We start from the raw sequence: 84,391 nt of genomic DNA, 5'->3' as shown, positions 1-84,391 counted from the left end.
GAAAATGTTGCTGCCTGAAGTGGCTTGGATTAACGAACCGATCAAGCAGGAAGATGGAGAAAAGATGTTGGCCTAAGACTTAGTGGTCTCACTTGACTTGAAAATTTCCGGATCGCCGATGTAGAGAATGCCGAATACATAGGTGCAGAAATGTCCACCGAATCTAAGCGGCAAGTCATTTGCTACCTTGCGCAGTCCATTGACAGTACGGACATTTCCACCTGGGCAACGAGTCCGGAAGAGCCGTTGGACAAGGGGCAATTGAATAACTGGCAGAAGATTGCTCGGAAACTTCGAGAAGTTTCCACGCTGTAGTGATGCGAGATCAAATTCGACTGACGGATTTCGCGAGGCCCACCCAAGCTCGTCGGCGAAGGCAAGGGATCTTTCAACCGCTCAGCCGGTATCCGGTTTCGGATCAGGCGGTCTTCACGCCGGAACTGGCGTCTTGAGCAGCGCTTCGATCACCGCGCGGCAGCCGCCGCAACCGGTGCCTGCCCGGCAGGACTCGCCCACTTCGGCCACCGTGGCGCACCCTGCCTCCACCGCATGGGCCACCTGGCCGTGGGTGGCTCCGGAGCAACGGCAGAGCTGGTCATCCGGTCCCGGTGCCCCCGCAGGTTCCAGCATTCCGGGATCATCAAGCCGCAGCAGCGTCGAACGGTCCGCGGGCAGCGTGCTGCCGCGTTCGTAGCTGAGCACCAATTCCGCGCTGGTTCGCGGCAGCCCCATGGCGAGGAATCCGGTGAGAACCCCTGCCTGCGACACCATTTTCAGGTACTTGCCCTCTGCCGGATCGGCGAAGACGGTGACCTGGCTGCCGGACTCGTCCCAAAGCCCGGCGGAGATGTCTCCGCCCGCGGCCACTTCAAGTCCTTGGCCCTTGAGCATCAGGACATCCGAGGATTCCAGGGACGGAGGTGCGAGGCTGATCGGATCGTGCAGGCTTGGATCGGCCGGTCCCGGAGCCGGGGTGCTGAGCATATATTGGGCCAACCAGCCTGCTTGGGCCCAGCCAGGGGCGAGCAGGCCCACCGGCGCTTGGCCGGCGACCTCGGCGCAGTCGCCGATGGCGAAGATGCGATGTTCGATGTCCGCGGCGAGATATTCGTTGGTCTTGATTCCGCGGTTGACCGCTAGCCCGCAGCTGGAGGCCAGCTCGGTGCGCGCACGCACTCCGGTGGACAGCACCAGGGCTGCTCCTTCGATGACGCCGTGGGTTTGCGTGACCAGTCCGGTGAATCCGGTTTCATCCTTCTGGATTCCGGTGGCGCGAGCCTCGGAGATCACCTCGACACCGGCGGCGCGCAGGCTGCGGATCAGCAATGTGCCGCCGTCGGCATCCACCACCCTTCCCAAGGGGGCCGGCCCGTGGTGGATCAGCACCGGCCGATGCCCGGCTTCGGCCATGGCCAGCGCCGCTTCGATGCCCAGGACTCCGCCGCCGAGCACCAGCACCCGGCCGTTGCCCTGCAGAACCTTGTTGAGGTTCATCGCGTCTTCCAGGGTGCGCAGTGCGAACACACCCTGGGGGAGTCTGGCCTCGGAACGCGGGTCGAAGTTCAACCCGTTCAGTGCGGGGATCGTTGGCCGGGCGCCGGTGGCGAAGACCAACCGGTCGTAGCTCAGCGGACCGGCGTCTTCGAGCAGGACCTGGCGGCGGGAACGGTCTACGCGCTTCACGGTGCGGCCCAATTGCAGGACAACCCCGGCATTGCGCAAGCGGGTTTCATCGACCATGCCCAGGTGCTCGGCGCGGGTGGCGCCGACGGCGAGCTCCGCGAGCAGCACGCGGTTGTAGGCCAGGTGCTTTTCGGATGACACCACGATCAGCTCTATGGTTCCGGCGGTCACTGCGGGCAGCAGTCCCTCAACGAGGGAGGCAGCCACCGGGCCGAAACCGATGATGACAATGCGTTCCTTGGTCTGCAAACTCAAGACTCTTCTCCTAAGGGGCATAGCGAGACGGGGACATGCTTGAACTCGGGCATGGCGCTGAGCGGATCGACGACCGCGGGAGTCAGGATGTTCGCGTTATTCTTGCCGGGAAAATGGAAGGGAAGGAAGACGGTGTCCAGGCGAATCTTGGTGGTCAGCGTGGCGCGTGCGACCATGTCGCCTTGGCCGCTGCCCACCTTCACCCGCTGGCCGTCGGTGATGCCGTGGCGCAGCGCGGTGGCCGGATGGATTTCCAGTCTGGCGTCCGGGGCCGCCGCCTGCAGCTCGGCCACACGGCGGGTTTGCGCACCGGACTGGTAGTGTTCCAGCAACCGGCCGGTGACTAGTGATATTGCGCCGGGCCGGGAGTCCTGTGGCGCAGTGGCCGCTGGATAGACCGCGACGAGCTTCGCCTTGCCATCGGGATGGGCAAAACGTTCCAGGAAGAGCCTCGGCGTACCCGAACGGACCCCCGGCTCCCGGGAAATTGTTGCTGCGGCAGGGCAGGGCCAATAGATGGCAGCCCCCGCATCGAGGTCATCCCAGTCCACGCCCGAGTAGTCCGCCAGCCCTCCGGCGGAGGCGCGGCGAAGCTCCTCGAAGACCTCGCGGGCGTCGGTGGAGAAGTGGCCGGGGGAGTCCAGGCGCCTGGCGAGTTCGGCCAGAATCCACAGTTCGCTGCGTGCCTGGCCTGGTGCGGCCAGGGCGGCCCGGCGGCGCAGCACCCGCCCCTCCAAGTTGGTCATGGTTCCTTCCTCCTCGGCCCACTGCAGCACCGGGAGCACCAGATGCGCCTCGGATGCCGTTTCGGAAAGGAAGAAATCGCAGACCACCAGGAAGTCCAGCCGGCGCAACCCCTCGATAACCCGCGAGGCATCCGGGGAGGAAACGGCCGGGTTGGAACCGTGGACCAAAAGCATGCGCGAGCCCTGCTCGGTACCCAAGGTGTGCAGCAATTCGGTGGCGGGAATTCCGGGACCGGGAATGATCTCCGGGTCAACTCCCCAGACCTTGGCCACGTGCTTGCGGTGTTCCGGGTCGGTGATCTTGCGGTAGCCGGGCAGCTGATCGGCCTTCTGCCCGTGCTCGCGTCCGCCCTGTCCGTTGCCCTGTCCGGTGATGGTGCCGAACCCTCCGGCGTTGCTACCGGGCAGGCCCAGCAGCAACGCCAGATTGATGGCTGCGGTGGTCGTGTCGGTGCCGTTGGCATGCTGCTCGACGCCGCGGCCGGTGAGGATGTAGACCGGGCGGCCACCTGCGCGGGCGCTGTCTGCGGCTTTGGCCAGCGCGCGTGCGGTGCGGCGGATTTCGGCGGCGGGAACACCGGTGGCTTGTTCCACCCGTTCGGGCCACCACGCGGCCAGCGAGCTGCGCAGCTGCGCCAGTCCGTTGGTCCGGTTTTCGAGGTACCGTGCATCGGCCAGCGATTCGGTGAGCAGCACATGGGACAGGCCCAGCAGCAGCTGCAGATCGGTGGCGGGGGTGGGCTGCAGATGCCATCCGGCCCCGTCGGCGGAGAGCTCGGCGGTGGCCGAGCGTCGCGGATCCACCACGATCAGCCCACCGCTGCTCCGGGCGCCCTCCAGATGGCGGACGAACGGCGGCATGGTGTCCGCAACATTGGAACCGAGCAGCAGGATCATCCCGGCCCCGTCGAGGTCGGCCAGCGGGAATGGCAACCCCCGGTCCAAGCCGAAGCTGCGGTTGCCGGCCATGGCGGCCGAGGACATGCAGAACCTGCCGTTGTAGTCGATGCGCGAGGTGCCCAGCGCCAACCGGGCGAACTTGCCCAGCTGGTAGCCCTTCTCGTTGGTCAATCCGCCGGCGCCGAATACCGCCACCGCATCCGCGCCGTGCGCGGCCCGGATGGCGGCGGCGCGTTCGGCAATCAAATCCAGTGCCTCTTCCCAACGAATGGGCGCAAAGGAGCCATCTGACTGGCGCAGCAGCGGCTCGGTCACCCGGTCGGGGTGGCCCAGCAACCGGGCGGCGCTATGGCCCTTGCGGCACAGCGCCCCGCCGTTGGTTTCGAAGTTCCGCCCCTTCAGCTTCACCGGTTCGGCTGCCTGCGCGGTGGCGGCAGATTCCAGGGTGATGCCGCATTGCAAGGCGCAGTAGGGGCAGTGCGAATCGGTGCGGGAGGCCATCTAGATTCCTTGCTGTGCAAAGATGGTGCCGCGGCGTACGTAGCAGAACCAGGTCACTGCCATCAGCAGCAGGTACAGCCCGACGAAGACGCAGAATGCCGGGAGGTAGGATCCGGCTCTGGAGACCGAAAGCCCCAGGGCCTGCGGGACCAGGAATCCACCGTAGGCGCCGATGGCCGAGATCAGGCCCAAGGCGGCCGCGGACTTACGCGCCGCTCCGACGCTGTCTCGGCCGTTGTCCGCCCGCAGGGCGAAGACGGCGGGGATCATGCGGTAGGTCGAGCCGTTGCCTACGCCGCTGGCGGTGAACAGGACCAGGAAGAGTCCCAGGAACACCCAGAAATTCGTGGCGGACAGGGTGAGGACCAGCCCCACGGTGATCAGCGCCATCAGCGACAAGGAGGCCAGGGTGATGCGCGCTCCGCCGAAGCGGTCTGCGAGCTTGCCGCCGTAGGGGCGGGCCAGCGAACCGACCAGCGGGCCGAGGAAAGCCAGGGTGATCGTGGCGGTTCCCAGCGCGAACCCCGAATATTCGGTGAAGGTATCTGCGATCAGCTTCGGGAAAACCGCGGAGAAGCCAATGAACGAACCAAAGGTGCCGATATACAGGGACGAGATGATCCATAGATGCGGCTCGCGCAGGCAGGCCAGCGCTCCGCGCAGATCCGAGCGCGCGTTGGACAGGTTATGCATATTGCGCAGGGCGCCGAAGGCGGCGAGCAGGATGAACGGGATCCAGACGATGCCGGCCATCGGCAGCTGCAGGGAGTCTGCGGCGAATATGGTGATGGCGATCGGCACCAGCAGCTGGGCCACGGCCGCGCCGAGGTTGCCGCCGGCGGCGTTCAGGCCCAAGGCCCAACCCTTCTGCGCCGCAGGGTAGAAGTAGGTGATATTGGCCATCGAGGAAGCGAAGTTGCCGCCGCCGAACCCCGCAAGGCCTGCCAGCGAAAGCATGACCCAGAACGGGGTGCTGGTATTCGCCACGGCAAGGGCCAGGCCACCGGCCGGGATCAGCAGCAGCAAGGCCGAGACGACGGTCCAGTTGCGTCCGCCGAATCGGGCCACCATGAAGGTATAGGGAATGCGCAGGGTGGCACCGACAAGGCTTGGCATGGAGATCAGCCAGAAGAGCTGGGAGGTGCTGTATTCAAAACCGGCCGCCGGCAGGTATACCGCAACGATGGCGAATAGCTGCCACACCACGAAGCCGAGGAATTCGGCGAAGATCGACCAGCGAAGGTTGATCGCCGCGGTTTTCTGGCCCACGCTATTCCAGAATGCCGGGTCTTCGGCGTCCCAGTTGTTGATCCAGCGTCCCTTGGACAATTGAAGCGACGCGTCGGCTGTAGCGGCACCGCGATCCATCTGGGGTTCTGACTCTATCTTGATACTCACGCGAATCGTTCCCTCTCGCTGCTGGCTGGTGCTTTCAGCTTTCCAGAGGGGTATTTCGCCTAGGTGCGCTCGGTGTTGCACCCAAGGGAATTTAAATTCACGGCGCTTGCCTCAGCGGCGATAGGTCCACGTAACTTGTTCGAAATCAGCGGTGTTGTGCCTAGTGGCAGCTCATATTTCCGAGAGTCTCAGGCGGTGCGCCGACGGAGTTACCCGCCGATATACGACATCTCGATGCGCTTGCGGTCCCCTGGCTCCAAGGCGGCGCGCAGCTCCGAATAGTTGTCATCGCGTTTGCTCCACAGCCCGCCGAGCGCCAAGGCGATATCCCGGTCGGTGGCCTCGGAGCGCAGCAAGGCGCGCAGGTCCGTGCCTTCGGAGGCGAAGAGGCAGGTGTACAGCCGGCCTTCGGCCGAGACCCTGGCCCGGGTGCAGTCGCCGCAAAAGGCGCCGGTGACCGAGGAAATCACGCCGATTTCCCCCGACCCGTCGGCGTACTTCCAGCGTTTGGCGGTCTCTCCCATTTGCGTCGGAGCGGCGGGTTCGAGCCGGTGCCGGGCGGAGATCCGCTCGATCACCTCGGCGGAGGGCACAACCTCTTCCAGCTGCCACTGGTTGGAGGCTCCGACATCCATGTATTCAATGAAGCGCAGCACATGCCCGCTGCCGCGGAAGTGCTCGGCGAGGTCCAGGATTTCGTCGTCGTTGACTCCGCGCTTGAGCACGGTATTGATCTTCACCGGGCCGAGGCCGGCTAGCGCAGCCGCGTCGATGGCGGCAAGAACCTTGTCGACCGGGAACTTGACGTCGTTGATGGCTTGAAAGCGCTCATTGTCCAGCGAATCGAGAGATACCGTCACGCGGTTCAGTCCGGCCTCTTTGAGCGCGGCCGCCTTGATGGCCAAGGCCGACCCGTTGGTGGTCATCGCGAGATCCACCGGATTCCCTTCCGGCGTGCGCAGCGCCGCCAGCCGGGAAATCAGGTCCTCGATGCCGCGCCGCAGCAGCGGCTCGCCGCCGGTGAGTCGGAGTTTGCTGACCCCCAGGGATACCGCGATCCCCGCAAGCCGTTCAATTTCTTCGAAGCTCAGCAGTTCCGAGCGTTCGCGGAACTGGAAATCCTTGCCGAAGACTTCCTTGGGCATGCAGTAGACGCAACGGAAATTGCACCGGTCGGTCACCGAGATCCGCAGGTCTCGCAATGCTCGGCCGCGAGCGTCTGCCACTTTGATGGGATCTACGTTCAGAGCCACGGTGCACCTCCTGAAAAAGTACTGATGGGGCGGCTTCAAGTTATTGGCAGGGGGAGACTGCATCCGCGCAATATGCGAAGCTACCGAGGTGGTAGGTCATCTTTGAATTCTTGAGGCCTGGCCGCCGATGGTCCGCGGCGAAAATTCGATGTCGCCAAAGGGGCGCCGGCAAGAGACAAGTGATTCTCAGTCGAGAATACCTTGGATCACGTTGACCCGCATCACTTCGGCCGTCTTTGACGTCGGAAGTGACGCTGGCAGCGCGGCTGCTGCATTTGCTTCTTCGATTGATCCGCCTTCCCTGGCAGGCCCAGGCGCAAGGTTTTGGTGGATTTCTTTTCTTCCTTGGGCTTCCGCCGGTGCTTCTCATCGGCACTTGTCGGTGCCGAAACGAGGTCGAATCTGAGCGCGCAAAATGTTCATGATGCGAAAAAGCTATTTCAAAAAAGTGTTGCGCAGGTCACATTCCGTTGATAATCTCGTAGCTGTCTATGGCGGGCACCCAGCTCTGGGTCGCTATCTACCGGGCGTGCAACTGATCTATTTCAGCAGATAAGTGCGGCCGGCGCCCGAGATGAACGGGACCGTTCGGCTGGCTTGTCCGAAGCATGAGGAGCCACGCGATGAGCGTTACTACCACTGGCCAAGACTATCTTTCGATGGCCATCGAAATTGCCACTACCAATGTCCGCAACAACGGAGGTCCTTTCGGGGCCGTTGTCGTCTCTGCCTCGGGGCAGGTCTTCGAGGGAGTCAACCGGGTCACCGCGAACAACGACCCCTCGGCCCATGCCGAGGTGGTGGCCATCCGCAATGCGGCCGCGGCGCTGGGCACCTTCGACCTGAGCGGCTGCGTGCTCTACAGCAGCTGCGAACCGTGCCCGATGTGCCTGGCGACCTCGCTGTGGGCGCGCATCGACAAGGTCTATTTCGCCGCCAACCGGCATGACGCCACCGACGCTGGATTTGATGATGCGGTGTTCTATGAATACTTTGAACCCAATTCCAGCCGCGCGCTGATGCCGGTGGATTGTTTCCAGAGTGCCAGCAAGGAGCATTTGAAGCCCTTCCAGGAATGGGACTCGCTAGAGACCCGGACGGACTATTAGGGGACCGGGGCCATGACTATGACAAGTCGCCCGCAAGCCGAACCGAAAAAAACGGGCAAGGAAGCCAAGCCGGAGAGCCTGCAATCGCTTCCCGGGGGTCCACGCAATCTGCTTGATGCGTACTTCCGGATCAGCGAACGAGGTTCCACGCTCGCGCGGGAATTCCGCGGTGGAATCGTCACCTTCTTCACGATGGCCTACATCGTCATCCTCAATCCCTTGATCCTTGGCGGATTCAGCGCCGACGCCGCCCCGGTGGATGTCGCCGGCACCTGGTTGCCGGCAGCGCAGGTCGGTGCCATGACCGGGCTGACCGCCGGGGTTATGACCATCATGTTCGGGGTGATCGCCAACCTGCCCTTTGGGCTGGCCGCCGGACTGGGCATTAACTCCTTTCTCGCGGTCTCGGTCATCCAGGAGGTCACCTGGGCCGAAGCCATGGGGCTGGTGGTGATCAACGGCGTGCTGATCGTGATTTTCGGAATGACGGGCATTCGAACCGCCATCTTCCGGGCGATCCCGAAGGATCTGAAGGCCGCGATCACGGTGGGCATTGGCCTGTTCATTACCTTCATCGGGTTCGTGGACTCCGGCTTTGTCACCCGCACTCCCGCAGGTCCTCCGGTCCAGCTGGGCGATGGCGGATCGATCGTGTCGATTCCGACGATGGTCTTCGTGGTGGGGTTGCTGATCATGGGCGCGCTGGTGGCTCGTGGAGTGCAAGGCGCGATCCTGATCGGCATCGTGGTCTCCACCGTGCTGGCCGTGGTGGCGGAGCTGGTCTTCAAGATCGGGGCGGGCAGCGCGGATAACCCGCACGGCTGGCATCTGAATATTCCGGTGCTCCAGGGGCAGGTGGTCGCGCTGCCGGACATGTCGCTGGCCGGCGATTTCGATCTCTTCGGTTCCTTCTCCCGCATCGGCGCGCTTGCGGCGACGATGCTGGTCTTCACCCTGGTGTTCACGAATTTCTTTGACGCCATGGGAACCATGACGGGGCTGGCCAAAAATGCCGGCCTTGCGAAAAAGGACGGCACCTTCCCGAGGCTCAAGGCCGCATTTGTGGTCGAGGGCCTGGGGGCGGTGGCCGGCGGCATGGGGTCCTCATCCTCGAATACCGTGTATGTGGATTCGGCCGCCGGAATTGGGGAGGGGGCGCGCACCGGTTTGGCCTCTGTGGTCACCGGGGCGTTGTTCCTGGGGTCCATGTTCTTCACGCCGCTGACCTCGGTGGTGCCCATCGAGGTGGCCGCCGCGGCGCTGGTGCTGGTCGGCACCATGATGTGCGCGCAGATCCGCGAGATCAACTTCAAGCGATTCTCCTCGGCCCTGCCCGCCTTCCTGACGCTGATCACCATGCCGCTGACCTACTCCATCGCCAATGGCATTGGGGCCGGGTTCATCGCATGGGTCGTGGTGAATACCGCGGCCGGCCGCTACAAGAAGATCCACCCGCTGATGTGGGTGGTTGCCGCCGGGTTCCTGGTCTACTTCGCCCGAGGGCCGATCACCACACTGCTTGGCTGAGCGCCTCGTGAATAAAAGTTGACATCACTGGCTGTGATGCACTTCACTTAGAATGAATGAACTTGATTTTCCATGATCCGAAATTTGGAGGCTAATCATGGCTGGTTGTGTTGCCTGGTCCAAGGGCCAGATCGCGCACGGAGACTAATCGTCGCCGCGCTCGGAGGGCTGCCCTCCGCGCGCAGCTCATCGAGCGTTTCCCCGGGGCTGGGCCCCGGCGGAAACTAGTCAACCATCCAAATCATTCATAGTGCGCCTGAGCTCTCAGGTGCAGGAGGTGTCAGCGGCATGACCGCCGAGACAACGGAAAAATCGAGCTGCCAAATAACCGTCAACGGAACCATCCGTGAATTCGATGGCCCACCGCATACCAACGCGCTGGATTTCCTGCGTGGCGAAGGGCTCATCGGGTGCAAGGAGGGATGCGCGGAGGGCGAATGCGGCGCCTGCTCGATCCTCGTGGCCCGCAGCGACAGGCAGGGGACCCGCTGGACGGCGTTGAATGCCTGCCTGCTGCCGGCCGCATCGCTCGACGGGCAGGAAGTCATCACTTCCGAAGGCCTGGGCAGCGTGGAAAACCTGCATCCGGTGCAAGAGGAGATGGCCAATCGCGGCGGATCCCAGTGCGGTTATTGCACCCCCGGATTCGTCTGCTCCATGGCCGCCGAATACTACCGCCCGGAGCGAATCGCCAATACCGCAGTCATCGCGGAGCACGGCGAGGAGCACCGGTGCGGACCCAATGGATTCGATCTGCATTCGCTCTCTGGCAACTTGTGCCGCTGCACCGGGTATCGACCCATTCGTGACGCGGCCTATGCCTTGGGCGCACCGGATGCACAAGATGAGCTTGCCACCCGGCGTGGGCAAGCCGCACCGGCGGCGGTGTCCACCGATATCACGCGGGTGGACACCCCCACCGGAAGCACCGGTCGCTTCCGGCGCCCGGCCAGCCTGGACGCGGCCTTTGGCATCCTGGCCGAGGAACCCGAAACCCTGCTCGTGGCCGGGGGCACCGACTGGGGTGTCGAGGTCAATATCAAAGGTGCGCGGGCCCGCTCGGTGCTGGCCATCGACCGGCTTGCCGAGTTGCGCCAAATTCACTTCGGCGAAGACTATATCGAACTCGGCGCCGCCTGCACGCTGAGCGAACTCGAACGTCTTCTGGCCGGCAAGATCCCGTTGCTCGGCCAGCTCTTCCCGCAGTTCGCCTCCCGGCTCATCCGAAATGGCGCCACCCTCGGCGGCAATTTGGGCACCGGTTCGCCGATCGGGGATACCCCGCCGGCGCTGCTGGCGCTGGAAGCGGACCTCGTGCTGGGCAGCGCCTCGGGTAGCCGCATCGTGCCCTTGGCGCAGTACTTCACCGGGTACCGGCAGACGGTGCGGGCCGCCGGGGAACTGATCACCGCGATCCGCATCCCGCTGCCGCTGGCGGTCCTGACCAGCTTCCAGAAGATCTCCAAACGACGCTTTGACGATATCTCTTCGGTGGCCATCGGCTATGCGGTGAGCGTGGAAAACAACTACATCACCAAGGCCCGCATCGGCTTGGGCGGAGTGGCGGCCACTCCGCTGCGAGCTACCGCCACCGAAGCCGCCTTGGAAGGCAAAGAGTGGTGCTTGGCGACTATCCATGCGGCTGCCGAGCAGATGGCGCAGGAGGGCACCCCCATGGATGACCACCGGGCCAGCTCAAGCTATCGAAAGGCGATGCTGAAGTCCTCGCTGGAGCGTTTTTTCGCCGAACAGCTCGCCCGCACCAACGCAGCAAAGGGGGAGCAGATCTCATGAGCCAGCTTTCACAACGCCCGGAATCGCCCGTAGTCGGCCAGCGCCAGCGCCACGAATCCGCGGCCGAACACGTCACCGGCAGCGCGCGCTACACCGATGATCTGGCGCAGCGGCTCACCGGCGTGCTCCACGCCTACCCGGTGCAGTCCACCGAGGCCCACGCGAAGATCCTTGGCCTCGATACCAGCGGCGCCAGCGCAATTCCCGGGGTGGTGCGGGTGATTACCGCCGCCGATATCCCGGGTGTCAACGACCAGGGCGCCAATCGCGACGAACCGATGCTTCCGGTCGACGAGGTGATGTTCTACGGCCAACCGGTGGCCTGGGTGCTCGGCGAAGATCTGGAAGCCGCCAAGGCCGGGGCCGGGGCGGTCAAGGTGGACTACGAGCCGCTTGCCTCGCTGATCACCATCAAGGAGGCCATTGCCGCCCAGAGCTTCCACGGGATCAAGCCCACCATCGACAAGGGGGATATTGCCGGGGCCTTCGCCGACGCGGCGCATGTCTTTGAGGGGGACTTCGAATTCTCCGGCCAGGAGCATTTTTATCTTGAGACGCAGAACTCGCTGGCGCTGGTTGATGAGTCCGGCCAGATATTGATTCATTGCTCCACCCAGCACCCCACCGAAACCCAGGATATCGTCTCCCATGTGCTCGGCATCCCGGCCCATGAGGTGACCGTGCAGGTATTGCGGATGGGCGGCGGGTTCGGCGGCAAGGAAATGCAGCCGCACGGCTACGCGGCGCTCGCCGCGCTGGGCGCGGTGCTCACCGGGCGTCCGGTGCGGGTTCGCTTGAACCGCACCCTGGACATGACCATGACCGGCAAGCGCCACGGGTTCTACGCGACCTGGAAGATCGGCTTCGACGCGCAGGGCAAGATCCTGGCCTTGGACGCCGGCCTCACCGCGGACGGCGGGTGGAGTCTGGATCTGTCCGAACCGGTGCTCACCCGCGCGATGTGCCATATCGACAACGGCTACTGGGTCCCGAATATCCGCGTACGCGGAAGGATTGCCAAATGCCACAAGACCTCGCAGACCGCATTCCGCGGCTTTGGCGGGCCGCAGGGCATGCTGGTGATGGAGGACATCCTGGGCCGGGTCGCCCCAAAGCTGGGGATCGCGGCCCGCGAGCTGCGCCGGCGCAACTTCTACGCGCAGGGACAGGACACCCCGTACTACCAGCCGGTGCGCCATCCCGAACGGCTCAACGCGGCCTGGCAGCAGGTGCTGGAATCCGCCCAGATCACCCAGCGCGAGGCGCAAATCAGCGAATTCAACGCGCGCAATGAAAACACCAAACGCGCCCTGGCCCTCACCCCGGTGAAGTTCGGGATCTCCTTCAACCTCACCGCCTTCAACCAGGGAGGCGCCCTGGTGCTGGTCTACAAGGACGGCTCGGTGCTGGTGAACCACGGCGGCACCGAGATGGGCCAAGGCCTGCATACCAAGATGCTGCAGGTCGCGGCCACCACCTTGGGTGTGCCGCTGTCCACGGTACGCATCGCGCCAACCCGGACGGACAAGGTGCCCAATACCTCGGCCACCGCCGCCAGCTCCGGCAGCGATATCAATGGCGGGGCCGTGAAGGACGCTTGCGAGCAGATCCAGGCCAGACTGGCGCAGGTCGCCGCCGGCAAGCTTGGCGTTCCGGCGCATGAGGTGCGATTCGGCAACGGAAAGATCACCGCACTGGGCAAGAGCCAGGAGCTGAGCTGGGAAGAAACCGTGCGGGACGCCTACTTCCAGCGCATCCAACTCTCGGCCGCCGGGTTCTACCGTACCGAGGGGCTGCACTGGGATTTGAGCCAGATGTCCGGCACCCCGTTCAAGTACTTCGCCTACGGGGTAGCCGCCAGCGAGGTGGAGGTCAGCCGCTTTGACGGGTCCTACACCCTGGCCCGAGTGGACATCGTCCACGACGTGGGCGACTCGCTCTCGCCGCTGGTGGATCTGGGCCAAATCGAAGGCGGTTTCGTGCAGGGCGCCGGGTGGCTGACCCTCGAAGACCTGCGCTGGGATACCTCGGATGGTCCGGGGCGCGGGCGGGTGGCCACCCAGGCCGCGAGCACCTACAAGATCCCCAGCTTTTCCGAGATGCCCGAGGTCTTCTACGTTTCGCTGCTGGACAAGGCCCATGAGGAAGGAGCGGTATACGGTTCCAAGGCGGTCGGCGAACCGCCGCTGATGCTGGCCTTCTCGGTGCGCGAGGCGCTGCGGCAGGCGGTGGCCGAATTCGGTCCGGCCGGCTGCTCGGTCCAGCTGGCCTCGCCGGCCACACCGGAGGCGGTGTTCTGGGCCATTGAATCCGTGCGCGAGCCGAGCCTGATCGAGGAAAAGGTGCACTAGCCATGCTGTCCTGGATCGAAGCGGTGACGGCACTGCGCAATGAGCGGCGCGCGGCGGTGCTGGTCACCGTCACCGCCGTGCGCGGCCATGCCCCGCGTGAAGCCGGCGCGAAGATGGTGATCGCGGCGGACGAAATCTTCGGCACCATCGGCGGCGGCAATCTGGAGATGGCGGCCATGGAACGGGCCCGCGAAATGCTCGCGCAGGGCGAAAGCCAGCCGCAGGACATGAGCCTGCGGCTGAACGACAAAGCCCCGGCAAAATACGGGCGCCAATGCTGCGGGGGAGAGGTGAGCCTGCTGCTGGAGCCTCTGCCGGTGCCGGCCACCGTGGCGATCTTCGGGATCGGCAACGTGGGAATGGAACTTGCCCGCATCCTCTCCCGGCATGAGCTGGAGTTGCATCTGACCGACTCGCGTCCCGAGTTCCTCCAGTCGCTGGCGGCTATGGAACCCGGCGTGGCCCGTGTGCATGCGCAGGTGGCGGTGCTGGGCGAGCAGGTATTGAGCTGCCTTCCGGAAGGCGCCCACGTGCTGATCATGACCCACGACCATGCCGAGGATTTCCATTTGTGCGATGCAGCCTTGCGGCATCCGGGGCTCGGATCGATCGGGCTGATCGGTTCGAAGGCCAAATGGGCCCGCTTCCGGAAGAACCTGGCCGCCAGCGGTCACGGCGAGGCGAAAATCCAGCAGATCCAATGCCCCATCGGATTGCCCCAGGTCTCGGGCAAGCAGCCGGCGGCTATCGCCGTCAGCGTGGCCGCCGAGCTGCTGGCCAGGATCAGTTCCACCAGCAAGGTGCATGCCTGAGATCATGTGATCCGCCGCCGGCCACCGGCATCAGCTCTGGACGCGCCGAAGTTCGCTGCCGACCCGGGTGATCTGCTCGGGGCCGACCTGGCAGCACCCGCCGATAATGCGTGCGCCGGAGGCGATCAGTTCGGGCACCGCTCCGGGCAGATCGGTGCCCGGGGTCCCCGGAAGCCAGCTCCGGGCCTCGCGGTCCCAGATTTCGCCGCTGTTCGCGTAGGCCAGCAGCGGAAGATCCGTCAGCTCGCGCAGCACCTTCAGGGCCGAGACGGCCACGGGCACCGGGCAGCAGTTCACGCCGAGCGCGGCAAAGGCGCCGGAATCGTTGGCGATCCGGGCCGCCTCGCGCAGGTCGCTGCCGTCTCCCAGCACCAGCTGTCCGTCCGCGGCGGTGCGCACCGCGAGGCTGAGCAGCACCGGCAGGTCCAATCCGGCCGCCTCCCCGGCCAGCGCCTGGACTTCGGCCAGGCTCGGCACGGTTTCACAGATCAGCACGTCTGCGCCGGCATCGGCCAGGACCCGCAGACGCCCGCGGTGCCAGTCGGCCAGCTCGGCGACGGTGCGCCCATAGGCTCCGTCGTATTCGGTGCCGGACCCCGGACCGGCGCCGTAGGGTCCCACCGAGGCGGCCACCCAGCGCGCCGGTGAACCGTTCGCCGCCTCGCGGGCCAGCCGCACGCTGGTGCGCAGCAGCTCCTCGGCCTGCGCGGCGGCCTGCTCGGTGCCCGCACCGCCGCTGGCGTTCGCCAGGCCATCGATGCTGACCTGGTAGGAGCAGGTGGTGGCCAGTTGCGCGCCGGCGGCGAAGAAGTCGGCGTGGGCGGCGCGGACCTCCTCGGGGCGGTCTTTGAGGATCTGCGCGGACCACAGTTCGCCGCTCACGTCATTGCCGCGCTGCGCCAGATGGGTGCCGAGCCCGCCGTCCAGGAGCAGCGGCGCGCTGTCTGCGGCGCTCAGCGCCTCGCGGAAATTGAGGGTTTCACTGGGATTTTTCACTTTCCGAGGGTAACCCGGCGATGGGTTGATGACCGATTATGACGGTCCGTGACAGGCCATGACGAGGGCTGCGCGGAGCAGGGGGCACGGCAGTTATTCTTCAAACGCATTCATTTCAGAAGGAGCCCCCATGTCCGAGCTCAGCGCGCCGCCGGCGCAGCAGCCTCCCGCCCGCTCTACTCCGGGCGTTTCGCCCGGCGAATCCGGGCTGCGCAGAACCATGACCTCCCGCCACCTGGTGATGATCGCGCTGGGCGGGGTGATCGGCTCGGGGCTGTTCGTCTCTTCGGGCTATACGATTGCGCAGGCCGGACCGCTGGGCGCCGTGCTGGCCTACGCGGTGGGCGCGCTGGTGGCCTATATGGTGATGAGCGGGCTCGGGGAGCTGTCCGCACGCCATCCGGTGGCCGGCGGGTTCCACGCCCACGCCACCCGCGACCTCGGCCCGGCCTGGGGTTTCACTACAGCCTGGCTGTACTGGATGTGCTGGGCGGTGGCGCTGGCCAGCGAGTTCACCGCCTCGGGCATCCTCATGCAGCGCTGGTTCCCCACGGTGCCGGTCTGGGTGTTCGCCCTGCTCTTCGCGGCCCTGCTGTTCGCGCTGAACGCGGTGTCCTCGAAGGTCTTCGCGGAAACCGAATTCTGGTTCTCGCTGATCAAGGTGGCCGCCGTGGTGCTCATGATCATGGTCGGCGCGGCCACGATCCTCGGCATCAACCCGGCCAGCGAGGCGGGCCCGCTTGGCCTGGCGAACTTCGATACCGGCGATGGGCTGTTCCCGACGGGGATCAGCGGCGTGCTGGTCACCATCCTGGCGGTGTTCTATGCCTTCAGCGGCACGGAGCTGATCGGTGTGGCCGCCGGCGAGGCCAAGAACCCGGAACTGAGCATCCCGCGGGCCATCCGCACCGCCGTGGTGCGCCTGGCGGTGTTCTTCATCGGCGCCATCGTGGTGATCGCCGCGATCGTTCCCTTCGCCGAGGCGGGCGCAAACGAGAGCCCATTCGTCACGGTGCTGGATGCCGCGGGGCTGCCGGCCGGGGCCGACATCATGAACTTCGTGATCATCACTGCATTGCTCTCCGCGGGCAACTCCGGACTATATTCCTGCGCCCGGATGCTGCACGCAATGGGCGCCGCAGGCCAAGCCCCGGCGGTGCTCTCGAAAACCAACCGCCGCGGCGTGCCGATGCTGGCGCTGTGCCTGTCGCTGCTGGGCGGTTTGGCCTCCCTGCTCTCCGGGGTCATCGCCGCGGACTCGCTGTTCCTGGCGCTGGTCTCCATCTCCGGGTTTGCGGTGGTGGCGGTGTGGATCGTGATCTGCGCTTCGCACCTGTCCTTCCGCCGGCACCATGTAGCGGTGCACGGCGGCACCGATTCGCTGCCCTATCGGGCCCCGCTGTTCCCGCTGCTTCCGATCCTGGCGCTGCTTCTGCTGGGCGCCTCGCTGGTCGGTGTGGCCTTCGACCCCGTGCAGCGCCCGGCCCTCTGGTTCGGGGTGCCCTTCACCCTGCTGTGCTTGGGCTACTACCGCTGGCGCCACGGGGCCGGGGTGTTCACCCCGGCCCGCTGAGCGGGCGCTGTGAAAACGCCGGACCCGGGAACTCTGCGCGGCTCTGGGGAGTTTAACGGGGCCGAGGCGGGCGGAAATCGTGCCGCGGATCCACCAAGGAAATGAGGACGTTGTGGCAATGTTCGACAAGCTATTGCGCAAGGGAAAGCAGCTGGCCGGGGAGTATGTCCGGGAACAGCTGAACCAGCGCAGCTCCACCGGCCAGCAAAACAACCAGCAGGATCCGCGCGACAGCCGAAGCCAATCCGGGTACGAAAACCGGGACTACCCGAACCAGCAAGGCTCGGTGCAGCCGCGGACGGCCGGTAGCCAGGGCGCATCACGCGAGGACCAGGCGGCGATCGAGAAGTACCGCTACATGCTGCGCACCGCGCCGCCGCAGGATATGGAACGCGCCCACAGCGAGGCTTTTGCCCGGTTGACGGTGTCGCAGCGCGAGCTGCTGCACGCCGAGCTGGCCGAGCAGCTGCCGGCCGCAGAGCGCCCGGCCTCGCAACGGCCGGAGGATCTGGCCCGGGCCGCCACCCGCGCCGAGGTATCCCGCCCGGGCTTCATGGACAAGCTCCTCTCGCGGGGCGGTTCGGGACGGAAATCCATGGGCGGCATGGCCGCCGGCGCGGCCGGCGGGCTCGGAATCGGCCTGCTGGGCGGTGTGGCCGGAGCCTTCATCGGCACCGCGATCGCCGGACCGCTGCTCGATGGCTTCGCGGGGATCGGCGAGGAATTCGGCTCGGCGGCCGAGGGGCTCAGCGATTCCTTCGCCGGAGCCGGCGAACAGTTCTCCGCGGCCGGAGAGGGCTTGGGCGACCAGGCCGGTGGCGCGTTCGGGGACTTCCTGGGCGGTGCCGGAGGAAGCTTCGGGGACTTCGAGTTCTAGCACTGGCATGGAGCGGCCGCCGTGCATCCTGAACCCGCTGCCAGCGGGAACTCGTGGCTCTTGACCTGCGGGAAAGAGATCTTGAAGATCGGTCCGCCGGCCACCACGAACACGATCTTGCCCGGCATGATGGAACACTGCCATCGATCAGGCTGCCCCGGCCCCTATTCCGTTGCGGCTCGTGGATGTTTGACGGTTCCAGGGGCCTCGCCCCAGCGCTTCCCGCTAGCGGCATCCGGCACGCCGCGGCTATGGGCCAGCGCCGCTGCCTCGGCGCGCGAACGCACATCCAGCTTCTTGAAGAGGTTGCGGACATGGAACTTCACCGTATTCTCGCTGATGCCCAGGGCTGCGGAGATCGCGCGGTTTCCCTGCCCCGCCGCCAGCAGTTGGAGCACCTCGAATTCCCGGGCGGCCAGCTTCCATTGGGCCAGATCGGCGGGCATGCTCTGCGGCGCATCGAGCGGCAGCACGATCGAGACGTCGGTGCCCCACTCGGAGATGACTTCCAGCTCCATCCGCCCGGCCAGGGCTTGCACCTGACGGTTCAGGCGCTCGATAGTCGGAGACGCTTGATCCATGGCGCCGCGTCCGTCGTCACGCATGTTGATCAGCAGGTTCTCACCGTCGCAGTCCCATTGGGCACGAATCCGGTGGATCTGTTCTTGATCCATCATGACCAGCGCCAGCCCGCGCATGATCGAGCGCGCCGCGTAGGCGACTTCTCCGGGCAAGGCCCTGCCATCGGCGGGCGGCTCGATGAATTGCAGTTCCACTCCGCCGGATTCGCTCAAGGGGCGCAGGTCCTCGCGCAAGCGGGTAAAGGCGCTGCCCACCGGTTCCTCGGCCATGCCATTGATCCGGTCATCGAGGGACCGCAAGCCCACCAGGGTCTTCGCCGCCAGGTCGGTGGCCTTGGCACGTGCCAGCGCATCGCTGAGCTGCGTGCTGCGCAAGGTGGCCAGCAGAAGGTCCAGGCTGGTGGAGTACTGGTCGACCAGTTCGGTGGTCACCCGGGTGCGTTCGGCCGATACGGCCCGCGATTCACGCAAGTAGGAGGGCGGCGCGTCAGCGACCTTTTCGCGGATCCGGGCTGCCGTGAGCTGCCAGAGGTAATCAAGCAGATCACGAGAACTGCCGGACTCGGCAGGCTCCTGCACCACTACCGGATCAGTCAGCACGAGTAGCGCATTGCTCGGCGGATAGCGCAAGGCAAGGACTTCGCGCGGGGCCCCGCTAATCCCTGCGGTGCCCCGCCACCGGTCCTGCTCCGGGTGGGAGCTGCGCAGCTGGTCCAATTCGGCAATGGTCACCCGGGAGGTGATTGCTTCGCTTCCCGCCTTCTTCTGCGGCCGGCCGGTGCACTCCTCGGTGAAGATCAGCAGCGCGGAGCATTTGACCCACGGCTGCAAGGACGCATGCAGCCGTTCGGCGATCTGCAGCAGCGGCGCGGTAGCCAGCAGCGACAGCGAATCGAGAAGCTCCCAGAGCCTGGCATCGGAATTCGGGTCGCGTCCAATGAGCTCGTGGAGAGAAACCATGACAGTGAGTGTATTCCATTCGAGCCTGGCCAGCCTACCCGAATGGGTAGGAAAAGCCGTCACAAGATGGTGTATTGCCCACCCGGCAGATCCGTGAGGATGGATTGTAGACACGGCGAGGCCCGCAACGGGCACCGAAGCGACCATCGAGAGGAATGGCTTGGGTACTTTGCGAACTAAGGCGGAGGCAAGCACCGCAAATCATGTTGTAGCCGCGCAGGAAATGATTCAGGCGGAGATCGCTGAGACCATGCAGGCCATCGATCCCGGCCAGGTCGCAGCGGTGGCCGAGCTGGCCAGTTCGGCCAAGCGGATCTTCGTCGCCGGTGCCGGGCGCAGCGGGCTGGTGCTGCGCATGGCCGCCATGCGGCTGATGCATCTGGGCCTCACGGTGCACGTGGCCGGTGATATCACCACTCCGGCCATCACCGAGGGGGATTTGCTGCTGGTGGCCTCCGGCTCGGGCACCACCTCCGGGGTGGTCAGAAGCGCCCAGACGGCAGCTGATCTCGGGGCGTGCGTCGCCGCGGTGACCACGGACCCGGGCTCGCCCTTGGCGCACCTGGCCACCGCAATCGTGCAGGTGCCGGCCGCGTGCAAGACGGACCACGGTTCGGCGAAGAGCAAGCAGTACTCGGGCAGCCTCTTCGAGCAGTCGCTCTTCCTGCTCACCGAATCGCTATTCCACTGTCTTTGGAACAGCACGGAATTGCCGGCCGAAGAGCTGTGGCTGCGGCACGCCAACCTGGAATAGCCCGGGCCGCGAATCCTCCTTGAAAAACACAACAACCGAAAGAAGATCACCATGAAAATCCAAGTTGCCATCGACCTGCTGACCACCCAGGATGCTCTGGAGCTGGCGGCAAAGGTCGCCCCATACGTCGACATCATCGAGCTGGGCACCCCGCTGATCAAGGCCGAGGGCCTCTCGGCGGTTGCCGCGATCAAGAGCGCCCACCCGGACAAGATTGTGTTCGCCGACATGAAGACGATGGATGCCGGCGAGCTGGAAGCCGACATCGCTTTCGCTGCCGGCGCGGATCTGGTCTCCGTGCTTGGCAGCGCAGACGACTCCACCGTGGCGGGCGCCGTCAAGGCTGCCAAGGAGCGCAATAAGGGCATTGTGGTCGATCTGATCGGCATCGCGGACAAGGCCGCCCGTGCGAAGGAAGTCATCGCGTTGGGAGCTCAGTTTGTCGAGTTCCACGCCGGCTTGGACGAGCAGGCGCAGCCCGGTTACGACCTGACTGGCCTGCTCAGCGCGGGGGCGATCGCAGCAGTTCCGTTCTCGGTGGCCGGCGGGGTCAGCATCAGCACGATCGCCGAGGTGCAGAAGTCCGGGGCCCAGGTGGCGGTGGCCGGAGGCGCCATCTATGGTGCGGCCGACCCGGCGACCGCGGCCCGCGAGCTCAAGGCCGCATTGGTCTAAGGTACGAAACCTCGGTGGCATCGATAAAATGGAGCCACCAGGAATTGCACAACAAGACGCACGGCTCCACCGGGGCCGTGCGTCTTGTTGTTATTTGTCCTCGTCGCCACCGACCATGGTGATTGGCTGGACGCCTCCGCCGGGGAAGCAGCCGATCGGGCTCTTGCCCGATTCTGCGACGATGTCCAAGCATTTGGATGTCAGGGTTTCGGGGGTGATGGACCGCTCGAGGATCTTGTTGGCCTCGGCCTCGGCGGCGCTGGTTTGCTTGCGCTGCTCGGCGATGCGGGTCTTCGCGGTTTCGGCCTGCAGCTCGTTGATGCGATTCTGCGTCGGCTCATCGAAGTTGATGATCGGCAGGGTTACCGAGCGGATGTCAATCTGGGTGCCGACCTTTTCCTGCATCTTGGTCCGCACGGACTTGGCCAGGCCCTCGAGATCCTGGCCTCCATCGGCTGGATCGGTATACGCCAGCGGGTCGTAGCTCGCCATGACTTCGTTCAATGCGGCACGGAAATTACGATCCACCAGGTTGGACTGGATGCCTTCGAAGGTGCGGTAGTCCAGGAACACGGACATCGCGTCGTCGGTCTTCAACTGCCACTGGATCGAGGCGTCGACGTTCGCCTTGCCATTGTTTCCCAGGCGGACCGGGATGGCGCTGTTCGAAGAGTACACATCGTTTTGGACCGAACCGTCGAGCTTCTCCACGGTTTCCCACGGCGCCTTGAGGTGGAAGCCGTTGCCGATGACGGCGGTCGGCTTGCCCAGGGCGATCTTCACCCCGACGGTGCGTGGCTGAACGATGGTGGCTGAGGCGAATCCGAGAACAACCAGCGAAACGACCAGAATGCCGATGCCGGTTAATCGGGTATTTCCCTTGGACTTCGTACCGGCTTTCATACCCGCGCTGCCGAAGATAAAGAACAGCCCGAGAAGGATGCCAATGATGATGAGAACTGTGAGAAACATGTTCCTCTTCCTAGATGTGATGAACACTTAAAGTCTAAGCGATGTACCATCTGGAGGATTCGAGGGACGCTGAGTGATGTTTCACGTACCGCTGCGTGCGGATACGACAACGGCCGTGAATGCCCGATGGGAACTCACGGCCGTTGCGGGGGAAGACTACTTCAGGTGGTCAACCAGCTGCGAGGCGATACCGGTGTAGCTGCCCGGGGTCATCTGCTGCAAACGAGCCTCGGCGTCCGCCGACAAGCCCAGCTCGCCAACGAATTCCTTCAAGCGGACCGCGTCCACGCGCTGTCCGCGGGTCAGGTCCTTCAGGCGCTCGTAGGGATTGTCCATGCCTGCAACGCCGGCAATGGATTCGGCTCGCATGACCATCTGGATAGCCTCGGCGAGCACCTCCCAGTTGTGGTCCAGATCCTCTGCGAGTACCGCCTCGGCGACATCCAAGCGATCCAGGCCCTTGGCGACGTTCGAGATGGCAAGCACCGAGTGGCCGATGGCGGTACCGATGTTGCGCTGCGAAGAGGAGTCGGTCAGGTCGCGCTGCCAGCGGCTGGTGACCAGGGTGGCACCCAGGGTGTCAAGCAGGCCGTTGGAGATTTCCAGGTTAGCTTCGGCGTTCTCGAAGCGGATCGGGTTCACCTTGTGCGGCATGGTCGAGGAGCCGGTGGCTCCGGCCACAGGAATCTGAGCGAAGTAGCCGATGGAGATGTAGCTCCACACATCGGTGCACAGGTTGTGCAGGATGCGGTTGAAGCGTGCGATGTCGGCGTAGACCTCTGCCTGCCAGTCGTGGGATTCGATCTGGGTGGTCAGCGGGTTCCAGGTCAGTCCCAGGTGCTCGACGAAGGACTGTGAAACCTGTTGCCAGTTCGCGGTTGGAACCGAGGCGTAGTGGGCGGCGTAGGTGCCGGTGGCGCCGTTGATCTTGCCCAGGTACTCGGTCTTCTCGATGCGATCCAGCTGGCGGGTCAGGCGCCAGGCAAGAACTGCCAGTTCCTTGCCCAGGGTGGTGGGGGTAGCAGGCTGGCCGTGGGTGCGCGAAAGCATTGGAACGTCGCGGGACTCTTCGGCCATCTTGGTCAGCTGGGCCACCAGATCGCGGGCTGCAGGCAACCACACCTGGGTGACTCCGCCCTGGACACCCAGCGCGTAGGAGAGATTGTTGATGTCTTCGCTAGTGCAGCCGAAGTGCACCAGCGGCTTCAGGTTGCCAATGCCGATAGCATCCAGACGGTTAGCGATGTAGTACTCGACTGCCTTCACATCGTGGACGGTAACCGCCTCGATCTCGGCCAGTTCCTTCACCGAGTCGGCGTTGAAGTCCGTGACGATCTTGCGCAGGGCGGCCTGCTGCTCGGCGGTGAACGGGGAAGTGCCCGGCAGCACGGAGTTCTCGGCCAGGTGGATCAACCATTCGATCTCCACGTGAACACGATCGCGGTTCAGCGCCGCTTCGGAAAGGTAGTCAACCAACGGTGCCACCGCGCTGCGGTAGCGTCCGTCGAGGGCACCAAGTGCCAGGGGTTCATTAGCAAGGGAAGTGCGCGCAATCTCAGCCATGCTCATATTCTTTCATCACTGCGTGCACATCACATCTTTTACACACATCCTTCTTTCCACAGCCGGTGCCCAAACGGGCCGAAAGAAGCCGCAACAGGGCGAAGATGAAAGCAGATTTTCACCGATTCACCGGTGGAGAATTACGGGTTGGAGCTAATCATGATGTTTCAGGCGACCCTGGATTCGGTGGCCTTCCAGCTGGATGACGCCCAGTCAACAACGCGTTTCGCCATCGAACAGCTCTCTTCAATCGGCTCGCTGACTTGGAGATCTTCGGCAGGCAAGGCGTTTGCCTCGGAGGTGAGCCAACTCAGTGACAGGCTCGTGGGACTTACCAAAGCGCTGGGCGAAGCCGAATCGTATCTGTCCTTGGCCATCAGGGAGATGAACGCGTTAGAAGCGGAGATCCTCAACCAGCGAATGGCCTCCTAGCCATGGGATATGACGTCAATTACAACTCCTTGGATTACGCCCAATCGGCTCAGATTTGCCAACAAGTCTACGGACAGCTCCAAAGTGTTGAGACGCAACTGCTGAGGGCCTCGGTGCGCGCGCAAGAATGCCAACAGGAAGCACAATCCCAATGCTTGGTCAACGGAATCGGTAACCGTGGTTATTCACTGGGGATTCTGGCGGACAAATTACGCACCGGCTACCACCACTCGACCGAGGCCGTGATCGATGCCCGGAGGTTGGAGGAGAAAGTGGGCGCAGCAATCGAGAACTACGTCAGGGCAGAGACCAGCATCGAAAACTCGATTCTGGTCTCTGCCAAGTGGCAGATTCTGGTGGACGCTTGGAATAACACGCGCAACAACGATTCCCGCCCGCCGACCAGGGATATGGAAACGCTGCTCAAGCTTTTTGTCTTGCTCTCTTCGCCACGGGACCGGTTTGGGTTTGCGCGCCCGCAGCCTTTGATGATGCACGAAACGACCGAGAAATTGGCCGATTTAATCTCTACCTGGGGACCTTTGCGGAGCAAGGAGCTCAACCTCGGCGAGGCCCAACCGGTGGAACAGGTTGAGGTTGACGGCACGCTGAACAGCTACTACCAGCTTCACAAGATTCTCAACGATGCCGGGCCCAATGATGATGGGCAGATTCTTATCGCCGAGGCCGAGAAAGATGGAGAAAATGTTTATCTCGTCATTCTTCCTGGGACTCAGGGGGAGGGCAACGGCAATAATCCCTTTGACACCTACGGCATCATCGATGCGTTCAGCTTCGAATCGGACAACTTCGCCGGACCGATCAACGAGGCCCTGCAAATCACTGGCGCACGCGAGGGCGACGAGGTGATCCTCAGCGGGTACTCGCAAGGTGGGATTCATATTGCGAATCTGATGAAGAACAGGTTCTTGCGCAAGAAGTTCAAGATGGAAAAGATGCTGACCCTCGGTTCTCCCATTGGCCACATAAACCTTCCCGAGGACATTCGAAGCCTGTCGATTGAGGATTCCAAAGACATGGTTCCGGGCACCGACGGGGTAGAAAACAAGCGCAAAAAGGATCAAATCACCGTAAAATTTGACGGTCCGAGGTTTGAGGAACAACTCGACGAGGGGCTGTTCGGCAAACCGCACGACCTGGATAATTACGGAGATCATCTCGAAGAGATAGTGGAGAGCCCGATCCCGGATCTGCACGAAAATATGCGGGAATTCGCGCTTCCTCCGGGGCCTCTGAAATTTCGCAAAATCAAGATCGAACGCAAAGAGCGCCCGCGAAACACAAAGCATGAAAACTGGGAGGAAGAGAAATACGGCTCAGCCCGCTAGCGCTTAGCGCTTTTCCTTGCCAACGAAAAAGCCAAGGACTGCCGAAACGATTGAGATGATGATGGTGCCGACAATGGCGTCCCACCAGAATGCGTCGATGTTAAGGCCCACCGGCGTGAACTGAGTTAGCCAGCTGGTCAGCATCAGCATCAGCGCATTAATGATCACGGTGAACAGGCCCAAGGTGAGGCAAGTGATCGGCATCGAGAAGAACGAGACTATCGGCCGCACCAACGCGTTGATCAGGCCAAAGATCACGCCCACGATCAAATAGGCGATCACGGATCCAAGGAGGCCTTCGCTGATGGCGCTGATCTGGATTCCGGGGACAATCCATACCGCAGCGGCAAGGGCCAATGCATTAACAATGACTCGAATCAAAAAGCTCATGGGACAACTTTGCCATAAAAGACTGAAAGCACGGTGAGCAAAGAATCTGCCGATTGACCTACCGAGGGCTAGGCTTTGATGTATGAGTGAGAACCCCGTGACCCAAGATTTGGTGCAACCTCGTTCAATAGTTGCGCGCTTGCCAAAATACGCTGCCGGCAAACCCCCTGCAGCAGTCGAAGGACTTGAATCCTTCAAGTTGTCCTCCAATGAGATCCCCTTCGGCCCATTGGATGAGGTGCGTCGAGCGGTCATGGAACAGGACGCGCTGAACCGCTATCCAGACAGCCTCTCCACAAAGCTGCGCGATTGCCTCAGCGATTACCTCGACGTTCCAGCCGAAGATATCGTCACCGGTGCAGGATCGCTCGGCGCGCTGGTGCAGATTCTCACGACCTTTGCCGGTCAGAACGAAGACGGCGTCCAGGACGAGGTGATCTATGCCTGGCGCTCCTTCGAGGCGTACCCAATTTTGGTGCAGAGCGCAGGCGCGCTGCCGGTAGAAATCCCCGTGCTGGATGACGGCCGCCACGATCTTGAGTCGATGAGCGAAGCGGTCAATGAAAACACCTCGGTCATTTTGCTTTGCACGCCGAACAACCCCACGGGCCCGATCCTGACCCAGGTCGAGGTCGATGACTTCATAACGCGCGTGCCGCGTAATGTGCTGATCGTGCTGGACGAGGCCTACATCGAGTTTGTGCGCGATCCCGAAGCGGTAGACGGCGTCAACACCTACCGCGAGAATGAAAACGTGGTGTTGTTGCGCACGTTCTCCAAGGCGCACGGACTGGCGAATCTGCGGGTTGGCTACAGCGTCGCGCACCCGGAAATCACCGACAATATTCGTGTCGTCGCCACACCATTTGCGGTCTCTTCAGTGGCGGAAGATGCCGCCGTCGCCTCGCTGGAAAACATCGACAAGGTGCTTGAGCGGGTCAACACCTTGGTGCAGGAGCGCGAACGCGTGGTGGCTGCATTGAAGGCCCTGGGCTGGGATTTCCCGGCAACCCAGGCGAACTTCGTGTGGTTGCCGCTAGGCGGAAACACACAGGCTTTCACCGAACGAGCCCAAGCCCAGGGGCTGTCGGTTCGCGGGTTTGCCGGTGAGGGCGTGCGGATCTCGATCGCCGAGCCCGCGGCCAACGACCGGATCATCGAATTATGCAAGAATTCTCTCGATTTAAAGCAGAGCTGACCTGCTTCTAATTCTCGCGTTTTAGACGCCTTGAGATATAGGCTGTTCATTAGTTAAGCCGCTATATGTCCCGCAGGGAATGTATTCCTTATGGGGCATATAATTGATCGAAGGAAGTTTTATGCCGCGTGCCGCAACCGAGGCAACGGACCAGGACCTGATTCAGATCCTGACCCCGGAAGGCCAGCGTCTGCCCAACGAAACTTATGATTCGTATTTGGGCGATGTTGACGATGACATGTTGCGTGGTTTTTACCGCGACATGGCGTTGACCCGCAGGTTCGACCAAGAAGCCACGGCCCTGCAACGCCAAGGTCAGCTCTGCCTCTGGGTCCCGCTGCGTGGGCAAGAAGCGGCGCAAATCGGATCGGGCCGAGCCACTCGCCCGAAGGACTACATCTTCCCGACCTACCGCGAACACGGTGTAGCGCTCACCCGCAATGTCTCCTTCTCCGAGATGCTGCGCTTGTTCCGCGGCATTTCCGGCGGAGGTTGGGATCCACGGGAAAACAACTTCCACATGTACACCATGGTGCTTGCCGCCCAGCTGCCGCATGCCGCCGGCTACGGCATGGCGATTAATCTTGAACAGCATGGCTGGGATGAAGCGAAGCGCGCCGAACAGGGCGACGCGGTGCTCACCTACTTCGGTGACGGTTCCTCCACCGAAGGCGAAACCCACGAATCGATGGTTTTCGCCAACTCCTTCGACGCACCGGTGGTGTACTTCTGCCAGAACAACCAGTGGGCCATTTCGGTGCCATTCGAAGTTCAGTCGAAGGTCCCTCTGGTCGCCCGCGCCGCTGGCTACGGCATGCCTGGTATCCGCGTTGACGGCAATGACGTGCTTGCAGTCCTGGCGGTCACCCGCTGGGCCATGGAGCATGCCCGAAGCGGCAAGGGACCGGTGCTGATCGAAGCGGTCACCTACCGCCTCGGCGCGCACACCACCGCAGATGATCCGACCAAGTACCGGCAGAGCGAAGAAGAGCTGGCTTGGGCGCCGAAGGATCCGCTGATCCGCATGGAAACGTACCTGCGGGAGAACAACATCGTCGACGAAGCGTTCTTCGAACAACTCGAACAGGACGGAGACGCGATGGCCGCCCAGGTCCGCAAGGACGCCATGGCATTCCCCGTTCCGCCGCTGTCCAAGTCCTTTGAGCAGGTGTACGCCGAAGCTCACCCACTGGTCCAGGAAGAACTGCAATGGCATCTGGACTACGAAGCCGGGTTCGCGGATGAAGCCGGACAGGGGGAGAAGTAAATTGACGACAACCATGACTCTTGCCAAGGCCATCACCAATGGCTTGGACAAGGTACTTGCATCCAATGACCGCGCCATCCTCATGGGCGAAGATATCGGACGCCTCGGCGGCGTGTACCGCATCACCGAAGGACTGATCGACAAGTACGGTGCCTACCGCGTCATCGATTCCCCACTGGGCGAAGCCGGTATCGTGGGCGGTGCGGTCGGCATGGCACTGCGTGGACACAGCCCGCTGGTGGAGATCCAGTTCGACGGATTCGTCTTCCCCGCCTTCAGCCAGATCACCACCCAGCTGGCCAAGATGCATGCCCGCTCCGAGGGACGGCTGACCGTGCCCGTGGTCATCCGCATTCCTTATGGCGGCGGCATTGGTTCCATTGAGCACCACTCCGAATCTCCGGAAGCCCTGTTCGTGCACACCGCGGGTTTGCGCGTGATCACTCCTTCCAACGCGCACGACGCCTACTGGATGATCCAGCAGGCCGCCGAATGCAAGGACCCGGTCATCTACCTTGAACCCAAACGCCGCTACTGGCTCAAGGGCGAGGTTGATACCGAGGCTCCGGCGCTGGACGCCTTCAAGGCCCAGATAGTCCACCCCGGAGAAGACGCAACCATCGTCGCCTACGGCCCGCTGGTCCCCATCGCGCTGGCTGCCGCGGAGGCCGCCCGCGAGGACGGCCGCTCGGTTGAGGTGATCGACCTGCGTTCGCTCTCGCCGATCGATTTCGACACCATCACCGAATCGGTGCAGAAGACCGGACGGCTGATCATCACCCACGAAGCGCCGACCTTTGGCGGTCTCGGTGGCGAAATCGCCGCGCGCATTTCCGAACGCGCCTTCCTGTCCCTGGAAGCACCGGTGCTTCGCGTCGGTGGATTCCACATGCCCTACCCCATCTCAAAGGTCGAATCCCAGTACCTGCCGGACATCGACAAGCTGCTCGAAGCCCTCGACCGCTCCTTCGCTTACTAAGCGCTAAGGAACCAAGGAGAAAAACATGACTGTCTTTAATCTTCCCGATGTGGGCGAGGGGCTAACCGAAGCCGATATCGCCTCCTGGAAGGTCTCCGTGGGAGACACCGTCGAGGTCAACCAGATCTTCGTGGAAATCGAAACCGCCAAATCGCTGGTCGAGCTTCCCTGCCCCTTTGCCGGGGTAGTCACCGAACTGCACGCGGGCGAAGGCGACACCGTGCTGGTGGACCAGCCGCTGATCACCATCAACGAAGAAGGCGACCCGGTGCCACCTACAGGTGTCCCCGAACCTTTGGAAGCCGCCAACACCGAAACCCCGGTGGCCTCCGAGGAGCCTGGCCCGTTGGTCGGCTCCGGCCCGACAGCGGACTCTGCGGTACGCCGCAAGCGCACCAGCCGTCCGGCGCCCTCGGCCACCGATGCGCGGACCACCCCACCTCGCGGGGGCGCCAGCGCCGCCGGCCTGGCAGATACGATCTCGCGCCGCGCCCAGGGCCTGGGGCAGGCGGTGGCCCGCGAGGTCGACCGCCGCAAGCCCGCCATGGCCAACTTCGTCGACCGGGTGCTTGCGAAGCCCCCGGTGCGCCGGCTGGCCAAGGACCTTGGCGTGGACATCAACGAGATCGTCGGTACCGGCGTGCAGGGTGAGGTCACCCGCGAAGACGTCAATAGCTACCAGGGCCAGCGCGAAGCCGAGCGCGACGCGGCACCAACCTACTGGGGGCACGGCGCCGAAGGCGGCGCACTGATCGAACGCACCCAGGTTCGCGGGGTGCGCAAGGCCACCGCGAAGGCCATGGTGGACTCCGCCTTCAGCGCCCCGCACGTTTCGATCTTCGTAGACGTGGATGCAAGCCGCACCATGGAGTACGTACAGCGGCTGAAGAAGTCCCGCGACTTCGAAGGCATCAAGGTTTCCCCATTGCTGGTGCTGGCCCGCGCAGTGATCTGGGCGGCCGCACGCAACCCCTCGGTCAACGCCTCCTGGGTGGAGACCGAGAATGGTGCGGAGATCCACCAGAAGCACTTCATGAACCTAGGCATCGCCGCGGCCACCCCGCGTGGGCTGCTGGTTCCGAATATCAAGAACGCCCAAGAGCTGAACATGCGTGAGCTCGCGATGTCCCTCAACGAGCTGGCCACCACGGCCCGAGCAGGCAAGACCAGCCCGGAAGAGATGCGCGACGGCACGTTGAGCATCACCAATATCGGTGCGTTGGGCATTGATACCGGAACCCCGATCATCAATCCGGGCGAGGTAGCGATTGTCGCCTTCGGCACGATCCGCCAGAAGCCATGGGTTGTCGACGGCGAAGTGGTGCCCCGCTGGATCACCACCCTCGGTGGCTCCTTCGACCACCGCGTGGTTGACGGCGACCTGTCGGCCCGCTTCATGGCCGACGTCGCCTCGATTATGCAAGAACCGGCCATGCTGCTGGACTAAGCGGTGAAATCAACCCGCCATGCCAGGTGCCATGAGTACCTGGCATGGCGGGTTTTCCCGCGCCCGGTTACTCAAACCCTTATTGATATACTCGGGGGCACTATGACTCGACCGTTCGCTGCAGTCCGTTCCTGGCCCCGATTCGGAGCAGCGCTCCTGCTGCCGTTGGCGCTTCTCGCGTTGCCAATCCCAGCGCAGGCCCAAGACCTCCGGTCAGAGCCGGTTTACCCCACTGTGCAGTCAAGCGCCCCGGCGGAAGACGAAGAACCAATCCTCATTCCGCGTATCACCGCGCAGCAAGAGAACTTTTACCTTGCGGTGAGCGATGCGGCTCAAAGTTCGGTCGATACGCAAGAAATTCTCGATCAGGTACGCCAATCCATGGATCTTTCAAATGCAAAGATTCTGGTTGGAGTCGACAAGGAACCAAACAACCTCACCGGAGCCGCCCAGCTGGTGCGCGGATTGCTGCTCTTCGGTGACAGCGACGCGCTCAGCGATGACTGGCTGGAAAACGGCAAAGAGCTGGGGTATGTCGGCAAAGGCTGGATCGTTGTCGGGGTGATGCTGCCCGAAACCCCGGGAGCACCAACTGAGGTTTCGGTAGAGCCGGGCCGCAACGTCACGCCCGTCGGTTCGGGCGCCGAAGACCGCGTCCAAGGGACCGGCCGGCAGCAGTTCGATGCCCAGAATTACACCCGAGGCCTCATCGAGGTGGCACGGGCCAGCGCCACCGAGCTGAAAGCACCCAAAGACAGCACCACCACAAAAGTCATTGGATTCGGCGTGCTAGGCCTGATCCTGGTCGCAACGGTGATCGCCACCTTGATCGCGCGCCATCGCAAGCATCGTGCAGCCGCTGCCCTGGCGCGCAGCAAACGCGGTGACATGCTCGTGGAGCTGCTCCGCCAGCGCGCCTTGCGACTGGAGAAGCACGGCGCGCGCCCAGCTGCCGGCAACCCGGAAGGACCCAGCGCGCAGGCGAGCGCGGCAATTAGTACCGCGATTCCACCGCTTAATGCCCGCGCCCGCCAATTGGCAGAACAATACCAAGATGGCGGTCCGCTCGATGTTGATCGGTTGGCAACCATGGAAAGCGCCTTGGCCGATCAGGAGGTGCTGGTCGCGGGGAGCAAAGCGCTCAATAGCCTGCTTGACTCGAAGTTCCGGAACAGGGACGACTGGAAGGCCATCGTGCTCACCCAGCGCGAACGGCTCGAAGATACCGCACAATTCCTCAACATACCGTCCGCCGGGCAACTGGAGTGCGTGCCACGACTGCGCACACTGATCATCGAGCACACCAACCGGCTGGACGAGGTGCGCCAACGGGCTGGCGGAAGCCGACATCGAGATCAAAGTACTGCGCAGGTACTGGATGAGCTGTGGATCATGCGAGTCGATCTGCAGCGCGAACAGGCGACAGCCGTTCAACAGGCTAGGGCCGCAAATTTGAAACTCATCGACTCCTTGCGCGAGCGCATGCTCGGTGACCGGGCCGCGAAGCTCTACTCCGATCCGCTGAGCATCGTGGACCGCGCGTACACACGGGCTAAAGAGCTGGCCGTCGAGAACCCACAGGAGCATCCATGAGCCGGCGCGAAATGCTCGATTCTCGTGGTCGTCGACTACGCCGCCCGCGGTCCTGGGCGGCACTTGGCGCAATACTCCTGGCCATCATCACCACGCTGGTGGCCGTGCGTGGGTACACCTCGATCCCGGAGGAGCCACTGCACGAGGTGTCGATCATCGTCGAGGGGTCGCACGAGTGGAACATCAGCCAGTCCACGGTGGACGCGGCACTTGAAAAACATCCCGTCAAGTCGCATAGACCGCTGACGCTCACCGTCACCGACAGGTATCTCAGCGGGGATGAGCTTCTGCGCGGCGAGCTGCCGGGCTACGACGTTCTGCTCTCCACCCAGTTGGAGAACCTTGAAACCGAAAACCTGAACGTTGATCAGCGGTTCCATGGCAGTGCGCTGAAATCCGAGTTCGTTTCCGGAGACGACGAGTATTCGGATGCCCGCTTCGAAATCAGCAATGCCTTTTGGGACAATGTCGGCCTGGGCCACGGACCGCAAGCGGTGATTGCCGCGGCCGAACGCGCGGCGATTGTGCTCTCGGATGTCCCGGTGCAAAATCCGCTGTATTGGTTTGGGGCGATTGGCTTATGCGCCATGCTGACCGCGGTGCTGCTGTATTTTGCGCTGCGCTACCGCTCGCGCTGGAGCTCCCGATATCGTCGCTTGGTTGCCGCGCAACGCAAACTGGCTCGAGTAGTCCTAGACCTCGAAGCTTTGGAAGCGACCTATGCTGCCGCGCCGGAGAATTCCCGTCCAGCAGGGTTCAGCAAAAACTGGAACGACCTGCAAAGCCTGTCCTTGCAGGCGGCACGCAACGAAGACCCGCTGGTGACCTCGCTTTTCAGCAAAGCTGAGGCCCTGAACCAGAACACTGGTGCCAAACTGGCCGAATTTGAAAACACCAGTCGGAAACTCACTCAATTGGCCGATTCGCTGATGGGGGCCGGGTCGGTTCACGCAAATCTCGCTGGAACCGGAAGCACCTTCGATAAGCTCAGCCGCCCGATCTATGATGCAGCTACCGCATTGCTGATTCGCCTGGATCAAGCGCCAGGGCGAATGGTCGCGGGCCAGGACCTGCAGACTTTGCGTGCGGAGCTTGGCGAGCTGTTGGATGCTTCGAAGGGGGACACCGACAGCAAGCAGGCGGTCGCCCGGTGGCGCGAAGCCGAACAGCGGCTTGCGCGGCACACCCGCACGCTGATCACCTCGCTGCGCCGCTATCCGCACGTCCGGATACCCGCAGCGGCGCAGATTTCCCAAGATCATCGGCAACTGCGTGAAAGCCTGGGCCTCGAAGCCCCGGAAGAATCTAGCGCCTTGCACCACCTGCGCTTGGCCAATGCCCTGGTGCGCGCCACGCTGGGGGACACCCTCGCCTCGGATGGCGGGAGGCAAGCGCCCGGTGAGGACGCCAAGTCCAGCACCGGGATTGCTTCGGCTCGGGGAAAGCGAGGTACCGCCGGTACCGAGGAACCGGCTCCGCGCCGTCGCGGGCTGCTGATTGCTCTGGCGGCATTGACGCTGATCGGCAGCATGGTTGCCGCCGGATTAATGGTGGCCAAGCTGACCGCAAGACCCGAGCTCGCCAGCGAGGGCAGCGGACAAGGCGTGAGCTTTGAGGTCGATGATCCAGCGGGGATGCTCGTCGAAGAAGACGTCCTGCACTATATGGACACCGACTTCGAAAGCGACAGCAGCTTCACCCTCGCGGTACGAGATGCCGAAAGCTATCTTAAATTCCGTCCCCCGGAGCCCGGGAGCACCTTCCGCGATGTTCTGCCCGTCAGCATCCTGGAGGCCAAATGGCGTTTGAAGGGTGAATTCAAGGACAAAGTAGATCCGGTAACCGGTGAGCTTCTCCCGGAGGAAGCGATCATCCCGGTACTGGTCACCGACGCCGAAAGGACCGTCGTTCCGGGAATCATCAGCTCCGAGGTGCAACGTGGCGAGTATTCCTGGGGCCGCCTGAACGCCTGGGAACACGGGTCGATCAGTGAATCCAGGTATTTGGAGATGGAGGTCGCCGGGACCCTGGATGACTACAACGAGGCGCTGGAACGTAATGGGTATGAGCGGGCTGGGTTCTCCACCGCGGGTCTCTTCTGGATGCTCAGCTTCATGTTCTTCTTCACCGTCGTCAACCTGGTGCTCTTCGTGCGGTACCTGCTCGGTGCCACGACCCGCATCAGCCGATTCGGACGCGGCGCGGGAGCCCTGGCTCGGTCGAAGAAGCAGCTCGAAACGTTGATGCTCGGCTTGGACGACGCACAGCTCAACGCGGTGGCGGTGCTCGGTTCCGGCGGCCGAGGGCGTGCGGATGAAGCCGGGCAGCGGCTCTTCGAACGTGCTCTGGTGATGGCGTGGCACGAAGCGGAAGAACTCTCGCAGCTTCCCTTGTCCGAACGCTTGCACCAGTCATATGCTCACCGAGTGGCCCACCTGGAACGCTTGGTGGCGATGCTGGGTGAACGCGATGCAGATATTGCCCGCCGCGCCAAGGCCCTGGTGGCCGCGACTCGTGGTGCTGGCGGAGATGAGCCAGCCTCGGTCACCCTTCCCGGATAATTTCGGTATCAGGCTTCCAAAACAATAAAGAGGAAGGCGAGGAACCGCGGGTCTTGGCGGCCGTTGAAAAATTCAGGGAACTTCTCCACGGCTTCTGGAGAAGGGGCGGGCTCTTCGAGGTGCGTCAGCCGGAAACCTGCTGCTAGGAAAGATGTCAGCATGGCCGACAAGGACCTGTCCCAAAAGGTCAGTTCGGTTTCTTGCCCGTTCATCTGCCAGTTTTCGGTCCTTGAACGGGTTTCGAAGTAGTTTGTCTTCACTCCGGCCTCACGTTGGCCTAGCCAGGTCGCGAACGGGTGCTCGACCGAGAGAATCAGGCGACCGCCGGGTTTGAGCACGCGTCTCATCTGGGCCAGGGTGTCCTGCCAGTCTTCGAGATAGTGCAACGAGAGCGAGCAGATCACGTCATCGAAGGTATTGTCTGCGAAGGGCAGTGGCGCAGCTAGATCGGCCACTCGCAGGTCCGCCTCGGGCCGAGCCGATCGCGGGCAATGTCGAGCATTGCGGCGCTGCCGTCGATGCCGATGACGGTAGCTCCGAGTTCAAGCAGATCGGCAATATTCGGGCCGGATCCGCACCCGGCGTCCAGCACGTGATGGCCTTCGACCTCGCCAAGCAGCGCGCGGATTGCAGGGCGATTGTAGTATTCGTTGAGCAGGCTTGAATCATTTTCGGCGGTATAGCCATCGGCAATGGCGTCGTAGGCCGCAGCGGCGGATTTCACTTCTACATCTGGGAGCTCCATGCAGTAATACTTGCACAAGCAGCTGCCGCTGGCCGAAGAGTCTTGGTTCAGCGCACCTTGGGATATCAGCTGAAGATGCTGGGCGCTACCTGCGGCCGCGCCATCCCCGGCGGGCGGGCACCGCAGGTAGCCAAGCGAGAGCGACGGCCAAGCTCCCGAGAATTCAGGGGAGGCATGGCCGTCGTCGGAGCAAGCGGCATTGGCTAGCCGAGCACCTCGGGCAACGGGCTGGGCTCATTGTCCAAGACATTTTGTGAAAGGAACTCGAAGATCACCTGGTACCAGATCTTGGCGTGCTGCGGGCTGAGGACCCAGTGGTTTTCATCTGGGAAGTACAAGAACTGGTGGGCGGTGGTTCCGTCCGCCTCCTGCGGCAGCCCGGACTCGGCCAACAATTCGTACCACAAGCGCAAGCCCTCACCAATGGGTACGCGGTAGTCCTTGTCGCCATGAATCACCAGCATGGGCGTCACAATGTTCGCAACAGAGTTATGCGGGGAATTGACCTGGATCATTTCCTTGCTCATCTCGCGTGTCCAATAGAACGAGGCATCGGTGGTCTTGCCGAAACCTTCCAGCGCCCACAGGCTCGCATGAGTCACGATGGCCTTGAACCTATCGGTATGCCCGGCGATCCAGTTGGCCATGTAGCCACCGAACGATCCGCCCATGGCCGCCGTCCGGGTCTCATCGATATCCGGGCGGGACTCGGCCGCATCGGTGATGGCCATTAAATCCGTATAGGGCTCGAATCCCCAACGCCCCCAACCACGCTGGATGAACTCCTGGCCGTAGCCGGTAGACAGCGAGGGGTCGGGCAAGAGCACCGCGTACCCTTGGGCCACCGCCAGCCAAGGATTCCAACGCCAGCTCCAGGCATTCCATGAGCCCAGCGGTCCGCCGTGAACCCACAGCAGCAATGGCGCCTTGGATTTCGGGCCGGCAGTTTCGGGAAGCGCCAGCCAGGCGCGCACCGGGGTTCCGTCCTCGGCGGTGGCCGTGACCTCGGTGAGCGTGCCCGGAAGCTCGGGCCGCGGTGCGGGGGAGCGCAGCTCGGATACCCGCGCGTATTCATTCTCTTCCAGGTCCGAGAGGTGGGTAAGTTCCACCGCCACCGGTTCCGCAGGATATTCGTAGCATGAACGCAGTGCGTAAGCGGTCCGTGAATCCGGGCTGATCAGTACGTTGGCGTATGCTCCGGTATCGGTCAGGCGAGTGATCTTGTCCCGGTCCAGCGACAGGTGGAAGATCGGGCTATGCCCGTGCTCGTCGGCGACGATCAGCAGCGAGTGGCCGTTAGGGAACCAGATGATATCTTCCGCCCAGCGGTCCCAGCCCACTGCGATTTCATGGGATTCTCCGCTGGCCAGTTCCATAAGCCAAAGGCTCATCACCGGAGCGGTTTCGGGTGTGGAGCGGGTCCAACGGCAGTAGATCAGTTTGGTCGAGTCCGGGCTGATCTTGCCTACCGTGTACTCGTAGTCCTGATCCGGAGACAGGAGCATCTCCTGTTCGCCGGAATGCAGATCGATGCGCATCAATCCGGTAGCCACCGAGCCGCGGCCTTCCGGTATCATCCACTCGGTAATCAGGAACTCGCCACTATCCGCGGCGGTGAACGCAGCTTCTGTCTGATTCGCACCGATCCCGGGGGTAAGGTCCTTGAGCGTGCAGGCGTCGGTGCTTGAGCTTTCCGGCAGCCGGGTTGCATAGAAATGTGGTGTCTGCGGTCCAAGGTCCGCATCCCAATAGCGCACCGGATAACTGCTGTGCAGGATGGCGGAGATCTTCTTCTCTTTGCGCTCGCCGAGGATCTTTTCCTCGTGTTCCAGGTCCTTTGCGCGGGGCAGCCCGGCGGCGCGCACCAATAGGTCCTTCTGGTTCCGGGCGAATGTGGTGACCGATTCGATGCCTGCCGGATGCGACAGAATGGACCGTGCCTCGCCTCCCGCCTTAGGCAGCAGCCAGGCTTCGGGCTTGGCCTCGTCCTTGGAGGAGCGCTTGGACAGAAAGAGCAGATCGCCGGTGGCGGTGAAGTTCGGCTGAGATTCGCCGTTTTCGCCAAAGGTCAGCCGGCGGGCCGGTTCGTGTCCGCTGGGGTCGATCTCCCAGAGGGCAGAGCTGTATTTTGTGGAGTCTTCGGCAAGCGTGCTCACCGAGGTGACTAGCCGGGTGCCATCCGGTGAGAGGGCCAGCCCGCCGAGCCGGGGAAGGGAGATGTAGCCATCTAGATTATGAAATGGTTGCTTTGCATGTGCCATAGGACACATCATTCCACTATTGCCGCTCAGGTACTAGTGCAATGCACAGCTGCGTTCCGGGCAGAAGCTGCGTCGCATCACGCGAGTTGCGTCCAAGACTTAATGCTTTTGATATTGGAATGGCGTGCCGGATAGGGGATTGTGGGAGCGAAGGGGCCCCGCACCCGCTTAGCGCGGCGTGCCGGCCGGCTCGCCGACCTGCAGGGACTGCTAAGGAGCAAAAAGGTGAAACAACGACAACTATCGCTGCGGCTGCTGTCGCTCACGGCGCTCTCCGCGCTCGCGCTGGCTTCGTGCTCGGCGAATGATCCAAGCCCGGAACCGGCACCGAGCGAGAACACTCAAGTCCCGTCCGCCTCGGAAACAGCGCCCGCGCCAAGCGCCGGCGACTCGCAGAGCCCGAGCGCCGACGGATCCGATAATTCGGCTCGCACCGGTGAAACCGACCTACCCCAAACTCAAGAGATCATGGGCATCGGTTTCCAGCTGCCCGCGGAGTGGTACGTAGAAGAAGATTGCGACGGCGAATGCATCGAGTACGACAAATGGGAGATCAAGGATCGCAGCGGTGCACACGTGATGACCCTGCTCCCGAATACCGCGACCTCTCCGGACGGCGACATGAACCTCTATGAGCGCGAGCTGCTCAAAGAAGTTCCGGTACCCGCACTGGAAACTCCAACGAGTCTTATCGCCGAGTTCTGGACGGGCACCAGCCAGGAAGACGGCGAGAAGGAAACCGGTTTCTCCCTGGCGCTCGTCGATGACCAGGTCCTGAAAGAGCGCACCGAACAACCCGATCTGGATTATTTCAAGATCGGCGACAGCCAGGCGCCGATGCTCTGGGTGGAAGAAGAATATCTGGAGGATCAAGGGATCGGTGACGATCCCACGCGTGCGGGCGTGGACAACTTCCTGGCCAGCGAAGAGTATCGAACCATCGAGAACATCCTGCTCTCCGTGCGCCATGCGGCAGGTTAAAGACCAATGGTGTGGAGCCCTAGGGAACTCCACACCATTGCCGGGTGATTAGACCAGGGCCTTCTCATTTCCCGAGTCGTCATTGCTTGCGCGCTCTGCGGCCAGGCGTGCGCTTGCCAGCTCGTTGATCCGCTTCCGGCTGGCGTACCAGCCGAGGATCAACAGCGGAACGATGATCGCCAGTGAGGCGATGGTCCAGGTGCCCACCGGATTGTCGAAGGCCATCATGACCAGCACCGCGGCGAGGAAGGCCAGCGTTACCCATCCGGAGATGGGCGCCAGCGGCATCCTGAAACTCGGACGCGCCAGGCTGCCGCGGCGGGCGGCCTTGACCAGCGCCATCTGGCACAACACGATCATGCCCCAGGAGGCCAAGATTCCCACGGCGGCGAAGTTCAAGACGATTTCGAAGGCCTTGGCCGGAACAAAGGCGTTCAGCACCACGCCGAATACCGCGACGGCCGCGGTGATCAAGATGCCGCCAAAAGGAACACCGGACTTGTTCATGCGTCCGGCGAAGCGTGGGGCCGAACCGTTCAAGGACATGGAGCGCATAATGCGCCCGGTGGAGTACAGGCCGGCATTCAGCGAAGACAGCGCGGCGGTGAGCACCACCAGGTTCATCACCACGTCCATGCCCTGAATGCCGATGGAGCCGAAGAAGGTCACGAACGGGGATTCGCCGGCCTTGTACGCGGTGTACGGCAGCAGCAAGGAAAGCAATACCAGCGAGCCGACGTAGAACACCGCGATGCGGATGATCACCGTGTTCACCGCTTTCGGCATGACCTTCTCGGGGTCCTTTGCCTCTCCGGCCGCGGTGCCGATCAGCTCGATCGAAGCGTAGGAGAAGACCACTCCCTGCATGAGCACCAGCACCGGCAGCAAGCCATTGGGCAGCAGTCCGCCGTTGTCGCTGAGAATGGAGAAGCCAACTTCATGGCCGTCGATCGGGGTGCCGAAGATGACGAAGTAGCAGCCAACAATCAGGAAGCCCACCAGCGCGACAACCTTGATCAAGGCGAACCAGAATTCCATCTCGCCGAAGGCCTTGACCGAAACCAGGTTCATGCCGAGCACCAGGGCAAGCGCCGCCAACGCCCAGACCCACTGCGGAACCGCGCCAATCCAGGAAACGTATTTGCCGAAGAACGCCATGTACAGTGCCACGGCGGTGATGTCCACAATTGAGGTCATGACCCAGTTCAGCCAGTACAGCCAGCCGGTGGCGAAGGCGGCCTTCTCGCCGTAGAACTCGCGGGCATAGGAAACGAACGAACCCGAGGTCGGGCGGTGCATGACCAGTTCGCCCAGCGCGCGCAGGATCAGGAATGCGAAGAAGCCGCAGACCGCGTAGCTCACCTGTTTCGTGCCACGGTTTGTGATTGAAAACCTCAATAGGTTCATGACCTGATGTTATGTTTTCACGTCTTGGCCGAAATACTTACTAATAAATAGGTTCCCGGTACCCTGAACCCATGGGTTCCCGATTCATCCGCAAGGTCCGCACCGCATCCGGCGCTGTCGCCGTGCAAATCGTGGACCAAACCGGACGCACCACCACCTCCGTGGAACACATCGGCTCAGCGAACACCGACACCGAACTAACACTGCTGCTACGCTCCGCCGAACAACGCTTGCATCCAGGGCAGCAAGCCTTCGACTTCAGCGATGTGGAACAAGAACCCTCGTCCCTGGACGAAGTCGCTGACTGGACCAAGAACGCCGCAATGCCCGACGTGATTCCTGACCGCGGAAGACCCCGAACCGGCGCCACGGGCACCGCGAAAGTCGTTGCATCTCCAGCCACTGAACTGTGGGACATCCTCACCGCAGCCTATGCGCGGCTTGGGTTCGAAGTCCTTGATGACGAGGGGTTTCGTGCCATGGTGCTCGCCAGGCTCATTGAGCCGACATCCAAAGCAGACACCATCAGAGTGCTCGATGACGTCTGTGCACCGCACCCGTCCTTGCGGACCCTTTTTCGCAGCCTGCATCGCTGCCACGATTTGAACTACAAAGACACTCTGGCCAAAGCCATGGTCGCCTACCGCAGCCGATCCGTGGGGCTCGGCGCAATGATCATGTATGACGTCACCACCCTTCACTTTGAGTCGAAAAAGGGGGATGACCTCCGCAAAGTCGGCATGAGCAAAGAGCACCGGGTTGACCCGCAAATCCAAGTCGGGCTTCTAGTGGACCCGGCCGGGTTCCCGCTGGAAATGCATATGTTTGCCGGGAACAAGGCCGAGACCACCACGATCGTTCCGGTGGTCCAAGCGTTTCAGGAGCGGCACGGTATCACCGACATGGTGGTCGTCGCTGATGCCGGCATGCTCTCCGCCGCGAATCTGACCGCTTTGGAAGATGCTGGGTTCAAATTCATCGTCGGCTCGCGTATGGCAAAAGCACCTTATGACTTGCAAGAACATTTCGATACGAAGGGCAACCGGTTCGCCAACGGGCAGATCCTGGAATCGAAGCGCGTCATGGGCACCGGTGCAAAAGGCCGAGAACGCCGAGTGATTTATCAATGGTCTGCGAAGCGTTTCGTCACTGATAATCGGAACATCAACCTGATGGAACGCCGTGCCATGGGCATTGCTGAAGGCACAAGCCAGATGCGTAAAGCACGGTTCGTGAAAACGACCGGGACGAAGCCTGAAGTCGATGAGGCACGTATTGAGCGTGCCCGTATGCTGGCCGGATTGAAGGGCTACGTCACGAATATTGACCAGTCGGTGATGAAAGGTCAGCAGGTCCTTGATTCGTACCATGACCTCTGGCAGGTTGAAGCGTCATTCCGTATGACCAAGAGTGACCTTTCCGCTCGTCCGGTGTTCCACAGGGATGAGGACGCCATTGATGCTCATTTGACTGTGGTGTTCGCTGCGTTGGCGATTGGCCGGCATTTGCAGGAGATCTCTGGGATGAGTTTGAAGCGGATTATCACTGATTTGAAGGGTGTTCGTTCGGCGAAAATCCAGGTCAATGACGATTATGTGGTGATCCCTGCTGAAGTTTCTGCCGAGCTTCGAGAGCTATTGAAGAAGCTCAAGCGTGGATAAAAGTACTTACTAAGGCTTTGGCACGAAACAGGTAGAACTCGCGGGCATAGGAAACGAACGAACCCGAGGTCGGGCGGTGCATGACCAGTTCGCCCAGCGCGCGCAGGATCAGGAATGCGAAGAAGCCGCAGACCGCGTAGCTCACGACGATGCCCGGACCGGCCGCCGCCAGGCGCCCGCCGGCGCCCATGAACAGGCCAGTGCCGATGGCGCCGCCAATGGCGATCATCTGCATCTGGCGGGAAGAAAGCCCCTTGTGGTAATCGTCGTCGCCGGCGGTGAGGCCCGCCTCGGGCACGTGCGCCGCGGTGGCGTGGGTGGTGGAATGCTCCATCGGAATCCTTGGGTGTTAGTCGGAGAGATTTGCCAGGCGCTCTGGCTTGAGCAGTTCGTTCAGGTCTGCGGCCGAGAGCAGGCCGCGTTCGAGCACCAGCTCGGCCACGCCGCGTCCGGAATGCAACGCTTCCAGCGCGATCGACGTGGACTGGGCGTAGCCCAGCCGGGGGTTCAACGCGGTGACCAGGCCGATGGAGTTCTCCACCTCGCGGCGCAACGCGTCTTCATCAACGGTGATTCCATCGATGCAGCGGGTCGCCAGGGTGAGGCAACCGTTGGTCAAGTGCTTGAGCGAAAGCCCGATGGAATGGGCGATCACCGGTTCGAAGGCGTTCAGCTGGAGCTGGCCGCCCTCGGCCGCCATGGTCACCGTCATATCGTGGCCGACCACCTGGTAGGCGATCTGGTTGACGACCTCCGGGATGACCGGGTTGACCTTTCCGGGCATGATCGAGGACCCGGACTGCACCGCCGGCAGCTGCAGGTCGTTGAGTCCGGCACGTGGTCCGGAAGAGAGCAGGCGCAAATCGTTGCAGATCTTCGAGATCTTCAGCGCCACGCGCTTGAGCACTCCGGAGAGGTGCACAAAGGCGCCCACATCGCTGGTGGCCTCGATCAGATCGGGACTGGTGGTCAACGGGAGGCCGGTCAATGCGGCCAGATGGCCGCGCGCCGATTCGGCGTAGCCTGCCGGAGCGTTCAAACCGGTACCGATCGCGGTGGCCCCGAGGTTGATCTCGGTGACCAGCGACAGCGATTCGGCCAGCCGATCGCGGTCTTCGCGCAAGGTGACGGCCCACCCGCCAAACTCCTGGCCGACGGTCATCGGCACCGCATCCTGCAACTGGGTGCGTCCCATTTTCACCACGCTGCGAAACTCGCCGGCCTTGGCCAGGCAGGAATTCTCCAGCACCAGCAGGGCGTCAAGCAGCGGCTGGGTGGCGAAGTGCGTGGCGATGTTCACCGCGGTCGGGTACGCGTCATTGGTGGACTGCGAGAGGTTCACGTGGTCATTCGGGTGCAGAAAGGAGTACTCGCCCTTTGCATGCCCCATGATTTCCAGAGCGAGGTTGGCAATGACCTCGTTGGCGTTCATATTGGTACTGGTCCCTGCACCGCCCTGAATGGGGTCGATGATGAACTGTTCGTGCAGGGCGCCGGCGGCGATCTTTTCGCACGCTTGGTCGATGGCCGCGGCGCGCTCGGCGTCGAGCAGGCCCAGCTCGTGGTTCGCCCGGGCGGCCGCCTGCTTCACGCGGGCCAGCGCGGCAATCAGGTGCGGGTTGCCGGTGAGGCTGGTGCCGGTGATATCGAAGTTTTCCTTGGCGCGCAGGGTATGGACGCCCCAATAGGCGTCGACCGGGATGTCGCGGTCGCCGATCAGATCGTGTTCGCTGCGTGTGGCGGGAGCCTGAATGGTTTCAGACATGAGTGCTCGCTCCTGATTTTAGGCGCACTGAATGCACCATAGGTGTTGGATGGAAACTGAAAATTATCGGGTTAGAGGGCTGTCAGTTCGCCGACCGGCTCGCCGCCGCCCAGGGCAGGGGAGGAGGCCAAGTCTTCCAGCGCCGTGGGCATCCGGTCGCCCAGGTGGCTGGACAGCAGCTTGATGGTGATCGGCATGCGGGCCCGGTCTGAGCCATCGGAGATCTTTACCGCCAGCGAGGATCCGTCGGGCAGGCCTATGGCCTGGATTCCCTCGAAACCATCCTTGGCCACGGCGCCGGGCAGCGCGCGCATCAGGTCGGTGACGTCGCGCCCTTCGCCGGCGACCAGTTCCGGATAGGCGCGCATGGCGGCAGCCACGCGGCCCTCGGCGGTGTCCGGCGCGGCCTTGGCCAGCTTCGCGAAGCCGCGAGCCAGTGCAGTGAGGGTCAAGGGGTAGACCTGGGTGCCGCAACCGTCGGTGCTGATCGTGGTGATGCGCTCTTCGGTGAGTTCCTCAACGATATCGCGCAGCGCCGCGGCCAGCGGGTGATCGGGGTCCAGGTAATTCTCGGTCGCCCAGCCGTTATGCTTGCACATGGCCAGCAGCGCCGCGTGCTTTCCCGAGCAGTTCTGCGCCAGTTGGGTGGCGCTGCCGCCGTCGGCGAGCCAGCTGGCCCGTTCGGCCACACCGTAGGGCAGGTCCGTGGAGTTCCCGAGCTCCGCGAGCTCCAGCCCTGCCGCGCGCAGCGTCGAATGGGCTACCTGCTGATGGCGCGTCGAACCGGAATGGCTGGCGGCTGCCAGTGCAATCTGTTCGCCGCTCAGTTCCAGGCCCGAGCGCAGGATCGCCACGGCAAATAGCGGCTTCAGCGCGGAGCGCGGGTAGAAGCGGGTCTGCTGATCTCCCAGCGCGGTGATGATCTCCCCGTGGGAATCGAGCAGTACTGCCGAACCATAGTGGATCGATTCGAGCACCTCACCGCGGCTGGCGGCGACCAGCGGCACATGGTTTGGAAGCTCTGGGGCAGCGCGCTGCGCCAGTCCCGCGGACGCGGCTGCGGAGGGGGTCACTTGGAACTCCTGACGATAGTTGAAACTGCTTGCTGCACGGCGCTCAGATGTTCGGCCATCGCTTGGCCGGCGGCTTCCGCGTCGGACGAGCAGATGGCTTCCAAGATCTTGCGGTGCTCGGCATTTGAGGGGGAACGGCGCCCGGTGACGAGGTTGACCGTTTCGGATTGGCGGGCCATGGCTTCGCGGATGTCGCCCACGACGCGGTCGAACACCGAGTTGCCGCTCGCGCGGGCGATCGCCGCGTGGAAGGCTGCGTCGAGTTCCACCCAGGCTTGCGCGCCGTCTTCGGATTCCATGTCATCGATGAGTCCGTTCAGCCGTTCCAGATCTTCGCTGGTGCGCCGGGCGGCGGCCAATTCGGCTGCGGGGATTTCGATGTGCGGGCGTGCCTCATAGAGGTCCGCCGAGGAGAAGGTGCCGAGCACCAGATCCCGGGTGGGCCGGTGGGAGATGACGAAGGTGCCGCGGCCGGTTTCGGTGCGGGTCAACCCGAGGGCGGCGCAGGAGCGCAGGGCTTCGCGGACCACCGAGCGGCTGACTCCGTAGGTCGAGGCCAGGCTCGCTTCGGAGCCGAGCTTGGCACCGAGCGGGATCTCTTGGGCCTCGATGGCTGCGCGCAGCGTGTTGAAGACCGCTTCGGAGGCGCTGGTCCGGGCGATCGGTTGCTGTCCGGCTGTCCAGCTGTCTGACAGGTTCATGATTACTAGTGTGAAGTGTGATCCACCCTACGTCAAGCCGGCCTTGAAGTGAGAGTGAATGCTCTAGTCAGCGACATGAGGATGCGAGGGCTCAAGATATTGCAGCGACACGGGTGACCATTTAATTGACGCGTCATGTAAATTTCATGAAAACGAGTCTAGGATGAAATCAGGTGAACGGTGCTGAGCCGTTGCCTCAAGCGAAGGTTCTGAGCACAGCCGGTAAATCCTGGCCGGATGCGCGGGCTTTCCCAACTACCCCTAGCGTGGTCTGGGGTATAGCAGAGAGAAGACTTGTCCATGAAAACTCGTGCAGCGATCGTATCGGCTCCGGAGCAAAGTTTGGAGATCCGCGAACTCGAACTCGATGAACCTCGATCTAACGAACTACGTGTGCGCATCATCGCCTCCGGTGTCTGCCACACCGACGCCATCATCCGTGACCAGTGGTACCCGGTGCCGCTTCCGGTGGTGCTCGGTCATGAGGGCTCGGGCATTGTGGATGCGGTGGGCGCAGATGTGGACGGCTTCAGCGTAGGCGACAAAGTCGTACTGGGCCCAGCGTATTGCGGTAGCTGTGAACAGTGCGTGTCCGGTCACCCGATGTACTGCGTGAACTTCTACGACCGCAACTTCGGGGTGCAGCGTCCAGATGGTTCCAAGGCTTTCTCGGAAAATGGCACCCCGGTTGGCTCGCACTTCTTTGGGCAGTCTTCCTTCGCCGAATACACCAACGTCGTCGCCCACGGTGCGGTAAAGGTCCCAGATGATGTGCCGCTTGATATTCTTGGCCCGCTAGGCTGCGGCATTATGACCGGCTCCGGTGCGGTACTTAACGTGCTCAAGCCAGAACCGGGCTCATCGGTCGTGGTTTTCGGCACCGGTGCGGTAGGCATGGCCGGTATGCTGGCGGCGAAGGCGGCCGGCGCCACCACGATCATCATGGTGGATATCGTCGAATCCCGACTGGAATACGCCAAAGAACTTGGTGCCACCCACACGGTGAACTCCAAAGAAGTTGATCCAGTCCAAGCGATCAAGGATATCACCGGCGGTGGGGCACAGTATGCGTTGGACACCACCGGGGTGCCCATGGTCTTCACCCAGATGACCAACTCGCTAGCCATCCGCGGTCATGCGGCTTTGGTCGGGGCAGCCAAGCTGGGCACTGAAGCGAAAATCGATATCGGAACCCAGCTTCTCGCCGGAATTAACGTGCACCTGGTCATCGAGGGAGACGCGGTACCTAAGGAGTTCATCCCGCGCTTGATCAACCTTTACCGCCAGGGGCTGTTCCCCTTTGACAAGCTGATCAAAACGTACAAGTTTGAAGACATCAACCAAGCTTTCGCTGATTCGGCTGACGGATCTACGCTCAAGCCGGTCATCGTCTACTAAACTTCATCGGTGGCAGAAGTAGCATCTGCTTAAAAGGTAGCCCCCGGATGGAATGTTAATCCGATCCGGGGCTACCTGTGTCAGTGGTGCTTATGGAATCGTGATGATCTGCCCGGCGTAGGACAGGCCGCCGCCGAATGCGAAGAGCAGGGCCTTGGAGCCCGAAGGCAGCGGATCATCCGAGGCCATCAGCTTGGAGAGGGCCAGCGGCACCGAGGCTGCGGAGGTGTTGCCCGAGTAGACCACATCGGTAGCGACCCGGGCGTTCGGTGCACCGATCTTCTCGGCCAGCGGTTCGATAATGCGCAGGTTCGCCTGGTGCAAGACGATGGCGTCCAGCTCTTCGGGCTTCATCTCTGCGCGCTCGATGATCTTCGAGGCGATCTTCGGCAGCTGCGTGACGGTCCAGCGGTAAACGCTCTGGCCGTTCTGCGCGAACTTCATGTCGTTCTCAGCTTCGATGCGCACCGCGTCGGAAAGCGAAGGAACCGAGCCCCAGACCACCGGGGAAATCCCGGAGGTTTCCGAGGCGGTGATAATGAAGGCGCCCGCACCGTCGGCGGTCAGCACGCAGGTGGTGCGGTCGGTGAAGTCGGTGAAGTCGGTCAGCATTTCCGCGCCGATCACCAGTGCCTTGGTGGCGCTGCCGGCGGCGATAGCACCCTGGGCCAGACCCACCGCGTGGGCGAAGCCGGAACACGCAGCGTTGATGTCCATCGTGGCCGGGCCCTGCTCCATGTCCAGCGCCTGAGCCACGCGAGCGGCCATATTCGGCGAACGGTCCTCGGCGGTGCAGGTGGCAACGATGATCAGATCAATGTCCGTGGCATCAATGTTCTCGGCATTGTCCAATGCCATTTTTGCGGCCTTGATGGCCATGGAGTCGACGGTCTCGATTCCGGTGCCCCAACGACGCTCCTGGATGCCAACACGGCGGGTGATCCACTCGTCACTGGTTTCGACCAGCTTCTCCAACTCGGTGTTGGGTACGATGCGCTCTGGCTGGAAGTGGCCAAAGGCTACGACTTTGCTGCCGGTCATGGGTTTAGCTCCTTGGAAAATGAATGCTCTTGCACTCAAGGTTAGTCGTTTTGCTGCCTACTCGCTGTTCACATCTGCTCTGCGGCGTATGAGATTGACCAGAAAACCGGCAAAGCGTGCAAAAAACTCCTGCTTTTCACTGCCTTTCGGGCAGGTTCATGACGTTGTGGTTCGCTGTTTACCTGTCGGCCAACAGCGTGCGGTGCAATGGTGGGAAAGCGCCGGATGAGGAATCGAGGATAGGGGAGAAGGATGTCTGCAACTGATGTAGCGACTGCCGAACTAATGAGCCTACGCCCGATTCCGGGAATCGGGCCGAACCGGCTTTATCACGCCGGGGCCCTGAGCAGTTTTGGTCCGCGTGCCGTCGAACAGTTCCAAGGTCTCGATGTGGGCACGCTCATTGATCTGCGTGAACCCAAGGAGATCCAGCCAGAATCCATTCCGGTACTGCCCGGGTTGCGCTACCGACCGATCTCGCTGTATTCCGGTCAATTACCGGTGGACAGAACGCTCGGCGAGGTGCAGCGAATCCTCTTGGACGGCCGGGGTGCACGGCTGGTGGCGGTCCTTCGAGCGATTGCCAACGCCACCGGCGGAAGCATCGTGGTGCAATGCCAAAATGGTGGAGAACGCAGCGGGCTGGTGATCGCGCTGTTATCGGCGGCCCTGGGCATGGATCGGGCGCAGATCTTGGCAGATTTCGCGCCAGAGTCCTTTCAGGCCTCAGACACGTTATGGCAACGCGACCGGGCGGCCCTGAGCGGCACCCTCGATTGGCTGGGTGAAGGCTACGGTTCGATCCCCGGCTATCTGCTCAGCAAGGGGTTCACCGGGGCAGAACTGCGACGGCTGCAATCGCTGGCCAAGCATTCGGCACCCCGTGAGCTGCGCAGCTTGGTGGCCAGCTGATGAAAACGCTGAACGTAGTCCATCTGAGCGACACTCACCTGTGCGCCGAAGGCAAGCTCCTGCACGGCACCATCGATGCGTGGGCTCGCTTGCGCGCCGCGCTCCACGCGGCCAAGCACTTCGCTCCGGACGTTGTGGTGGTGACCGGGGATATCGCCGATCGCGGGGCACGGGTCCACGAACGCGCCGCGAAGCTATTTGCGAAGTTCGAAAATGAGCTTGGCTGCCCCATCATTACCGTGCCGGGCAATCACGACCCCCAAGAGTCGGTTAACGAAGCATTTAATACCTTCCGCCTGTCCACCGGGCCGCATATCGCAAATACCGTGCACGAGATCAACGGACTGCGCATTATCGGCCTGGACAGCGCAGGCTACCGCGAGGCTCGCGGCTGGCTCGATGCGCCGCAACTTCGCTGGCTGTCCTCTCTGCTCACCGAGCCGGCCCCGCGCGGATCGCTGATCCTCATGCACCACCCGCCGGTGGAAGCGATGGCCGCGGAGCTAGCAGGACGCGGACTGGCGAATCCCGAAGACCTCGCCCTGATACTGAGCGGCAGTGATGTGCGCGGCATCCTGTGCGGCCACTTCCACCAAGCCGGTGTCGGGCAGCTGAAGGGCACAAACGTCTTCATGGCCCCAGCAACCTCCTACAACACCAACGCCTACGCACCACTGGAGATCTTGAGCGGACCGGAAAGCTCATGGTTCTCCTTGCTGCAAGTTGATGCGCAGTCGATCCGGAGCAGTCCCATCCCGGTACGGCACGGCACACGCAAGAACAAGAACCACATCGCAAGTAAAACGACTAACGCAACACGTGCCAGAATTCCGGCACATTCGAGAGAGACATCATCATGAACGCAACAGAAATCGTCTTCGTGCGGCACGGAGAAACCGAATGGAATCGCGCCGGACGCCTGCAGGGCCGCAGCGATCTGCCGATGAACGACAACGGGCGCCGCCAGGCCCAACAAGCAGGCATGGAACTGGCAGCCACCGGAGCTTGGGACGCGGTAGTTTCCTCCCCGCTTTTCCGGGCTCGCCAGTCGGCGCAGCTCATTGCCGATCTGCTCGCCGTGCCGCGCGTGCAAGAATTCCCGGAGCTGATGGAACGGGACTACGGAGACGCCGAGGGCACCGTCGTGGCCGGGTTGAGCGAGGAGAATATCCACCGCCTGATGGACCTGGGGGAGAGCGAAGAGCACCTGGTGGAACGCGCGATCAACGTGCTGTTCAAGATCTCGGTGCAGCACCCGGGGCAGCGAGTAGCCGTGGTCAGCCACGGTTCGCTGATTCGCTCGGTGCTCACCGAGCTGCACGGACCGGGCCAAGCACGGGTTGCGAACGGAGAAGTCATCCGAGTAGAAACCGAGCTGCTGACCAATTATGTGGCCCGCGAGCCACTGTGGCACTGAGTCCACACTGAAAAAAGAAATCCACGTTGACCTCAAGTCAACGTGGATTTCATTTTTGGCTGGCTACCGCCGCTACGCTAGAGCGAACGCAGGAGCACCGCGGTGCCCTGGCCGCCACCGCCGCAGATACCGACGGCCCCGAGTGAACCGGAGCCAAGTTCCTGCAGCTGGCGCGCCAGCGTACCGATGATGCGAGCGCCGGAGGCCCCGATCGGGTGGCCCAGCGCGATCGCGCCGCCGTGCGGGTTCACAATCTTGGCCTCAAGGCCCAGCGTGGCCGTCGACTGCACCGAGACGGCGGCGAAAGCCTCATTGATTTCCACGACCTTCAAATCCGCGGCCTGGGCCCCTGCCTTTTCCAGCGCGGCATTAATCGCGTTGGACGGCTGGTCGTGCAGGGTGCGGTCCGGGCCGGCGACAAATGCGTGGGAGAGGATTTCGGCCAGTGGCTTCAGCCCCAAGCGTTCCACGGCGCCATCGCTTGCCAGCACGACCGCGGCAGCGCCATCGGTAATCTGCGAGGAGTTGCCGGCGGTCACGGTGCCGTCCTTGGCGAAGGCGGGACGAAGACCCGCGAGGGATTCGACGGTAGTCTGCGGGCGGATCCCGTCGTCGGCAGCAAACACGGTATCGCCCTTTCGGCCGCTCACCGTGAAGGGTGCGATTTCTCCGGCAAAGAATTCCTCGGAGGCCGCGGCGCGCTGGTGCGAGGCCGCAGCGACCTCGTCCTGCGGCTGGCGGCCGAGCTTCAGCGTGGTGTTGTGCTCCTCGGTGGAGATGCCCATGGAACGCTTCTCATGCGCATCGGTCAAGCCGTCATAATCCAGGGTGTCAAGCATTTCAATGGCACCGTACTTGGTGCCCGCGCGGGCACGCTGCACATGCGGCGCCAAGGACATCGATTCCTGGCCTACGGCCAGCACCACATCAACCTCGCCGCTGGCGATCAGCCGTTCGCCGGCCACCACGGCTTCGGCGCCCGAAAGGCATACCGCGTTCAGCGTCATCGCCGGAACCTCCAGCCCCACCCCGGCGCCGACCGCGGTCTGGCGTGCCGGGTTCTGCCCCGCACCGGCCTGCAATACCTGCCCGGCAAAAACACGCTGCACCTCGCTCGGTGCAACTCCTGCCCGTTCCAGCGCTGCTTTGGCCGCGTGGGCGCCCAATTCGGTCGCGGGAATGCTTGCCAGCGCGCCGTTGAATCGCATAAACGGGGTGCGTGCGTAACCTACTATTTTGACGCTCATGCTGTGAGGTCCTCCTGGAGTTCGACGTTGAATTCGGCTGCGGTGATGTCCTTGATGCTTTCGGGAGTTTCACCCGGGGCCACTTGGCGTAAGACCAGTTCTGCATTAACGATGTCGAAGACGGCGCGGTCGGTGATGATTCGATCCACCACGCCCACACCGGTCAGCGGCAGACCGCACTTTTCCACGATCTTCGAGCTGCCGTCCTTGGCCATGTGATCGGTGAGCACGATGACCCGCGGGGTGCCGGCCACCAGATCCATGGCGCCGCCCATGCCCTTGACCAGCTTGCCCGGGATGGTCCAGTTGGCCAGGTCGCCGTTGGCGGCAACCTGCAGCGCGCCGAGGATCGCCGTTTGCACATGGCCGCCGCGGATCATGCCAAAGGACGTGGCCGAATCGAAGAAGCTTCCGCCGGGAAGAATCGTCACCGTCTGCTTGCCGGCGTTGATCAGGTCCGCGTCTTCTTCGCCGTCGATGGGGAAGGGGCCCATGCCCAGCAGGCCATTCTCGCTTTGCAGTTTGACCGAGACACCCGCCGGTAGGTTGTTCGCCACCAGGGTGGGGATGCCGATCCCAAGGTTCACGTATTGGCCGTCGGTCAGTTCGCTGGCGGCCAGTGCCGCCATCTGGTCTCTAGTCCACATGCCTATGCCTCCTGCTTCGGGCGGACGGTGCGCTGTTCGATGTCCTTGACTTCGTCGGCATCGACGAGGGTCTTCACGAAAATACCCGGCGTTTCCACCAAAGACGGATCGAGGTAGTCCGCAAGGATGTGCTCGGCCTCGGCGAAGGTATGTCGGCCGGACATGGCGGCAAGCGGGTTGAAGTTCTTCGAGGTCATGCGGTAGCGCAGATTGCCTTCGCGGTCCGCCTCGTAGGCGCGGACCAACGCGATGTCGGCGACGATGCCGCGTTCCAAGATGGCCTGCTTGCCGTCGAATTCCATGACTTCTTTACCTTCGGCCACGGGGGTGCCAACGCCGGTTGGAGTGAAGAATGCGGGGATCCCGACGCCCCCTGCGCGCAAGCGTTCGGCCAAGGTTCCCTGGGGGACGAACTCAACTTCGAGGTCTCCGTTGAGGAACTGTTGAGCGAAGAGCTTATTTTCCCCCACATAGGAAGCAAGCACCTTGGAGACCTGCTTGTTCTCCAGCAGTATGCCCAGTCCTTTGCCGTCCACGCCCATATTGTTGGACACGATGGTCAGGTTGCGGGCGCCCGAGTCGCGCAGGGCGGTGATCAGCCGGTTAGGTATTCCGCTGAGCCCAAAACCGCCGACGGCAATGGTCATTCCGTCCTTGACCACTGCGGCAAGTGCCTGGGCGGCGTCTTCGCGATACTTCGTTGACATCTTCTAACTCCATCCGTCCATATTATGGATTTGAGTGTTCCCTACCTTCGAAGGTAGTAACTCCAAGTCGATAGCTCAATAGCTAAGAGAAAAGAATCTGATATTGCTCGATAGGTGAAGAACAACCGTCCATTCGTTCACATTATGGACATTTCGAGGAGTGGTTACCGCGCCGCCCAAAGCGCATCCGCGCCATTGCGTTGGGCCGCTTATTGAAAACGTCATGTTCCCCATATTATGGACTGCCGTCGTTCATAATATGGTCATGAGCAAATCTCCTGCCGGTGCACAGGTCGTCGGACGCTTGGCCGCGGTATTGCGTGCGGTCAGCACCTCCATGCCGGAAGGAATCACGACCACGCAGGTCGCGCGGCTTACCGGGCTCGCGCGGCCGACGGTGCACCGGCTGCTCACGGCGCTGGTAGCCGAAGGCTTCTGCGACCACGACCACCGGGCGGGGCGCTGGCTGCTGGGCCCCGAGCTCTATCTGATGGGTGCGGTAGCGGCCGAACGCTACGACATCAGCGAGCTCGCCCGGGGGCACGTGACCGCGTTGGCCGAAGAATCCGGGGAGAGCGCCTTTCTCTCAGCCCGGCGCGGAGATGAAACGGTCTGCCTGCTGCGCCAAGACGGAGCATTCCCAATCCGTTCCTTTGTCCTCTACGAAGGCCGGCGCTTCCCGCTCGGGGTCGCCTCGGCAGGCATCGCGATTCTCGCCTTTCTTCCCGAAGAGATCGTCGAACGCTATCTGGCTGGCAGCAACCTCGTGGCCGAGTACGGCCAAGCGCACAGCGCCAAGCAATTGCGCCACAAAGTGGAAGAGACCCGCACCCTGGGGTACTCGGTCAATCCGGGGCTCATCGTTGAAGGCAGCTGGGGGATAGGAGCCGCGGTCTTCGACGCCTCGGGCCAACCGGCCTGGGCGCTGAGCCTGACCGGAATCGAATCGCGCTTCGAGGTGGCCCGGCAAGAATCGCTGGGCCAATTACTGCTGCACCACGCGCATGAGCTGTCGCTGAAGCTTCGCGGATCGGGACTGCCGGCCAACAGATAGGCCAGGTCGGCCGATCCCACGCCAGGTGGCTGGGATTCTCTGGGTGTCAACGACGAGCTGGGCATTTTTCTCGGGTAACGTACGAATCAGATCGCCCGAGCACGAAGAGGAAAGCTGGCATTGGTGAACACCATCCCGCAAGGTTTATTAACCCCGCAAATCCTGGTCGACGTTGAGATCCTCGAGCGGAACATCGACCGTGTGGCGCAGAACGTTGCAGGCAAGGGACTTGCCTTGCGACCGCACGCGAAAACGCACAAGATGCATGAGATCGCCGCCCTCCAGCTCGATTCCGGAGCAGTGGGACTGACGGTCGCAACCATCGGGGAGGCCCTGACCTTCGCGCTGCACGGGGTGGCGGATCTCTTCGTCGCGTTCCCCTTGTGGGTTTCCGAGGTCCAAGCGGCACGCATTCGCAAGTTGCTGCGCTATGTCAGGCTCTCCTTGGGCACAGACTCCGTGGCAGCCGTCGAGCAGCTTGCCCGGCAACTGGGAGACAAGGCCGACAAATTAGGATTGATGATCGAGATCGACAGCGGCCACCACCGCAGCGGTGTGCCTCCCCGAGGCGCATTGGAAGTCGCCCGCGCCGCCCGCGAGGCCGGGCTGAACGTCATCGGCATTTTCACCTTCCCCGGTCATAGTTATGCACCGGGCCGGCCGCAAGCGGTCGCCGCGGAAGAACAGCAAGCGCTCGCCGGGGCGGCCGGCTTGCTCCGCGAAGACGGCTTCGAACTCAAACGCATCAGCGGTGGCTCCACTCCCACGGCAGAGCTTGCGGACAACTCGCTGCTGACCGAGGTCCGCCCCGGGGTGTACGTATTTGGCGACGCGCAGCAGTTCGAGCTGGGACGCTGCCGCTGGGAAGACATCGCCTTGAGCGTAGCCTCCACGGTGGTCAGCCGGCATGAAGGGGACGAACTCATCCCGCGGCGGATCGTCCTGGACGCGGGCAGCAAGATCCTGGGCGGTGACCGCCCCGCCTGGGTGAGCGGGTTTGGCCGAATCCTGGAAAATTCGGACGCGCGGATCAGTGCGGTGTCCGAACACCACGCGACGGTGCTCTGGCCCGAGGGCCAGCCGCTTCCGGCACACGGGGAGCAACTCCGCGTGATCCCGAACCATGTCTGCGTGGCGGTGAACCTGGTGGACCAGGTCACTGTGGTCCGCGCCGGCGAGGTAATCGAACGCTGGGACGTGGCCGCACGCGGATTGAACTTCTAGCGAAGTTGCCTTAGAGCGCTAGCGGATCCGCCGCAATGGCCGGGGACCAGCTCTTCGCGCTGCGCAGCGCGGCGTGCAGTTCACTGCCGCAGGCCGCCTCGATGAGTTCGCGGTCTCCGACGACAACCAGTAGGCTCCGGGCACGGGAAAGACCCACGTAGAGTTGCTCCACGGCGCGCGACATATCTTTGAAACCATTGATACACAGCACCACCACCGAACGTTCTAGCCCCTTGAATCCCAACACATGCCCGTAGAATTCCTGATCATGGGCGTGGAACGCGGGCCAGTATTCAGAGTCGATGGTTCCTTGCTCGAAGTGCTCCTGGTGTATCGGGTGGCGACGATTGGTCGTGAGCAACGCGATCTGGTTATTTGCCCAGCCCTCGCTAATGAGCGGATCCACGCAATCCGAGGCGATGTCCACCGCTTCTTCGGTAGAGCACGCGACAAAGCGCACCGGAACTCCCTGCCCGCCACGGGGTTTGATTTGTGCTCCGGCCAGGTTTTTGAACGTTTCGGCGATCCGGCGAGTGTTGCGTAAGTTGTCATCTACGTGGATGGATACCAGCGGTGCCGCGGTGCCAAAACTTCCGCCGAGGTCCTCACCGTTCCATCTCCGGTAGACATCCTGCCGGACGTCCATGAAGGCATAGATCTTGCCCTGCAATGGGTCTTTGGTACACGCAAGCAGTGCCTCCCACCATTCGGGGGCAAAGTCTTGGGCCTCATCGACAACGATCGCGTCGAGCTTCTCTTCCTCGGGCAGCCGCAGTGCCAGCTCGCGCAGCAGCCGCGGCATCTGCACGTCGAAGTAGTCTTGTCCGCTGCCGTTGGGAACTCCGAGGCTGCGGGCGTACTCATGGAATTCTCCGATATGCACGGGTTTATTCTGTCTCCAACCGCTCACCTGTTTCTTTAGGTAATGGCCCAATCCTTTGTTGTAGCAAAATAGCCCCACGCGCGCATTGCCCTTGGCCAGCTGTTTAGCTTTTTCAACCGCCATCCATGTTTTTCCGCTGCCGGCTCCACCGATGAATTTCACTCGGGGAAGTGCCCGCGTTGCGCTCAACAAGATGGCCTGACGTGCGGTGAGATGTTCTTGCAGGTCTTCGTTTTCCAGAGCTTCGGAAGTTTCCAGATGCTCGGGTGTGAAGTCCGCCGCCAGATGCCGGGCGATGCGTTGCGCGAAGGACTGTGCCAACGCCGAGTAACCACCGCCTAGCTCTTCGATGGCGCGACGCAGGTAGTTCGCGCTTTGCTTTAGATCGTTTTGGTCCATGAGCAGATCACGGGGCATATCTGCCTTCTGCCAATTCGCCGGAACCTCCGTATATGGCAGGCACACCACGTGGGCGAAGCGACTGTTCAAGGGGGTGCCGGATTGTTCGGTAATCCACTTTTTAAAGGCGTGCGCCGCGCTCTGGACTTGGGCCATGGGATCTTTCATATGGTGCCGGCCGTTGCTATCGGACTGGTACCAGGCGCTGTTCTCTACGCCTACCAATCCGCCCTTGACCTCAATCGCCACAAGCCCGACTCCAGGCCACAAAATCAGCAAGTCGATCTCATGTTCAACGGCTCCGTGGCGTACCGCGACCGAGTGGGCGAGGATGGCCTCTTGGGGTAAGGAACGACGTAGCTCTTCCCAGACGGCTTTCTCGGCAGACTGGCCATCGGAAAAATCAGGTTCTTCTGGAATGCAGTGGACCATTGTCCCCCCTAGAGAATTTGCGGCACCTATTCAACGACACGCATTGGTTCGAAGTCTATGTGTGCCAGCGCTCCGGAAGCGATCAAAAATGCCTATTGAAGAGCAATAAGTCCAAAGCAACGCCCGGTGCCTAGGATTTAGCCACTAGCCACTGTCCTCAATTAGTTGGAGGAATCCTATTCGCTGGGAAGCTGGTCGTTAGGCACCTGGCGAGTCTCTCGGCCAACGTGGGGCGGTCTCGGTGACGCGCCGGCTGATCAGCAAACGGCCGCTCAATACTTGTCCACAATGGGTTATAAACCCGCTCAAACCGTCGGGATCCGGCGAGATCATTGAACATGGGACTACAAGACATTTTTCAGAGCGACGATGATACTCATCGTCTTCCGTTGAGCCCGCCAGGGCATCGGGATGCTTCCCACCCTGACGGGTTGTTCTCTTCCTTGGTGGAGCATGAGAAGTATTTCGGCCAGATCGCGGCGCTGGCTACCGAACTCTACAACCTGCCGCCGTTGCAGGATCCGGGCTCAGGGCTGGTGCGGTTGCAGAAGCTCGCGAGGCTGCGGCGCATGCTTGACGCGGCCGAAGCGGTGACTCTTTCGGATTCGGTGGAACTGGTCGCGCAGGTCGTTGCCGAAAATAGTTGTGCGGATCCGAAGACGGAGACCGAGCAGCAGCGCCGTGAGCGGATCAGCGCGAATTACTATGGTGTGGATCCGGCGTCCGAGCAGATCATCCGTTCGAATTTCGTTGCTGAAGCCGCTGTGGCGTTGCGCGAGTCTGAGGAGAAGGTGCGGGGGAAGCTGTTTATTGCCGATGGGTTGCGCCATTTGTGCACGGGGACGCTGGATGCTTTGGCTGCTGGGGAGATCACTACGAAGGCGGCGGGGGATATTGTCAAGCAGGCTCAGGATCTGGGGGCTGCTGATATCCGGCGGATGGAGCATGTGCTGTTGCCGATGGCGAAAACCGCCAGTGATGCGGCCGTGAGCCAGCGGGCGAGGCGGATGCATGACCGGTTGAATCCGGTCTCGGCGCAGGAGCGTCATGAGGCGGCGAAGGAGTCCCGGGCGTTGACGCATTGGAGCGAAGCGGATGGGATGGCGGCGTTGAAGCTGCGGGCTCCGGCGGCGGATATTATTTCCATGGTTAATACAGTGAAGTATTTTGCCAGGCATGATGTGGATCCGGGTGATTCGCGTACTCAGGGGCAGCGGGAGGCTGATATTTTCCGGGATGCCCTGCTCGATGGGTGGCCTGCGACGGGTGGTACGCCGTTGAAGACGCGGGTGGCGTTGACGATCCCGGCGGTGGAAACCTTGGCGGATCCTAAGCGGGCGTTGGCGGATTTGGAGGGGTATGGGCCGATTCCGGTGGGCACGGCCTTGGCGTTGGCGAAGGACGCTCCGTCGATGCTGCGGGTGCTGACCGATCCGTGGACCGGGGCCGCGATCGATGTGGGGCGGCAGAAGTACCGTCCTTCGCAGGCGTTGAAGGATTTGTTGCGGGTGCGGGAGGTGCATTGCTGCTTCCCGGGGTGCCGGCGCACCGCGGAGACTTCGGAGATTGATCATGTGGAGGATTGGGCCAAGGGCGGGCACACGGATCGGAGTAATACGAAGTTGCTCTGCAAACGGCATCAGATGTTGAAGCACGCGTTGGGGTGGCAGTCGATTTACCGCCCGGATGGGTCGGTGAGTTGGCGGACTCCTCATGGGTTGGTGTGTTTGGAGTTGCCGGGCAGTGTTGAGGTGGTTCAGAACTTTGATCATGTTCATGACCGGACTCCGGTGCGGGAGGTGGGGTTGAACGATCGGGTGCGTCGGGTGTTGGGTTGGGCTGATCCGCCGGATCGTATCGCCAGCTAGGAGGGTTGTTGGGTTTGTTGGGTGAATGATTTTTTCGTTCACTGCCGCTGGTTCATATCACCTATCGAACGTTTGTTTTCCGGTTGCCGGGGGGCGCGGTGCTCTTGGTGCCGGCTTGAGCCTGTTCCTGTTGCTTATTGGCTGGTTGGTGGTTGGGTTCGGTGGCTGAATGAAAAATATTCTCAGTCAGTGGTCTGGTTCTTGAGGCGCTAGGCAGACATGCTGATGGGGCGGGCTAGCCGTGTGTGGGTGAATGAAGAATTTATTCACTCATCGTCTTGCACCAGGTTCGTGGATGGCGGTCCGGTTGCAGCGGAACGGACTCCTAGTGCCCGGAGATTATCAGCTGAGGCAACGGGTTGATCGTCATCTGCTGGAGCAACTCGAAACCCCCATGAAAAGTTGCGTTGCCGACCGTGCCGAGGCATTGGCGAACTACGCCGAATCGTGAATTCCAATGAGCCAGTTCCGCTGAATAATCACCGAAAGTCCACCTCGCGTTTAACCTGAAACCGTGGGTATCGGGCATGATTGTAGGCATGGAGAATACTGCCGCACCGGCCTGGGTAGCCAACTATCAGCCAGGCGTCCCTGCCGAAATCAAGCTTCCCACCGAGTCGTTGAGTCATATGTTTGAGCGTTCGGTCCGCGAAGCCGGTGAGAGCCCGGCCACCGAATTCTTCGGTCGACGGATGAGCTACCTCGAATTGGGCCAACAGGTCGAGAGGGCGGCCGAGGGGCTGCGCCAGCTGGGCGTGAAGCCCGGTGACCGGGTAGCGCTGGTCCTGCCCAACTGCCCGCAGCACGTCGTCGCGTTCTACGCGGTGCTTCGGCTGGGTGCGGTGGTTGTGGAGCACAACCCGCTGTACACCTCGCGCGAACTACGCCACCAGTTCGAAGACCACCAGGCGCGGGTGGTGATCGCCTGGGACAAGGTCGTGCCGAACCTGCAGCAGTTCCCCAAGGACGTACGAATCGATACGATCGTCGCCGTCAATTTGCTTGAGGCATTCCCGGCGGTCAAGCGCCTGGCACTGAAACTGCCGGTGAAAAAGCTGCGCGAGACCAAGGACTCGCTGACCGCCTCCACGTCAGGCACCATGGCATGGAAGCAGCTGCTGAAGTCCGGGCGACTGGATCCGGACTATCGATACCCCGAGGTGCAGGATCTGGCGGTCATCCAGTACACCTCGGGAACCACCGGGCGTCCAAAGGGCGCAATGCTTACCCACTACAACCTGTATGCCAATGCGTTGCAGGGCGAGGCTTGGATGGAAGGCGCCGAAGAGCGCAAGGAAATCCTGTATGCGATCCTGCCGATGTTCCATGCTTTCGGAATGACCCTGTATCTGACCTTCGGGGTGAAGAAGCAGGGACTGCTGGTGCTCTTCCCGAAGTTTGAACCGCAGATGATCCTGGATGCGTGGAAGAAGTCTCCGGCCACCGTGTACTGCGCGGTCCCGCCGATCTACGAGCGCACCGCCATGGCGGCCAAGGAGCAGGGCATTTCGCTGCGTTCGGCCAAGTACTGCATCTCGGGTGCGATGAACCTGCCAGATCATGTGGTCGAGCTCTGGGAGTCGATGTCCGGCGGACTGCTGGTCGAAGGCTATGGGATGACCGAGTCCTCGCCGGTGGCCTTGGGCAACCCGTTCCACCCCACACGTCGCAACGGCACCATCGGAGTGCCATTTCCTTCGACCCTGATGAAGGTCGTGGATGTCGATGAGCCAAGCCGCGAGGTGGCGCAGGGCGAAGCCGGAGAGCTGCTGATCAAGGGGCCCCAGGTGTTCCGCGGATACTGGAATAACCCGGAGGAGACCGCGAAAACGCTGACCGAGGACGGCTGGCTGCACACCGGCGACGTAGTCACCGTCGACCAGGACGGGTTTACCCAGATCGTTGACCGGGCCAAGGAGCTGATCATTACCGGCGGCTTTAATGTCTCGCCCAGCGAGGTGGAGAACGCGCTGCGCCAGCATTCAGATATTGCCGACGCCGCGGTGTTCGGCAAGGCACTGGAACGGGGCGGTGAAATGGTGGTCGCCGCGGTGCAACTCGATGAAGGCGCGAGCCTGGACGAGGCCGACCTGCGCGAACACTGCCGGACCTTGCTGGCGGCCTACAAGGTGCCTAAGCGGATCGTTGCCATCGAGGAGATGCCCCGCTCGATGCTGGGCAAGGTGTTGCGCAAGCAGGTCCGCGACCAGTTCGGTGAAGGGCTCTAGCGCGAACGATACGGTTTGAACCAGCCATGCCGCGGTTGCTAACGCAGCCGCGGCATGGCTGTGAGCAGCGCTCGGGTGTACTCGTGCTGCGGGTCGCCGAACACGTCGGCGGTAGCGCCCTGCTCGACAATGCTTCCCCGGTACATCACCGCTACGGTATCGCTCATATGCTCGATCACCGACAGGTCGTGGCTGATGAACAGGTAGCTGGTGCCGGTCTCTTGCTGCAACCGATCCAGCAGGTCCAGGACGGTCGCCTGGATCGAAACGTCCAAGGCCGAGACCGGTTCATCCAAGACGAGCACCTTAGGCTTCGGAGCCAGTGCGCGGGCGATCGCCAAGCGTTGGCGCTGTCCGCCGGAAAGCTCGCGTGGATTTCGCGAGCTCAGGGCAGGGTCCAGTTCCACCTGTTCAAGGAGCCGGGAGACTTGGGTCCGGTAGCTCGCGCCGCGTTTGCTGCGTCCGGCGGAGAGCGCATCGGTGAGCAACTGACCCACGCTATAGCGTGGGTCAAAAGAACCCAGCGGATTCTGGTAGATCGCCCCGATGTTTTCGCGCAAGTGCCGGCGCTGGGCTTCGCGGTGCGGGGCAAAGTGCTCCCCGAGCAGCTGGACGGTGCCGGTATCCGGGCGCTCCAAGCCGAGCACCATGCGCGCGGTGGTGGTCTTGCCCGACCCGGATTCACCGACCAGGCCCAGCGTCTGTCCTTGCTGAACGACAAAACCCGCCCCCTGCACCGCGGCATGTTTGCCGAAGCTCTTGGACAGGTCCTCCACCACCAGAGCCGGCATCCGAGCAGGCCTCGCCGGTTCTTGAGCCACGACAGCCGCCTTCGGGGGAGCAAGGCTCAAGGGCTCGAAGCGGGGCACCCCGGAGGGGATGGCGCGCAGAAGAGTGCGCGTGTACTCGTGCTGCGGGCGGTTCAGCACCTGGTCGGTCTCGCCGGCCTCGACGATCTTTCCGGCACGCATCACCGCGATCCGATCGGCCAGATGGGCCACTTGTGCCAGGTCGTGGCTGATCATCAGCACCGCCCGGCCCTCGTCTTTGAGCGCCCGGAGTTGCTCGAGCACCAGCGCGGTCAGCCGGGAGTCCAACGCGGTGGTCGCCTCGTCGGCGATCACAACTTGCGGGTCCCCGATCATCGCTTGGGCAATGAGCACGCGTTGGCGCATGCCACCGGAGAGTTGGGAGCTGCGCTGCTTCATCCGCCAAGCAGGCTCGGGAAGATCCACCACTTCCAGGGCCTTGCGGACCTTCGTGGTGCGCTCGGACTTGGACAGCGAGCTGTGTTCCTTCAGCGCGTCGGCAATTTCGTGGCCCACCGGGCGCAACGGATCCAACGCCATGAGCGCATCTTGCAGGATCATCGCCACGGAATTTCCGCGCAGCTGCTGCCAGTCCCGTTCGCTCATCGCGGTGGCGTCCTGCCCCAAGACCATGAATTTTTCGGCGCTGACCTTGCCGCCGGAGAGCCCCAGCAGGCTGCGGGCGGTGACGGACTTGCCGGACCCGGATTCACCAACCAGCGCCAGGCATTCCCCGGCGGAGAGCTCGAAGGAGACCGAGTCCACCGCGAGCTGCCCGGCGAAGCTCACCGAGAGGTTCTTGACATTAAATAAAGGACTCATGCGGCATTGACCTTTCCGCCCAAGGAACGTCCGATCAGCGTGGCCCCGGCGGCCACCACCACAATCGCCAAGCCAGGGAAGAAGCTCAGCCACCAGGCCAGATGCAGGTAGGTGCGCCCGGCCGAAAGCATGGCACCCCATTCGGGAGCCGGCGGCGGAGTGCCCAAGCCGAGGAAGGACAGCGCGGCGGCCCAAATCACCGCCTGCCCAATGCCCAGGGTCACCAACGCCAGCAGGGGGCGCAGCGCGTTGGGCACCAGGTGGTTTTGTACCTTCAGCCAGGTGCCGCGGCCGAGCACCGTGGCGGCTTCCAGCATTTCGGAGTTCTTCACAGAACGGATCTGGCTGCGCACCAAGCGGGCGTAGCCCGGCGCGGTGGATAAGCCAACGGCAACGATTGCCGGCCCGACCCCGGGGCCGGTGAAGGCGATGATCAGCAGTGCCAGCAGCAGCGAGGGCACCGCGTAGAGGGCTTCGAGCACACACAAGATCGCACCATCGAGCCAGCGCGGGGCAAGGGCCGCGGCGGTACCCAGAACTAGGGCAATGCCCATGCCCAGAGCCGTGGCGGCCAGGCCGATATACAGCGAGTCGCCGGCACCATGGATGACGCGGGTGAACACGTCGCGTCCCGATTCATCGGTCCCCATCGGGTGCGCCAGGCTCGGCGCGTGGAATGCCTGCGCGGGGTCAACCGCCAGGGGGTCGCCCGGGGCGATGAGCCCCGGCGCAAGCGCCGTAAGGAGCCAGAAGAGGATAAAGACGGTGCCGAGAATTTTGGCGGTTCGGCTCATGATTCTGCCCCCGCCGGATTGATGAGGCGTTCGAGGGCTTCGGTCAGCGCCATCACCACGATATATACGAGGGCGGAGAACAGCGCGATGCCGGTGACCATGGGAATATCACGGGAGAGCACCGCCGAAAGCAGGGAACGTCCCAGTCCCGGACGGGCGAAGATCGCCTCGACAACCACCGCTCCGGAAAGCAGGGAGGAGAAGGCCCAGCCGGTCAACCCCAAAGCGGGCAGCGCCGCATGGCGCAAACCGTGGCGCCAGAACACCGTCAACCGGCTTTCACCGCGGGTTCGGGCGGCCAACGCGAACTGGCTTCCCAATGCGGTGGACAGCGAGTCGCGCATCAACTGGGTGAGAAAACCTGCCAGCGGCAGCGCGAGGGTGAGCACCGGCAAGACCAGTCCCGACCCGGTCCCGTTGTCCACCGCAGGGAACCAGCCGAGCATCGAGGAGAAAAGCATGATCAGCACCGCACCGAGCCAGAAGTGCGGCACGGCCGCGGCAATGATCTCCACCGCGTTGCCGACCCACTGGCCCACCCGCGTGGCACGCATGGCCAGCATCGCAAAGATGAGCGACAGCAACCAGGCCGCCGCCAGTGAGATGAGTGCCAGCGTGATGGTCGGTGGCAGCACCTCGGCGATGACCTGCAGAACCGGGTCCTTCAGCGCATAGGAGGTCCCGAAATCCAGGCGGATCAGCTTGGCCAGAAACATGAGGTACTGGGTAATCAGCGGAAGGTCCAAGCCATACTCGCTGCGCGCGGCGGCCAGGGCCTCGGCCGAGGCCTGCGAACCCGGGCCGCCCATAATCGCTTCGGCCGGATCGCCGGGGATCAGCCGCACGCCGATGAAGATGGCGGTGGCCACCAGCCACAACACCACCAGCGCGCCGCCAACCTTGCGACCCAACCAAGCGAGCATTTTCATCTCTGGACGTGTTCGATGGCTACTTGTTCAGGAACACGTTGAAGTAGGTCGGTGAGGAGACCGCGGTGGTTTCACCCATGCCGTGCACGTTCTTCGAAAACAGGAAGTGGTTCTGCTGATCGTAGAGCGGGAGCACGTAGTAGCCGTCCAAGACCAGGCTCTGCGCCTGCTCGTAGAGCTCTGCGCGTTCGGCTTCGTCGTTGCTCTGCTCGGCTTCCACCAGCAGCCGGTCCAGCTGCGGATTCTTGATCTGCGCGTTGTTTGCAAAGTAGCCGCTCGGCGCCGGGACGGTGGAATCCGAATGGAACAAGATGCGCAGCACGCTCGGGCCGACCTTGGTGTACGGTGCCGAAACGAGGTCGTACTCGTGTTGCGCCAGAGCGCCGTACCAGCTGGAGAGGTCGAGCAACTCGATCTTGACCTCGAAGCCAACGGTTTTGGCGGACGCCTGCATCTGCTCGAAGAGCGACTGCTCGGCCGGAACCGACTGGTTCGTGGATACCGGGAAGCTCAGGCTCAGTCGCTTGCCGTCCTTGGTTCGGTAGCCCTGTGCATCGCGTTCGGTCCAGCCTGCCTCGTCGAGGAGCTGATTGGCCCGATCGACATCGGTGCCGAATTTCTCTTCAGCTGAAATGCCCAGCGGTTCAACGCTTGAAAGCAGCGAGTAGCTGCGCTCGGCGGCATTGAAGTACAGCGCGTCGATTCCGGTGTTCACGTCGAGGGAACGGATGAACGCCTCGCGCACCGAGGCGTCGTCAAAAGGCGCCTTGGAGCTGTTGAGCTCCACCCGGTTCGAGGCTCCCGGACGCGGCGCCGCGAGGTGGCCCAGCCCGCCCTCGGTGGCGGTGGCGATGGTGTCGGGCTGCGGATTGTCGATCACGTCGACCTCGCCGGACTGCAGGGCCGCATAGCGGCTGGCGGCCTCCGGGATGAAGCGCCAGGTGATGCCGTCCAGGAAGGCGGTGGAACCGTTCCGCTCGGCATCTGCCACCGGTGGGGCATAGTCTTCGTAGCGCACCAGATTGACCGCCTGCTGGCGGTCCCAGGACTCGACCTTGAACGGGCCGGTGCCTGCCGGGGCGGCGCAATTCGCCGCCTGGTCGCGCTTGAGCCCTTCGGGGGACTGGATTGCCGTCCACGGCATGGACAGCGACTCGAGCAGCGCGTTATCCGGGGCGGAGAGCTCCAGCTGCGCGGTCAACTCGTCGACGATCTTGATTTCGGAGACCTTGCCGACGGCAAGATAACCGGTAGAGGACGCGGTATTCGGATCCTGCAGGTGCTCGATATTGGCCTTGATGGCTTCGGCGGTGAGCGCGGTGCCGTCGTGGAAGCTGATCCCCTCACGCAGCGTGATGGTACGGGTCAACCCGTCCTCGGAGACCTCGGACTTTTCGGCCAGCCACGGGATGATCTCACCCTTGGCGTCCTTGCTGAACAGCGATTCCATGAACTGCGAGGCCACCAGCGCCTGCGGATAGTTTCCTCCCACATGCGGGTCCAGGCAGTTCGGCTCGGCGTCACCCGAGGCGTAAACCAGCGTCCCGCCGGCGACGGGTTTCAGATCCTCGGTGGCCGAGGGATCGGAGGTGGTGGAGCAGCCTGCGATGAGGGCTCCGGCCAGCGGGAGAGCTAGTGCTCCGGTGAGCAGGCGGGTGGCGCGCTGTGTTCGTTGCATGAACGGTGAGTGACCTTTGAATAAGTGAGCGATGACGTAGACAACCTTAGTCAACCAAGGCCGAAAGGTCAGATCGTTTCCCTGCCAGAGGAAGCGAGAGCCGAGCCATCGACCTTGGCTGACCGGTTGGCCGGCGTGTTACTTTTCGCTGGCGACGGTGAAGCGGCGGTTGTTGTGCGCCGGGGTGTCGATTTCGTCGAGGATCGCTACCGCGAAGTCCTGGGTGGAAACGAAGTCGCCGGCAGGGGAGTTGGCGCCGAGCGTGTAGTTGCCGGTGCGGGTGCCCGGTGCGATCACCGGGGCAGGTGCTGCCAGGGTCCAGGTGATGCCCGACACCGAGGTGAACATGTCGTAGACCGCGCCGCAGGTGACCGCCTCTGCCTTGTATTCTTCTGGGAAGCCCGGGGTGTCGAACAGCCGCACCCCGTCGATCTCGGTGGCGCCGGCTCCGCCGACGACGACCAGGCGCGCCGGAATAAGGGTTTCGGTGATCTCCTCGAAGGCGTCAAGGTATTCCTGGTGGTCGCCACCGGTGCGCGATGGCGGCACGGAGATCACGACGACGTCGTGGTTCTTTCCCAGGTCGCGGTAGGCGGCGGTGTCGCTGAGCTCGGCAGTGGCCGCGCTGGTGCCTTCGACGGTTTTGCCGCTGCTGCTGACGGCGGTGACCTCGTGGCCACGGCGCAGCGCCTCGGCGGTGATCTGGCTGCCGACCATTCCGGTGGCCCCGTAAACTGCAATCTTCATGATGATCCTCTCGTAGCTGTGTTCTTCACCCTTATAGTATCCTTTAGATACCGACTACTTCAAAGGAACTTGGTTACCAAATGGATAGCGCCCTCACCTACAACGTGCTTGTGCAGGACTGTCCCTCACGTGAAATTATGCAACGTTTGGGGGATAAATGGACCCCTTTAGTGATGCTTACCTTAGCCCGGGGGCCGCTACGTTTCTCCGCGTTACGCCAGCAGATCGGTGCGGTGACGCCCAAGGTGCTGACCAGCACGCTGCGCATCCTGGAGCGCGATGGCCTGGTGGCTCGCACCGTCACGGCTCAGGTGCCGGTCCGGGTGGACTATGAATTGACCGATCTGGGTCGCAGTCTGCTCGAACCGATGGATGCCATCCGCATCTGGTCCGAGGCGCATGCGGCCAAGGTGCTGGCCGCCCGAGAAATTTTTGACGATAAGTAGGTCTTCTGCCGGCGCGAATTCTGCTGTTCGATGAGTTCCTTGATCGTGGCGGATTTCCCGCGAACAATGAGTGCGAAGAGCTCGATTCGCTGTGGCGCGAAGCGCCGCACTGTGGGAAGGAAGATCCATGACCAACCAGGCCGTATCCAGCCGACCAGCTTTCCTTGACCAGCTTCCGGCGCAACTTTTCATCGCCGGGAAATGGCGCGAGGGGCGCAGTTCTTCCGTTCTGGTCACCCGCAACCCGTTCGACGACGCGGTGCTGGCAGAAATCCGCCAGGCTTCCAGCGAGGATGTGGACGAGGCTTATGCGAGCGCGGCCCAAGCCCAACGCGACTGGGCTGCGCTCATTCCGGCAAAACGTGCTGCGGTGCTCACCAAGGCTGCGGACTATCTGCAAGCCAACTACGATGACCTGGTTGCGCTGCTAGTGGCCGAATCCGGTTCATCGGTGCTCAAGGCGAACGTGGAGGTTTCTGGCACGATCGCCGCAACGCGTGAGGCCGCCACCTTCCCGACCCGGGTGCACGGCCAGATCCTGCCTTCGAACAGCGTGGGCAAGGAAAACCGTGTTTATCGCGAACCGGTGGGCGTGGTGGGCGTGATTAGCCCGTGGAACTTCCCGATGCTGCTTTCCCAGCGCTCGGTGGCCCCTGCGCTGGCGCTGGGCAACTCGGTGGTACTCAAGCCGGCCAGCGATACCCCGCTGGTTGGCGCGCTGGTGCTGGCCAAGGCCTTCGAGGCGGCGGGAATCCCGCAGGGCGTGTTCAGCGTGGTTGTTGGATCGGGCACCGAAATTGGGGACCACTTTGTGGCGCACAGCGTTCCTTCGCTGATTTCCTTCACTGGGTCCACCCCGGTGGGGAAAAACGTCGGCAAGCTCGCCGTTTCGGGCAAGCATATGAAGCGGGTCGCGCTGGAACTTGGTGGCAACGCACCATTTGTGGTGCTCGCCGACGCCAACCTCGAACAAGCGGTCCGCGCCGCTGCCATGGGCAAGTTCCTGCATCAGGGGCAGATCTGCATGGCAATCAACCGGATCATCGTTCAAGGCCCGGTATACGACCAGTTCGTCGAGCAGTTCGCCGCCCATGCAGCCACCATCAAATACGGTGATGCGGCGGAGCCCGCAAATGTGGTGGGGCCAATTATCAACGACGCGCAGCTGGCCAGCGTGCAGGGAAAGATCGCGCAGGCTCGAAGCGAGGGGGCCCGCGAGGTGCTCTCCGGAGAGGTCGTCGGCCGCGTAGTGCCGCCGCATGTTTTCGCCGATGTCACCAGCGAGATGGAACTGTTCCGTGAGGAGATCTTCGGCCCGGTGGTTGGCATCATTAGGGCCGAAGACGAGGCGCACGCGCTCGAACTGGCGAACGACACCGAATTCGGATTATCCAGCGCGGTATTCACCACCGATATTGAAAAGGGTGTGCGCTTTGCCCGCGGGATCAAGGCGGGAATGACTCACATCAATGACATCACCGTGAATGATGAACCACATGTGATGTTCGGCGGGGAGAAGAACTCCGGGTTGGGCCGCTTTAACGGTGAGTGGGCTATCGAGGAATTCACCACCGACCATTGGATCGGGGTGCAGAGCACCGATAAGCAGTACCCCTTCTAGGGATTGCCAAGGATCCTTCGAATGGCCAAGGCGCCCCGGAGCGATGCCGGGTGTTCGCCGGCGTTCATGGCGAGTGGACCCGACGCGGAGCCTCAGGACCTCGACGACCAGGCATATGCGCTCTGCAAGGAATCCGGTAGGCAATATCGGCGTGTGAGAATTCCCGGGGGAGCTTGTGGAAACCGGACTCCTGCCCAGTCGCCCGGGGGTTCGGGCAGTGCTGCTGCACCAGCCAAGGGGTACCGGGCCTGGTGCGGCTAGAGGGTGCGTTCCTTCTTGGAATCCGCGGCCGGTGGCATGCGCTGGGGCCGGACCGTGACGATGGGAGTTTGCGAGCTCATGGCGGCATCAACGGTTTCAAGTGCTGCGAGGTTGCGCAGAGTTGTGCGGGTGGGGGTCATCAAGCCCAGCTCGCCGCGCTCGTAGGCGGAGAACAGCACGGCGGGCTGGATCCATTCGGAGTTTGAGGCCTCGGTGGTCTGGTGCACGGGGGCCTGTCCGGGCTGCACCTGAGCCACGTAGAAAAAGGTGTCGAAGCGTTTGGGATTATCCGGAGGCGTGATCCAATTCGCCCAAGGACGCAGCTGGCTCACGTCCAAGCGCGCCCCGGTCTCTTCGAAGATCTCGCGGCGCGCGGCGGCCAGCAGGGTTGCCGCATCGAGGATGGCCTGCTCTTCTCCGTCTTCCCAGATGGAGGAGTCTTCCCAAAGCCGTGCGTGCTCGATGGCCAGCGCTAACGGAATATTCCCCGCTTGCGCCTCGGCCAGATCTTGAGCATCGACCCGGCCGCCGGGGTAGACAACCATGCCAGCTGCGAAGTCCATGGTGGAAACCCGGTGTTGGATGAAGACCTCCAGGCCTTCGTTTCCCTCGCGGATCATCAGGACGCTTGCGGCACGTCGCGGCGTCACCGGCTGCATATTCGGGTCAGTAGAGGCGGAATCCATAAGTCCAAGTATGGCCGAGAACCGAGGCGGAACCGCGCACTGTGACAAATGGGGCGTTCGCTGGAACCGCTTTGGGCGGCGCGAGGCGAGTTCTTTGACCCACGGGCCATGCGTCGCATTTCGAGCGCAGTTCTCGGAATTCCCGCCCGCTGCTGGCATCCTAAACTCTTCGCAATGGCTGTAGTGTGGGTCACAAGTAGCGGTGGTCAGATAGGGGTTAGTGATGTTTGGACTAAATGAGGAGCAACGTGAGCTGGTGGAGGCAGTCCGCGAATTTGCTACGGAGAAAATCGCTCCGCATGCCCTCGAGTGGGACGAGAAGCAGCATTTCCCCGTCGATGTGCTCGCCGAAGCCGGCGAATTGGGGATGGGCGGCATCTACGTCAGCGAAGCCTATGGCGGGTCCGGGCTGAGCCGCAGCGACGCGGTGCTGATCTTCGAAGAACTATCCAAGGCTTGTCCCACCATTGCGGCCTATATCTCCATCCACAATATGGTGGTGTGGATGATCGACAGCTTCGGCACCGAGGCGCAACGAGCCCAGTGGCTGCCGGGCATGGTGGCGATGCAGGATCTGGGATCCTATTGCCTGACCGAACCCGGGACCGGATCGGACGCTGCGGCGCTGACTACCAGTGCGGTCCGGGACGGCGATGAATATGTGCTCAACGGGGTCAAGCAGTTCATCTCCGGCGCGGGTTCATCCGCGCTCTATCTGGTGATGGCCCGCACGGCAGATACGGGCGGGCGGGGGATCAGCGCTTTCTTGCTGCCCGCCGATGCGCCGGGATTGTCTTTCGGGGCCAAGGAAAAGAAGATGGGCTGGAATGCGCAACCTACCCGTCAGGTCATCATGCAAGACGTGCGGATCCCCGCCGGCAACCTGCTAGGTGCCGAAGGCGATGGTTTCTCCATAGCGATGCGCGGGCTCAATGGCGGCCGGCTGAATATCGGTGCCTGCTCGATCGGCGGCGGGCAGCTGGCCCTGGAGAAATCCGTGGCCTACCTCAAGGAGCGCGAGGCCTTTGGCGGTCCGCTCACGCGCCAGGAGGCGCTGGTCTTCAAGCTAGCCGATATGGATATGGAATTGGAAGCGGCGCGCACGCTGCTGCGCCGGGCAGCGGCAGCCCTGGACGCGCAAACTTCCGACGCGCTGCGGCTGTGCGCGATGGCGAAGAAGGTGGCTACCGATGCCGGGTTCAACGCGGCCAATACCGCGATCCAATTGCATGGCGGTTATGGCTACCTCAGCGAGTACGGGCTGGAAAAGATCGTCCGTGATCTGCGCGTGCATCAGATCCTGGAAGGCACAAATGAGATTATGCAGCTGATCGTGGGGCGCGGGCTGGTCGATTCCTAGGTCCTGAAATCACAGGCATCACCGGGTGCCGCCGCGCACGACGGCTTTGCAAAAGCGCACACCTTTTTACGGTTTCCGCGCATCGGATCCGTTGACTCCTTCGAGAGGTCGCCATAGTTTGGGATTGTAACCAGAATCGCGGTTCGGGTTTGGTGCAAACGCGCACCGCACAATCTGGCTTCGGGGCCAGCTGCTATTAGCGGCGCCCCACGAGGAAAGGCGTCACTCGTGAATCGAACCGGCAAGGTTTTGGCTGCGCTGTCCCTCGGCGGGGCACTGGCCTTGACGGCCTGCGCGCCCACCGCGGAAACCGGGAACACCGACGGGGGTGAGTCGGGAGCAGTCGAAGACTCGGTGAACGTTGGGATCATCTACTCCAAGACCGGCCCGCTTGCTGCCGAGGGAGACGCCTACTACGAAGGCCTGCAAGCGGGACTCGACTACGCCACCGATGGTACGGGCCAGCTGGGGAACTTCGAACTGAACATCACCTATCACGACGACGGCGGCGACCCGGACCAGGCAGCCGCGGTGGCCGGAGAGCTAATCGGCGAGGACTACAAGATTCTGGCCGGAACCGCCTCTTCGGATATCGCCCTGACACTTGCCGACCTGGCAGCCCGGGACAAGGTCCTCTACATTTCCGGCCCGGCCGTCTCGGATGCCATCTCCGGCGCCAACAAATACACCTTCCGCTCCGGAGGCCAGTCCATGCAGGACGCGGCCACCGCCGGCGCCTTCCTAAATGACTTGAACGGCAAGCAGATCACCGTTTTCGCCCAGGACAACACGTTCGGGCAGGGACATCTCGCAGCGGCAGAAGCAGCCCTTGGACTGCAGGGCGCCAACGTCAGCAACCTTCTCGTGCCCGAAGACGTCACCGATTTCGCAGCCTTCGCCCGGCAGCTGGTGGATGCCAAACCCGACCTCATCTACGCGGCCTGGGCCGGAGCATCCTCAGATTCTATGTGGCAGGCATTGGACCGGCAGGGCGCCTTCGACATTGCTCCCATCGTCACCGGGCTGGGCGAGGCAGCAACCTATGGTGCCTACGGTGGCGCGGGCGAGAAGATTTCCTTCTTCAGCCACTACTTCCCGGGCGCTGCAGGCACCGACGTCGAAAAAGAGATGATCTCCTCTATTGAGGATGCGGGCAAGGAAGTCGGTCAGTTCTCCCCGGATGGATTTGTGGCAGGGCAGATGATTGCCCGGGCCGTGGGCGAAGGCGGCAACGACGTGGAGCAGATGGTCACCGCCTTGGAGGGCTGGCGCTTCGAAGGACCTCAGGGCGAAACCACCGTGCGTGCCTCGGATCATGGACTGGTGCAGAACATGTACCGGGTGTCCTTGGCCAGGGAGGGCGAGAAATGGATACCGGAAGTGGTGGAGACCGTGCCGGGCGAGGACATCGCCCCGCCCGAGATCGTCAACTAGTCTTCGTGAGCCACGCAGCAGCCTGCTCGGAATCAGACCATCCGGCGGGTTGAATTCGGTTCTCCCGAAGCACTCCGTAGCCACGGCATGGACATCGCGGAAGGAGTGTTACCAGTTGAGCAAGTAGCGCGGTCCCGAGGTCCCCGATGAGGTGATTGAAGAAAAAGCGAATTTATTGTCCATGCGTTGGAGTCACTCAACGCACAACCGACCGTGGAGGGTTGAGCCAGATGACCGAAACAAAGACGAAGCACGGGCGGGTGCGCGGCGGATTGTCCGGACGTACCGCATTGGTCACCGGGGGTGCTTCGGGAATCGGGCTGGCCTGTGCCAGAAGGCTGGGCGCCCAAGGTGCAGTTGTCACCGTCGCGGATCTGAACGAGCAGGCAGCCAGCGCGGCGGCACAGGAGCTGGGCGGCAAGGCCTGGGCGGTTGATTTGGCTGATACGAAGACGCTGGAAGAGCTCAGCTTGGATACCGACATTCTGATCAATAATGCCGGGGTGCAACGCGTTGCGCCGATCCACGAGTATGATCCCGAGGCCTGGCGGCTTATTCACCGGCTGATGCTCGAATCGCCTTTCCTGCTCATCCGTGCGGCGTTGCCCGGAATGTATGCACGCGGTTTTGGGCGCATCATCAACGTCTCCAGCGTGCACGGCATTCGAGCCAGCGCATTCAAGAGCGCCTATGTGTCGGCCAAGCACGGGTTGGAAGGACTATCCAAGGTCACCGCGTTGGAGGGGGCCGAGCATGGGGTGACGAGCAACTGCGTCAACCCCGGCTACGTGCGCACCGCCCTGGTGGAGAAGCAGATCCAGGATCAGGCCCAGCTCCATGGCATCGCCCCGTCCGAGGTGGTGGAGAAGATCATGCTCACCGAAGCGGCGGTTAAGCGGCTGGTGGAGCCCTAGGAGGTGGCATCCTTGGTGTCCTGGCTGGCCCAGGATGAGGCGGGGATGGTCCCCGGCACCTCCTATGCCATGGACGGCGGGTGGAGCGCCCGGTGAGTGCCGCCAGCCGCCGTGCTCGAAACGATGGCTGGCCCACTACGCGGTCGGGACGCACCGCTGCGGCGGCGAATCCGAAGTGTTCTGATTTGTGGCTGAACACAGCAAAAAGCGAGGCCTTGCTCCCGTTCTCCGGGGAGCCGAGCCTCGCTTACTTGCTGCCTGGCGAGTGCTACTTTCGCACGAGCTCGGCAGTGGTACCCAGCTGCGCGGTTGGCACCCGGTAGGTTTCCTTGGCGGTCAGCGCCGAGATCGCCGCGATGAGCGCGATTCCCGCGGTGAAGAGGCTGATCTTGACCCAGCCGCCAGGTTCCAGGCCGCCCATGGCCGCCACGATGGACGGTGCGAAGCCGGCCATGAGGAAGCCGAGCTGGGTGCCGATGGCCAGGCCGGAGAAGCGCACCTTGGAGGAGAACATCTCGGCATAGAAGCTTGGCCAGACCGCGTTGGCCGCGGAGTAGGCGCAGGAGAAGACCACCAGGGACAGCACGAACTGCAGCACCGTGTTGTCGGTTTCCATGCTGCGCAGGTAGAACGGCATGGCTGCCGCCGAGGCGAGCGCACCGTAGATGAACACCGGCTTGCGGCCAATGGCATCGGCCAGCATGCCGAACAGCGGCTGGGTGAGCAGCGCGCCGATATTGCCGGCAACCACCAGCCACAGCGTGATCGAGGCATCGATATTGCCGATGTTCTTGCCGTAGGAGATGGCCAGGGTCCCGTACACGGTGGATACCGCGGCGATGAACGCGCACAGCACCACGCGCAAGACGTCTTTCCAGTGGAACTTCAGCAGGACCGCCAGCGGCAGCTTTGCAATGTTGTTGTTCTTCTTCGCCTCTTCGAATTCCGGGGTCTCGTGCAGCGAGCGGCGGATGAAGAAAGTGACCAGGACAACTACCGCGGAGAGCCAGAACGGGATGCGCCAGCCGATGCCGTACTTGATGTCATCGGGCAGTGCCACCACGGGAATGAAGATCAGGGCCGCGAGGATCTGTCCGCCCTGGGTGCCGGTCAGGGTCCAGGAAGTGAAGAAGCTGCGTCGGCGATCGGGTGCATGCTCCAGCGTCATCGAGGAGGCTCCGGCCTGCTCTCCGGCCGCCGAGAGGCCCTGGCAAAGTCGGGCGAGGACCAGCAGGATGGGGGAGAGCCAACCGACTTGGTCGAAGGTTGGCAGGCAGCCGATCGCGAAGGTCGAAGCGCCCATGAGCACCAGCGTGAACATCAGCACCTTCTGGCGTCCGATGCGGTCCCCGAAGTGGCCGAGGACGACCGCGCCAATCGGCCGGGCGATGTAGGCGAAGCCGAAGGTGGCCAGCGACATCACCGAGGCATTGGCATCCGCGTCGGGGAAGAAGATGTGCGGGAAGATCAGTGCGGCGGCGGAGCCGAAGATGAAGAAGTCGTAGTATTCAACTGCGCTTCCCATGAAACTGGCAACGGCCGCCTTGACGGGGGTGCGTTTCCCGGTGCCGGGCACCTCGGACGCCGACGGTTCACGTGTGGATGGCATCGGAAAACTCCTTTGTTTGCTGAAGGGCGAACGCTGAAATCAAAAACAGTGTGCGCTATCCGTACAGTTGTACGGAATGTGTACGTTGATATAGGGTAGATGCAAATCACAGCTGAGGCAATATCTGCGTCAAGCATGACGGAAAGTTGGGTAATTCGGTGAGTACTCTTGCTCAGTCATTTTTAGTCGGACTCATAGGTGACGGCGTCCTGCCCTCGCTGACCCCGCCCATGCACGAACGAGAAGCAGACGCCCACGCGGTGCGCTACCTGTACCGGCCGATCGACCTGACGGTGCTTGGCCGGCCCGCCGAAGACGTCGGCCAGCTGTTGAAGTCCGGTGCCGAGCTGGGATTCAACGCCTTCAACATTACCCACCCATGCAAACAGCTGGTCATCGGGCAGCTGGATGAAATCAGTGAAAATGCCCAGGCCATCGGCGCGGTCAACACGGTGCTCATCAAGGACGGAAAATTCCACGGCTACAACACCGATGCCTCCGGGTTCGGCTGGGCGCTGAACACCGGGCTTCCCGGGGCCAAGCTGGACAAGGTGCTGCAGCTCGGTGCCGGAGGTGCCGGCGCGGCCGTCGCTTTCGCCCTGCTCGACGCGGGAGTCAAAGAACTATTCCTGGTCGATCCGGATATCTCCCGGGCCAGCGAACGAGCCAAGGAACTGGCCCTCCACTTCCCGCAGGCCAGCATCACTCCGGCCAGCGCCGAAGAGGCGCCGGCGCTACTGGCACAGGTCGATGGGCTGCTCAACGCCAGTCCCATCGGAATGCATCACCACCCGGGGCTGCCACTTGATATTTCCGGGCTCCGCTCCCGGCATTGGGTTGCCGACTGCGTCTATCGTCCGGTGGATACCGAACTGATCACCGCGGCCCGCGACCTCGGCTGCGAGGTGCTGGACGGCGGACATATGGCCGTTGGCCAGGCGGTGGACGCCTTTGGCATCATCACCGGGCTGACCCCAGACGCGGCACGGATGCGCGCCCACCTGCTAGAGATGCTGGATGCGGGATTCTAATGCGCACCTCGATCGCCACGGTGTGCCTCTCGGGCACGCTGGAAGAAAAGATGCTTGCCTGCGCCAAGGCAGGTTTTGACGGAATCGAGATCTTCGAGCAGGATCTCACCGTCAGCCCGATGTCTCCCGAGGAGGTCAAGGCGCTTGCCCACCGGTTGGGCCTGACCCTGGATCTGTTCCAGCCCTTCCGTGACTTCGAAGGCGTGGAAGAAGAGCTGCTGCTGGCAAATCTGCGCCGCGCCGAAGCGAAGTTCGAGCTCATGCAACGGTTGGGCATGGATCTCATGCTGCTCTGCTCGAACGTGGGAACGGCGACCATCGATGATGACGGACTGTTTGCCGAGCAGATTCGCCGGTTGGCGGATGTGGCCGCACGCTACGGGGTGCGCATCGCCTACGAGGCGCTGGCCTGGGGCAAATATGTGGACACCTACCAGCATTCGTGGGAGATCGTGAAGCTGGTGGACCGCGAAAATGTGGGACTGTGCATCGACAGTTTCCATATTCTTTCCCGCGGGGACGATCCGGCGCAGATCGCCCAGATCCCGGGGGAGAAGATCTTCTTCGTCCAGCTTGCGGACGCCCCGGTGCTGACCATGGATATCTTGTCCTGGTCCCGCCACTACCGCGTGTTCCCCGGTGAGGGCGGCTTCGAGCTGGATGCGTTCCTGGGCCACCTGGTGCGTTCGGGGTACTCCGGAATTGTTTCCCTCGAAATCTTCAATGATGTGTTCAGGCAATCGAATGTCGAGCGGACGGCCGTGGACGGGCTGCGTTCGCTGATCTGGCTGCAGGCCCGCACGGCCGCACTGCTCGGCGCTACTGCGCAGGACTACCCGCTGGAACTTGATGCACTGCCCGGAGTCCAGCAAGCCATCGGATTCGACTTCGCCGAGATCCGCACCGAAGACCCGGAACTGATCGCCGGAATGCTCGCCCAACTGGGGTTCGCGTTCCTCGGCCAGCATCGGCGCAAGCCGGTGCAGCTCTGGCGCGCCGGAAACGCAAGGATCATCGTCAACTCGCAACGCAGCCGCGGCGTGACCGCAACCGTATCCGGCCTCGGCGTGCAGGTCCCGGACCCGGACGCCGGGCGTGCGCGCGCAACCGACTTGCTGGCCAAGCCGGTGCTGCGGCACCACACCAGCGACGAACAGGAGCTCGCGGGCTTCAGGGCCCCGGATGCCACCGAAGTGTTCTTCGGATCGGTTTCCGGGACAAGCATATGGGAAACCGAATTCGGCGCGCACCGCCACTCACCGGAGGAAGCGCAGCACGGCGGTATCACCGGGATCGATCATATAAACCTCGCCCAGCCGTGGCAGGCTTTTGACGAATCGGTGCTGTTCTACACCAGCGTGCTGAATTTGCAGGCACGGCCTGGAACCGAGGTGCCGAGCCCCATGGGCCTGGTCCGCTCCCAGGTGCTGCGCACCGACGATGGCTGCGTGCGCCTGGCACTGAATATTGTGCCCAAGGGGCTCGAAGCGGCGATCGAAAGCCACCATGAATACCCCGAGCACGTTGCCTTGCATACCGATGACGTGGTGGTCTTGGCGCGCCGGGCACAGCGGGCCGGCATGGAATTCCTGCAAGTCCCGGCCAATTACTATGAGGATCTAGCCGCTCGCTTCAGCATTGATGAGCGGTCGCTGGCCACGCTGAAGGAACTGAACCTGCTGTACGACAGGGATGAGCACGGAGAATTCCTGCATTTCTACACGGCCACGGTCGGCAACATGTTCTTCGAGGTGCTGGAACGCCGTGACGGCTACGATGGCTATGGGGCTCCTAACGCCCCGGTTCGCCTCGCAGCGCAATTCGAACACAACCGTTTCGACCGGCACTAGGCATGTGGGCGGCAAGATAACCGAGTGAAAATGGGGACCCCTATCGTGGCGGAGCAGCCTGACTATTATGTTAAGTCAGCAGAGAAGACCTTGGCGGTGCTTCTTGCATTCAAAGGCGAAAGTTCGGCCCTGACGGTCTCCCAGGTGGCAGCGGCTACCGATCAGACGCGTGCCTCTGCCCGCAGGTTCCTGCTCACCCTCGCTGACCTGGGATATCTCGCGGTCGTTGGGAATACCTACCGGCAGACTCCACGAGTTCTGGATGTCGGGGCCTCCTACCTTTCGAGCCTCACCTTGCCGCGGGCCGCGATTTCGCACCTGCAGCGATTGGCACGCGAGCTGGATGAAACCACCTCCCTATGCGTCCTCGAAGGCCAAGACATCTTGTACGTGGAGCGGGTCTCGGCTCCGCGCCTGCATCAGATGAACGTCTCGATTGGGAACCGGCTCCCGGCCTGGGCCACCTCGATGGGTCGCGTGCTGATCGCGAACCTGACCGCCGGAGAACGCGAAGATTTCTTGCAGGGCATTGAACTGCGCTCCTACACCGAGCATACGGTGGGCAGCCTGGAGGAGTTGCGTGCGGAGCTGGATCGAGTAGCCGAGCAGGGCTGGTCGCTGGTCAACCAGGAACTTGACGAAGGGCTGCGTGGGCTGGCGGTGCCGGTGCGCCGCGGGAATCAGCTGCTCGGAGCGCTGAACGTGTCGGTGCAGTCGGGCCGTGCCGACGCGGCAAAGATTTCCGAATCCATGCTCCCGGCCTTATATCGGACGGCGAAGGATATTGCAGGCGACTTCGGAGGCCGGGTGGACTAGCCACGTTCACTGGCATCAGCCGTCGGCAAATATTCTGGGCAATGGGCAATGGGCAATGGGCAATGGGCATCCGTAGCCGCGCTGGAAGCCCAATGCGATCTGCCCGGGGCAGCGGGACGGACCGCGGGCCTATGCGGGCGGGTAGAGTACGGTTCCACCAGCAGCAACACAGACGATGATCAGCGTGCCGACCAAGCCCAGGAGCAAGGCTTGGCCACCGGATTTCACGATGCTGCGAAGGTGCACACCAAGGCCGAGCGCAAACATCGCGGCTGCGAGCAGCAGCGTCTGTACGCTCTGCGCAATCGCGAGGACGGAATCTGGGATCAGCCCGGTGGTGCGCAACAGCATGGCAGCGATAAATCCCAGGACGAACAGTGGCACGAGCGGAGGATTCTTGCCGCTTTCCACCGAGTGCCTGCGGCGCATGTAAATGCCGAGCCCGGCGATGATCGGAGCCAGCAGGGCAACGCGTGCGAGCTTTACGGTCACTGCCACCGCTAGGGCCGCGGCACTCACCGAACCGCCCGCGGCTACAACCTGGGCTACCTCATGCGTTGAAGCGCCGATTAGCATTCCGGTGCTGCGATCGTCCAGACCCAGCACGGTTCCGAGCAGTGGCATGGCAGGAATCATCAGCGTTCCGAAAAGCACGACCAAGCCAATTGCGGTGGCCACTTGAGCCTGCTTGGCCCGTGTCACGTTCTCGGCCGCCGCAACGGCAGCAGCGCCGCAAATTGAAAAACCGGTGGCGATCAGCAGGCGTTGCGGTAGATCCATGCCCATCTTCCCGCCAACCCACAGTGTCAGCGCAAAGGTGACGGAGACGGAGAGGAAAACTACCAGCAGGACTCCCGGGCCCAGGCCGAGAATCGTCCCGAGCGAGAGCTGCAAACCCAGCAGCACGATACCCAATCGCAGGAGTTGTTTTGAGGCGATGCCTACGCCCGGATCCAGCACCTGCGGTACCGGTGCGACATTGCGCCATACCGCGCCGAGGATGATCGCCAGCAAGAGAGCGCTGAGCCCGCTGAGGAATTGGCTGAGGAATATGCACAGCAAGCCGGCGGCGAGGCAGACCGCGAGCCCAGGGAGCACCATCCGGAGTTTGCTTGCCCCCGATGACTGTGGGGAGGAGCCTGTGGCAGGTTGCTGCGCATTCATCCCTGGGGCCTGACTGTTCTTTGGCATATATTCAACTTCTCACGCGAGCCTTGCGGCCGGTATTCCTTGATTCGCTATCACGGGCATATGATCATGATATGGATCAGCATTCGAATGTCATGCAGGATATCGCCCAATGGATCCAGATCTCATCGCTGACCTTGCTGGTAGGCATCGCGGATCACGGCAGCCTCAGCGCCGGGGCGCGGGCTACCGGGATTGCGCAGCCCAACGCCACACGGGCGCTGAAAACACTCGAGCGCCGCCTGGGCTATCCGCTGGTCATTCGAAAAACTACCGGCTCAACGCTGACAGCCGAGGGCGTGCTCACGGTGCAGTGGGCCCGTGAGGTGCTCATCTCGCTGGAAAACCTGGCTGCCGGAGCCCGCACGCTCGCCACGCCGGGAGAATCCGAGCTCGCATTCGGCGCCAGCATGACCGTGGCCGAATACCTCGCGCCAACGTGGATCGGCACGCTGCACCGGAAGTTTTCAAAGGTCAAGCCGCGGATGCGGATCATGAACTCGCAAGATGTCATCTTGGCGGTTCAAAACGGAGAAATGAACTTCGGCTTTGTCGAGACACCAGAAGTTCCGCGGTCTCTGCGCTATCACAAGGTATGGAGCGATGAAATGGTGGTCGTCACCGCGCCATCGCACCCATGGGCGCAACGCACAACGCCACTCGGTCTCCATGAGCTGCAGAGCACGCCGCTGATCGAACGCGAGGATGGCTCTGGTACGCGGGCGTTTCTGGACTATATCGCCCACGTTGAACGTCCCGAACCGATCGCTGAGTTTAACAGCAACTCAACGATCTGCCAGTGCGTGGCCGCGGGCATGGGGCCGGCGGTACTGAGCCAGCTCGCCGTCGATAGTCAGCTGAGACTTGGAAATCTGGTCGAGATCCCCTTCGACGGGCCGAGCTTGCTCCGTGAATTTCGTGCGATATGGGTACGTAGCCACTCGCTGAGCCCCACGGAGCAAGCCTTGCTGGACATCGCCAGCGCCTAGCGTCCCGGCGGATCCAGAGCTACTTCTGCAGCTTCGAAATCTCGGTTTCCAGCAGTGCCGACAGACGACGCACGCCCTCGGTGATCGTCTGTTCATCCACTGCGCAGAACGCCAAGCGTAGCTTGTGGTGCGCCGATTCCGAGGAGCTAAACGCGGCACCGGGAATGAAGATTACGCCGGCTTTCACGCCTTCCTGCAACAGCTCATAGGTATCGATCCCGGCCGGAAGGGTCAGCCAGATGAAGAACCCGCCCTCGGGGTGCGTATGGGTGATTCCCGCCGGAAGATATTTGGCCAGGGCTTCGAGCATTGCATCGCGCCGCGAACGGTAGAGCTCGTTGTAAGTCTGGATCTGCCCGCGCCAGTCATGTTCTTCGAGATAGGCGCTGATGATCATCTGATTGAGTGTTGGCGGGCACAGCGCCACCGCCTCGCCAGCCAGGTAGAAACGGCGGAACAGGTGGGTTGGTACCGCGGCCCAGCCGATGCGCAGCCCGGGGGAGAGGATCTTGGAGAAGGAGCCCATATAAATGACGTTCTGCTCATCCAGGCTGCGCAGGGTTGGGGCGGCTTCGCCTTCATAGCGCAGCATCCCGTAAGGATTGTCTTCAAGGATCAGCACGCCTTCTTCGCGGCAGATGTCCACGATTTCCGGGCGCCTCTCGGCCGCCAAGGTGATGCCAGAAGGGTTGTTGAAGTTCGGGATGGTGTAGAGGAATTTGATCTTTTCGCCGGCAGCGCGCAATTCTTGGATCTTCGTCCGTAGCGCGTCCGGAACCAATCCGTTTTCGTCGGTGAGCACCGGGGCTGCCTTCACCTGATAGGCCTCAAAGGTGTTCAGCGCTCCCACATAGGTGGGGTCTTCGCACAGTACCGTGTCGCCGGGGTTGCAGAAGACCTTGCAGGCCATATCCTGCGCCGACTGCGAACCGTTGGTGATGACAACGTCTTCCACCGAAACGTTGGCAATTCCCTCGGCTTCCATGACTTCTAGAATCTGCGACCGCAATTCTGGAGTGCCCAGTCCCGAGCCGTACTGCAATGCGACATGGCCCTGTTCGGTGATGATCCGCTTGGAGATTTCGCCAATCTTTTCAAGCGGCAGCACCTGGAGGTAAGGGTTGCCGCCGGCTAGCGAAACCAGCGAAGGATCCAACGACAGCTCGAAGACGTCACGTACCGCGGACTGCTTGATCCCGGCAGCCCTCTCGGAGAAGAGCGTTTCGTGCGTCGTGCGCAGTGCGTCGACTGACTGATTCGTTGACATGGTCCTCCTCGACCGGCGTCTGCCCGTGGATAACGGGAAGAACAATCCCGCATGCGATGGCTTGCGGGCAAAGTTTTCTATTAGACTACTTTGGTATTCCAGCAGGAAATTTACCAGATGACAAGAAGCGGTGCCTTATCTTTGGCGCTATTCCTTGTTTTCGGACCCCGCTGCCGGGCGCTGATCCAGCCAAGCTTGGACGGCGCTAGGTCGAATGCGACGGTGCGTTCCGCGATACTCCACCGGAATAATGCCCGAATCAGCCAATTTGCGTAGATAGGAATTCGAGATTCCGGCCATCTGCGCGGCCTGCGAGGTGTTGAGCAATAACTCGGTGGTCCCGATACTGACGGCCTCACCTGCCGCGAATCGACTAAGCACCTCAAGCAGCGCGTCATGGGCGTCCTTGGGTAGCTGCAGTGCCGTGCCATTGACGAAGACCGTGGTGTCGCTGGACTCCGCTAGGGCGCGATGCAGCCGCTGCGTAGTTTTCTCATCCAGCGCTTCAAAGGTGCGAACCCGGCCAAGGGCGGAAGTAGGTGATGCCATGTATTCATCTTGCCCGAGGAAACGTCAAGATGCATAGATTTCGGTAAAGGACTGGGTCGCTGGAACTTCGGGCGAATATTAACCGAATGCGACGAACGGGGGTTGTGCCACGTTCAACGGTTCCCGTATGGTGGAAAACGTAGGTCTAAAGAAAGTACTGACCAACCATCATTCGGCACACCGCGACGGAGCGTTTCGCCTTACCTGGCAACGACGCCGCGGGAATTGTGTATATGGAAGCCTGATGTCCACCTTAAATGCGTTGGTTCGGGTTCCTTTGCGGTCGGATGAATGGTCATGCGCGTTCCTACGCTATGCCACAAGTTTCGTGGGTACTGCGTTTTCGTCATTCAGAACTTTCTTGAAAGTAGAGTATTTCAATGTCTATTGAAGCCAGCAAAGACCTAAAGACCATCACCGACGAAGAGATCTTCAACGCCCATCTCGGCGGCAAGCTCACCGTCCAGTCGAAGATGCCGCTGAATTCGAAGCGCGATCTTTCCATTGCCTATACCCCGGGCGTAGCCAAGGTTTCCCAGGCGATTGCCGATGACCCAGCCAAGCACACCACCCATACCTGGGCCTCACGCATGGTCGCCGTTGTTTCGGACGGCACCGCCGTCCTCGGCCTCGGCGATATCGGTGCCGCCGCATCGCTTCCAGTAATGGAAGGCAAGAGCGCATTGTTCAAGGAATTCGGCGGCTTGGATTCGATCCCACTGGTGCTGAACACCACCGACGTAGATGAAATCGTCGAAACCGTGATTCGCCTTCGCCCAAGCTTCGGCGCGGTCAACCTCGAAGACATTTCGGCGCCACGCTGCTTCGAAATTGAAAAGCGTCTGATCGAAGCCCTGGATTGCCCGGTCATGCACGATGACCAGCACGGCACCGCTGTGGTGGTGCTGGCGGCCCTGATCGGTGCTGCTCGCCAGACCAAGCGCGAAATCAGCTCGCTGAAGGTTGTAGTTTCGGGGGCCGGGTCGGCCGGTGTCGCGGTTACCAACCTGTTGCTGCAGGCAGGTGTCGATGATGTGATCGTGCTCGATTCGCGCGGCACCATCCACCGTGACCGCGATGACCTGAACTCGGTCAAGGCGGAACTGGCGGCACGCACCAACCGTGAAGACATCATGGGCGGCCTCGCCGAGGCATTGGACGGAGCCGACGTTGTAGTCGGGCTGTCCTCCTCGCAGTTTGATGAGGCCGCGGTGGCCAAGATGAACGAGAACGCCATCATCTTCGCCCTGTCGAACCCAACCCCGGAGATCATGCCGGAGGTCGCCAAGCGCTACGCGGCCGTGGTGGCCACCGGACGCAGCGACTTCCCGAACCAGATCAACAATGTGCTGGCCTTCCCCGGGATTTTCCGTGGTGCCTTGGATTCGGGCGCAAAGAAGATCACCGAGGCGATGAAGGTAGCCGCGGCTCACGCGATCGCCGATCTGGTCGGCGAGGACCTGGCCGCAGATTACATCGTTCCTTCGGCGATCGATGACCGTGTAATGCCGGCCGTTGCCGCCGCAGTGGCCGCGGAAGCGAAGAACGCGCAGTAAGCCAGCTGTTCAACGCGGCGCACCTGCTCAGACCGAAAAGGCGAGAGCAGGTGCGCTGCGTCGATTAAGGCTAGTTATCGCTGGTCGGATCGTGGTGAATCCCGCGCCAGGAGCAGCCCTTGAGGATGGACACCATCTAGCTCACCCATAGGTGGCTTGTTCCATCGGCGGGAGAGACCCCTTGTTCGAAAGACTAGGCCTGTTCGGATTCGCTGCTGGCACCGGGAGACTACGTAAAGCCGAACCAAACGGTGACTGGAGGCCCGAAAACGAGCCGGAGGCGGCATGCGCAGCATCCTGTGGGTCATCGAGGTTGGCCAACCGGACTCGGGAGATGCGCCAACGATGCGCATCCAATGAGTGCTCCTTCTCGGCACGAAACCGTTCAGGAGTTTCTTGCACGGCAACGGAAACTCGTTCCCGCGCACCGAGTCTGTGGGAACCAGCGGATCGGATATAGATGCTCACGCTAGCCCGGGTATTTCATG

General features: G+C 62.4%; 68 protein-coding genes and 3 pseudogenes. 39 read left to right on the top strand and 32 right to left on the bottom strand.

The genetic code is table 11. From position 1 onward, the window contains the following. The first annotated feature begins 150 nt into the window (after positions 1–150). Entirely contained in the window at positions 151–315 is a 165-nt protein-coding gene (locus tag CIK76_RS19415; RefSeq protein ID WP_176484196.1) for a hypothetical protein, read from the top strand. A 114-nt stretch (positions 316–429) separates the two neighbouring features. Here the strand turns inward: CIK76_RS19415 and CIK76_RS12445 are convergent, their stop codons facing one another. From CIK76_RS12445 to moaA, 4 genes are all read right to left on the bottom strand, one after another. Continuing rightward, positions 430–1,938, bottom strand: coding sequence for an FAD-dependent oxidoreductase (locus CIK76_RS12445; RefSeq protein ID WP_255248455.1), 1,509 nt, complete (start codon positions 1,936–1,938; stop codon positions 430–432). Beyond that, a complete protein-coding gene (locus CIK76_RS12440; protein ID WP_096286916.1) occupies positions 1,935–4,085 on the bottom strand; it encodes a molybdopterin oxidoreductase family protein in 2,151 nt (716 codons plus the stop codon). Before CIK76_RS12440 ends, CIK76_RS12445 begins: the two co-directional genes overlap by 4 nt. Beyond that, positions 4,086–5,453, bottom strand: coding sequence for an MFS transporter (locus CIK76_RS12435; RefSeq protein WP_096286914.1), 1,368 nt, complete (start codon positions 5,451–5,453; stop codon positions 4,086–4,088). Positions 5,454–5,692: 239 nt separating this feature from the next. Continuing rightward, positions 5,693–6,736 (bottom strand): GTP 3',8-cyclase MoaA, encoded by a 1,044-nt coding sequence (gene moaA, locus CIK76_RS12430; RefSeq protein WP_255248454.1) that lies wholly within the window; start codon positions 6,734–6,736, stop codon positions 5,693–5,695. 623 nt (positions 6,737–7,359) lie between these two features. On the opposite strand from moaA, the gene CIK76_RS12425 reads away from it, so the two are divergent. The 5 genes from CIK76_RS12425 to xdhC all read left to right on the top strand — a co-directional run bounded on the left by CIK76_RS12425 (position 7,360) and on the right by xdhC (position 14,329). After that, positions 7,360–7,845, top strand: coding sequence for a nucleoside deaminase (locus CIK76_RS12425; RefSeq protein ID WP_096286910.1), 486 nt, complete (start codon positions 7,360–7,362; stop codon positions 7,843–7,845). Positions 7,846–7,857: 12 nt separating this feature from the next. Next, positions 7,858–9,372 (top strand): NCS2 family permease, encoded by a 1,515-nt coding sequence (locus tag CIK76_RS12420; protein WP_096286908.1) that lies wholly within the window; start codon positions 7,858–7,860, stop codon positions 9,370–9,372. Between the two features lie 288 nt (positions 9,373–9,660). Then, positions 9,661–11,166, top strand: coding sequence for an FAD binding domain-containing protein (locus tag CIK76_RS12415; protein WP_096286906.1), 1,506 nt, complete (start codon positions 9,661–9,663; stop codon positions 11,164–11,166). Then, positions 11,163–13,517 (top strand): xanthine dehydrogenase molybdopterin binding subunit, encoded by a 2,355-nt coding sequence (xdhB, locus tag CIK76_RS12410; protein ID WP_096286904.1) that lies wholly within the window; start codon positions 11,163–11,165, stop codon positions 13,515–13,517. The genes CIK76_RS12415 and xdhB overlap by 4 nt, the downstream gene beginning before the upstream one ends. A 2-nt stretch (positions 13,518–13,519) precedes the next feature. Beyond that, positions 13,520–14,329 (top strand): xanthine dehydrogenase accessory protein XdhC, encoded by an 810-nt coding sequence (gene xdhC / locus CIK76_RS12405; protein ID WP_096286902.1) that lies wholly within the window; start codon positions 13,520–13,522, stop codon positions 14,327–14,329. Between the two features lie 30 nt (positions 14,330–14,359). Here the strand turns inward: xdhC and mmuM are convergent, their stop codons facing one another. After that, complete coding sequence (gene mmuM / locus CIK76_RS12400; RefSeq protein WP_255248453.1) at positions 14,360–15,325, bottom strand: homocysteine S-methyltransferase; 966 nt, start codon at positions 15,323–15,325, stop codon at positions 14,360–14,362. A gap of 130 nt (positions 15,326–15,455) precedes the next feature. Between mmuM and CIK76_RS12395 the strand changes: the two genes are divergently transcribed. Together CIK76_RS12395 and CIK76_RS12390 are read left to right on the top strand one after the other, a co-directional pair. After that, positions 15,456–16,898 (top strand): amino acid permease, encoded by a 1,443-nt coding sequence (locus CIK76_RS12395; protein ID WP_096286900.1) that lies wholly within the window; start codon positions 15,456–15,458, stop codon positions 16,896–16,898. Positions 16,899–17,016: 118 nt separating this feature from the next. Beyond that, complete coding sequence (locus tag CIK76_RS12390; RefSeq protein WP_176484198.1) at positions 17,017–17,775, top strand: hypothetical protein; 759 nt, start codon at positions 17,017–17,019, stop codon at positions 17,773–17,775. On the opposite strand, the gene CIK76_RS19825 is transcribed toward CIK76_RS12390, so the two are convergent. Beyond that, the gene (locus tag CIK76_RS19825; protein ID WP_255248452.1) at positions 17,772–17,903 is read right to left on the bottom strand and encodes a hypothetical protein; all 132 of its coding nucleotides are present in this window, start codon (positions 17,901–17,903) and stop codon (positions 17,772–17,774) included. The genes CIK76_RS12390 and CIK76_RS19825 overlap by 4 nt on opposite strands. Positions 17,904–17,939: 36 nt before the next feature. Then, positions 17,940–19,316 carry a LuxR family transcriptional regulator gene (locus tag CIK76_RS12385; protein ID WP_096286896.1) on the bottom strand — a complete coding sequence of 459 codons (1,377 nt, stop codon included), beginning with the start codon at positions 19,314–19,316 and terminating at the stop codon, positions 17,940–17,942. A 223-nt stretch (positions 19,317–19,539) separates the two neighbouring features. Between CIK76_RS12385 and hxlB the strand changes: the two genes are divergently transcribed. Next, positions 19,540–20,070, top strand: coding sequence for a 6-phospho-3-hexuloisomerase (hxlB, locus tag CIK76_RS12380; protein WP_096286935.1), 531 nt, complete (start codon positions 19,540–19,542; stop codon positions 20,068–20,070). 51 nt (positions 20,071–20,121) lie between these two features. Further along, positions 20,122–20,745, top strand: coding sequence for a 3-hexulose-6-phosphate synthase (gene hxlA, locus CIK76_RS12375; RefSeq protein ID WP_096286894.1), 624 nt, complete (start codon positions 20,122–20,124; stop codon positions 20,743–20,745). Between the two features lie 90 nt (positions 20,746–20,835). Here the strand turns inward: hxlA and CIK76_RS12370 are convergent, their stop codons facing one another. Both CIK76_RS12370 and purB read right to left on the bottom strand, forming a co-directional pair. Then, positions 20,836–21,717 (bottom strand): SPFH domain-containing protein, encoded by an 882-nt coding sequence (locus tag CIK76_RS12370; protein ID WP_096286892.1) that lies wholly within the window; start codon positions 21,715–21,717, stop codon positions 20,836–20,838. A gap of 156 nt (positions 21,718–21,873) precedes the next feature. Further along, positions 21,874–23,280, bottom strand: coding sequence for an adenylosuccinate lyase (gene purB / locus CIK76_RS12365; protein WP_096286890.1), 1,407 nt, complete (start codon positions 23,278–23,280; stop codon positions 21,874–21,876). A 159-nt stretch (positions 23,281–23,439) separates the two neighbouring features. Here purB and CIK76_RS12360 point away from each other — a divergent pair, with 159 nt between their 5' ends. Together CIK76_RS12360 and CIK76_RS12355 are read left to right on the top strand one after the other, a co-directional pair. Next, positions 23,440–23,712 carry a hypothetical protein gene (locus tag CIK76_RS12360; protein WP_141393549.1) on the top strand — a complete coding sequence of 91 codons (273 nt, stop codon included), beginning with the start codon at positions 23,440–23,442 and terminating at the stop codon, positions 23,710–23,712. A gap of 2 nt (positions 23,713–23,714) precedes the next feature. Continuing rightward, positions 23,715–25,061 (top strand): hypothetical protein, encoded by a 1,347-nt coding sequence (locus CIK76_RS12355; protein WP_096286886.1) that lies wholly within the window; start codon positions 23,715–23,717, stop codon positions 25,059–25,061. A gap of 3 nt (positions 25,062–25,064) precedes the next feature. On the opposite strand, the gene CIK76_RS12350 is transcribed toward CIK76_RS12355, so the two are convergent. Continuing rightward, the gene (locus CIK76_RS12350) at positions 25,065–25,451 is read right to left on the bottom strand and encodes a phage holin family protein (protein WP_096286884.1); all 387 of its coding nucleotides are present in this window, start codon (positions 25,449–25,451) and stop codon (positions 25,065–25,067) included. 82 nt (positions 25,452–25,533) lie between these two features. Between CIK76_RS12350 and CIK76_RS12345 the strand changes: the two genes are divergently transcribed. From CIK76_RS12345 to CIK76_RS12320, 6 genes are all read left to right on the top strand, one after another. After that, complete coding sequence (locus CIK76_RS12345; RefSeq protein WP_096286882.1) at positions 25,534–26,649, top strand: histidinol-phosphate transaminase; 1,116 nt, start codon at positions 25,534–25,536, stop codon at positions 26,647–26,649. 121 nt (positions 26,650–26,770) lie between these two features. Further along, the gene (pdhA, locus tag CIK76_RS12340) at positions 26,771–27,916 is read left to right on the top strand and encodes a pyruvate dehydrogenase (acetyl-transferring) E1 component subunit alpha (protein WP_096286880.1); all 1,146 of its coding nucleotides are present in this window, start codon (positions 26,771–26,773) and stop codon (positions 27,914–27,916) included. 13 nt (positions 27,917–27,929) lie between these two features. After that, positions 27,930–28,895, top strand: coding sequence for a transketolase C-terminal domain-containing protein (locus tag CIK76_RS12335; RefSeq protein WP_275542577.1), 966 nt, complete (start codon positions 27,930–27,932; stop codon positions 28,893–28,895). 25 nt (positions 28,896–28,920) lie between these two features. Further along, positions 28,921–30,342 (top strand): dihydrolipoamide acetyltransferase family protein, encoded by a 1,422-nt coding sequence (locus CIK76_RS12330; protein ID WP_096286876.1) that lies wholly within the window; start codon positions 28,921–28,923, stop codon positions 30,340–30,342. A gap of 102 nt (positions 30,343–30,444) precedes the next feature. Beyond that, positions 30,445–31,935: a hypothetical protein gene (locus CIK76_RS12325; protein WP_141393548.1), complete on the top strand. Its 1,491-nt coding sequence runs from the start codon at positions 30,445–30,447 to the stop codon at positions 31,933–31,935. Further along, entirely contained in the window at positions 31,932–34,496 is a 2,565-nt protein-coding gene (locus CIK76_RS12320) for a DUF5129 domain-containing protein (protein ID WP_096286872.1), read from the top strand. Before CIK76_RS12325 ends, CIK76_RS12320 begins: the two co-directional genes overlap by 4 nt. Before the next feature lie 8 nt (positions 34,497–34,504). Here the strand turns inward: CIK76_RS12320 and CIK76_RS12315 are convergent. Next, positions 34,505–35,241 (bottom strand): annotated as a pseudogene (locus tag CIK76_RS12315) (class I SAM-dependent methyltransferase). 42 nt (positions 35,242–35,283) lie between these two features. On the opposite strand from CIK76_RS12315, the gene CIK76_RS19410 reads away from it, so the two are divergent. Continuing rightward, on the top strand, positions 35,284–35,448 hold the full coding sequence (locus CIK76_RS19410; RefSeq protein WP_176484195.1) for a hypothetical protein: 165 nt from the start codon (positions 35,284–35,286) through the stop codon (positions 35,446–35,448). Here CIK76_RS19410 and CIK76_RS12310 read toward each other — a convergent pair. Beyond that, entirely contained in the window at positions 35,445–37,502 is a 2,058-nt protein-coding gene (locus CIK76_RS12310) for a S9 family peptidase (protein ID WP_096286870.1), read from the bottom strand. The genes CIK76_RS19410 and CIK76_RS12310 overlap by 4 nt on opposite strands. A gap of 225 nt (positions 37,503–37,727) precedes the next feature. On the opposite strand from CIK76_RS12310, the gene CIK76_RS12305 reads away from it, so the two are divergent. Continuing rightward, positions 37,728–38,483 carry a hypothetical protein gene (locus CIK76_RS12305; RefSeq protein ID WP_096286868.1) on the top strand — a complete coding sequence of 252 codons (756 nt, stop codon included), beginning with the start codon at positions 37,728–37,730 and terminating at the stop codon, positions 38,481–38,483. 48 nt (positions 38,484–38,531) lie between these two features. On the opposite strand, the gene CIK76_RS12300 is transcribed toward CIK76_RS12305, so the two are convergent. Continuing rightward, on the bottom strand, positions 38,532–39,890 hold the full coding sequence (locus tag CIK76_RS12300; protein ID WP_096286866.1) for an amino acid permease: 1,359 nt from the start codon (positions 39,888–39,890) through the stop codon (positions 38,532–38,534). A gap of 122 nt (positions 39,891–40,012) precedes the next feature. On the opposite strand from CIK76_RS12300, the gene CIK76_RS12295 reads away from it, so the two are divergent. Next, complete coding sequence (locus tag CIK76_RS12295) at positions 40,013–41,551, top strand: IS1634 family transposase (protein ID WP_096286933.1); 1,539 nt, start codon at positions 40,013–40,015, stop codon at positions 41,549–41,551. Between the two features lie 31 nt (positions 41,552–41,582). Here the strand turns inward: CIK76_RS12295 and CIK76_RS12290 are convergent. The 4 genes and pseudogenes from CIK76_RS12290 to CIK76_RS12275 form a co-directional block, all read right to left on the bottom strand. Further along, positions 41,583–41,885, bottom strand: a pseudogene (locus CIK76_RS12290) (L-asparagine permease); the annotation flags it as partial. A gap of 15 nt (positions 41,886–41,900) precedes the next feature. Beyond that, positions 41,901–43,316: an aspartate ammonia-lyase gene (locus CIK76_RS12285; protein ID WP_096286864.1), complete on the bottom strand. Its 1,416-nt coding sequence runs from the start codon at positions 43,314–43,316 to the stop codon at positions 41,901–41,903. 71 nt (positions 43,317–43,387) lie between these two features. Next, positions 43,388–44,389: an asparaginase gene (locus CIK76_RS12280; RefSeq protein ID WP_217990384.1), complete on the bottom strand. Its 1,002-nt coding sequence runs from the start codon at positions 44,387–44,389 to the stop codon at positions 43,388–43,390. Further along, entirely contained in the window at positions 44,386–45,090 is a 705-nt protein-coding gene (locus tag CIK76_RS12275; RefSeq protein ID WP_096286862.1) for a FadR/GntR family transcriptional regulator, read from the bottom strand. Before CIK76_RS12275 ends, CIK76_RS12280 begins: the two co-directional genes overlap by 4 nt. A gap of 300 nt (positions 45,091–45,390) precedes the next feature. On the opposite strand from CIK76_RS12275, the gene CIK76_RS12270 reads away from it, so the two are divergent. Further along, positions 45,391–46,488, top strand: coding sequence for an NAD(P)-dependent alcohol dehydrogenase (locus CIK76_RS12270; protein WP_096286860.1), 1,098 nt, complete (start codon positions 45,391–45,393; stop codon positions 46,486–46,488). A gap of 90 nt (positions 46,489–46,578) precedes the next feature. On the opposite strand, the gene CIK76_RS12265 is transcribed toward CIK76_RS12270, so the two are convergent. Further along, a complete protein-coding gene (locus CIK76_RS12265; RefSeq protein ID WP_096286858.1) occupies positions 46,579–47,529 on the bottom strand; it encodes a beta-ketoacyl-ACP synthase III in 951 nt (316 codons plus the stop codon). 252 nt (positions 47,530–47,781) lie between these two features. Between CIK76_RS12265 and CIK76_RS12260 the strand changes: the two genes are divergently transcribed. The 3 genes from CIK76_RS12260 to CIK76_RS12250 are packed head-to-tail and all read left to right on the top strand — an operon-like array spanning position 47,782 to position 49,858. Then, a complete protein-coding gene (locus CIK76_RS12260) occupies positions 47,782–48,441 on the top strand; it encodes a tyrosine-protein phosphatase (RefSeq protein WP_096286856.1) in 660 nt (219 codons plus the stop codon). Next, positions 48,441–49,301 carry a metallophosphoesterase gene (locus tag CIK76_RS12255; RefSeq protein ID WP_096286854.1) on the top strand — a complete coding sequence of 287 codons (861 nt, stop codon included), beginning with the start codon at positions 48,441–48,443 and terminating at the stop codon, positions 49,299–49,301. The genes CIK76_RS12260 and CIK76_RS12255 overlap by 1 nt, the downstream gene beginning before the upstream one ends. Next, positions 49,298–49,858, top strand: coding sequence for a histidine phosphatase family protein (locus tag CIK76_RS12250; RefSeq protein WP_096286852.1), 561 nt, complete (start codon positions 49,298–49,300; stop codon positions 49,856–49,858). The genes CIK76_RS12255 and CIK76_RS12250 overlap by 4 nt, the downstream gene beginning before the upstream one ends. Before the next feature lie 77 nt (positions 49,859–49,935). Here CIK76_RS12250 and CIK76_RS12245 read toward each other — a convergent pair whose 3' ends face one another. Genes CIK76_RS12245 through CIK76_RS12235 form a run of 3 tightly spaced genes read right to left on the bottom strand, consistent with a single transcriptional unit; the run spans position 49,936 to position 52,459 of the window. Further along, on the bottom strand, positions 49,936–51,105 hold the full coding sequence (locus CIK76_RS12245; protein ID WP_096286850.1) for an acetyl-CoA C-acyltransferase: 1,170 nt from the start codon (positions 51,103–51,105) through the stop codon (positions 49,936–49,938). Further along, positions 51,102–51,752, bottom strand: coding sequence for a 3-oxoacid CoA-transferase subunit B (locus CIK76_RS12240; protein WP_096286848.1), 651 nt, complete (start codon positions 51,750–51,752; stop codon positions 51,102–51,104). The genes CIK76_RS12245 and CIK76_RS12240 overlap by 4 nt, the downstream gene beginning before the upstream one ends. A 2-nt stretch (positions 51,753–51,754) precedes the next feature. Continuing rightward, on the bottom strand, positions 51,755–52,459 hold the full coding sequence (locus tag CIK76_RS12235) for a CoA transferase subunit A (protein ID WP_096286846.1): 705 nt from the start codon (positions 52,457–52,459) through the stop codon (positions 51,755–51,757). 265 nt (positions 52,460–52,724) lie between these two features. On the opposite strand from CIK76_RS12235, the gene CIK76_RS12230 reads away from it, so the two are divergent. Next, positions 52,725–53,513: an IclR family transcriptional regulator gene (locus CIK76_RS12230; RefSeq protein WP_096286929.1), complete on the top strand. Its 789-nt coding sequence runs from the start codon at positions 52,725–52,727 to the stop codon at positions 53,511–53,513. A gap of 123 nt (positions 53,514–53,636) precedes the next feature. Then, positions 53,637–54,737 carry an alanine racemase gene (locus tag CIK76_RS12225; RefSeq protein WP_096286927.1) on the top strand — a complete coding sequence of 367 codons (1,101 nt, stop codon included), beginning with the start codon at positions 53,637–53,639 and terminating at the stop codon, positions 54,735–54,737. Between the two features lie 10 nt (positions 54,738–54,747). On the opposite strand, the gene CIK76_RS12220 is transcribed toward CIK76_RS12225, so the two are convergent. After that, entirely contained in the window at positions 54,748–56,451 is a 1,704-nt protein-coding gene (locus CIK76_RS12220; protein WP_096286844.1) for an NERD domain-containing protein, read from the bottom strand. A gap of 338 nt (positions 56,452–56,789) precedes the next feature. Here CIK76_RS12220 and CIK76_RS12215 point away from each other — a divergent pair, with 338 nt between their 5' ends. Then, entirely contained in the window at positions 56,790–58,319 is a 1,530-nt protein-coding gene (locus tag CIK76_RS12215) for an HNH endonuclease signature motif containing protein (protein ID WP_096286842.1), read from the top strand. 539 nt (positions 58,320–58,858) lie between these two features. After that, positions 58,859–60,547: a long-chain-fatty-acid--CoA ligase gene (locus CIK76_RS12210; protein ID WP_096286925.1), complete on the top strand. Its 1,689-nt coding sequence runs from the start codon at positions 58,859–58,861 to the stop codon at positions 60,545–60,547. A gap of 38 nt (positions 60,548–60,585) precedes the next feature. Here CIK76_RS12210 and CIK76_RS12205 read toward each other — a convergent pair whose 3' ends face one another. The 5 genes from CIK76_RS12205 to CIK76_RS12185 all read right to left on the bottom strand — a co-directional run bounded on the left by CIK76_RS12205 (position 60,586) and on the right by CIK76_RS12185 (position 66,326). Beyond that, entirely contained in the window at positions 60,586–62,178 is a 1,593-nt protein-coding gene (locus CIK76_RS12205; protein WP_096286840.1) for an ABC transporter ATP-binding protein, read from the bottom strand. Then, positions 62,175–62,972 (bottom strand): ABC transporter permease, encoded by a 798-nt coding sequence (locus CIK76_RS12200; protein WP_096286838.1) that lies wholly within the window; start codon positions 62,970–62,972, stop codon positions 62,175–62,177. The genes CIK76_RS12205 and CIK76_RS12200 overlap by 4 nt, the downstream gene beginning before the upstream one ends. After that, positions 62,969–63,901, bottom strand: a complete 933-nt coding sequence (locus CIK76_RS12195) for an ABC transporter permease (RefSeq protein WP_096286836.1) — start codon at positions 63,899–63,901, stop codon at positions 62,969–62,971. Before CIK76_RS12195 ends, CIK76_RS12200 begins: the two co-directional genes overlap by 4 nt. 19 nt (positions 63,902–63,920) lie before the next feature. After that, positions 63,921–65,579 (bottom strand): ABC transporter substrate-binding protein, encoded by a 1,659-nt coding sequence (locus tag CIK76_RS12190; protein WP_096286834.1) that lies wholly within the window; start codon positions 65,577–65,579, stop codon positions 63,921–63,923. Positions 65,580–65,717: 138 nt separating this feature from the next. Further along, the gene (locus CIK76_RS12185; protein ID WP_096286832.1) at positions 65,718–66,326 is read right to left on the bottom strand and encodes an NAD(P)H-binding protein; all 609 of its coding nucleotides are present in this window, start codon (positions 66,324–66,326) and stop codon (positions 65,718–65,720) included. Positions 66,327–66,406: 80 nt separating this feature from the next. Between CIK76_RS12185 and CIK76_RS12180 the strand changes: the two genes are divergently transcribed. Together CIK76_RS12180 and CIK76_RS12175 are read left to right on the top strand one after the other, a co-directional pair. Beyond that, positions 66,407–66,772 (top strand): helix-turn-helix domain-containing protein, encoded by a 366-nt coding sequence (locus CIK76_RS12180; protein WP_096286830.1) that lies wholly within the window; start codon positions 66,407–66,409, stop codon positions 66,770–66,772. A 127-nt stretch (positions 66,773–66,899) separates the two neighbouring features. Continuing rightward, entirely contained in the window at positions 66,900–68,393 is a 1,494-nt protein-coding gene (locus CIK76_RS12175; RefSeq protein ID WP_096286828.1) for an aldehyde dehydrogenase family protein, read from the top strand. Positions 68,394–68,650: 257 nt separating this feature from the next. On the opposite strand, the gene CIK76_RS12170 is transcribed toward CIK76_RS12175, so the two are convergent. Beyond that, on the bottom strand, positions 68,651–69,340 hold the full coding sequence (locus CIK76_RS12170; protein ID WP_096286826.1) for an NUDIX hydrolase: 690 nt from the start codon (positions 69,338–69,340) through the stop codon (positions 68,651–68,653). 223 nt (positions 69,341–69,563) lie between these two features. Here CIK76_RS12170 and CIK76_RS12165 point away from each other — a divergent pair, with 223 nt between their 5' ends. The 3 genes and pseudogenes from CIK76_RS12165 to CIK76_RS12155 all read left to right on the top strand — a co-directional run bounded on the left by CIK76_RS12165 (position 69,564) and on the right by CIK76_RS12155 (position 73,144). Then, positions 69,564–70,700, top strand: a complete 1,137-nt coding sequence (locus tag CIK76_RS12165) for an acyl-CoA dehydrogenase family protein (protein ID WP_096286824.1) — start codon at positions 69,564–69,566, stop codon at positions 70,698–70,700. Positions 70,701–70,928: 228 nt separating this feature from the next. After that, the gene (locus CIK76_RS12160; RefSeq protein ID WP_255248451.1) at positions 70,929–72,134 is read left to right on the top strand and encodes an ABC transporter substrate-binding protein; all 1,206 of its coding nucleotides are present in this window, start codon (positions 70,929–70,931) and stop codon (positions 72,132–72,134) included. Positions 72,135–72,394: 260 nt separating this feature from the next. After that, positions 72,395–73,144, top strand: a pseudogene (locus CIK76_RS12155) (3-hydroxybutyrate dehydrogenase). A gap of 172 nt (positions 73,145–73,316) precedes the next feature. On the opposite strand, the gene CIK76_RS12150 reads toward CIK76_RS12155, so the two are convergent. Continuing rightward, positions 73,317–74,657: an MFS transporter gene (locus CIK76_RS12150; protein ID WP_096286822.1), complete on the bottom strand. Its 1,341-nt coding sequence runs from the start codon at positions 74,655–74,657 to the stop codon at positions 73,317–73,319. A 158-nt stretch (positions 74,658–74,815) separates the two neighbouring features. Between CIK76_RS12150 and CIK76_RS12145 the strand changes: the two genes are divergently transcribed. The 3 genes from CIK76_RS12145 to CIK76_RS12135 are packed head-to-tail and all read left to right on the top strand — an operon-like array spanning position 74,816 to position 78,354. Beyond that, positions 74,816–75,688 (top strand): shikimate dehydrogenase, encoded by an 873-nt coding sequence (locus tag CIK76_RS12145; RefSeq protein ID WP_096286820.1) that lies wholly within the window; start codon positions 74,816–74,818, stop codon positions 75,686–75,688. Next, complete coding sequence (locus CIK76_RS12140) at positions 75,688–77,538, top strand: sugar phosphate isomerase/epimerase and 4-hydroxyphenylpyruvate domain-containing protein (RefSeq protein ID WP_096286818.1); 1,851 nt, start codon at positions 75,688–75,690, stop codon at positions 77,536–77,538. The genes CIK76_RS12145 and CIK76_RS12140 overlap by 1 nt, the downstream gene beginning before the upstream one ends. A 45-nt stretch (positions 77,539–77,583) precedes the next feature. Further along, positions 77,584–78,354 carry an IclR family transcriptional regulator C-terminal domain-containing protein gene (locus CIK76_RS12135; RefSeq protein WP_096286920.1) on the top strand — a complete coding sequence of 257 codons (771 nt, stop codon included), beginning with the start codon at positions 77,584–77,586 and terminating at the stop codon, positions 78,352–78,354. A 129-nt stretch (positions 78,355–78,483) separates the two neighbouring features. Here CIK76_RS12135 and CIK76_RS12130 read toward each other — a convergent pair whose 3' ends face one another. Further along, the gene (locus tag CIK76_RS12130) at positions 78,484–79,545 is read right to left on the bottom strand and encodes a putative sulfate exporter family transporter (protein WP_255248450.1); all 1,062 of its coding nucleotides are present in this window, start codon (positions 79,543–79,545) and stop codon (positions 78,484–78,486) included. A 71-nt stretch (positions 79,546–79,616) separates the two neighbouring features. Here CIK76_RS12130 and CIK76_RS12125 point away from each other — a divergent pair, with 71 nt between their 5' ends. Then, the gene (locus CIK76_RS12125) at positions 79,617–80,531 is read left to right on the top strand and encodes a LysR family transcriptional regulator (RefSeq protein ID WP_096286814.1); all 915 of its coding nucleotides are present in this window, start codon (positions 79,617–79,619) and stop codon (positions 80,529–80,531) included. A gap of 19 nt (positions 80,532–80,550) precedes the next feature. Here the strand turns inward: CIK76_RS12125 and CIK76_RS12120 are convergent, their stop codons facing one another. After that, positions 80,551–81,798: a PLP-dependent aminotransferase family protein gene (locus CIK76_RS12120; RefSeq protein WP_096286811.1), complete on the bottom strand. Its 1,248-nt coding sequence runs from the start codon at positions 81,796–81,798 to the stop codon at positions 80,551–80,553. A gap of 147 nt (positions 81,799–81,945) precedes the next feature. Beyond that, positions 81,946–82,347, bottom strand: a complete 402-nt coding sequence (locus CIK76_RS12115) for a helix-turn-helix domain-containing protein (protein ID WP_096286809.1) — start codon at positions 82,345–82,347, stop codon at positions 81,946–81,948. Positions 82,348–82,727: 380 nt separating this feature from the next. Here CIK76_RS12115 and CIK76_RS12110 point away from each other — a divergent pair, with 380 nt between their 5' ends. Next, positions 82,728–83,903, top strand: a complete 1,176-nt coding sequence (locus CIK76_RS12110; protein ID WP_096286807.1) for an NADP-dependent malic enzyme — start codon at positions 82,728–82,730, stop codon at positions 83,901–83,903. Positions 83,904–84,391: the final 488 nt, after the last annotated feature.

Origin of the sequence: Glutamicibacter sp. BW80, assembly GCF_002332385.1 — a bacterium.
Taxonomy (GTDB): domain Bacteria; phylum Actinomycetota; class Actinomycetes; order Actinomycetales; family Micrococcaceae; genus Glutamicibacter.
This window is presented reverse-complemented; position numbering and strand designations above follow the sequence as displayed.

Excerpts from the sequence above, each read along its gene's own strand:
- CIK76_RS19415 (WP_176484196.1), top strand. The coding sequence starts at position 151 with ATGTCCACCGAATCTAAGCGGCAAGTCATTTGCTACCTTGCGCAGTCC.
- CIK76_RS12440 (WP_096286916.1), bottom strand. The coding sequence starts at position 4,085 with ATGGCCTCCCGCACCGATTCGCACTGCCCCTACTGCGCCTTGCAATGC.
- CIK76_RS12435 (WP_096286914.1), bottom strand. The coding sequence starts at position 5,453 with ATGGATCGCGGTGCCGCTACAGCCGACGCGTCGCTTCAATTGTCCAAG.
- CIK76_RS12425 (WP_096286910.1), top strand. The coding sequence starts at position 7,360 with ATGAGCGTTACTACCACTGGCCAAGACTATCTTTCGATGGCCATCGAA.
- CIK76_RS12420 (WP_096286908.1), top strand. The coding sequence starts at position 7,858 with ATGACTATGACAAGTCGCCCGCAAGCCGAACCGAAAAAAACGGGCAAG.
- CIK76_RS12415 (WP_096286906.1), top strand. The coding sequence starts at position 9,661 with ATGACCGCCGAGACAACGGAAAAATCGAGCTGCCAAATAACCGTCAAC.
- xdhB (WP_096286904.1), top strand. The coding sequence starts at position 11,163 with ATGAGCCAGCTTTCACAACGCCCGGAATCGCCCGTAGTCGGCCAGCGC.
- xdhC (WP_096286902.1), top strand. The coding sequence starts at position 13,520 with ATGCTGTCCTGGATCGAAGCGGTGACGGCACTGCGCAATGAGCGGCGC.
- CIK76_RS12395 (WP_096286900.1), top strand. The coding sequence starts at position 15,456 with ATGTCCGAGCTCAGCGCGCCGCCGGCGCAGCAGCCTCCCGCCCGCTCT.
- CIK76_RS12390 (WP_176484198.1), top strand. The coding sequence starts at position 17,017 with ATGTTCGACAAGCTATTGCGCAAGGGAAAGCAGCTGGCCGGGGAGTAT.
- CIK76_RS19825 (WP_255248452.1), bottom strand. The coding sequence starts at position 17,903 with ATGCCGGGCAAGATCGTGTTCGTGGTGGCCGGCGGACCGATCTTCAAG.
- CIK76_RS12385 (WP_096286896.1), bottom strand. The coding sequence starts at position 19,316 with ATGGTTTCTCTCCACGAGCTCATTGGACGCGACCCGAATTCCGATGCC.
- hxlB (WP_096286935.1), top strand. The coding sequence starts at position 19,540 with ATGATTCAGGCGGAGATCGCTGAGACCATGCAGGCCATCGATCCCGGC.
- hxlA (WP_096286894.1), top strand. The coding sequence starts at position 20,122 with ATGAAAATCCAAGTTGCCATCGACCTGCTGACCACCCAGGATGCTCTG.
- CIK76_RS12370 (WP_096286892.1), bottom strand. The coding sequence starts at position 21,717 with ATGTTTCTCACAGTTCTCATCATCATTGGCATCCTTCTCGGGCTGTTC.
- purB (WP_096286890.1), bottom strand. The coding sequence starts at position 23,280 with ATGGCTGAGATTGCGCGCACTTCCCTTGCTAATGAACCCCTGGCACTT.
- CIK76_RS12360 (WP_141393549.1), top strand. The coding sequence starts at position 23,440 with ATGATGTTTCAGGCGACCCTGGATTCGGTGGCCTTCCAGCTGGATGAC.
- CIK76_RS12355 (WP_096286886.1), top strand. The coding sequence starts at position 23,715 with ATGGGATATGACGTCAATTACAACTCCTTGGATTACGCCCAATCGGCT.
- CIK76_RS12350 (WP_096286884.1), bottom strand. The coding sequence starts at position 25,451 with ATGAGCTTTTTGATTCGAGTCATTGTTAATGCATTGGCCCTTGCCGCT.
- CIK76_RS12345 (WP_096286882.1), top strand. The coding sequence starts at position 25,534 with ATGAGTGAGAACCCCGTGACCCAAGATTTGGTGCAACCTCGTTCAATA.
- pdhA (WP_096286880.1), top strand. The coding sequence starts at position 26,771 with ATGCCGCGTGCCGCAACCGAGGCAACGGACCAGGACCTGATTCAGATC.
- CIK76_RS12335 (WP_275542577.1), top strand. The coding sequence starts at position 27,930 with ATGACTCTTGCCAAGGCCATCACCAATGGCTTGGACAAGGTACTTGCA.
- CIK76_RS12330 (WP_096286876.1), top strand. The coding sequence starts at position 28,921 with ATGACTGTCTTTAATCTTCCCGATGTGGGCGAGGGGCTAACCGAAGCC.
- CIK76_RS12325 (WP_141393548.1), top strand. The coding sequence starts at position 30,445 with ATGACTCGACCGTTCGCTGCAGTCCGTTCCTGGCCCCGATTCGGAGCA.
- CIK76_RS12320 (WP_096286872.1), top strand. The coding sequence starts at position 31,932 with ATGAGCCGGCGCGAAATGCTCGATTCTCGTGGTCGTCGACTACGCCGC.
- CIK76_RS12310 (WP_096286870.1), bottom strand. The coding sequence starts at position 37,502 with ATGGCACATGCAAAGCAACCATTTCATAATCTAGATGGCTACATCTCC.
- CIK76_RS12300 (WP_096286866.1), bottom strand. The coding sequence starts at position 39,890 with ATGAACCTATTGAGGTTTTCAATCACAAACCGTGGCACGAAACAGGTG.
- CIK76_RS12285 (WP_096286864.1), bottom strand. The coding sequence starts at position 43,316 with ATGTCTGAAACCATTCAGGCTCCCGCCACACGCAGCGAACACGATCTG.
- CIK76_RS12275 (WP_096286862.1), bottom strand. The coding sequence starts at position 45,090 with ATGAACCTGTCAGACAGCTGGACAGCCGGACAGCAACCGATCGCCCGG.
- CIK76_RS12270 (WP_096286860.1), top strand. The coding sequence starts at position 45,391 with ATGAAAACTCGTGCAGCGATCGTATCGGCTCCGGAGCAAAGTTTGGAG.
- CIK76_RS12265 (WP_096286858.1), bottom strand. The coding sequence starts at position 47,529 with ATGACCGGCAGCAAAGTCGTAGCCTTTGGCCACTTCCAGCCAGAGCGC.
- CIK76_RS12260 (WP_096286856.1), top strand. The coding sequence starts at position 47,782 with ATGTCTGCAACTGATGTAGCGACTGCCGAACTAATGAGCCTACGCCCG.
- CIK76_RS12255 (WP_096286854.1), top strand. The coding sequence starts at position 48,441 with ATGAAAACGCTGAACGTAGTCCATCTGAGCGACACTCACCTGTGCGCC.
- CIK76_RS12250 (WP_096286852.1), top strand. The coding sequence starts at position 49,298 with ATGAACGCAACAGAAATCGTCTTCGTGCGGCACGGAGAAACCGAATGG.
- CIK76_RS12245 (WP_096286850.1), bottom strand. The coding sequence starts at position 51,105 with ATGAGCGTCAAAATAGTAGGTTACGCACGCACCCCGTTTATGCGATTC.
- CIK76_RS12240 (WP_096286848.1), bottom strand. The coding sequence starts at position 51,752 with ATGTGGACTAGAGACCAGATGGCGGCACTGGCCGCCAGCGAACTGACC.
- CIK76_RS12235 (WP_096286846.1), bottom strand. The coding sequence starts at position 52,459 with ATGTCAACGAAGTATCGCGAAGACGCCGCCCAGGCACTTGCCGCAGTG.
- CIK76_RS12230 (WP_096286929.1), top strand. The coding sequence starts at position 52,725 with ATGAGCAAATCTCCTGCCGGTGCACAGGTCGTCGGACGCTTGGCCGCG.
- CIK76_RS12220 (WP_096286844.1), bottom strand. The coding sequence starts at position 56,451 with ATGGTCCACTGCATTCCAGAAGAACCTGATTTTTCCGATGGCCAGTCT.
- CIK76_RS12215 (WP_096286842.1), top strand. The coding sequence starts at position 56,790 with ATGGGACTACAAGACATTTTTCAGAGCGACGATGATACTCATCGTCTT.
- CIK76_RS12210 (WP_096286925.1), top strand. The coding sequence starts at position 58,859 with ATGGAGAATACTGCCGCACCGGCCTGGGTAGCCAACTATCAGCCAGGC.
- CIK76_RS12205 (WP_096286840.1), bottom strand. The coding sequence starts at position 62,178 with ATGAGTCCTTTATTTAATGTCAAGAACCTCTCGGTGAGCTTCGCCGGG.
- CIK76_RS12200 (WP_096286838.1), bottom strand. The coding sequence starts at position 62,972 with ATGAGCCGAACCGCCAAAATTCTCGGCACCGTCTTTATCCTCTTCTGG.
- CIK76_RS12195 (WP_096286836.1), bottom strand. The coding sequence starts at position 63,901 with ATGAAAATGCTCGCTTGGTTGGGTCGCAAGGTTGGCGGCGCGCTGGTG.
- CIK76_RS12190 (WP_096286834.1), bottom strand. The coding sequence starts at position 65,579 with ATGCAACGAACACAGCGCGCCACCCGCCTGCTCACCGGAGCACTAGCT.
- CIK76_RS12185 (WP_096286832.1), bottom strand. The coding sequence starts at position 66,326 with ATGAAGATTGCAGTTTACGGGGCCACCGGAATGGTCGGCAGCCAGATC.
- CIK76_RS12180 (WP_096286830.1), top strand. The coding sequence starts at position 66,407 with ATGGATAGCGCCCTCACCTACAACGTGCTTGTGCAGGACTGTCCCTCA.
- CIK76_RS12175 (WP_096286828.1), top strand. The coding sequence starts at position 66,900 with ATGACCAACCAGGCCGTATCCAGCCGACCAGCTTTCCTTGACCAGCTT.
- CIK76_RS12170 (WP_096286826.1), bottom strand. The coding sequence starts at position 69,340 with ATGGATTCCGCCTCTACTGACCCGAATATGCAGCCGGTGACGCCGCGA.
- CIK76_RS12165 (WP_096286824.1), top strand. The coding sequence starts at position 69,564 with ATGTTTGGACTAAATGAGGAGCAACGTGAGCTGGTGGAGGCAGTCCGC.
- CIK76_RS12150 (WP_096286822.1), bottom strand. The coding sequence starts at position 74,657 with ATGCCATCCACACGTGAACCGTCGGCGTCCGAGGTGCCCGGCACCGGG.
- CIK76_RS12140 (WP_096286818.1), top strand. The coding sequence starts at position 75,688 with ATGCGCACCTCGATCGCCACGGTGTGCCTCTCGGGCACGCTGGAAGAA.
- CIK76_RS12130 (WP_255248450.1), bottom strand. The coding sequence starts at position 79,545 with ATGCCAAAGAACAGTCAGGCCCCAGGGATGAATGCGCAGCAACCTGCC.
- CIK76_RS12125 (WP_096286814.1), top strand. The coding sequence starts at position 79,617 with ATGGATCAGCATTCGAATGTCATGCAGGATATCGCCCAATGGATCCAG.
- CIK76_RS12120 (WP_096286811.1), bottom strand. The coding sequence starts at position 81,798 with ATGTCAACGAATCAGTCAGTCGACGCACTGCGCACGACGCACGAAACG.
- CIK76_RS12115 (WP_096286809.1), bottom strand. The coding sequence starts at position 82,347 with ATGGCATCACCTACTTCCGCCCTTGGCCGGGTTCGCACCTTTGAAGCG.
- CIK76_RS12110 (WP_096286807.1), top strand. The coding sequence starts at position 82,728 with ATGTCTATTGAAGCCAGCAAAGACCTAAAGACCATCACCGACGAAGAG.